This is a genomic window from Amycolatopsis sp. PS_44_ISF1 (assembly GCF_032335455.1).
Classification (GTDB): domain Bacteria; phylum Actinomycetota; class Actinomycetes; order Mycobacteriales; family Pseudonocardiaceae; genus Amycolatopsis.
Genome location: NZ_JANUXO010000004.1, coordinates 352672 through 465310, shown reverse-complemented (window position 1 = coordinate 465310; position 112639 = coordinate 352672). Strand labels below are relative to the sequence as shown.

Below are 112639 nucleotides of genomic sequence, written 5' to 3'. Positions count from 1 at the left end.
CGGCCCGGTCTTCGTGGACCTGTCCCTGATCGGCTGAATCGCCTCCGGTCCGTGGTTATCAGCTCGACGAGGAGACCGGTTCGGCCGCGACCTCCGCCACCTTCGGGTCCTCGCCCCGGTGCCGCAGCGAGAGCAGTCCGCCGACGACCAGCGAGATCAGCACGCCGACGAAGGTGTACCAGTAGGTGGCCAGCGGGACGAGGGTCTTCGTCGCCGGGCCGAACTGCAGGTGCACCGCCGTGGTGGCCTTGTCGAACTTGACGAACAGGATCAGGAAGGCCATGCCGAGCACCGAGCAGGCGAACGCGACCACCGCGTCGGACTGCCGGGCCTTCTTCGCCGCCAGGCCGAGGAAGAACGCGCCGAGCAGCGCGCCGTAGGTGTAGCCGACGATGCCGAGGCCCTGCTGGATCACCGGGTCCTTCGAATTGGTGAACAGCGAGGCGAAGATCGCGAACACCACGGCCCAGATCAGTGTCCACATGCGACCGTGGCGCAGCAGCTTCGAGTCCTCCACCGCGCGCCGGGTGAAGCGCTGGTACAGGTCGGCGATGGTCGAGGTGGACAGCGCGTTCAGCGCCGAGGCCAGCGCGCCCATGGTGGAGGCGAGGATGCCGGCGATCAGCAGCCCGGACAGCCCCACCGGCAGGTCGTTGACGATGAAGGTGGAGAACACGTCGTCGCCGGACATCTTCCCGGCGGCGACGGCGGTCGCGGTCGCGCCGGTCCTGCCCCCGGTGTAGACCCAGAGCATCGCGCCGACCACCAGGAACAGCGCGAACTGGACGAACACCACGATCGACGAGCCGATCAGCGCGCGCTGCCCGTCGCGCAGGCTCCGGGTCGAGAGCAGCCTGCCGACGATGAGCTGGTCCGCGCCGTGCGAGGCCATCGAGAGGAACGCGCCGCCGACCACGGCGCCGATGAAGGCGTACGGGCTGGTCAGGATGTTCGAGGCGAAGTCGGTGAGCTGGAAGCGGCCCTGGCTCGAGGCGATCGAGGTCCAGCCGTCCGGCAGCTTGGTGGACAGGAAGACGACCGCGCCGATCGCGCCGAGGACGTAGAGCGACCACTGGATCACGTCGACCCAGATCACCGACTTGATCCCGCCGACGAACGCGTAGACCAGGGTCAGCGCGGTCAGCAGCACCACGATGTGCCAGTAGGCGGTGTGGATGCCGTAGTGGTCGAGGATCGCCTTGATCGGGATGGCACCGGCGAACAGCCGCAGGCCCTCGGCCAGCAGCCGGGTCACCACGAAGGTGACCGACGCCGTGCTCTGCAGCCCGCGGCCGAAGCGGCGGCCGAGGAACTCGTAGGCGCTGACGTAGTTGCCCCGGAAGTAGCGGGGCAGCAGCACGAACGCCGCGACCAGCCGGCCCAGGACGTAGCCGAAGGCCACCTCCAGGAACAGGAACGCGCTGCCGAAGACCAGTCCGGGCGTGGAGATGACGGTGAGGGTGGAGGTCTCGGTGGCCACCACCGAGAGCGTCACCGCCCACCAGGGCATGCTGCGCTCACCGACGAAGTAGTCGTTCGCGGACTTCTGCCTGCGCCCGACCAGCACGCCGATGATCGGCATCGCCGCCAGGTACACGATGACGATCACCAGATCGACTGGGTTCATGGACTTCTCCTACCGTCGTGCGCCAACTTCCGCGACCCGTAACCGGGTCACGGCGCCCCCCAGTGGGGCCGGAAGGTTCAGCGGTCCTTCGCCGGGCGTCAGCGCGCCCAGCCGCCGCGGCCCGCGCGCGCCGGTGGCCGAAGGCAGCGTGGCCGGGGCCCCGCACCAGCTCAGCCAGCCGAGCAGCGCGGTGAGGTAAGCCTCTTTGCCCGCGCTCGGCAGTCCGAGCTCGTCGCTGGTCCGCAGGGCGACGCCGGGTAGCTGCCGGGCCAGCGCGGCCAGCACCGCGGGGTTCGCGATCCCGCCGCCGGAGGCGACGACGGTGGCGGCGCCGTGCCGGCGGCATTCCGCGGCGACGGTGACGGCGGTCAGTTCGGTGAGCGTGGCCAGCAGGTCTTCGCCGGACAGCGGCGGCAGCCCGGCGAGCGCCGCGTCGAGGTAACCGCCGTGGAAGTGCTCCTTGCCGGTGGATTTCGGCGGTGCGGCGGCGAAGTAGGGGTCGGCGAGCAGCCGGTCGAGCAGGTCGCGGCGAACGGTGCCGGCCCGGGCGAGGCGGCCGTCGAGGTCGGCGCGGCGCGCGCCGCCGGTGACCCGGGCGGCGGCCAGGTCCAGCAGGGCGTTGGGCGGGCCGGTGTCGTAGGCGAGCACGGCGGTGCCGCTCCGGCCGACGACGGTGATGTTCGCGATCCCGCCGAGGTTCAGCGCGACCACCGGGCGGCCGGTGTGCTCGGCCAGGTCGCGCAGCCACAGGGCGTCGAGGGTGCTGGCCAGCGGAGCGCCCTGCCCGCCCGCGGTGATGTCGCGGATGCGCAGGTCGGCGACGACCGGCACCCCGGTCCGCTCGGCGATCCACGCGGGCTGGCCGAGCTGCAGGGTGCCGAGGGCGGCGCCCCCGGAAACCCAGTGGTGGACGGTCTGCCCGAGCGAGGCGATGACGTCCACCGGCCCGTGGCGCTCGATGCCCAGGCTCGCGGCCTCGGCGAACACCTGCCCGACCAGCGTGTCGAGGATGGTGAGCTGTCCGGCGCTGCTCGGCCGGGACGCCACGGCGTCCAGCAGGTCCTCGCGCAGCGCTTCGGGGTAGGGCACGTCGAGCTCGCCGAGCGGGGTGAGGACCACGGTGTCCCCTTCGGCCCGCAGGTCCGCCACGGCGACGTCGATGCCGTCGACCGAGGTCCCGGACAGCAGTCCCAAGACCCGGAACGCGTGGCCGGTGTGCGTGGTCATCCGGAGTGGTCTAGTCAAGGCGAACCGGTGGCGCAAGCCGGTCGGTGGAGTCTTGGCCGAATCGGAACTCGGCCGGTGATCGGTTGGCCTGATCGGCCGGGCCCCGTGGGGCCCCCGGTGGGGCCGGGCGGCGGATGGAAGGATGGCGCCGTGGCTAGCACCTGGTTCTGGATCGTGATCGTCGCCGTTGTCGTCCTCGTCGTCGTGCTGGTGTCCGGGCTGCTCATCGCCCGGCGCCGGCGGATCAGCCTGGACCAGGCCCGTGAGGTCGAGGCGAAGCCGAAGCGCGGCGGTTACACCGCGACCGGGGGGATCACCCTGGCCCCGGGCGGGGCGACCGAGGCCGACGCCGAAGAGCGTCCCGTGCATCCCGTGGGCGACCGGCCGGAGGTCGACGGCCAGCCCGCGGTGGGCGACGACGCCGCGGTGCCGCGCGACTCCGGCCAGCGCACGGTGCGCGAGGTCGAGCTGCCCGAGCCGGAGGAGGCCCCCGAGGCACCCCCGGTCCCGGCCGAGGCGCCCCCGGTCCCGGTTCCGGCCGAGGAGATCGACCCCGCCACCGGGCGGCTGGAGCGGCTGCGCGGCCGGCTTTCGAAGTCGCGCTCGATGTTCGGGCAGAGCCTGCTGGGCCTGCTCGGCGCCGGTGACCTCGACGAGGACTCCTGGCAGGACGTCGAGGACACGCTGCTGGTGGCCGACCTCGGCTCGGCCACGACCGACCAGATCGTGCAGCGCCTGCGTGACGAGCTGAGCCGCCAGGCCGTGCGTTCGTCGGCCGAAGCGCGCGCGGTGCTGCACGAGGTGCTGACCGCCGCGCTGTCGACCGACGGCCACCGCGCCGTCCGCGCGCTACCGCACCAGGTGGACGGGCAGAAGCAGCCGGCCGTGGTGCTGGTCGCCGGGGTGAACGGCACCGGCAAGACCACCACCACCGGCAAGCTGGCGCGGGTGCTGGTGGCCCAGGGCAGCACGGTGGTGCTCGGCGCGGCCGACACCTTCCGCGCCGCCGCCGCCGACCAGCTCCAGACCTGGGGTGACCGCGTGGGCGCCACCGTCGTGCGCGGCAAGGAGGCCGCGGACCCGGCGGCGGTCGCCTTCGACGCGGTCAAGCGCGGCATCGCCGACGGCGTGGACACCGTGCTGGTGGACACCGCCGGCCGGCTGCACACCAAGACCGGCCTGATGGACGAGCTGGGCAAGGTCAAGCGAGTGGTGGAGAAGCTGGCGAAGGTCGACGAGGTGCTGCTGGTGCTCGACGCCACCACCGGCCAGAACGGCCTCGCCCAGGCCCGGGTGTTCGCCGAGGTCGTCGACGTCACCGGCATCGTGCTGACCAAGCTCGACGGCACCGCGAAGGGCGGCATCGTCTTCCAGGTCCAGCGCGAGCTGGGCGTGCCGGTCAAGCTGGTCGGCCTGGGCGAGGGCCCGGACGACCTGGCCCCGTTCGAGCCGGGCGCCTTCGTCGACGCCCTGCTGGGCTGAGCCCGGGAGGGCGGGCTCAGCCGGTCGGAAGCTGCTGCGAGAGCCGGTCCGCGATCTTCTGCACCACCGGTGCGATGTGCGCCACCGCGTCCGCGGTCAGCCGCCCCGAGGGGCCGGACACCGAAACCGCGGCGGGCACCGGGGCCCCGGGCACGGCCACCGCGATGCAGCGGACGCCCAGCTCCTGTTCGGCCTCGTCCAGGGCGTAACCCTGGCCCGTGATCCGGGTCAGCTCGGCGGTGAGCGCGTCCGGGTCGGTGAAGGTGTGCTCGGTGTAGGCGGGCATGCCGGTGCGGCCGAGCAGCGCGGCGACCTCTTCGCCGGGTAGTTGCGCGAGCATCGCCTTGCCGACCCCGGTGCCGTGCGGCAGCAGCCTGCGGCCGACCTCGGTGAACATCCGCATCGAGTGCTTCGACGGGACCTGCGCCACGTACACCACCTCGTCGCGCTCCAGCACGGCCAGGTTGGCCGTCTCACCGACCTCCTCGACCAGCTCGACCAGCAGCGGCCGGGCCCAGGCGCCGAACTGCATGCTCGCGTTCTCGCCGAGGCGGATCAGCCGGGCGCCCAGCGCGTAGCGGCGATTGGTGTTCTGCCGCACGTAACCCAGGTCGACCAGCGTCCGGATCAGCCGGTGGATGGTCGGCATCGGCAGCCCGGACAGCGTCGCGAGCTCGGAGAGGCTGGCCTCCCCGCCGGTGTCGGCGAGGTGTTCCAGCAGCTCGAACGCGCGTTGCAGGGACTGGACGCCACCGTCTCGCCCGGTTTTCTCAGCCGCCACCGTGGTCCTCCTCACAGGTCCGGGCTCCGCCGTTTGCAGCTTCCGCTATGCAGAAACTATAGTCCGTCAGGTAAAAACCGTAGGGACGTTATCCCAGTACGACTCGGGGTGTTTCGCATGTCTGAAGTCCAGGTCCTCGGGGACCTCGGTGGCGCCGTCGAGCACGGCGACGAGATCCTGACGCCGGAAGCCCTCGCCTTCCTGGCCGGGCTGCACGACGCGTTCGCGGATCGCCGGGACGAGCTGCTCCTGGCCCGCGGCCGGCGCCGCGAGCAGGCCCGCGCCACCGGACGGCTCGACTTCCTGCCGGAGACGCAGGAGATCCGCGACGGCGACTGGCGGGTCGCCGAGGCACCGCCGGCCCTGCGGGACCGCCGGGTCGAGATCACCGGCCCGACCGACCGCAAGATGACCATCAACGCGCTCAACTCCGGCGCCAAGGTCTGGCTCGCCGACTTCGAGGACGCCAACACCCCGCACTGGGCCAACGTGGTCTCCGGCCAGGTCAACCTGCGTGACGCCATCCGCGGCGAGATCACGCTGGAAAGCGGCGGCAAGAGCTACGCGCTCAAGGACGACGTCGAGCACGCCACCATCGTGGTCCGCCCGCGCGGCTGGCACCTCGACGAGCGGAACCTGGCCTTCGGCGCGCGCTCGGGCGTCGGCGCGCTGGTCGACTTCGGCCTCTACTTCTTCCACAACGCCGCCGAACTGCTCCAGCGCGGCAAGGGCCCGTACTTCTACCTGCCGAAGATGGAGAGCCACCTCGAAGCGCGGCTGTGGAACGACGTGTTCACCCACGCCGAGCAGGAGCTGGGCATCTCCCACGGCACGATCCGCGCGACCGTGCTGATCGAGACCATCCCGGCCGCGTTCGAGATGGAGGAGATCCTCTACGAGCTGCGCGAGCACGCCTCGGGCCTGAACGCGGGCCGCTGGGACTACCTGTTCAGCGTGATCAAGTACTTCCGCGACGCCGGTGAGAAGTTCGTGCTGCCGGACCGCAACTCGGTCACCATGACCGCGCCGTTCATGCGGGCCTACACCGAACTGCTGGTGCGCACCTGCCACCAGCGCGGCGCGTTCGCCATCGGCGGCATGGCCGCGTTCATCCCGAGCAAGGACCCGGCGGTCAACGAGGGCGCGTTCAAGAAGGTGCACGAGGACAAGGCCCGCGAGGCCGGCGACGGCTTCGACGGCTCCTGGGTCGCGCACCCGGGCATGGTCTCGCTCTGCCGCGAGGAGTTCGACCGGGTGCTCGGTGCGAAGCCGAACCAGCTCGACCGCACCCGCGACGAGGTCAGCGTGACCGCCGACGAGCTGCTGGACGTCGCTTCGACGCCCGGCGGGGCCACCGCGGGCGGGCTGCGCGCCGCGGTCGAGGTCGGCATCCGCTACATCGCCTCCTGGCTGGGCGGCAACGGCGCGGCGGCCATCCACAACCTGATGGAGGACGCCGCCACCGCCGAGATCTCGCGTTCGCAGGTCTGGCAGTGGGTGCAGAACGGCACCGTGCTCGACACCGGCGACCGGGTCACCGCGGAACTGGTGCGCGGGGTGCTGGCCGATGTCCGCGGCGAGCTGGCCGCGGAGGTCGATCCGGAGCTGCTGACCCCGGCCGTCGAGCTGTTCGAGCAGGTCGCGCTGGCCGAGGAGTTCCCGGACTTCCTGACCCTCCCGGCCTACGAGCGCATCAAGTGATGAGCTGGGTCCGTTGAACGACACCGGCCGGCTCCCCGAGGACGTCTACTCCGCCGCCGACGCGCGTCTCGCCGCCGCCGACGCGCGCGTCGCGGCCCTGTACCCCGGTGAGCTGCCGGGGCGCCGGCCCGTGCACACCGTGTACGTGCCGGCGTCCCAGTACCGCACGCGCCTGGTCGCCGACTGGGGCAAGAAGGCGATGCGGGTGTTCGTCGAGGAGGGCGACCGGCTCGGCCTCGCCCCGGACGTCGCCGAGCGGGTGCGCGCCAAGCTGCTCACCGAGCCGATCGAGGACCTGCGGATCGACTTCGAGGACGGGTACGGCCACCCGGGCGACGCCGAGGAGGACGCCGCCGCGCGGTCGGCCGGGCAGACGCTCGCGACCACCGGCGGCACGCCGTTCGTCGGGATCCGGTTCAAGAGCTTCGAGGCCGCGACGCGCCGCCGCGGCATCCGCACCCTCGACCTGTTCCTCTCCGGGCTGCTGGAGCACGGACCGCTGCCCGCCGGTTTCGTCGTCACCCTGCCCAAGGTGACGGCGGTCGAGCAGGTCGAAGCGGCGGCGGAGGTGCTGGCCCGGCTGGAAGCGGCGTACGGGCTGGCCGAGGGTGAGCTGCGGTTCGAAGTGCAGATCGAGACCGCGCAGTCGATCCTCGCCCACGACGGCACGGTGTCGGTGGCGCGGATCATCCAGGCCGCGGCCGGGCGCTGCGCCGGCCTGCACTACGGCACCTACGACTACAGCGCCGGGCTGGGCATCGCCGCGGCGTACCAGAGCCTGGAGCACCCGGCGGCGGACCTGGCCAAGCAGCTCATGCAGGTCGCGGCCGCGGGCACGGGCGTGCGGCTGTCCGACGGGTCCACCAACCGGCTGCCGGTCGGCGACGCCCTGCCCGCCGCCTGGGCCGAGCACCTGCGGCTGGTGCGGCGCTCGCTGGAGAACGGCTTCTACCAGGGCTGGGACCTGCACCCGCACCAGTTGCCGACCCGCTTCGCCGCGACGTACGCCTTCTACCGCGAAGGCTTCCCGGACGCGGCGAAACGGCTTCGCGACTACGCGGCGCAGACGACCGGCGGGGTCCTCGACGAGCCGGCGACCGCCGAAGCGCTCGCGCGGTACCTGCTTGGCGGTCTCCACTGCGGTGCCCTGGAGGAGGCCGAGCTGCCGTTCGGCCGGACGGAGCTGGACCGCTACTCCCGGCGCCTGGCCTGAACTCCTCCGGGTAGGATTCCGGCGGTCTTTGCGCAGGGTGGGAAGGAAGACATGTCGGTCGAAACACTGGAATTCCAGTCCGAGGCACGCCAGCTGCTGCAGCTGATGATCCATTCGATCTATTCGAACAAGGACATCTTCCTGCGGGAGCTCGTCTCCAACGCCTCGGACGCGTTGGACAAGCTGCGCCTGGAGTCGTACCGGGACAAGGATCTGCAGGCGGAGACGGACGATCTGCACGTCGAGATCGCGATCGACGCCGAGGCCCGCACGCTGACCGTGCGGGACAACGGGATCGGCATGAGCCGCGAAGACGTGGTCGGGCTGATCGGCACCATCGCCAAGTCCGGCACCGCGGAATTCCTGCGCCAGCTCAAGGAGACGCAGGACGCGGCCGGCTCACAGGACCTGATCGGCCAGTTCGGCGTCGGGTTCTACTCGAGCTTCATGGTCGCGGACAAGGTCACGCTGGTGACCCGGCGCGCGGGCACGGACGAGGGCGTGCGCTGGGAGTCCGAGGGCGAGGGCACCTACACGATCGAACCGGTCGAGGACGCGCCGCAGGGCACCGCGGTCACGCTGCACCTCAAGCCGGCCGACGACGAGGACCACCTCTTCGACTACACGTCGCCGTGGAAGGTCCGCGAGATCGTCAAGCGGTATTCGGACTTCATCACCTGGCCGGTCCGGATGGTGAAGCAGAACCCGCTGGAACCCGACAGCGCCGACGCCGACGCCGAGGCCGGCGCGGAGAAGGCGCCCGAGCTGGAGACGGTCAACTCGCGCCAGGCGCTGTGGGCGCGGCCGTCCTCGGAGGTCTCGCAGGAGGAGTACCACGAGTTCTACAAGCACCTCAGCCACGACTGGAACAACCCGCTCGAGACCGTCCGGATGCAGGCCGAGGGCACGTTCGAGTACCAGGCGCTGCTGTTCGTCCCGGCCCAGGCGCCGGCGGACCTGTTCATGCGCGACAGCAAGCGCGGCGTGCAGCTCTACGTCAAGCGCGTGTTCATCATGGACGACTGCGAAGCGCTGATGCCGAACTACCTGCGCTTCGTGAAGGGGGTCGTCGACGCGCAGGACCTTTCGCTGAACGTCTCCCGCGAGATCCTGCAGCAGGACCGGCAGATCCGGATGATCCGGCGGCGGCTGGAGAAGAAGGTGCTGTCCACGGTCAAGTCGATGATGACCGAGGACGCGGAGAAGTACTCGACTTTCTGGCGCGAGTTCGGCCGGGCGGTCAAGGAGGGCCTGCTCGACGACCCGGAGAACCGCGAGTCGATCCTGGAGATCTCCTCGTTCGCCTCCACCGAGGACGCCGAGAAGCCGACTTCGCTGCGCGACTACGTGTCGCGGATGAAGGAGGGCCAGGAGCACATCTACTACCTCACCGGCGAGTCGCGCACGACGATCGAGAACTCGCCGCACCTGGAAGCGTTCCGCGCCAAGGGTTACGAGGTGCTGATCCTGACCGACCCGGTGGACGAGATGTGGGTCGACTCGGTGCCGGGCTTCGACGGCAAGCCGTTGCAGTCGGTGGCCAAGGGCGAGGTCGAGCTGGACCCGGCCTCGGAGGAGCAGCAGACCGAGTACACCGACCTGCTGTCCTGGATGACGACCACGCTGGCCGACACGGTGAAGGAGGTCCGGCTCTCCTCGCGGCTGACCACCTCGCCCTCGTGCATCGTCGGCGACACCCACGACGTCACCCCGACGCTGGAGAAGATGTACCGCGCGATGGGCCAGGAGCTGCCGCAGATCAAGCGGATCCTGGAGCTGAACCCGGAGCACCCGCTGGTCACCGGTCTGCGCGCGGCCCGCACGGAGAACCCGGACGACGCCTCGCTGGCCGAGACCGCGGAGCTGCTGTACGGCATGGCGCTGCTGGCCGAGGGCGGCGAGCTGGCCGACCCGGGCCGGTTCCTGAAGCTGGTGGCCGACCGGGCCACCAAGGCGCTGTAAGCCCGTGAGTGGCTGGGCCGGCGCTCACGGCCCAGCCACTCACGACCCGGCGGCAGCACCGGGACGGGGTACCGCTAGGCCGTGGCGATGATTTCGGCCACCGCGGCCGAACGGGGCTGGAACACGTCCAGCACGCCGACCGCCCGCAGCGTCGGGACCAGCTCCTTGAGCTGCTCGACGATCTGCTGCCGGTCGGTGCTTCCCGGCTCGGCCTGGTCGAGCTGCCGCACGTTGGCCACGAACGCCGCGACCGCGCCCTTGCGTACCTCACGGCCACCGATGGTGGTGCGGTCGACGCCGTCGGGCAGCACGTCTTCCGGACGGATCGGCTGGGGCATGGTTTCCTCCTCGGCTATAAGCGTGCACGGTGCACGCACTTGACCCTAGCCCAACCGCGTGCGCGATGCACGTAAAATCAGGGGCATGTCACAGGACGGGCCAGGGCGCGCCGACGCGCAGGTGATCGCCGGGGCGATCGGCGCGCTGGTGCTGCGCGCGAATCGGATGCACCTCTACGACGAACTCCTCGGCGGGCACGGCGGGGACGGCGGGGTGGCCGGGGTCGACCGGGCGACGTACCCGGTGATCTCCGGCCTCGCCCGGATCGGCCCGTGCACGACCAGCGAACTGGCCGATCAGATCGGTCTCGACCGCACGGTCGCCTCCCGCCACGCGACCCGGCTGCAGCAGGCTGGGCTGCTGGCCCGCCAGCCCAGCCCCGACGACCTGCGGTCCACGGTGCTGCGGCTGACCCCGGAAGGCGAGCGGTGCGTCCAGGCCCTGCGAACCCGCCTGGAGGACCTGGTGCTGGCCGCCCTGCCGGACTGGCCGCCCGAACGGACCCACCGCTTCGCGCACGACCTCGGCCAGGTCGTGCACAACCTCACCGGCGTGGCCGCCGAGCCCGGCCACGACCACCCCTGAGGAGCTACGAGCCGGCGGTCAGCGCGAGGTAGACGTCCACCTGGGCCACGAAGTCGCCCAGGTCCACGCCGAGCAGTTCGGCCGCCCGGCCGATCCGGTAGCGCAGGGTGTTGACGTGGATGTGCAGCGCCTTCGCCGCCCGGGTCGGCGACCCCGAGCACTCCAGGAACACCCGCACGGTGCGCACGAGGTCGGAGCGCTGCTCGGCGTCGTAGTCCAGCAGCGGGCCGAGCAACCGGCGGCGCAGGACCGCCCGCAGGTCACCGGAGACGCCGGCCAGCAGCAGCCGGTGCACGCCGACTTCGGCGGCCGGGACCACGGCCACGGTCCCTTCCCGGCTCGCCGCCACCGAAAGCGCGTGCCGCGCGACCTCCAGCGCCCCCTCGGCTTCGGTCATCGGCCCGGGGTCGCTGAACCCGGCGAGCAGCCGCTCCGCCGCGAGCAGGGGCTCCACTGTGGACAGAGCCGTCGCCGCCTCGGCGGCCCAGTTCCCGGGCCACGAGCCGTCTTCGGCCACCAGGGCCTGGGCCGCACCGTCCCCGGAGTCGGTGAGGGCGAACGTCGTTCCCGCGAGCAGTTCCCCGAGCACGGCCGCGGCCTCCGTGCTGCCGTCGGTCCGCAGCGCGACCGCCCGCACGGCCCCGCTGCCGGGTAACCCGGCCGTGGCCCGGGAACGCGCCCGGGCCAGCCCGACCAGCCCGGCCAGCTCCTCGGCCAGCTCGGTCTGCGAGGCGCTGAGCGGCCCGTCGACGGCGAGCAGCCACGGCACGGGGTGCCGGCCCCCGACCGGCAGCACGGTCAGCCCGGCCGCGGCGGTCGGGCGCCCGTGCGCGGCGGCGAACCGGCGGACCGGCTCCGCGGGGGATCCGGGCAGGGGCGCGGTGCCCGCGACGACCCGGGGCACGGCCGAGAGCACCCAGCAGTCCGCGCCCAGTTCCGCGGCGGCTCGTTCCAGCAGCACCGGCAGTGGCGCGTCCTCGGCGGCGGCGGTCAGCAAACGTTTGCGGGCCCCGTCCGCGGCCCCCGCCAGGGCCAGCACCACCTGCTCGGTGACCACCGCGAACGACAGGTCGGCCGGCACTTCCAGCAGCGGGAGCCGGTGCCGGGCGCAGGCTTCGACCACGTCGCCCGGGATGCCGTCGGAATCGGCGCCGGAGGCGGCCAGCGCGGCGGCCCCGGCGGCGGCCAGCGCGGCCACGAACGGCTCGGCGTCCCCCGGCGCGCGCCACCAGAGCAGACCGGACAGCACCAGCTCGCCCGCGGACAGGTAACGGCCGGGGTCGGGCAGCTCGGTCACGTAGATCCGCGTCACGGCCCGGCCGAGCAGTCCGGCCGGGGTACTCGGGTGCGGGCGCAGCCCGGGCAGGCCGAGCAACGTGGCGACGGTGGTCATCAGGCTTGTAGGAAAGCACAACCGGGTGGTCCTCCGCTGGCCCGTGTTTCATCGCGGGGCACCGTTGCCGCGAGGTGGGTTTCGGCGTGTACTGGGCTGTCCAGCGAGAAGAGGAGCCTGCGTGGACTTCCTGCGCCCCCACAGCCTCGACGAGGCGCTCGCCGCCAAGGCCGAGCGCCCCGACGCGGTGCCCATCGCCGGCGGCACCGACGTGATGGTCGAGCTGAACTTCGACCACCGCCGCCCGGCCGCGCTGCTCGACCTGAACCAGGTGGGCGAGCTGGCGCGGTGGTCCGCTTCGGACGGTGTGGTCCGGCTGGGCGCGGGGGTGCCCTACGCGCGGGTGATCGCCGAGCTGGGGGAGCCGCTGCCCGCGCTGGCCATGGCCGCGCGCACGGTCGGCTCCCCGCAGATCCGCAACCGCGGCACGGTGGGCGGCAACCTCGGCGCGGCCTCACCCGCCGGGGACACCCACCCGGTGCTGCTCGCGCTCGGCGCCCGGGTGGAGGTGGCCTCGGTCCGGGGCACCCGCTTCGTCCCGGCGGACGAGTTCTACCTCGGCGTCAAGCGCAACGCGCTGGAGCCCGACGAGCTGATCACCGCCGTCCACCTGCCCGCTTCGGCCGGTCCCCAGCAGTTCTCGAAGGTCGGCACGCGCAACGCGATGGTGATCGCCGTCTGCTCGTTCGCCCTGGTGCTGCGGCCGGACCGCGCCGAAGCCGGCGCCGCCGTCGGCTCGGCCGCGCCCACGCCGCGCCGGGCCCGTGCGGCCGAGGAGTTCCTGGCCGCCGAGCTGCCGTGGGGCTCGCCCGAGCCGCTGGCCGATTCGCTCAAGCGCCGGTTCGGCGAGCTGGCGGCCGGGGCCGCGGCGCCGATCGACGACGTCCGCGGGAGCGCGGAGTACCGCAAGCACGCCCTGTCCGTCCTCGCCCGGCGGACGCTGACCTGGGCCTGGGACGAACACCGGAGGAGTGGCCGCGAATGCGCGTGAACGTGACCGTGAACGGCGAGGCCCGGCAGGCCGACGACGTCTGGGAAGGGGAGAGCCTGCTCTACGTGCTGCGTGAGCGGCTGGGCCTGCCCGGTTCGAAGAACGCCTGCGAGCAGGGCGAATGCGGTTCCTGCACGGTGTACCTGGACGAGGCGCCGGTGTGCTCCTGCCTGGTCGCGGCCGGGCAGGCCGAGGGCCGCGCGGTGCGCACGGTCGAGGGGCTGGCCGAGGGCGACCGGCTCCACCCGGTGCAGCAGTCCTTCCTCGACGCGGGCGCCGTGCAGTGCGGTTTCTGCACCCCGGGACTGGTGGTCGCGGCGCACGACCTGCTCGCCCGCGTGGCCGCGCCGAGCGACGAGGAGATCCGCGAGGCACTGGCCGGGAACCTCTGCCGGTGCACCGGGTACGAGAAGATCCTGGACGCCGTCCGCTCGGCCGCGGGGGGCGGGGCCGCGTGAAGACCCTGATCTCCAACGCCGCCATCGCCACCGTCAGCGGCCCGGAGCACACCAGCGGCCACGTGCTGATCGACGGCGACCGCATCGCCGCCGTGGGCGAGGGCGATTACCGCGGTGAGGCGGACCGGCGGGTGGACGCGTCTGGCGGCCTGGTCACCCCGGGCCTGGTCAACACCCACCACCACCTCTACCAGTGGGCGACCCGCGGGATGGCCGCCGACCACACGCTGTTCGAGTGGCTGGTCGCGCTGTACCCGGTGTGGGGCCGGCTCGACGCGGGGATCACCCACGCCGCGGGCACGGCCGGGCTGGCCCGGCTCGCGCTGACCGGGTGCACGACCGTGGCCGACCACCACTACGTCTTCCCGCACGGGGGCGGAGACCAGGTCGAGGCGCTGGTCGCGGCCCGGCAGCGCATCGGCGTGCGGCTGCACCTGGTGCGCGGTTCGATGGACCGCGGCGAGTCCGACGGCGGGCTGCCGCCGGACCACCTGGTCGAGACCACCGAGGCCGCGCTGCTCGGCACCGAGGCCGCGATCGACCGGTTCCACGACCCCGCGCCCGGGGCGCACCTGCGCATCGCCGCCGGGCCGTGCTCGCCGTTCTCGGTCACCGAGCGGCTGATGACCGGTGCGGCCGAACTGGGCCGGCGCAAGGGGGTCCGGCTGCACACGCACCTGGCCGAAACGCTCGACGAGCAGCAGCAGTGCCTCGCCGAGGTCGGCTGCACCCCGGCCGAGTACGCCGACCGGCTCGGCTGGCTGGCCGGTGACGTCTGGCTCGCGCACACCATCCACCTCTCCGCCGGCGCCGTCCGCCGGTTCGGCGCCACGGGCACGGGTTCGGCGCACTGCCCGACCTCCAACGGCCGGCTCGGCGCGGGCATCGCCCCGGTGCGCGACCTGCTCGACGCGGGCGCGCCGGTGGGCCTCGGGGTCGACGGGGCGGCGTCCAGCGAATCCGGCGGCCTCGGCGAGGAGCTGCACCAGGCGTTGCTGCAGGCGCGCCAGCGCGGCGGCCCGAAGGCGCTGACCACACGGGAGGCCCTGTGGCTGGGCACCATGGGCGGCGCCCGGTGCCTCGGCCGCGAGGACGAGCTGGGCTCCGTGGAGGTGGGCAAGCTCGCCGATCTGGCCGTGTGGGACCTGTCCGGGCTGAACTACGCAGGCATCATCGACCCGGTCGCGGCCCTGGTGCTGGGCGCGACGCCGCCGCTGGCCCGGCTGTTCGTCGGCGGCCGGACGGTGGTGGAGGACGGCACGCTGCGCGAGGCGGACGAGTCCGTGATCGCCGGGGAGCTGGCCGCCGCGAGCGCACGGCTGCGGGCGGACCGATGACCGCCACGACCTCTTCGCCGGCGGTCACCGGCACCTCGAGCGGGGTCGGCGCGAACGCCCCGCGCCCGGACGGCACGGTCAAGGTGCGCGGCGAGTTCGCGTACTCCTCCGACCTCTGGCACGAGGACATGCTGTGGGGCGCCACGCTGCGCAGCCCGCACCCGTACGCCCGGATCACCGGCGTCGAGATCGGCGAAGCCCTGGCCGTACCGGGGGTCTACGCGGTGCTGACGCACGAGGACGTGCCCGGCCTCAACCGTTACGGCCTGGAGCACGCCGATCAGCCGGTGCTGGCCGACGACGTGGTGCGCTACCAGGGCGAGCCGGTCGCGCTGGTCGCCGCCGACCACCCGGAGACCGCGCGCCGGGCGATGAAGCGGATCAAGGTGAGCTACGAAGTGCTGGAGCCGGTCACGGACTCCGAAGCGGCTGTCGACGGTGTCGGCGCTTCGCTGCACGAAGGTGGCAACGTCGTCCGGCACGTGCGGATCCGGCGCGGTTCCGCCGAGGCTGCGGCCGACGTCGTGGTGTCCGGCGTGTACGAGGTCGGTATGCAGGACCAGGCGTTCCTCGGCCCGGAGTCGGGTCTGGCGGTGCCGGACGCCGAGGGTGGCGTGGACCTGTACGTGGCGACGCAGTGGCTGCACGTGGACCAGCAGCAGATCGTCGCCGCGCTCGGCCTGACGACGGACAAGGTGCGGCTGACGCTCGGCGGCGTCGGCGGGGCGTTCGGCGGGCGCGAGGACCTGTCGATGCAGGTGCACGCGTGCCTGCTCGCGCTGCACACCGCCAAGCCGGTGAAGATGGTGTACAACCGCGAAGAGTCCTTCTACGGCCACGTGCACCGTCACCCCGCGAAGATGTACTACGAGCACGGCGCCACTTCCGACGGCCGGCTGGTGTACGTCCGCGCGCGGCTCTTCCTCGACGGAGGCGCGTACGCGTCTTCGACCGGCGCGGTGGTGGCGAACGCCGCGACGCTCGGCGTCGGTCCGTACACAGTGGACAACGTTGCCGTCGACTGCTGGGGCACGTACACGAACAATCCACCGTGCGGCGCGATGCGGGGCTTCGGCGCGGTGCAGGCGGCGTTCGCGTACGAGTCGCAGATGGACAAGCTGGCCGTCGCGTGTGGACTGGACCCGGTGGACCTGCGGATCCGCAACGCGATGGCCGAGGGCTCGGTGATGCCCACCGGCCAGGTGGTGGATTCGGCCGCGCCCGTCGCGGAGCTGCTGGAGCGGCTGCGCGCGCGGCCGCTGCCGGGGCAACGCGCCTTCGACCTGCGGCACCTGCCCGGCGGCGTCTCGAACACCACGCACGGCGAGGGCGTGGTGCGCGGGGTCGGCTACGCGGTGGGGATCAAGAACGTCTGCTTCTCCGAGGGCTTCGACGACTACTCGACCGCGCGCGTGCGGCTGCAACTGGTCGGCGGGGAGCCCGCGGCCACCGTGCACACCGCGGCGTGCGAGGTCGGGCAGGGGCTGGTCACCGTGATGCAGCAGATCGTGCGCACCGAACTGGGGGTGGAGCGGGTCACGGTGCTGCCGATGGACACCTCGATCGGCAACGGCGGCTCGACCTCGGCCTCCCGCCAGAGCTACGTGACCGGCGGCGCCGTGCAGGCGGCCTGCGCCGCGGTGCGCGCCCGGCTGCTGGAAGGCTCGGCCCTGCCCGCGCGGACCCGCGTGCTGGGCGGCAAGCTGCTGGACGCTTCCGGCGCGGTCGTCGGCGACCTGGCTTCGGTGCTGGAAACGGCGTCCTTCGACGAAACGGTCGAGTGGCGCCACCGGCCGACGACCGCGCTGGACCCGGAAACCGGCCAGGGCACTGCGCACGTGCAGTACGCCTTCGCGGCCCATCGTGCGGTGGTGGACGTGGATGTGGAGCTGGGTCTGGTGAAGGTGGTCGCGCTGGACTGCGCGCAGGACGTGGGCAAGGCGCTGAACCCCGATGCCGTGCTGGGCCAGATCCAGGGTGGTTCGGCGCAGGGGCTCGGGCTGGCGGTGATGGAGGAGATCCAGGTCGTCGACGGCCAGGTGCGCAATCCTTCGTTCACCGACTACCTGATCCCGACCGTGCTCGACATGCCGCCGATGTGGATCGACGTACTGGAGCGCCCGGACCCGAACGCCCCCTACGGCCTGCGCGGGGTGGGCGAGCCCCCGACCATCTCGTCCACCCCGGCCATCGCCGCCGCGATCCGCGCCGCGACCGGGCTGGCGCTGGAGCGCGTACCGGTGCGCCCGGAACACATCACCCGCACGTGAGCGGATTCTGTGGCAGGGTCGTAAGCCGGATCGGGTCCGAAGTGGAGCAGACGGGGAAAGCCATGGCGCACCAGGGACGGGCGAGGCTGTTCGACGCGTTGACGACGAAGGGGACGGCGTTCACCCGCGAGGAGCGGCGCGAGCTGGGCCTGCTCGGGCTGCTGCCGATGGCTGAGAAGACGATCGACGAGCAGGTCGCGCACACCTACGACGAGTTCTCCACCCGCCGCGACGACCTCGACCAGCACATCTACCTGCGCGCCCTGCAGGACCGCAACGAAACGCTGTTCTACCGGTTGCTGAGCGAGCACGTCGAAGAGATGATGCCGATCGTCTACACGCCCACGGTCGGGCAGGCGTGCCAGCGCTTCAGCGGGATCTACCGGCGCCCGCGCGGGCTGTTCGTGGCCTACCCGGACCGGGCGGAGCTGCGGCAGGTGCTGCGCAACCGGCCGCAGCGGGACGTCGACGTCATCGTGGTCACCGACGGCCAGCGGATCCTCGGCCTCGGCGACCAGGGCATCGGCGGCATGGGCATCCCGATCGGCAAGCTCTCGCTGTACACGCTGATCGGCGGCATCGACCCGGCGCGCACGCTGCCCATCGTGCTCGACGTCGGCACCGACAACGCCGAACGCCGCGAGGACCCGCAGTACCTGGGCTGGCGGCACCGGCGCATCGGGGACGAGGAGTACCACGAGTTCATCGAGGAGTTCGTCGCCGCCGTGCGCGACGAGCTGCCGGAGGTGCTGCTGCAGTGGGAGGACTTCGCTACCACGCACGCGTTGCCGATCCTGGAGCGCTACCGCGACCGGCTGCTCACCTTCAACGACGACATCCAGGGCACCGCCGCCGTCACGCTCGGCGCGCTGCACGGTGCGGCCCGGACCGCCGGGCGGCCGCTGTCCCGGCAGCAGGTGGTGATGCTCGGCGCGGGCTCGGCCGGGCTCGGGGTGCTGGAGATGATCCGGCAGGAGATGGTCTCGCAGGGCCTTTCCGACGCCGAGGCGGCCTCGCGGATCTGGGTGGTGGACCTGGGCGGGCTGCTCACCGACGACCGCACCGACCTGTCCGAGGGCCAGCGCCGGTTCGCCCAGCCCGCGTCCCGGGTGGAGGGCTGGGCCGGGGTGCAGCTGGCCGACGTCGTGCACCAGGTGGACGTCGGCGTGCTGCTCGGCCTTTCGACGGCGGCGGGCGCGTTCACCGAGGAGATCGTCCGCGAGCTGGCGGGCAAGACCGACCGGCCGATCATCTTCCCGCTGTCCAACCCGACCAGCCGGGCCGAGGCCCACCCGCGCGAGCTGGACGAGTGGACCGACGGCCGCGCGCTCGTCGCCACCGGCTCGCCCTTCGCCCCGGTGGAACGCGACGGCCGGGAGCGCCGCGTGGCGCAGTGCAACAACGTGTACATTTTCCCGGCCATCGGCCTGGCCGTCACGGCCGCGCGGGCGAACCGCGTGACCGACGAGATGATGCGCGTGGCGGCCAAGACGCTCGGCGAGGCGTCCCCGGCGCTGGCCGATCCGGACGAGCCGTTGCTGCCGGCTTGGGCGGACGTGCCGGAGATCGCCACCCGGATCGCCGTCGCGGTGGCCGTGCAGGCGGTGCGGGACGGAGTCGCGCCGCAGCGTTCGGAGCCGGAGCTGGCCCGCCTGGTGCGGGAGTCCCGGTGGAAGCCGGAGTACCGCTAATCCGGCTCCGCCAGCAACCGCCGGGCCACGTCCGCCACCGCGGTGCCCGCGACGGCCATCGGTTCCGTCGAGCGCATCGCACGCGCCAGCACGAACGCGCCCTCCAGGCTGGTGATCAGCGCGATGGCCAGCGTGCGGGCCGACGCGGGCGGCAGGCCGAACCGCGTCAGCCGCTCGGTGCCCGCGTCGATCCAGGAGGTGAAGACGTCGGCGGTGGCCCGGCGGAGGGTTTCGTTGGTGGTGGCCACTTCCAGCGCCACGGTGGCGATCGGGCAGCCTTCGGCGTAGTCCGTCTCCAGCAGGGTGGTGACGCCGGCGGCGAAGAACGCCTCGATCGCCTCCACCAGTCCGGTCCCCGGCGTGAGGAAGAGGTCGAACAGCCCGATGTACTGCCGGCCCGAGCCGCGCACGACCTCCTCGCCCAGCTGCTCCTTCCCGCCGGGGAAGAAGTGGTACAGCGAGCCGAACGGCGCGCCCGCGGCCTCCACGATCTGCTTCACCCCGGTACCCGCGTAGCCGCCCTGCCGGAACAACTCGGCCCCGGCGGCCAGGATGCGGTCCTTCGTCCCCGTCACGGAGCCGAGGATAGCTCTTCCGCGTCAGAGCGTTCTGCCAAGCGCACGCCGAAGACCAGGTTGAGCACCATGGCGGTCAGGCAGCCCGCGCTGATGCCCGAGTTCAGCACCACCTGCAGCGAGGCCGGGAACCCGGCGTAGAAGTCCGGCAGCACGATCGGGATCAGGCCGACGCCCAGTGAGGCGGCGACGATCGCGACGTTGATCGGGTGCTCGAAGGAGGCCACGGCCAGGGTGCGCACCCCGCTCACCGCGACGCTGCCGAACAGCACCAGCCCGGCCCCGCCCAGCACCGGCAGCGGTACCAGCGCGACCACCCCGCCGGCCGTCGGCAGCACGCCGAGGACCACCAGCACCGCGCCGCCGGCCGCGACCACGTACCGGCTGAACGTGCGGGTCAGCGAAACCAGCCCGATGTTCTGCGCGAACGCCGTGCAGGCGAAGCCGCCGAAGACCGTGCTGACCGCGGTGGCCAGTCCGTCCGCGCGCAGGCCGTCGGCCAGGGTCCGGCCGGTGGTCGGCCGCCCGACGATCTCGCCCAGGGCCAGCAGGTCCGCGGTGCTCTCGGCCATCACCACCAGCATCACCACCAGCATCGAGACGATCGCCGCCACGTCGAACACCGGGCTGCCGAAGTGGAACGGGGTGACCAGGCCGAACACCGGCGCCTGCTTCAGCGTCGACGGGTCGACCTGCCCCAGCGGCCAGGCCACGAGCGTGCCCGCGACCAGCCCGAGCAGCAGCGCGACCCGGCTCCAGAACCCGGACAGGTACCGGGTGAACACCAGCACCGCCAGCAGGGTGACGCCGGCCAGCAGCAGCCCGGACGGCTGCGCCGAGGGCCGCCCGGCCGAGATCCACTGCACGGCCACGGGCAGCAGGGAAACGCCGATCAGCGTGATCACCGTGCCGGTCACCACGGGCGGGAAGAACCGCGTCAGCTTCGAGAAGAACGGGGCGGCCAGCACCACGAAGGCCCCGCCGACGAGCGTGGCGCCGTAGACCACCCCCAGCGCGCCGCCGGACTTGTGCTGCGCGGCGATGGCCAGGATCGGGGCGACGGTGCCGAAGGTGACGCCGTTGACCAGCGGCAGCCGGGCGCCGAAGCGCCAGAGGCCCAGCGTCTGCAGGAGGGTGGCCAGACCGGCGGTGAACAGCGACGCGCTGATCAGCAGGCTCAGCTGCCCGGGCGTGAGCCCGACGGCCGCGCCGATCACCAGCGGTGGGGCGACCACGCCGGCGTACATGGCCGCGACGTGCTGGACGCCGCCGAGCAGGAGCTGCGGCCACGGAGGCCGCGCGTCGACGGGGTGGGGGTGATCCGGGTTTTCGGGCGTGCAGGTGCCTGACATGCGCTCTCCCGGTGGGATGAGGGGTTCGGCAGCTAGTGGTGCGGCCCGGTTTCGGTCCAGGCCGGTCCGGGCTCTTCGGCTTCGTCGCGGATCACGGTGCCCTCGATGAGGCCGTAAGGACGGTCGGCGGCGTGGAACACCTCGCCCGGGTTCTCCAGGCCGAACGGGCTCAGGTCGACGAGGAAGTGGTGTTTGTTCGGCAGCGAAAGCCGGACTTCGGCGACCTCGGGCCGTGCCCGCAGCACGGCCTCGCCCATCGTGTACAGGGTCTGCTGCAACGACAGGCTGTGCTTGGTGGCGAACGCTTCCAGCAGCATCCGCCGGATTTCGCGGTGGCTCCCGGCCCAATCGATCCCGGTGCTGCCCTGGTACCGCCACCGCGCGGTGACGGCGGTGGCGAGGATCCGGTCGTCGGTCTCGGCCAGGGTCGTGTAGGGATCGCGGGGGAAGCCGTGGAACTCCGAACCGGTGGACTTCAGCACGGTCAGACCGTCCACACCGGACACCACCCAGGCGCGGCCGCCGCGCACGGTGACGGTGGTGGTGCGGCTTTCGCCACCGGAGCGGCTGAACGCGTGGTCGTGCGGCGCGCCACCGACCGGGATGCGCTCCCAGCCGTGCTCGGCGATGGTCACGCCCGCGCAGCCGATCTTCTCCTGGGTGCCCACGAAGTGCCGGCCCAGCCGCAGCGCGAAGTCCTCGATCTCGCCCACGTCCTGCTGCTTGGCGAACGCGTACACGGTGTTCTTCTGCGTGTCGGTGGCCAGCACCGCGCTGTTGTCGCCGGTCCGGTGGGTCGCTTCGAGCTCTCCGCGCAGGGCGGTGGAGACGGTGAGTTCGCGCAGGTGGTGCACGGCGCCCTCCCGGCGCACGGTGACCAGCCGGACCTCGGCCTTGCCGTACTGGTTGGGGCCCAAGGAGATTCCCACGTCAGCTCCCGCGGTAGGTCGAGAAGGCGAACGGGCTCAGCAGCAGCGGCACGTGGTGGTGCGCGGTGCCGTCGGCGATCCGGAAGGCGAGGGTGACGTCGGGGAAGAACGCGTCCGGCCCGAGGTGGGCGCCGGTGTCGAAGACCAGCCGGTAGACCCCGGGCGCCAGGGTTTCCGGGCCGAGGTCGCGGATGCGGCCGTCCTCGTCGGTGACGCCTTCGGCGATCGGTTCGCCGTCCCCGCGTTCGAATCGCACCGGCAGGCCCGCGGCGGGCCGTCCGGTGGCGGTGTCCAGGACGTGGGTGGTCACGAGGCTCATCCCGTCACCGCTTTCGCCAGGCGCAGCCGCGCGATCTGGGCCAGTTCGGCGCCCGCCACGTCCAGCTCGGTCTCGGGGTCGTGGCCCAGCCGGGAACGCAGGTTCGCGAGCAGCTCGGTGCCGCTGCGGCCGGCGGCGCAGACCAGGAAGACGTGCCCGAACCGGCTTTCGTACTCGGCGTTCGCGGCGGCGAACTCACCGGCATTGTCCACACCGGACTGTTCCCCGCGCGACCAGCCCGCGTCCTCACCGGTGCCCCGGGGCTGCTCGCCGATCCTCGGATGGGCGGCGATCGCGGCGCGGACCTCGTCGCGGCTCAGCGGCGTCGCGCGCTCGGCCGCCTTCAGCAGGGCGTCGAACCGCGGGTACGGGCGGCCTTCGAGCACCGCGTCGACCCAGCGCGGCACGGCCAGGCAGGCCGTCAGCACCGGGCGGACCTCGGCGGCTTCGGCGGTGTTGAACTCGGCCAGTGCGAGTGGCAACGGGATCTCCTCACGGCGGGGGAGCGGTGGGTCAGCCGACCGTACGGGGCGACCGCCCGACCGTCAACGTTTTGTTGAACGTGCAGGTCAGTCCGGTTCCCGGTTCAGGTAGTTGTACACCGTGAACCGGGTGACGCCCAGCGCCTCGGCCACCGCGGACACCGATTTCCGCAGGCTGAACGCCCCCCGCTCGCGCAGCAGCCGGACCGCCCGCTGCTTGTCCGGGCGCCCCAGTTCGCCGAGTTTCGCGCCCAGCTCGCGTTCGACATCGGCGATCAGCCGCGACAGCGCGCTGTTCAGCTCGACGGGGGGCGGGGGCTCGTCCTGGTCCGTGCGGCGCAGTTGCACCGTGACGCGGGTGGCGCCGCCTTCCAGTGCGGCTTTCGCGATCAGCGGCAGCGCTTCGACGAGCTGCTCGGCGTCGCCGCGGGCGAGGGTGCCGAGCGGGCCGAAATCGGTGTCCAGCCCGGCTTCGACGGCCGCGTCCCGCGCGCGCAGGGCGTGCTCCGGTGGGGCGCCCTCGCCCTGGAACGGTTCGCTGGTGAACTCCGCTTCTAGCTCCACTCACTGACCGTAACGTGGAGGGCGTTCCGTTGACGAGAAGCGAATGACGTGGTTAATCTCGTTTGGCGAAACAGAATTTCCGTAGCGTGAAACTTTCGATCAGTGCTTTCGATCAGTGATGGCCGACCGGTGGTCAGCCGGTGGGGTGAGGAGTGAGCCCGCAGATGGACCTCGTGGTGCGCGCCGCCCGGGCGGTGACGGCGGCCGGTGGCGGGCCGCCGGGCGAACGGCCGGTGACGATCGGCGTGTCCGGCGGCCGGATCGTCGCGGTGGAGCCCGGCCGGGTGGACCTGGCCGGGGAGACCGTCCTCGAACTGGGGCCGGACGAGGTCCTGCTGCCCGGTCTGGTCGACACCCACGTGCACGTGAACGATCCCGGCCGGGCCGAGTGGGAGGGCTTCGAAACGGCCACCCGCGCGGCCGCCGCCGGTGGGGTCACGACGATCGTGGACATGCCGCTCAACTGCCTGCCGCCGACCGTGGACGTGGCCGCGCTGGCGGTCAAGCGCCAAGCGGCCGAAGGGCGGGTGCACGTGGACGTCGGCTTCTGGGGCGGCGCGGTCCCCGGCAACACCGGCGCCCGGCAGGAGCTCTACGACGCCGGGGTGTTCGGCTTCAAGTGCTTCCTGCTGCACTCCGGCGTCGACGAGTTCCCGCCGCTCGACGCGGACGGGCTGGAAACGGCGATGGCCGAGCTGGCCGCGTTCGACGCGCTGATGATCGTGCACGCCGAAGACGCGCACGAGATCGAGGCGGCACCCGATCCGCACGGCGGCAAGTACCACGACTTCCTCGGCTCCCGCCCGCGCGGTGCGGAGAACCTGGCCATCACGCAGGTGATCGAAGCGGCGCGGCGGACCGGCGCCCGCGCGCACGTACTGCACCTGTCCTCTTCGGACGCCCTGCCGCTGATCGCGTCCGCGCGGGCGGAAGGGCTGCCGCTGTCGGTGGAGACCTGCCCGCACTACCTGAGCTTCACCGCCGAGGAGATCCGCGACGGGGCCACGCAGTTCAAGTGCTGCCCGCCGATCCGGGAGGCGGCCAACCGCGAGCTGCTGTGGCAGGGGCTCGCCGACGGGGTGATCGACACCGTCGTCAGCGATCACTCGCCGTGCACCCCGGAGCTGAAGCGCTTCGACACCGGCGACTTCGGCCTGGCCTGGGGCGGGATCTCCAGCCTCCAGCTCGGCCTGCCGGCCATCTGGACCCAGGCGCGGCAGCGGGGCTTCTCGCTCGCCGACGTCGCCCGATGGATGGCCGAGCGGCCCGCGGCGCAGGTGGGGATGACCCGCAAGGGCCACCTGGCTGTGGGGTACGACGCCGACTTCTGCGTGTTCGCGCCGGACGAGGCGTTCGTCGTGGAGGTCGCGAAGCTCCAGCACCGCAACCCGGTGAGCGCCTACGACCAGCGTCCGCTGGCCGGGGTCGTGCGGAGCACCTGGCTGCGCGGCGCGCGGGTGACCGGTGACGCCCCGCGCGGCGCCCTGCTGAGGAGGGGGAACTGCTGAAGATGGAGGAGAACGTGGCGCAGGACCGTCCCGAGTGGACCGCCCAGCCGGACCTGGCTTCGCGCCGGTTCGGCGGCACGGTGATGTGGGCCAGCGACGAGCTGTTCGCCGAGAAGGAGAACCTGGTCAACCCGTGGGTTCCCGCGCACCGCGTCGAGAACTTCGGCCCGAAGGGCCAGGTCTATGACGGCTGGGAGACCCGGCGGCACCGCGGACCCGGCGACGACCAGGCGGTCCTGCGGCTCGGGCTCGGCGGCGTGGTGTCCGGCGTGGTGGTCGACACGGCCTTCTTCAAGGGCAACTACCCGCCGTTCGTCTCGGTGGAGGCGGCGGCGGTGCCGGGCTACCCGAGCGCGGCCGAGCTGGCCGGGGCGGACTGGTCGGTGCTGGTCGACCGCGCGCCGGCGGCGGGGGACACGGAGAACTTCTACCGGGTGTCCTCGCCGCGGCGGTTCACCCACGTCCGCCTGACCCAGCACCCGGACGGCGGCGTCGCGCGGCTGCGCGTGCACGGCGCGCCGGTGCCGGACCCGGCCCTGCTCGACCCGCGCTCACTGGACCTGGCGGCGCTGGAGAACGGCGCGGCCGTGACCGGGTGCAGCAACATGTTCTACTCCTCGCCGAACAACATGCTCATCCCCGGTCTGGCCGCGCACCAGGCCGAGGGCTGGGAGACCGCCCGCCGCCGCGACGACGGCAACGACTGGGCCACCGTGCGCCTGGCCGGCGCCGGGATCGTGCGCTTCGTGGAGCTGGACACCGGCAACCTCAAGGGCAACGCGCCGGGCTGGGCGTCGGTGAGCGGCCGGCTGGACGAGGGGGAGTGGGTGCCGCTGCTGCCGCGCACCCGGCTGCAGCCCGACACCCGGCACCGCTTCGCGCTGGAGGACGCCGGGCCGCCGGTCACCGAGGCGCGGCTGGACATCTACCCGGACGGCGGCCTGGCCCGCCTGCGGCTGCTCGGCGAGCTGACCGACCGCGGCCGCGAAGCCGTGACCAAGCGGTTCCAGGAGACCACGGGCTGAGCCCGGGCCCGCCCCGCCGAGGGGCGGGCCGACTCACGGCCGGGCGCCGGGCCGGTTGAGGTAGGCCGAGAACGAGGACAGCAGGCAGGCCACCCCGACGATCGCGGTGACCCACCACGGCCCGCCGATCACCAGGTTCCACACGAACGCCGCCGCCATCAGTACGGCGGCGACGATGTTCCTGATCTGCAGCCCGGAGGGTTTAGCCATCCCGCCAGCCTCTCACGGCCCCGGCCCGCGGCGCGCTCACGGGGCCGACTGGCGCCGTGAGCTGATCACGCCGGTGTCGAAGCCCGCCAGGTGCAGCCCGCCGGCGAACCGGGCGTGCTCGATCTTCACGCACCGGTCCATCACCACGTCCAGCCCGGCCTCGCGGGCGCGGGCGGCGGCTGGCTCGTGCCGGAGGCCGAGCTGCAGCCACAGGGTGCGGGCGCCGGCCTCGATCGCCTCCTCGGCCACCGAGGGCAGGTCGTCGTGCCTGCGGAACACGCTGACCAGGTCGATCCCGCCCGGCACGTCCTCGAGCGAGGGGTGCACCGGGCGGCCCAGCAGGGTGTCGAGGCGCGGGTTGACGAAATGGACCTCGTACCGCGTGGACGAGAGCAGGTAGGCCGCCACGAAGTAGCTCGGCCGCGCCGGGTTCGCCGAGGCGCCCACGACCGTCACCGAGCGCGTCCGGCCGAGGATCCGCCGGCGGTCCACCGCACTGCTTTCCCCCGGGACGGCCTCGCGCGTCATGCCGTCACCGCCTGCTCCAGCGCCTGGTCCAGGTCCCACAGGATGTCCTCGACGTCCTCCAGCCCGACCGAGAGCCGGACCAGCTCCGGGCCCGCCCCGGCCGCCGCGAGCTGCTCGTCCGAGAGCTGGGCGTGGGTGGTGGACGCCGGGTGGATGACCAGCGAGCGCGCGTCCCCGACGTTGGCCAGGTGCGAGAGCAGCTCCACCGACTCCACGAGCTTCTCCCCGGCCGCGCGGCCACCCTTCACCCCGAAGGAGAACACCGCGCCCGGACCCGCGGGCAGGTACTTCGCGGCCAGCTCGTGCTGCGGGTGATCCGGCAGCCCGGCGTACCCGACCCAGGTCACGCGCGGGTCGGCCTGAAGGTACGCCGCGACGGCGTGCGCGTTCGCCACGTGCGCTTCCATCCGCTGCGCGAGCGTCTCGACGCCCTGGAGCAGCAGGAACGCCGAATGCGGCGAAAGCACCGCGCCGATGTCTCGCAATTGCTCCGCGCGAAGCCGCGTACAGAACGCGTACTCGCCGAAGTTCTCCCAGTACTTGAGGCCGCCGTAGCTGTCGACGGTCTCGGTCATCCGCGGGAAGTTGCCGTTGCCCCAGTCGAAGGTGCCGGCCTCGACGACCACGCCGCCGAGCGTGGTGCCGTGCCCGCCGAGGAACTTGGTGGCCGAGTGCAGCACGATGTCCGCGCCGTGTTCGATCGGGCGGCAGAGGTACGGCGTGGCCAGTGTCGCGTCGACCACCAGCGGGATGCCGTGCGAATGGGCGAGTTCGGCCAGCGCGGCGAGGTCGGCGATCTCCCCGCTCGGGTTGCCGATCACCTCGGTGTAGATCAGGCGGGTCCGGTCCGTGACGGCGGCGGCGTAGGCCGCCACACCGCCGCGCACGAAGCTGGTCTCGACGCCGAACCGCGCGAGCGTGCCGGTGAGCTGCGTGACGGTGCCGCCGTACAGCCCGCCGGCCGAAACGATGTGGTCGCCCGCCTCGGTGAGCGCGCTGAAGGTCAGGAATTCCGCGGCCATCCCGCTGGCCGTCGCGACCCCGCCGATCGCGCCCTCCAGGCTGGCGATGCGCTCCTCGAACGCGGCCACGGTCGGGTTCCCGATCCGGCTGTAGACGTTGCCGTACTTCTGCAGCGCGAACAGGCCGGCGGCGTCGGCCGCGTCCTCGAACACGAAACTGGTGGTCTGGTAGATCGGCACGGCCCGGGCGCCGGTCGCGGAGTCGGGCGTGCCGCCGGCGTGCAGGGCACGGGTGCGGAAGCCCCAGGTGCGTTCGCTCATCGGTGGTCACGCTACCCACGCGGCCGGTGCGGAGCCATCCCTCCCGGCCGGTGGTCGCCGGACGGGAAGTCCGCCCACCGGCAACCGCTCGCCCGCATCGGCGACCCCCACGGCCAACCGGGCCCGCTTCACCCCAGAGCCGCGCGGAGACGGGCTTCGCGCTCCGCGGGCTTCTGGCGTGGACAGCTGACGCACTTCGTGTTGCCTGCTTCGTAGATCAGGCAACACGAAGTGCGCTTCACCGCGAGCGTCCGCCCGACAGTCACGTAACGAGGTTTCGGCAGGCGCAGCCCGATGGAGGCCACAAGCTCCTCCGCGCGTTCCGGCGCCGAAGCCCACAACAGCCGGTTCGCGATGGAGTCCGTGGCGATGGCGCCCAACGCGCGGGGGTTCGCGCCGGTGACCGAAGCGATCGTCGCGATGGCCGGGCCGAGCGAACCTGCGAGTGCTTCGCCGAGCGGGCCCTGAAGCGTCCGTAGCGAGCGGGCCGCGAGGAATCGGCCGTCCGGCGCCAGATCCAGCTCCACCGCCTCCAGCGACGGGTCCATCACGACACCTTCGAGGGATTCCACCGTCGGCGCCACCAGCACCGAGGACAGCGAGTACCACCAGATCGTGCCGAGCACTTCGGCCCGCGCGCGGCCGTACAGCTTCGCCGCGCCGTCGACGTGGGCGCGCACCCATGAAGCGTCAGCCAGCAGTGAAGCGGAGGTCACGTGTCCTTCCTACGCCACACGCTGACGCCGACAGCGAGCGTCACGTCGCGGCCCTCGGCGGCGAGCAGACGGGAGCGGCGGCCGTCGCGGTCGAGGTGGAACCCGGCCGGGCCCATGGCGACCACGTCGTGCACCTGCCGGGCGGTGAACGGCGCGGTGCGCACCACGTCGGCCCGGCCGACGCGGGTGAAGCGGTCCCCGAGCGCGGTTTCCAGCCGTTGCTCCTTGCGCTCGTCCACCGACAGCACCAGGCCGCCCAGTTCGGCCAGGTGCCCGGGCAGCGGCGCGGCGACCACCAGCCGTCCACCGGGTTCGAGCACCCGGTGGAACTCGGCGGGGTTGCGCGGGGAGAAGACGTCGAGGACCACCGAAGCGACGCCGTCGCCCACCGGCCACGGCTCCCACAGGTTCCACACGACCGCGCCGAGCCGTGGGTGCGCCCGCGCGGCCCGGCGCAGGGCGATGGCCGAGACGTCCAGGGCGAGGCCGTCCGCCCCGGGCGCCGCGTCGAGCACGCGGGAGAGGTAATGACCCGGTCCGGCGCCCGCGTCGACGATGAGCCCGGAAGCCCCCGAGACCACCCGGGAAAGCTCCTCCTCCAGCGGCGCGTAGGCACCGGAGGAGAGGAACGCGGCCCGCGCTTCGACCATCGGCGCGGTGTCCGCGGTACCGGCGGGGATGCGCGCGTGGAGCAGGTTCACGTAACCCTGCTTGGCCAGGTCGAACGAGTGACCCGCACCGCACCGCAGCGTGCGTCCGGCCGGCTCGACCGGGTGACCGCACACCGAGCACCGCAGGGCGCGCACGACCCGGGGCGGCAGTGGGTCATTTCCGGGGGGGGCTGGGGTCATGGGGCTATTCGACCACGACGTTTCGCAACCGGACACCGGGGCCCGGGGAGCCGGAAACCTGGCCGTAACAAGTCCGGGCCGACAGTTCACGCGGGGGAAACCTCCCCCGCCGCCCGGTGAAACACCGGAGACCAAAACTTCCCGGGCAGCAACCCAGGGCACGGGAGGACGATGTGCTGAACGCAGGAGACACCGCATGGGTACTGGCCAGCGCCGCGCTGGTCATGCTCATGACACCGGGACTGGCGTTCTTCTACGGCGGGATGGTCCGCGCGAAGAGCGTTTTGAACATGCTGATGATGAACTTCATCGCGCTGGCCGTCGTGGGGGTGCTTTGGGTCCTCTTCGGCTTCTCCATGGCCTTCGGCGACGACGCCTTCGGCGGACTGGTCGGCAACTTCGACCTGGCCGGTCTGTCCGGCACCGTCGGCAAGCTGGCCGGGCTGGCCGCGTCCGGCCCGCCCGCGGTCCCGTGGCCGGGTCCGGACGCGCTGCCGGTGCTGGCCTTCGCCATGTTCCAGCTGATGTTCGCGATCATCACCCCGGCGCTGATCTCCGGGGCGATCGCCGACCGCGCGAAGTTCTGGGGCTGGACCCTGTTCGTGGTGATCTGGGTCGCCGTCGTGTACTTCCCGGTGGCGCACTGGGTGTTCTCGTTCGACGGCTTCATGGGCCCGGACGCGGCCGGCGGCTGGATCGCCAACAAGCTCAAGGCGCTCGACTTCGCCGGTGGCACCGCGGTCCACATCAACGCCGGCGCGGCCGGCCTGGCGCTGGCCATCGTGCTCGGCAAGCGCAAGGGCTGGCCGAAGGACACCGGCCGCCCGCACAACGTGCCCTTCGTGCTGCTCGGCGCCAGCCTGCTGTGGTTCGGCTGGTACGGCTTCAACGCCGGCTCCGCGCTGGCCGCGAACGACCTGGCCGCGGTCGCGTTCACCAACACCACCGTCGCCACCGCCGCCGCCGTGCTCGGCTGGCTCGTGGTGGAGCAGCTCAAGTTCGGCAAGCCGACCACGCTGGGCGCCGCCTCGGGCGCCGTCGCCGGGCTGGTGGCCATCACCCCGGCGTGTGGTTTCGTGAGCCCGCTCGGTGCCATCGCGATCGGCCTGATCGCCGGGGTGCTGTGCGCGCTGGCCGTCTCGCTCAAGTTCCGCTTCGGCTTCGACGACTCGCTCGACGTGGTGGGCGTCCACCTGGTCGGCGGTCTGGTCGGTACCATCCTGATCGGCTTCTTCGCCACCACCGGCGTCAACTCCGCCGGGGCCGACGGCCTGTTCTACGGCGGCGGGTTCGCCCAGCTGGGCATCCAGGCCCTCGCCGCGCTCGCGGTGCTCGCCTACTCGTTCGTCCTCACCCTGATCATCGGCTTCGCGATCAAGAAGGCCGGCGGGTTCCGGGTCAGCACCGAGGACGAGGTCACCGGCATCGACGAAGCGCAGCACGCGGAGAGCGCCTACGACTTCAGCGGGATGGGCGGGGGCTTCGGCACCGGTTCGGGTATCCCGACGAAGACCGCGCTGGGCGGCGCGGGCACGAAACTCGAGGAGACGAAGGCATGAAGCTGATCACCGCGATCGTCAAGCCGTTCACGCTCGACGACGTCCGCTCCTCGCTGGAGCAGCTGGGCGTGCTCGGCATGACGGTCACCGAGGTGCAGGGCTACGGCCGGCAGAAGGGCCACACCGAGGTCTACCGCGGGGCCGAGTACTCGGTGGACTTCGTGGCCAAGCTCAAGATCGAGGTGGTGACCGACGACGGGGGCGTGGAGAAGGTGCTGGACGCGATCACCACCGCCGCGCACACCGGCAAGATCGGCGACGGCAAGGTGTGGGTGACCCCGGTCGAGACCGTGATCCGGGTCCGCACCGGCGAGCGCGGCACGGACGCGCTGTAGGCGCGAGCAGATGTCACACGGGGGCGAGCTCGCCCAGGCCACCGTCCGGCTGCTCGAAGGCAGGCACGGCCGGCTGGGGGCGTCCGCGCTGCGGGCGGCCCTGGTCGACCTCTACGAGTTCTGGCTCGGGAAAGGGGCTTCAGCGGCCGGTGTCGACACCGCGGAGCCGGGGGTCGCGCTGGTCGCCGTGGGCGGACTCGGTCGCCGGGAGCTGGTGCCGTTCTCCGATCTGGACCTCGTGCTCGTGCACAACGGGAACTCGCGGGTCGGCGAGATCGCCGACGCGCTCTGGTACCCGCTGTGGGACGCGAAGGTGGGGCTGGACCATTCGGTGCGCACGCCCGGCGAGGCCCTGAAGGTGGCCTCCGAGGACCTGCGCACCGCGCTCGGCCTGCTCGACGCCCGGCCCCTCGCCGGTGACGCCGAGCTGGCCGGGCGGCTGGCGTCCGCCGCGCGCGACCAGTGGCGGCGGACCGCGCGCAAGCGGCTGGACGAGCTGGCCGAATCCGTGCGCGGACGGTGGTGCCGCAGCGGTGAGATCGCGCAGTCGGCCGAGCCCGACCTGAAGCACGGGCGGGGCGGGCTGCGGGACTTCGCCGTGCTGCAAGCCCTCGCGGCCGCGCAGTTGACGGCCCGGCCGGGCGAGGAGCTGCTGGAGGCCCGGGCCCTGCTGCTCGACGTCCGCACCGAACTGCGGCGGGAGCTGCGGCGCGAGCGCGACATCCTCAGCGCGCCGGAAGCCGGGCTGGTCGCGTCCGAGCTGGGCTTCGGTGATCGTTTCACGTTGGCGCGCAGGATTTCCGGAGCGGGACGGACGATCGCGTACGCGGTCGACGTGGCCCTGCGGTCCACTGTGGAGCCACCGCGGACCCGGTTCGGCCGTCGTCCCGCGCGCACGCCGCTGGCCGAAGGCGTGGTGCTGCACGGTTCGGAGGTCTCACTGGCGCGCGACGTCGTGCCGGCCAAGGACCCGGCGCTGCTGCTGCGGGTCGCGGCCGCCTCGGCGCGGACCCGGAACCCGATCGCGCAAGGCACGCTGCGCGCGCTGGCGGAATCGGCGCCCGAACTGCGCGCGCCGTGGCCGCCGGACGCGCTGAACGCGCTGGTGGAGCTGCTGGGCTCGGGCGAGGGCCTGGTCGACGCCGTGGAGGCGCTGGATCGGACCGGGCTGTGGGCGCGGCTGTTCCCGGAGTGGGGCGCGGTGCGGGACCTGCCGCCGCGCTCGCCGGCGCACCAGTGGACGGTGGACCGGCACCTGGTGCAGGCGTGCGTCGAGGCCTCGAAGCTGACCACCACCGTGGCGCGGCCGGACCTGCTGCTGATCGGCGCGCTGCTGCACGACATCGGCAAGGGCCGTGACGCCGACCACTCCGAGCTGGGCGCGAAGATCTCCGCCCAGGTCGCGAAGCGCCTCGGCCTGCCGGACGAGGACGTGGCCACGGTCTCGGCCATGGTGCGCCACCACCTGCTGCTGCCGCACACCGCGACCCGGCGCGACATCGGCGACCCGGCCACGGTGTCCCGGGTGGTGAAGACCCTCGGCCCCAGCGTGGTGCTGCTCGAACTGCTGCACGCGCTGACCCGGGCGGATTCGCTGGCCACCGGCCCGGGCGTGTGGACGGACTGGAAGGCCCGGCTGCTCGCGGAGCTGGTCTCGGGCTGCGAAGAGGCGGTGCGCGGCAAGGGTTTCACCGCCCCCGAGCCGATGGACGCCGAGCAGCGCGAGCTGGTGGCCGCGGCGGTGCGCTCGGGCACGGGCGAGGTCCGCATCACCGCGCACGGCAAGGTCGTCACGGTGGTCCTGGCCGTGCCCGCCCGCGCGGAACTGCTGGCCCCCGCCGCGGGCGTGCTGGCCCTGAACTCCCTGGAGGTGCACGCGGCGCTCCTGCGCGGTCACGACGGTGGCTGGGCGGGCGTGTTCACGGCGTCCCCGAAGTTCGGCTCGCTGCCGGACCCGGCCCTGCTGCGCGAGCAGTTCGCCCGCGCGGTGGCCGGCACCCTGCCCCTGACCCAGCGCCTGGCCGCCAAGGAGCGCGACTACTCGTCCCCGTCCGCCCCGGCGGTCTCCCCGAAGGTCCTGTGGTTCGACGACGAGACGAGCGGCTCGGAGACCGTGGTCCTGGAACTGCGCGCTGCGGACCGCATCGGCCTGCTGTTCCGCGTGGCGGGCGCCTTCCGCCGCTGCGAGGCCGAAGTCCGCTGGGCCAAGGTCGCCACCCTGGGCGGCGCGGTGGTCGACTCCTTCGCGGTGACCCCCCGATCGGGCCGGATCGACGCGGCTTGGCGTAATCGGGTGGAGGAAGCGGTACTGGACGCCTCTTCTTGACCGGGGACGCTTCGCCCCGGAGTGGGGTGGGTCGTATTGGGCTAGTCTTCGCCCTGCTGGTCCCGCCGCATTGGGGTGGCGAGCCGAAGCATCGAGGGGACTGTGAACCGTCTACCGGCGACCACTTCATCGACCAGGGCGCGAACCCGCCCGGACAGACCTTGCTGGACCAGCACCAGCGAATGGTCGACTACATCGGCAACTTCATCACCGCGCTGAACGCCGCGAAGAACAAGATCACCGTCGCCGAGCAGGAAGCCCGCGACACCGCCGCCGAATCCGGAGGAGCCTGAGTGCCTACGTTTCTGTTCCAGTCTTGCCGTCGTGTGGCGCTGACGGGCGTCGCCGCGTGACCGACGGTGCACCGAAGTTGTGCGGCTGGAATTCCTCGGCCACCGCGCAGAACCGGGTGAACGCCGGGGCTGTGCCCGAGAACAAGGGTGGCATCAGCGACATCTACAGCCAGAAGTCGAGGCAGGCCTACTTCCAACCGGTCACGGTCGACGGCTACCCCGGGGTGTTCGCCGATACCCAGGACGGACGGGCTTCGGGTAGCTGCACCTTGTGGGTCGGCCTCACCGATCAGCTCGCCTATTCCGTCGTCACCAGTCTCACGGTCGGACCCCACAAGTCCGATCCCTGCCCGATCGCGCGGAAGGTCGGCGAGGCGGTGATCACTCACCTCAAGGGCACCGGCTGAGGCCCGCTTTCACACGTTCGGGGTGTCGTGCTCGCAGCGGCCGACGCCGGTGGCAATATGGCGCGGGTCCGGAGCAGCTGTGCGGAGGGCAGGGTGAGCGGTGTCGGGTCTCCCGGGGCTTTCGCTGCCGCCGACGGTGGTCGCGGCGCATTTGCGGTCCTGTGCCGAGGAGCTGGCCGGGTCGTTGCGCAGTGACGGGCAGGCCGCCACGCTCGCGGAGCTCTCCGAGGTCGTGACCCAGCTGGTGGCCGGGCAGCACGCCCTCGCGCACGCGCTGGCCGGGCTCGCCGGGCGGGTGGACGCCCGCAGCGGCGCGCTGGCCGCGGCGCCTTCGGTGGACGTCGAGGTGGTCACCGAGGTGCTCCAGGCGGCGGCGTGCGCCGTGGGCTGTTCGGCCGAGGCCCTGGCCGAAGCCGAGCCCTCGTTCGAATGTGTGAGCGAATCCGCGGGGCCGGACACCCGTTTGTAGCTGTCGCCGTCCCGCGGTCGTTGCCTAGCCTGGGAGCTGCGGAGGTGTCGCGATGCGCGCGGTGTGGAAGGGCACGATCGGCTTCGGGGACTACGCCATTCCGGTGAAGGCGTACAGCGCCACCGGGGAGCATTCGGTTCCGCTGCACCAAGTGCACGAGCCGGACGGCGGACGGGTCCGGGTGCGGCGGGTGTGCGAGGTCGACGGCGCCGAGGTGCCGGACGCCGAGATCGTCAAGGGTTACCCGCTGCCGGGCGGTGACGTCGCGGTGCTCACCGAAGAGGATTTCGCGCGGCTGCCCGCACCCCCGGCTGACACCATCGACGTCCGCGGCTTCGTGCCGGCCGCCGACGTCGACCCCGCGTGCTTCGCGAAGAGCTACTACCTGGAGCCCGAGCCCGCCGGCACGAAGCCGTACGTACTGCTGGCGTCGGCGCTGCTCGAGACGCAACGCATGGCCGTGGTGAAAGTCGCGCTCCGGCGCCTCGACACGCTGGCCGCGCTGCGCGTGCGGGATCAGACGATCGTGTTGCAGACGTTGCTGTGGCCCGACGAGGTCCGCCAACCCGACTTCGCTTTCCTTCACGACGACGTCGACCTTCGCCGCAGCGAGCTGCGACGCGCGGTGAACCTGATCGAAGAGCTGAGCGCGGACCTGGCGTCTTACACCGATGAGCACCGCGAAGCACTCGAAGCGCTGATCCGTGCGAAGGCCGAGGGCGGCGACGTCGAACGACCGACCGGGCGCGAGCAGGACGAGGGCGTGACCCGGTTGCTGATGGCCCTGCAGCAGAGGACAGTCGAGGCAGACCTGGCGCCGGTCGACACCGCCCGCGCGGCCGCGGCGATCGCCTCGCGGGCCAGGGCGGCAGCGCGCAAAGCCGCGTCGAAGCGCGGCATGAGCAGTGCTTGAGCAGTGCTTGAGTAGTTCTACGTAGCCCAGGTTGGGGGTCTTCACGCTGCCCCCACGAGCCGGCCTCCGGCAGGCTTCACCCCAACACGCGGCAGAAGCCCACTCGCCCGGCACCGGGGGTTCGGCGAAGCGGGCTCTCGCCGGTGTGCACGCGGCGGAGGACTCCCGGGGAGGTGAGTCCCTCCGCCCAGGTTCCGGGGCCGGCCGTGGGGAGCGGCCGCGTCCCGGAACCCCTGGGGGCCGGACGGGTCCCCGGGACCGGCCCGGGGAGGGGCCGCGCTCCCGGGGTCCCGGTTTTCCCTGTGCGCCAACGTTTACCCCGGTCGGCTTGAGTAGTTTCCCCCCTTCGTCCCGGGTGAGTTCACGCTGACGGCGGGCCCCGGGCACCGGGCAGACTGGGAAAACGCGGGTGAGGCGCGGCTGACCCGCGTTGTGGTCCGGGGCCGGTCGAGGGCGCCGGCCCCGGAACCACCTCGCCACCGATTTTCCGCGCGGCTGGTCTCCACCGCCGCGACTCGGCCGCGCGAACCGTCCGCTCCGCAGCGGCCTCTCGGCTCAGACCTCGGCCACCCGCGCCATCAGGTCCGCGGCCAGCCGCAGGAGTTGTTGTTCGGTGGGGCTCAGCGCCCGGTCCATCGCCGTGGCCAGCCACTGCTCCCGCCGCACCGAATACTCCCGCAGCAGGGCCTTCCCGGCGGCGGTGATGTCGATCAGCGAGCGCCGCCCGTCCGAGGGGTCCGGGGTCCGGGTGATGAGTTCCCGCGAGGTCAGCGAGGCCAGCACCCGCGTGAGGGACTGCGGGTGGATCCGCTCCGCCTCGGCCAGCTCGCCCGGCGTGTGCGTCCCCCCGCGGTAGAGGCGCGACAGCACGGCCAGCACCATCGGGCCGGGCGAAGGCGCGCCGGACTCGGCGCGCATCCGCCAGTTGAGCCGGCCGACCCCGTCGCGGACCACGCGCGCCAGCGCCGCCAGTTCGTCGGCGCGGGCGGGGGCGTCGGGTTCAGTCATACCGTCACCCTAGGCGGTTTTCCCCCGCACCAGCCGGGCGTACCGGCCGTCGGCGGCCAGCAGTTGCGGGTGGGTGCCGCGCTCGACGACCCGGCCCGCGTCCAGCACCACGATCTGGTCAGCCCGCTCCACTGTGGACAGCCGGTGGGCGATGGTCAGCGTGGTGCGCCCGGTGGCGAGCCGGTCCAGCTCCGCCTGCACGGAGCGTTCCGTACGGTTGTCCAGCGCGCTCGTGGCCTCGTCGAGGATGAGCACGGGCGGGTTGCGCAGCAGGATCCGCGCGATCGCCACCCGCTGCTTCTCCCCGCCGGAGAACCGGTAGCCACGCTGTCCGACGACGGTGTCGTAGCCCTCCGGCAGCGCCGCGAGCGTGTCGTGGATGTGCGCGGCCTTCGCCGCCTGCTCCAGCTCTTCGTCGGTGGCGTCCGGCTTCGCGAAGCGCAGGTTCTCCCGCACCGAAGCGTGGAACAGGTAGGTCTCCTGAGATACCAGCCCGACGCCCCTGGCCAGCGAAGCCAGCGTGACGTCGCGGACGTCGGTGCCGTTCACGGTCACCGCACCCTCGGTCACTTCGTAGAGCCGCGCCACCAGGTACGCCAGCGTGGTCTTGCCCGAGCCGGTGGACCCGACCAGCGCCGTGGTCGTCCCGGCCGGCACTTCGAGGTCGATGTCACGCAGGACCCACGGCCCGCCCTCCTCGTAGCGGAAGGAAACCCCGCGCGTGGCGATGCTGCCCCCGCCCACTTCCAGCTCCCGCGCGCCCGGCCGGTCGCCGATCTCCACCGGCAGGTCCAGCACCTCGAAGATCCGCCCGAATAGCGCCTTGGACGTCGCCACGTCCTGCCCCACCGACTGCATCGCGGTGGCCGGCCCGAGCAGCCGGTTCATCATGCTGGTGAACGCGACCACGGTGCCGAGCGAGAACGGCGCCGCGCCACCGGCCAGGGCCAGCCCGGCGATCCAGTAGACCAGCGCGGGGATGATGGTCAGGCTCATCGTCCGCGAAGCCCGCTGCCAGCGCCCGGCCAGCGCGGCGCTGCGCTCCAGCGCCGCGATCTCCTTCGACTCGGCGGCGAAGCGGTCCCGCCCGTCCCGCTCGTTGCCCATCGTCTTGGCCAGCAGCACGCCGGTGACCGAAAGCGACTCCTCGACCAGCGTGGTCAGCCGGGCCATCCGCCGGGTCCGGCCGCGGGCCAGCGCCCGCCGCCTGGTGCCCAGCCGCAGCGTGAACAGCAGGAACAGCGGCACCACGACCAGCGCGAGCAGGGCCAGTTGCCAGTCCATCACCAGCAGCGCGACGGCGATCGCGACGGCGGTGGTGCCGTTCTGGACCACGGTCCCGGCGGTCGTGGTGATCACGTTGTCGACGCCGCCGATGTCGTTGAACACCCGGGACAGCACCTCGCCGGTCTTCGTCCGGGTGAAGAAGCCCAGCGACATCCGCTGCAGCCGCTCGTAGACCGCGACGCGCAGTTCGTTCATCACCCGCTGCCCGATCGTGTTGGACAGGCCGGTGGTCGCCACGCCGAGCGCCCCGCTGCCCAGCGAGGCGGTGATCATGCCGGCCGCCAGCACGCTGATCAGCAGCGTGTCCCGGTGCGGCAGCCCGTCGTCGAGGATCGCGCGGACCAGGAAGGGCGAGACCACGCCGAGCCCGGCTTGGAGGACCAGCAGGGCGAACAGCGCGGCCATCGGCCCGCGATGCGGCCGGAACAGCGCGGCGATGCGGCTGAACGGCACGTGCTCGTCGGCGTCGGAGGCTGGTTCGGCGAGGTCCGGACGCCGTGTCGCGGAGATTTTCATACGCTTATGTTTAACGATTTCGAGCGTCAAGTCGAGCTATTTTTCGGCTACAGAACGAGTTGTGCTTTGCAGATGATAAGCATATGCGTAGTAACCTTCCGGAGAAGGTTCGCGGGCCCGCGAGGCCGACCAGCGGCAGCGGCTACCCTCGGAGGTTGCCGGGGCCCGCCACGGGCGGGTCCGGTACGCCACGACGACCCAGCTGGAGCGTGCACACCCGTGTTCGACACCCTCTCCGATCGGCTCACCTCTGCCCTGCAGACGCTTTCGCGCAAGGGCAGGCTGTCCGACGCCGACATCGACGCCACCGCGCGCGAGATCCGCATCGCGCTGCTGGAGGCGGACGTCGCGCTGCCGGTGGTCAAGGAGTTCATCGCCCGGATCAAGGAGCGGGCCAAGGGCGCCGAGGTCTCGCAGGCGCTGAACCCGGCCCAGCAGGTGATCAAGATCGTCAACGAGGAGCTCGTGGGCATCCTCGGCGGCGAGACGCGCCGGCTGAACCTGGCCAAGAACCCGCCGACGGTGATCATGCTCGCCGGCCTCCAGGGCGCCGGCAAGACCACGCTGGCCGGCAAGCTGGCGATGTGGCTGAAGAAGCAGGGCCACGCGCCGCTGCTGGTCGCCTGCGACCTCCAGCGCCCGAACGCCGTCACCCAGCTGCAGGTGGTCGGCGAGCGCGCCGGCGTCGTCACCTTCGCACCGGAGCCGGGCAACGGCGTAGGCGACCCGGTGGACGTGGCCCGCCGCGCCATCGAAGAGGCCAAGCACGCCCAGCACGACATCGTGGTGGTCGACACCGCGGGCCGGCTCGGCGTCGACGAAGAGCTGATGAAGCAGGCCGCCGACATCCGGGACGCGGTCTCGCCCGATGAGGTCCTGTTCGTGGTCGACGCCATGATCGGCCAGGACGCGGTGACCACGGCCGAGGCGTTCCGCGACGGCGTCGGGTTCACCGGCGTGGTGCTGACCAAGCTCGACGGCGACGCCCGCGGTGGGGCCGCGCTGAGCGTGCGCGAGGTCACCGGCCAGCCCATCCTGTTCGCCTCCAACGGCGAGAAGCTCGAAGACTTCGACACCTTCCACCCCGACCGGATGGCCTCGCGCATCCTCGGCATGGGTGACGTACTGACCCTGATCGAGCAGGCCGAGCAGCACTTCGACCAGGAGCAGGCCGAGAAGGCCGCGGAGAAGCTGTCCAGCGGGCAGCTGACCCTGGAGGACTTCCTGGAGCAGATGCTCGCGGTCCGCAAGATGGGCCCGATCGGCAACCTGCTGGGCATGCTGCCCGGCGCCGGTCAGATGAAGGACCAGCTCGCCCAGGTCGACGACAAGCACCTGGACAAGCTGCAGGCGATCATCCGCGGCATGACCCCGGCCGAGCGCGACGACCCGAAGATCATCAACGGCTCCCGCCGGCTGCGCATCGCGAACGGCTCGGGCGTCTCCGTCCGCGAGGTCAACGACCTGGTCAACCGGTTCTTCGAGGCGCGCAAGATGATGGCGCAGATGGCCGGCCGGTTCGGCTTCGGCGGCGCCGGCAAGACGCGCAAGGGCAAGAAGGGGAAGAAGGGCAAGGGCGGGCGCGGTCCCACCCAGCCCAAGGTCCGTGGCGGGCTGCCCGGCGGGATGCCGATGCTGCCCCCGGGCGGGATGCCGATGCCGCCGGGCGGGAGCCTGCCGGACCTCTCCCAGCTCGGCGGGATGAACGACGTGCCGGGCTTCGACCCGACGAAGTTCAAGCTGCCGAAGAACCCCAAGAACACCTGAGGTGGGCGCGCTGCACCTGCGCGGCACCGTACTGCCCGACGGCGAGCCGCGGGAGTTGTGGATCGAAGACGGCCGGATCTCGTTCACCCCGGTGCCCGGCGCCGAGACGCTGGCGGGGGAAGGCTTCATCCTTCCCGGCCTGGTCGACGCCCACTGCCACCCCGGGCTCGGACCCCACGGCCCGACCGGGGTGGACGAGGCGGCCGAGCAGGCCGAGACCGACCGTGACACGGGCACCCTGCTGATCCGCGACTGCGGGCTGCCGCTCGACGTCCGGCCGCTGCAGGCCCGCGCCGACCTGCCCACGATCATCCGCTGCGGACGGCACCTGGCGCGGCCGAGGCGGTACCTGCCGGGCTTCGCCATCGAGCTGGAGGACCCGGCGCTGCTGCCCGGGGCCGTGGCCGAACAGGCCCGCGACGGCGACGGCTGGGTGAAGCTGGTCGGCGACTGGATCGACCGCGGCACCGGCGACCTCGCCCCGTTGTGGCCGGACGACGTGCTGGCCGAGGCCATCGGGATCGCGCACGGGCTGGGCGCGCGCGTCACCGCGCACGTGTTCGGCGAGGCCGCGCTGCCCGGGCTGATCGGCGCCGGGATCGACTGCCTGGAGCACGGCACCGCGCTGAACCCGGATCAGCTCGAGGAGCTGGCGCGGCGCGAGGTCGCGCTGGTGCCCACGCTGATCAACATCGAGAACTTCCCCGGCATCGCCGACCAGGCCGCGAAGTACCCGGTGTACGCGGCGCACATGCGGGCCCTGCACGCGGGCGTCGGCGAGATGGTGTCCACGGCCGTCGAAGCCGGGGTGCGCGTGTTCGCCGGGACCGACGCCGGCGGCATGGTGGCCCACGGCCGGATCGCCGACGAGGTCGAGGCCCTGCACCGCGCCGGGATGAGCCGGGAGCAGGCGCTGGCCGCCGCCTCCTGGGCGGCCCGCGCCTGGCTCGGCCACCCCGGCGTCGCCGACGGCGCCCCGGCCGACCTGATCGTCTACCCGGCCGATCCGCGGGTGGACCTGGCCGTGCTGCGCCACCCGGCGCACATCGTCCTCGGCGGCACGGTCTTCGCCTGACCCCCGCTGTTTTCCTTGCCGCGCCAAGGCTTTAGCGTGGGGCCCCGTGGCTCACGACGACGGTGGCAGACGGGTGCTGGGCGCTCACTGGGGTTTCGCCGCGTTCTTCGCCGGGGTCGCCGGCTACCACCTCGTCACGCTGGTCACCACGGTCGCGCTGAACCGCCAGACCGGTGAGCTCGACCCGCTTGAGCTGCCGGCCGGGCCGCTGCTCCTGCTGGCCTTCCTGCCCAACCTGATGCTGGGCCTCGGCCCGCTGCTGGGCTCTTTGCGCCACGGCGAAGGGCTCAGCCGCGACTTCGGGCTGGTGCCCACCTGGCGCGACGTGCGGATCGGCCTGGCCTTCGGCGCGCTCGCACTGGTCGTCGGCTACGGGCTGAACCTGGCGGTGATCGCCGTCTACGGGGCGGACGAGGTCTCCGACAGCCCCCTGTCGGACCTCTCCGACCTCTCGGACCTCTCGAACCTCTCGGGCAACGCCGACGCCGGTCCGGCCTGGCTCGTGCCGGCCGCGCTGATCGTGGTCCTGGCTGCGCCGTTGACCGAGGAACTGCTGTTCCGGGGCGCGCTGTGGAACGCGCTGTCGGCCTACCGCATCCCGTCGTGGGTGGTGCTGGTGCTGACCGCGCTGGTGTTCGCGCAGGTGCACGGCGAGGCCACGCGCACGATCGCGCTGTTCGGCCAGGGCCTGGTGCTGGGCCTGGCCCGGCACCACTCCGGCCGGGTCGGGGCGAGCGTGATCGCCCACGCCGCCAACAACCTGCCGCCCGCCGTGCTGCTGTTCGCCGGGCCGTGATGATCGGCGGTGACCGTCCGCGTACTGTGCGAAGTCTTCCCGGCGGCTAGGCTCGGACGGTGAGCCGAGCGATCACCGGAGGGCCGGCGTGACGACTTCCCAGCCACGGGAACCACTTCCGGGCACCGCGCCGGAGGCCGCCCCCGAACCGGTGGGCCGGCCGTGCGAGTTCCCGCCGCACCGCTGGGGGTTCGGCGCCTTCCTGCTCGTCGAGGCCGTGCTGCTGGCCTCGGCCGCGTTCGTCAGCGTGCTCGTCGGCGATCCCGCCCCGGGCCGGCCGCTGCCCATCCGGACCGTCCTGCTCGGCACCATGCTGCCGGCCATGATCGCCGCCGGCGTCGCCGTGCTGGCCACCCGCGTGCGCGGCAACGGCCCGGTGATCGACCTGCGGCTGCGCTGGCGGTGGGCGGACGTGAAGACCGGCCTGAAGTTCGGCCTGCTCGGGCTGGTGCTGACCTCGCTGGGCGCGTACGTCTGGACCGAGCTGGTGGGCGACGCCGACGCGACCTCGGCGATCAGCGCGCTGATCGACGACCGCAAGATGTCGGTGCCCGCGGCCGTGGTGATGTTCGTCTACCTGTGGCTGGCCGGCCCGATCTGCGAGGAGATCATCTACCGCGGGCTGCTCTGGGGCGCGGTGGAGCGGCTGCGGTGGCGCAGCGAGCGCTTCGGCCGGATCGCCGCGTTCGTGCTGTCCACGGCGGTGTTCGCGGCCGGTCACCTCGAACCGCTGCGGACCACGCTCCTGCTGGTCATCGCCGTGCCGATCGGGCTGGCCCGGCTGGTCACCGGGCGGCTCGCGGGCAGTGTCGTGGCCCACGCGGTGAACAACTTCCTGCCCGCGGTCACGATCCTGCTCGGCGCGCTCGGGGTGTCCTCGTTCTGAGCCGGTAGCCCGGCCTGTGTGCGGGCCCGGTGCGGCCGTCTGGCAGAATGTTCGCTTGCCTGCTTCCGTCGGACCCTCTCACCGCACGGGAGCTCCAGATCAGGATGCCCGCGGCCGTGTCCCCACTCGGCTGTCGTGCGCCCACACTCGCACCAGAGAGAACTGAGGAGTACCCACACCCGTGGCCGTCAAGATCAAGCTGCAGCGCCTCGGCAAGATCCGTGCGCCGTACTACCGCATCATCGTCGCCGACGCGCGCACCCGCCGGGACGGCAAGGCCATCGAGACGATCGGCAAGTACCACCCGAAGGAAGAGCCGAGCTTCATCGAGGTCGACACCGAGCGGGCGCAGTACTGGCTGGGCGTCGGCGCACTGCCGACCGAGCCGGTCCAGCGCATCCTCGAGGTCACCGGCGACTGGCAGAAGTTCAAGGGCCTGCCGGGCGCCGAGGGCACCCTGAAGGTGGCCGAGCCGAAGCCGTCCAAGCAGGACCTGTTCAACGCGGCCCTGGCCGCGGCCGGTGAGGAGCCCTCCGCCGAGGCCACCACGCCGAAGAAGAAGTCCGCCCCGAAGAAGGCCGAGGCCGAGAAGGCGGAAGCCGCCGAGGGCGAGAAGTCCGAGTGAGTTTTCTCGCTGACTCCCTCGAGCACCTGGTGCGCGGGATCGTCGACAACCCGGACGAGGTCCGGGTCGAGCTGCTGACCACGCGCCGTGGCCGGACGCTCGAGGTGCACGTGCACCCCGACGACCTCGGCAAGGTGATCGGCCGGGGCGGTCGTACCGCGACCGCCCTGCGCACCGTCATGGGCGGCATCGGCGGTCGAGGCGTCCGGGTGGACGTCGTCGACACCGACCGCTGACCCGGTCGTCTCCGATGGACGTCGTAGTCGGCCGGATCGCCAAGGCGCACGGGATCCGCGGGGAGCTCGCGGTGGACGTGCGCACGGACTCGCCGCAGGAGCGGTTCAAGGTCGGTTCGGCGGTCACGACGAAGCTGCGTGACGGCAGCAAGAGGGAACTCACCATCGCAGCCGCCCGCGAACACAGCGGGCGGCTGCTGGTGCGTTTCGAGCAGGTGCCGACCCGCGACGTCGCCGAGACCCTGCGCGGGGCGCTGCTCCTGGTCGACACGGCCGACCTGCCGCCGACCGGCGACCCGGACGAGTTCCACGACCACGAGCTGACCGGCCTGCGGGCCGAGCTGCTCGACGGCACGGTGGTCGGCCGGGTCGTCGAGGTCGTGCACTCACCCGCGGGCGAGCTGCTGGAGCTGGACGTCGACGGCCGCGAGGTGCTGGTCCCGTTCGTGGTGGCCATCGTGCCGACGGTGGACGTCGCGGGCGGGCGGGTGGTCCTCGACCCGCCGGAAGGCCTCCTGGACGAGGACTGAGGTGACCTTTTCCCTTCGCACCGGCACCGCCGGGCTGTACCCGGTGGCGCCCACCTGCGCCGGTCCGCCCGGTGACCAGCCGTTCCCGTGGGCTCGGCCGTCGCGGTCGGCCACCGAGCCGCGGCTCTCCCGCACCGAGCCCGGGAACCGGTGACCGGCGTGCGCATCGACGTGGTCACGATCTTCCCCGAGTACCTCGACCCGCTGCGGGCCGCGCTGCTCGGCCGCGCGATCGACCGCGGCCTGATCGAGGTCGGCGTGCACGACCTGCGCGAGTGGACCCACGACGTGCACCGGGCGGTCGACGACGCACCGTACGGCGGCGGCCCCGGCATGGTGATGAAACCGCAGGTCTGGGGCCCCGCGCTGGACGAGGTGTGCGGCGAGGGCAGCCGGCTCGTGGTGCCGACGCCGGCCGGGCGGCCGTTCACGCAGGAGCTGGCGCACGCCTACGCCGAGGAGAAGCACCTGGTCTTCGCCTGCGGCCGTTACGAGGGCATCGACCAGCGCGTGGTCGATGACGCGGCCCGGCGGATGCCGGTGGACGAGGTCTCGATCGGCGACTACGTGCTGGTCGGCGGCGAGGCCGCGGTCCTGGTCATGGTCGAGGCCGTGGTCCGGCTGCTGCCGGGCGTGCTCGGCAACGCGCGTTCGGCGGCCGAAGACTCCTTCTCCGACGGGCTGCTCGAAGGCCCCAGCTACACCCGCCCCGAGGTGTGGCGCGAGCTGGCCGTGCCGGAGGTGCTGCGCTCGGGCAACCACGCGCTGATCGACCGGTGGCGGCGCGACCAGGCCCTCGACCGGACGGCCCGGCGCCGCCCGGATCTCCTGGCCCGGCTGCCGGAGGGTAGCCTCGATCGTCGTGATCACGAGGTTCTCGACGGGCTCGGCGAGAATCCCGGCTAGACCCCCCGTGCGTTGCGGGTGCCCGCGCCTCTGCCATACTTGACCGGTTGGCGTGAGTGGACCGCCTCGTTCACGAGCCCGCCATCAGCCCCTGGGTGAGACGCAGCAGCAGTGCTGCGCGCCCGGGGAGAAGTAGTACCCAAGCCATACGAAATGACGAGGACGGACCACCGATGAACACCCTGGACGCGCTGGATGCGCAGTCACTGCGTTCCGACATCCCGGCCTTCCGCCCGGGCGACACGCTCAAGGTTCACGTCCGCGTCATCGAGGGCAACCGCGAGCGCAACCAGGTCTTCCAGGGCGTCGTGATCCGCCGCCAGGGTGGCGGGATCCGCGAGACCTTCACGGTCCGCAAGGTGTCCTTCGGCGTGGGCGTCGAGCGCACCTTCCCGGTGCACTCGCCGAACCTGGCCGAGATCGAGGTCTTCAAGCGCGGCGACGTGCGGCGCGCGAAGCTGTACTACCTGCGCGACCTGCGCGGCAAGAAGGCCAAGATCAAGGAGCGCCGCGAGAACCGCGAGACCACCTCTGCCCGCTGAGTGGCGGAACGGTTACCGGTAGCCTGGCGACGTGGTCGAACCCGTGCCCCAGAACGCCGCCGAGGATGACCCCGACCGCTCGGACGAGGAGCAGCTCGACGCTGCCCGGTCCGAGGAGGGTCGGGGCTCCCACCGGCGAGGCAAGTCCTCGAAGAAGCGGTCGTTCTGGAAAGAGCTGCCGATCCTGATCGTGATCGCCGTGGCGCTCACGATCGTGATCCAGTTGTTCCTGGCCAAGGTGTACATGATCCCTTCGGGGTCCATGGAAGCCACGCTGCACGGCTGCCCCGGCTGTACCGGCGACCGCATCCTGGTCGACCGGGTCACCTATGACTTCACCGATCCGTCGCCGGGCGACGTGATCGTGTTCAAGGGTCCGCCCGCGTGGACCGAGAACGAGGTCATGCCGACGGAGTCGGGTAACATCGTGGTCCGCGCGCTGCGCGGCCTCGGCTCGCTGGTCGGTTTCGCACCGCCGGACGAGCGTGACTTCGTCAAGCGCGTGATCGCCACCGGCGGCCAGACCGTCCAATGCTGCGATCCGCAGAACCGCGTGATGGTGGACGGCAAGGCGCTCGACGAGCCCTACGTTCACTGGGAGAACGCCGACCACCGGGTGCAGGAGAGCTTCGCCCCGGTGAAGGTGCCCCAGGGCGCCCTGTGGGTGATGGGCGACAACCGCAACAACTCCGCCGATTCGCGCTACCAGGGCGGCGGCGGTCCCAACGGCGCCGTCCCGGTCGACGACGTAATCGGGAAGGCCCGGATCATCGTGCTCCCGCCGGGCCGCTGGGGCGGTATCACCGATCACGACCCGCAGGCGAACGCCCAGCCGGTCGCGCTCGGCGCCCCGGCCTGGCAGGAGGGCCTGCCGCTCGGGGCCGGCGTGGCCGGAGCCGTTCCCACGCTTTTCCTCGGACGGCGGCTGAAGGCGGGTGTCCGCCGCAGGGCGGCCGGCCGGAGAAGCTAGGGCATGTCTGCTGTGTTCACCCACGCCTGGTTCTCCTCGGAAGAGACCCGAGAGACCATCTCCGCGAGCTCCACCCGAGACGGGTAGTGCTGCTGTGACCGTTCCCGTTCCCTGTCCCCCGGCCGAGCCACTCCGGCCGCCGCGCGCCGTCGTGCGCGGTGAGCTGCTGTGGGGCCTTCAGGGTGCGCTGGAACGGCGGGGCCTCGGGCCCGTCGCGGGGGTGGACGAAGCCGGTGCGGGTGCCTGTGCCGGCCCGCTGGTGGTCGCCTCGTGCGTGCTGCGCCCCGGGGACGGCGCGCGGCTGCCCGAGCTGACCGATTCGAAGATGCTCACGGCGAAGGCCCGCGACCGCGTGTACGACCAGGTCCTCAAGCGCGCGCTCGACTACGCGGTGATCGTCATCCCGGCCGAACAGGTCGATCTGCTCGGCATTCGGGTGATGAACCTGGAGGGAATGCGGCGCGCGGTCGCCGCGCTGCGCGACCATCCCGGGTATGTGCTCACCGACGGCTTCCCGGTCCCCGGCATCCCGGCCCCGAACGTGGCCGTCATCAAGGGTGACCGGTGCGTGGCCGGCATCGCCGCGGCTTCGGTGCTCGCGAAGGTGACCCGGGACCGGATCATGAAGGGCCTGCACGGCGAGCTGCCGGCGTACGGCTTTGACGTGCACAAGGGCTACAGCACGGCCGACCACCTGGCCGCGCTGGACCGGCACGGGCCCAGCCCGGTGCACCGCTGGTCCTACACGAACGTGGCCACCGCGGCCGCCCGGCACGGCCTCACCCCGCCGCATCCGGTCGTGCTCACCTACGCTGCCTTGGAAAACCCGAGCGTGCCGGTCCGTGCCCTGGCCGGCTCGGTGGGTAAGAATGAACGCTCCGCCGCCGGAGCAGCAGGACGAACGCGAGGAGGGGCGCGGATTTCATGAGCGCAGAGGATCTCGAGAAGTACGAGACCGAGATGGAGCTCTCGCTGTACCGCGAGTACCGCGACATAGTGGGCCAGTTCTCGTACGTGGTGGAGACCGAGCGTCGGTTCTACCTGGCCAACGCCGTGGACGTGCAGGTGCGTGACGGTGGTGGCGAGGTGTACTTCGAGGTCCGCATGTCGGACGCGTGGGTCTGGGACATGTACCGCCCCGCCCGGTTCGTCAAGCACGTCCGGGTCATCACGTTCAAGGACGTCAACGTGGAGGAGCTGGACAAGCCGGACCTCCGGCTGCCCGAGGACGGCCCGTTCTCGGGCTGACCCTCCGCCACCCGCGCCTGAAGGCCATCCGGATCCGGTCCGGATGGCCTTCAGCGCGTTCTGGGGGGTCCGACAGTTCTGCGCCCGGGCTTCGGTGTCCGCAGGGGTTTCTCCACATGGCCCCGGTTGTCCACAGGCCGGGGCGGTGGCTCTGGTGGCGGGCCCGCTCACTCTGCGAGCGTGGCTTCACACGGTCCGTGATGGTCGCGGGGTGGGTGAAGGGGGCCACGATGAAGGACAGTCTTCAGCAGCGTGCGCGGTGGCGTCGCGAGTTCGGCCGTTGGGGCGAGGACCTGGCGGCCCGGTACCTGCAGGCGGCGGGGCTCGTCCTGCTGAGCCGGAACTGGAGCTGCCGCGAGGGCGAGCTCGACCTGGTGCTCAGCGAGGGCGAACGGGTGGTGTTCTGCGAGGTGAAGACCCGTTCCGGCGACGAGTACGGCACACCGTCGGAGTCGGTCACGCCGGAGAAGGCCGACCGCGTGCGCAAGGCGGCGGAGCAGTGGCTGCGGGTGTTCGGCGTCGGCTGGTGCCGCACGCGGTACGACGTGGTCGCGGTTTTCGCGCCGGTCGGCGGGCAGCCGAGCGTGCGCCACATCGCGGGGGCGTTCTGATGCCGCTGGCGAAGGCGTGGTCGGTGGCGCTGGTCGGGATCGAAGGCCGGGTCGTGGAGATCGAGGCGGACCTGGGCGGCGGGCTGAGCCGCGTGACGCTCGTCGGCCTGCCGGACGCCGGTCTGCGCGAGGCGAAGGACCGCGTGCGCTCGGCGGTGCGGAACTCCGGCCAGCCGTGGCCCGACGGCAAGGTGACGCTGGGCCTGTCGCCGGCCAACCTGCCCAAGGTGGGCTCGGGCTACGACCTCGGCATCGCGGCGGCGGTGCTGGCGGCCACCGGTGCCGTGCCGGCCACGAAGCTGGTCGGCACGATCCTGCTCGGTGAGCTGGCGCTGGACGGCCGGATCCGGGCCGTCCGCGGAGTCCTGCCCGGGCTGCTGGCCGCGCGGGCGGCGGGTCACCGGCGCGCGCTGGTCCCGTCGGAGTCGCTGGGGGAGGCGGCGCTGGTCGAGGGCCTGGAGGTGGCGGGCGTCGCGCGCCTGGCCGACCTGGTGGCGTGGCTGAAGGACGAGGGCGAGCTGGAGCCGAGGCCCGAGCCTTCGGCCCCGGACCCGCCCGAGGTACCGGACCTGGCCGACGTCGTCGGTCAGCCGGAGGCTCGCTGGGCCCTGGAGGTCGCCGCGGCGGGTGGCCACCACCTGCTCCTGACCGGACCGCCCGGGGTCGGCAAGACCATGCTGGCGCAGCGCTTGCCGGGCCTGCTCCCGCGGCTCTCGGCCGAAGAGTCACTGCAGGTCACGGCGGTCCACTCGGTCGACGGCACCCTCTCGAAGTCCTCCCCGCTGGTCACCGTCCCGCCGTTCGTCGCCCCGCACCACTCGATCACCGTCGCGGCCCTGATCGGCGGCGGCAGCGGCCTGGCCGCCCCCGGTGCGATCAGCCGGGCCCACCGAGGCGTGCTGTTCCTGGACGAAGTCTGCGAATTCGGCGCCGAACGCCTCGATTCGCTGCGCACCGTCGTGGAGGAGGGCGAGGTCCGCATCGCGCGGGTGAAGGGCGCGGTGCGCTACCCGGCGCGCTTCCAGTTGGTGATGGCGACCAACCCGTGCCCCTGCGCCCAGCCCCGCGAGATCGACTGCACCTGTTCGTCGACGGCCCGCCGCCGTTACTTCGCGCGCCTCTCGGGTCCCTTGCTGGACCGCGTCGACCTCCGCGTCCGCCTCCGCCCGCTGACCGCGATGTCGGCTCACCTGACCCCCACCCCGGAGCCCTCCACCACAGTCCGCGCCCGCGTCCAGTCAGCCCGGGACCGAGCCGCCCACCGCTGGCAGACCCACGGCTGGCGCTCGAACTCGGAGGTCCCGGGCCCCGCCCTGCGCCGCGAGTTCCGGCTCCCCCCACCCACCACCACCCTCCTGGACCGAGCCCTGCGAAAGGGCCTCCTGACCGCCCGCGGCGCCGACCGCTGCCTCCGCATCGCCTGGACCCTCGCCGACCTGGCCGGCACCCCCCACCCCACCCCCGACCACGTCTCCGCCGCCCTGGACTTCCGCGAACGGACAACCGCCTGACTCCCGCGCCCCCGCCCCACAGCCCCATCCCACAGCCCGACGACACCCGGCGCCGCAGTTCGCCCTGCCGGTTCCGCAGCTTCGCCACGCTTGGCTGCGCAGCTTGCCCCGCCGGTCCCGCAGCTTGACGGCCCGGGCCCATCCCCGCGCTGCCCGCGTCCCTCACCCGCCCTCTCCACCCACCAGCACCGCCGCCGCACCCACCACCGAGAAGCCCTCCAGCCCCACCGAAGCCCGGCCCACCGAAGTCCCGCTCTACCGGTTCCGCCCCCAAGCCCGCACCACTCAAACCACCCGATTTACCCGAACGGAGTTGCCATGACCCGCACCATCCACCCCCAGCACGCCGCCCGGCCCGCGCCCTCCACCACGCGCCCACCCTCCACCGCGACCCCGATTCCGCACGCAACTTCGTACCCCACGTCAACCCCGCCCCCGGCCTCCACCACGGCCTCATCTCCGCGCACCGCCGCACCTCCGACTTCGCCCATGCCCCCGCCCGCTATCGAGATCTCGGCCGCGCCCGCGCCCGCCACAGCAACCCCGCCTCTGCCCAGCACCGCCCCTCCCCCCCCCGCCGCGCCCCCGGCCGCCCCCACTCCACCCCGTCACCTTCGCCTCGTTCCACCCCCGCCTGCCGACCGTCAGACCCCCGCCCAAGTCCGTGCCCGCCTCGGCTCCGTCCGAGCACTAGCGCCCGCTCCGCCGCACCCCGCGGCCCAACCGGCCTCGAGACCCAGAGGGAGTGCCGCATGAGCGTCGTCCCCCAGGCCCCGGCCGCCTCCCGCGAAGCCGAACGACTCACCCGGGCCTACCTGCTGCGCGTCGCCGAGCCGCCTTCTCCCGCGCTGTTCGCGCTCGTCGAGGCGCGCGGTCCCGTGGAGGCCGCCGAGCGGGTGCGCACCGGCGAGTGTCCGGAAAAGGTGCGCAAAGAAACCACTGCCCGCAAGCACCTGGACCTCGCCGAGCAAGATCTTGCGAAAGCCGCCGAGCACGGTGCCCGCCTGGTGATCCCCGGCGACGACGAGTGGCCGGCCTGGCCGCTGCATTCCCTCGAACTCGCGAGTGCGAGCGGGGTCCCCGACGTCACCCCGCCCCTTGCGCTGTGGGTGTGGGGACTGGCTTCGCTCGGGTCGCTGGCCGATCGGGCCGTCGCCGTCGTGGGCGCGCGGCTGTGCTCGCCCTACGGCCAGAACAACGCGGGCGAACTTGGTCACGGACTGGCCGAGAAGCAGGTACCGCTCTTCTCCGGCGCCGCGCTCGGCATCGACGCAGCCGCTCACCGCGGAGCGCTCGCGGGCTGCGGTGCGACCGTCGCGGTGCTGGGTTGCGGCGCCGACGTCAGCTACCCATCCGGCCACGAGCGCTTGCTGCAGAAAATGGTCGACCAAGGTGGCGCCGTCGTCAGCGAGTACCCGCCCGCCACGCAGCCGGCGCGGCATCGCTTCCTCGTCCGGAACCGGCTGATCGCCGCCCTCACCGACGGCACCGTCGTCGTGGAAGCCGGTCGCCGCAGCGGGGCGCGCAACACCGCGACCACCGCGGGCGCGCTCGGCAAAGTCGTGATGGCCATGCCCGGCCCGGTCCACTCACGCTCGTCGACCGGCTGCCACGACCTGATTCGCGACGGTAAAGCCACACTCGTCGCGAGCGTCGACGACGTGCTCGAAACCGTCGGCCGCTTCGGGCCGCCGCGTGAAGACACCGAGCAGCCACGTCCGACGGACGGGCTCGGCCGGGAGTCGGAGCGCGTTTACGAGGCGTTGGTCCCGCGCGCTGGCCGGTCGGCCGAGGAGGTCGCTGCGGAGTCCGGGATCCCGGTTCCGCGGGTCAGGGCGGTGCTACCGGAGCTGGAGCTCGATGGGTTCGCCGTACGCGGGGAGACCGGATGGCGCCGGATCGTCCGCTCCACACCGCTCGGGAACTTCTCGTGAACGGCCCGCCCCGCGTGGCGATGCTTGACCAACGGCGGGAGTTCGCGCAGCGTGATCGGTATGCCGTCAGGGAGCGTCCGCCGCAACGCAGCCGCGCGACCGGCCGGGCACCGAAAGGGCCCGCCGCGCCCGGACCTGCACGCGCTCCGGGAGGCGCTGCCGGAGACCGTGCGAGCCGTCGTCGCCGACTACGAGCGGCACCTGAAGCTGGAGCGCGGGCTTTCGTCGCACACCGTGCGCGCGTATGTGGGCGATGTCGTCTCCTTGCTGGCGTTCCTGACCGCGGTGGAGGAGGGCAGTCCGTCGCGCGGTTTCACCGATCTCGACATCGGACTGCTTCGGGCGTGGCTGGCGGGGCAACGGACAGGAGGGGCGGGACGGACGACCCTGGCTCGCCGAGCCGCGTCGGCGCGCACGTTCACGGCTTGGGCCCACCGGGCCGGCGTGCTGGAAACGGACCCGGGCGGTCGGCTCGCCGCGCCGCGGGCGCACCGGACGCTGCCGGGTGTGCTGCGCGAGGACCAGGCAGACGAGCTGATGCGGGCGTCGGAGGCCGGTGCCGCCCAGCGTGATCCGGTCGCCCTGCGTGACCGCGCGATCGTCGAACTGCTGTACGCGTCTGGCATCCGGGTGTCGGAGCTGTGCGGATTGGACGTCGGGGCGATCGATTTCTCCCGGCGCGTCGTCTCGGTGATCGGGAAGGGGGACAAGGAGCGGATGGTCCCGTTCGGCGTCCCGGCGGCCGGCGCGCTCACCACGTGGCTCGAAGCGGGCCGCCCGGAACTGGTTTCGGAGCAGTCCGCGCACGCGCTCTTCCTGGGCGTTCGTGGCAAACGGCTCGATCCGCGGGCCGCGCGGCGGGTGGTGCACGAGGCCATCGCCGCGGTGCCCGGGGCGGTGGACATGGGGCCGCACGGACTGCGGCATTCGGCGGCAACCCACCTGCTGGAGGGAGGTGCCGATCTCAGGAGCGTTCAGGAACTGCTCGGTCACGCTACGCTTGCCACGACGCAGCTCTACACTCACGTGACCGTCGATCGGCTGAAGGCGATCCATGACCGAGCCCATCCACGGGCCTGACGAGGCCGGTGGTGACTCGGCCCTGAAAGCCGGGGCCGAACCGGCGGCGCACGCGCATCCGCACGAGCACGGAGACCACACTGATCCGCATGCCGAGAACGACCGTGCAATGAGTTCCACGCCTCCGGCCACGGAAGCGGGGGTGAGCGCCCCCGGCACCGAGGACGCCGTCACTGCCGACGGACGTCCTGGTCACGATGTCGACGCGGGGATTCAGGCGCTGTGGCAGCAGTTCGCCGACCAGCCGGACCAGTCTTCGCGCGACCGGCTCGTGCTGCACTACGCGCCGCTGGTCAAGTACGTCGCGGGCCGCGTCGGCACCGGCCTGCCGACGCACGTCGACGTGGGCGACCTCGTGCAGTCGGGCATCTTCGGCCTGGTCGACGCCATCGAAAAGTTCGAACCGGCCCGCGGCCTGCGCTTCGAGACGTACGCGATGCAGCGAATCCGCGGCGCCATCCTCGACGATCTGCGCGCCCAGGACTGGGTGCCGCGCGCTGTGCGAAGCAAGGCGAAAGAGACCGAGCGCGCTCTCGAACGCCTCGGCGCGCGCCTGCACCGCGCCCCAACGGATGCCGAACTGGCCACCGAACTCGGCGTCAGCCTCGACGACCTGCGCGACTTTTACGGCCAGCTGCAGCTCACCAGCGTCGTGGCGCTGGAAGACCTCGTCTCCGCCGGCAAGGACAGCGGCTCGTTGGTCGACACCCTCCCCGACGACGGCGCCGTGGACCCGGTCGCCATCCTCGTCGACCAGGACAACCGCCGGCAGCTCGCGGAGGCCATCGCCCAGCTGACCGAGCGGGACAAGATCGTGGTCAGCCTGTACTACTTCGAAAGCCTCACCCTCGCCGAGATCGGCAAGGTCCTCGGCGTGACGGAGTCGCGGGTCAGCCAGCTCCACACCCGCGCGGTGATGCGGCTGCGGGCCAAACTCGTCGAGCAGCCGGCTACCTGACCGCTCGCTTGGCTACCCCGCCGCTTGCTGAGCTATCTGACCGCTTCGCTACCAGACCGCTTGCTGGTCTACTTCGGCCGCGCTGGACCGGCTGGCCGCTTGCCGGGAGGCCGACTTAGCGCGCTGGCCGAGTCGCGGGGTGACTCGCTGGGTAGGACGCTCGTGCTCGTGATGAGTCACGATCCACGGTGTGTTCGGCCGCTGCCGGTTCGCCGGATGGCCGCCGGTCTGGTGGGCGTCCCACGACGCTGAGGGCGGTGGGTGGAATCGATTCATCCGGGCGGGATACGGCGGGAGCCGTTCGGCCAGGGTCCGGCACGGTGCGCCGACCGCGGTCAGGGGCCACCTCCCCAGGGTTTGAGCCGGACTCGGCTGGGGGTGCCGGTCAGGGCTAGCGGGTCTACGTACTCCACGCCGCGGCGGGCGCCCCAGTGCAGGCAGGCGGGGAGGGGACAGCCCGGGTGGCCGGGTGTGACCGTCCCCAGTGGTTGGCCCCGGTAGATCTGCTCACCGGTGGTGACGGTCGGGGTGAGCGGCTGGTAGGTGGTGCGAAGGCCGGCGTCGTGGTCCAGCGACACCACCCCGTGGCCGGCGACCTGACCGGCGAACACGACGACGCCCAGGTCTGCGGCCAGCACTTCCTGACCGGGCGCTGCCGCCAGGTCGACCCCGCGATGGCCTGGTCCGTAGGGCGATTCGGGGGCTTCGAAGTACCGCGTCACGTTCGGCCGTGGTGACAGCGGCCAGGCCAACCGCCCGGTCTGCGCGATGGAGGGCGGAATGGTCCTCTCGCTGGGAGCGGTCCGTGTGGCGGCTGCGCTGTCCTGCGGCGCTTCTATTGGCTTGGTCGTTTCGGTTGGCTCGGACGCGGCTGGTGACAAGGGTGCGGTGGTTACCGGTGTGCCGACGGCTCTGGCTGGCGCGGTTACGAGACTGGGCAGGGGAAGCACCAGCACCACGGCGACCAGCAAGGCCAACTGTGCTTGACGGAGGGATGGCCAGCTCGGGGCCGTCGCCAGGAACTGGTGGGGGAGTGCGCCCTTCTGCCGTTCGGGTGATCGGAGAGCGAGCCGTAGCAGCCGGATCGTCGACCTGATCGGGGAGCTTCGCGGTGACCGGTGGCGGGGAGGGGGAGGGATCCGCTCCGGGGTTCGACGTGGTCGGTCAGCCGAGCGGAGGGGAAGTCGGTGGTTTTGGCGGCGAGAGAGTGGCTGCCACCGTGCCGGGGAGGAAGCGCGGTGGCGGTTGAGGCGCGCGGCCGGTGAACCGCGGCGACGGCTGTGACGCACGGCGGGCGAAGCGCGGTGGCGGCCGCGGTGGTGGCGGCCGAGGTGACCGCCCGAACCGGGGTGGGTGATGCGGCGGCCGGACTCAACGTGGCTGTCCTGAAGGTGGGGATTGCCGGGACCGAAGCTGGTGTCTGGGCCAGGAGCTTCGATCGAGGTACGGGGATGGTGACTGCCGCCACCGCCACCGCCAGGATCAGCACGGCCAGAGCCACAGTTGGCACGGCAAGCATTGGCGGTATGGCCACCGGCGCGGTCACCACTGTCACTGCGGTCGGCAGCCTCAGTGGCTCCAGCAGCCCTAGCAGCATCGGGAGGGCCATCGCCGCGGCCTGCTTGGCCATGCTGGTCCGCAGTGCCAGCAAGGCCCGCCCGGTTACACCGGTCAGCGTCATGACCGGCGCAGCCGCACCGGTCAGCAACGTCAGCAAGGCCATCATCACGGCCTGCACAGTCGTTCCAGTCAGCATCAGCACCATGGCCCGCGCAGCCGCATCGGTCAGCAGCATCGGGAGGGCCATCGCCGCGGCCTGCGTGGCCGCGCCGGTCAGCAGCGCCGGTCGTGGCGTCGCTGACGTCGGCGGAGTGGCAGCCGCCGGTGAACCAGCAGGTCGAGCCATCGCAAAGGCGGCCGCCGGTGTTGTGGGCGGCCTGATCCGCGTAGCCGGTGGTGGGCTGGGACGGTGGGGAAGAGCGGGTCCTCGTCACGGGTTCCATGGTTCGGCAGACCGGCGGCGGGCGGGGGGCGTGCGGGGGAGTTGTGCACAGGTTGGGGCGGTTGTGGACAACTCGGCCGGGGCCGGGTGCTGCCGGTGGGGGCGTCGCTGGTGGCAGGGGGTAGAATCTGTTCCGCAGTCCATTCGAATGGACTGACTTCGCGTGTACGTGCTCGCATCCCCGGCCGGTTCCGTCTCTTCCGGAGGCTCGGACGGAGGGTCGCACGGTGCCCGGCGGTCCCTGTGGGGGTTCTGGCGAACTCCCGGGGTCCGGGCTCCGGCACGGCACCAGGGCGAGCGGCCACCCGGTCGCGAGCGACAAAACCGATCAGCGCGTCGGCGGGGAAACCGCGGGCGGGCGTGAGACAGAAAAGGTGTGATTCCGGCAATGGCCGTCGTCACCATGAAGCAGCTGCTCGACAGCGGCGTGCACTTCGGGCACCAGACGCGTCGGTGGAACCCGAAGATGAAGCGCTACATCTTCACCGAGCGCAATGGCATCTACATCATCGACCTGCAGCAGACGCTGACCTACATCGACCGCGCGTTCGAGTTCATCAAGGAAACCGTCGCGCACGGTGGCACGATCATGTTCGTCGGCACCAAGAAGCAGGCTCAGGAAGCCATCGCCGCCGAGGCCGCGCGCGTGGGCATGCCCTACGTCAACCAGCGCTGGCTCGGCGGCATGCTGACCAACTTCCAGACCGTGCACAAGCGCCTCCTGCGCCTCAAGGAGCTCGAGGCCCAGGAGCAGACCGGTGGCTTCACCGGCCTCACCAAGCGCGAGATCCTGACGCTGACCCGCGAGAAGGACAAGCTCGAGAAGACCCTCGGCGGTATCCGGGACATGTCGAAGGTCCCGAGCATCGTGTGGATCGTCGACACGAAGAAGGAGCACATCGCCGTCGGCGAGGCTCGCAAGCTCAACATCCCGGTCGTCGCGATCCTGGACACCAACTGCGACCCGGACGAGGTCGACTACCCGATCCCGGGCAACGACGACGCGATCCGCTCCGCCGCGCTGCTGACCAAGGTCGTGGCCGAGGCCGCCGCCGCCGGTCTGATGGCCCGCTCCAGCCGCAACGGTGCGTCCGCCGACACCAAGCCGGAGCCGGGCGTCGCCGCCGACGAGCCGCTGGCCGAGTGGGAGAAGGAGCTGCTGGCCGGCTCGGAGACCGCGTCCGCCGACGCCACCGAGGCCGCCGCGGCGACCGAAGCGGCCACCGCGACCGGGACCCCCGCCGCCGAGCCGGCCGAGGCCGCTGCCGCTCAGCCGGCCGCGGAGCAGCCCGCCGCCGAGCAGGCGACCGCCTCCTCCTGATGTTGCCAGGTGCCCGTGCGGCCGGTCCCGGCCGGCCGCACGGGCGCTGATCACCTCACACGTACCTGAAACGGACGGATTCAACCCGATGGCGAACTACACCGCCGCTGACGTGAAGCGCCTGCGCGAGATGACCGGCGCGGGCATGATGGACTGCAAGAAGGCCCTCGAAGAGAACGACGGCGACTTCGACAAGGCTGTCGAGTTCCTGCGCATCAAGGGAGCCAAGGACGTCGGCAAGCGCGCCGAGCGCGCCACGGCCGAGGGCCTCGTCGCCGGCGACGGCGGCGTGCTGATCGAGCTGGACTCCGAGACCGACTTCGTCGCGAAGAACGCCGACTTCCAGGATCTGGCCGCGAAGATCGTCGCGGTCGCGAAGGAGCTCAAGACCAGCGACGTCGAGGCGCTCAAGGCCGCCGAGCTGGACGGCAAGACCGTCATCGAGGTCGTGCAGGAGCTCTCGGCCCGCATCGGCGAGAAGCTCGAGCTGCGCCGGGTGGTCTCCTTCGAGGGCCAGACCACCTCGTACCTGCACCGTCGGGGCTCGGACCTGCCGCCCGCCGTCGGCGTGCTGGTCGAGTTCACCGGTGACGACGCCGAGGCCGCCCGCGGGGCCGCCATGCAGGTCGCCGCGCTGCGCGCGAAGTACCTCTCCCGCGAGGAGGTGCCGGCCGAGACGATCGAGAACGAGCGCCGCATCGCCGAGCAGACCGCCCGCGAAGAGGGCAAGCCCGAGCAGGCCCTCACCAAGATCGTCGAGGGCAAGGTCACCGCCTACTACAAGGACAACGTCCTGCTCGAGCAGCCTTCGGTCAAGGACAACAAGAAGACCGTCAAGGCCCTGCTCGACGCGGCCGGCGTGACCGTGACCCGGTTCGCCCGGTTCGAGGTCGGCCAGGCCTGAGCCAGGCACTGGGACTAGTCTTCACCAACTGTGCCCCGTCTCCGCGGTTCGGGGGCGGGGCACAGCCGGGTCCAGGCGGGCCCGCCGGCTCCCCGGGAGGCGGCCATCGAACACAGGAGGCGACATACATGGGTGACCGCGTCGAGGGCGGCTACCGGCGGGTGCTGCTGAAGCTGGGCGGCGAGATGTTCGGCGGCGGCTCGATCGGGGTCGATCCCGACGTCGTGCACTCGGTGGCGCAGCAGATCGCGGCGGTCGCGCGCACCGGGGTCCAGATCGCGGTGGTGATCGGCGGTGGCAACTACTTCCGCGGTGCGGAGCTGTCCCAGCGGGGCATGGACCGGGACCGCGCCGACTACATGGCCATGCTGGGCACCGTGATGAACTGCCTGGCCCTGCAGGACTTCCTGGAGAAGGAAGGCCTGCCCACCCGCGTGCAGACCGCCATCACCATGGGCCAGGTCGCCGAGCCGTACATCCCGCGCCGCGCCGAGCGGCACCTGGAGAAGGGCCGCGTGGTCATCTTCGGCGCCGGAGTCGGCATGCCGTACTTCTCCACCGACACCGCCGCCGCGCAGCGCGCGCTGGAGCTGGGTTGCGAGGCCGTGCTGATGGCCAAGGCCGTCGACGGCGTCTACACCGCCGACCCGAAGAGCGACCCGGACGCGAAGATGTTCCGCGAGATCACCCACCGCGAGGTGCTGGAGCGCGACCTCAAGGTCGCCGACGCCACCGCGTTCAGCCTCTGCATGGACAACAACATGCCCATCATCGTGTTCAATCTGCTCACCGAGGGGAACATCGCCCGCGCGGTGGGTGGTGAGAGGATCGGGACGCTGGTCAGCACCCCCGCCGGCGGGGCGTCGGCGTAGACCTGCTGGGATCATCCGCAGGGTCCAACCATCACAACACCGGGAGTTAGCCGTGATCGACGAGACCCTCCTCGACGCCGAGGAGAAGATGGAAAAAGCGGTGTCCGTCGCGAAGGACGACCTGGCGTCCGTGCGGACCGGCCGGGCGAACCCGTCGATGTTCTCCGGGATCGTCGTCGAGTACTACGGCGCGATGACCCCGCTGAACCAGCTGGCCGGCGTCAACGTGCCCGAGGCGCGCATGGTCCTCATCAAGCCGTACGACCAGACCCAGCTGGGCGCCATCGAGAAGGCCATCCGCGAGTCCGACCTCGGGGTGAACCCGAGCAACGACGGCAACGTGATCCGCATCGTCATCCCGCAGCTCACCGAGGAGCGGCGCAAGGAGATGGTGAAGGTCGCCAAGGGCAAGGGCGAGGACGCCCGCGTGTCGATCCGCGGCGTCCGCCGCAAGGCCAAGGAAGAGCTGGACCGGATCGTCAAGGACGGCGAAGCGGGTGAGGACGAGGTCGCGCGCGCCGAGAAGGAGTTGCAGAACCTCACCGACACCTACTCCCACCAGGTCGACGAGCTGGTGAAGCACAAGGAAGCCGAGTTGCTCGAGGTCTGATGAGCCAGGTGAGCGAGGAACGAGAAGAGCGGGTGGAGCCCACCCCGCCGGAGCCGGTCGGGAAGCCGGCTCCGGCCGAGCCGCCCCCGCCGGAGCCCACCGCATCCAGCGCCTCCAGGGCCGGCCGGAACCTGCCCGCGGCCATCGGCGTGGGCTTGCTGCTCGGCGTCGCGATCATCGTCTCCCTGCTCACCGTCCGGTTCGTCTTCATCGGGATCATCGCGGTCGCGATCGGCGTGGGCACGTTCGAATTCGCCGGGGTGCTGCGCCGGGTGGCGAACCTCCGGGTCGCGATGATCCCCGTGCTCGTCGGCGGCCAGGCGATGATCTGGCTGGCCTGGCCGTTCGGCCGGGAGGGCGCGCTCACCGCGTTCGTGCTGACGGTGCTGGCCTGCCTGGTCTGGCGGCTGCCCGGCGGCGCGGACGGCTACCTGCGCGACATCGCGGCCTCGGTGTTCGCCAGCGCGTACCTGCCGCTGTTCGGTGCGTTCGCCGCGATGCTGGTGCCGCCGGACGACGGTGTCGGCCGCGTGCTGACCTTCCTCATCGCCGTGGTCGCCTCCGACACCGGCGGCTACATCGCCGGTGTGCTGGGCGGCAAGCACCCGATGGCGCCGACCATCAGCCCGAAGAAGTCCTGGGAGGGCTTCGCCGGGTCGATGATCGCCGGAATCGCCGCCGGGGTGCTGACGATCGGCCTGATGCTGCACGGCCAGGCCTGGCAGGGTGCGGTCTTCGGCGTGGCCATCGTGCTCACCGCCACGCTCGGCGACCTGGTGGAATCGCTGATCAAGCGGGACCTCAAGATCAAGGACATGGGCACGATGCTGCCCGGTCACGGCGGCATCATGGACCGGCTGGACTCGCTGCTGCCCTCGGCCGTGGTCTCCTGGCTGCTGCTCTCGGCCTTCATCCCGTCCTGACCGGCCGGCCCTTCGACCGCGTTCCTCGCCGAACTGTGGCGAGGGCCGGACTTCAGTCGTCGTAGGGGTCGTCGACCTCGGCGCGGCCGATGTCTTCGAGCCTGCGCGAGTGGTCGATCACGGCGAACACCGCGCCGTCCGGGTCGGCCAGGATGGCGACGCGGCCGAACGGGGTGTCGTAGGGCTGCACGACCACGGAACCGCCGAGCATCAGCGCCTGGCCCGCGGTCGCGTCCGCGCCGCGCGCCGGGTCGACGTCGAAGTAGACCAGCCAGTGCGGGGGAGTGTCGCGGGTGTACTCCGCGCCCATCACGTAGCGGTAGAGCACCGGCGCGTGGTCGATCAGGTACTCGGCGTAGTCGACGCTGTCCCCGTCGCCGATCTGGTGGCAGGAGTAGGTGAAAAGCTTGCTGTAGAAGTGGTCCGCGGCCACGCCGTCGTGGGTGTTGAGGTCTGCGCCGCTGAAGGTGTTGGGCTGGTCGGTGGCGAACGCCCAGTCGGGCGGGGCCTCCCAGAACACCACGGGCGCACCGCAGGCGTCGAGGACGTGCAGGATGTTGCCGCGCCCCGGGATCGCCGTCGGACCGAGCGTGACCTGGCCGCCGAGGTGCTCCACCCATTCGGCCGCGCTGGCGGTGTGCGGCACGGAAATGTGCAGGGTCCATCCGGGCGGGCTGTGGCTCCCGCGCTGATAGAGGCCGCTGGTGGGCGTCCCGCCCAGCGAAGCGATCGAGTAGCGCCCGGTCGGTGTCGCGGGATCGCGGCGCACCTCGTACTGCCAGCCGAACAGACCCGTGTAGAACTGCTGCGACAGCGTTTCGTCGACGCAGGAGACTTCTATCCAGCAGGGCAGACCGGCCGGCACCGGTGACGGATGGGCCGAGTCGAACGCCATGCGGGGACCTCCTCTTGGACGGGGAACAAGCCTATGCGCTGCCGGTGGTTTTTTCGCCGTGAGCAGCGAATCGTGAACATCACGGAACCGTCGGTGCCCGAAAGTCGTTGGAGTGGTTCGTGCGATGGTTCCCGGGGCACCGTTCGGCGGACGTGCTGCCGAGCCCCAACATCTGGTACTACCAGCAGGCGTACGAAGTCGAAAACCGGGCGCAGGACGTCGAAGGCGAGATTTGGCGCGTTGCGCGCGAAGAGTGCGACTGGGCCGGTCGTGACGTGCTCGACCTCGGCTGCGGAGACGGGTTCCATTTGCCGTACTTCGCCCGCGACGCCCGCTCGGTGCTCGGCGTGGAGCCGCACGCCCCGCTCGCGCGTGACGCGGCGAAGCGGGTGGCGGCGCTGCCGAGCACCGAGGTCCGCCAGGGCCGTGCGCAGCGGCTACCGGTGGAGGACGTGAGTGTCGATGTGGTGCACGCGAGGACCGCGTACTTCTTCGGCCCGGGCTGCGAACCGGGGCTGCGTGAAGCGGAACGCGTGCTGCGGCCGGGCGGCTCGATCCTGATCGTCGACCTGGACGTGACCAGTGAGCCGTACGGCGGGTGGATGCGCGCGGACCTGCCGCACTACGAACCGCCCGCGGTGGAACGGTTCTTCGCGGCCGAGGGCTTCGGCTGCCGCCGGGTCACGACCCGTTGGCGGTTCGCCGACGCCGCCGCGATGGAGTCAGTGCTGAAGATCGAATTCAGCGCGAAGACCGCGAAACGGGCGATCGCCGAGGTTCGGCGGCTGAATCCCGGCGACGGTGAGGTGACGCTGCCGGTGGGCTATCGCGTGCACGCACGGGTCAAGCCCACCGGCCTCGTCGTGCCGGGTCACTCCGCGGATCCGGCGCCCTCGGCGCCCTCCGCGCTTTCCCGGCCGTCCGGGCCCTTTTCGGACTCGTCCTCGACCTCGCCGAGGATCGTGTAGATCGAGCGGCGCGCCTCGTTGAGCACGGCCACCACCCGGGCCTGCTGGCCCGAGCTGCCCGCCCGCATCACCTGCACGACCGCGGCCGCCAGCGTGGCGCCCGCCTTGCGCAGGTCGACCTCGACCGGGTCGACGTCCTCGGCGAAGTGCTCCCACGGCGGGGTCCCGGTCTGCTCCCCGGCGGCGGTACGGCCGGTTTCGGTGAGCTCGAACAGCTTCTTGCCGTTCTCGTCCTTGCTCACGACCAGGTCCTCGTCGGCCAGCATCTGCAAGGTCGGGTAGATCGAGCCGGGGCTGGGCTTCCAGAGCCCGCCACTGCGCTCGCCGATCTCGCGGATGATCTCGTAGCCGTGCCGCGGCTGCTCCGCGAGCAGAGTCAGGATCGCCGCGCGGACATCGCCGCGACGGCCGCGACGCGGGCCGCCGGGGCCTCGCCGTCCGCCCGGACCGCCGTGGCCACGGCGTCCGCCGCGACCACCCAGGCCGAAGCCACCGAAGTCGCCACGGTCCCAGGGGCCGAAGGCCGGACGGCCGTGGTCCCCGTGTTCGTTGTGCTGCCTTCCTGCGAAGGGGTGTTGTCGTCTCATGATGAGCGTTCCTTTCGTGAACTATTGCGACACGTTCACGATATATCGCTAACGGTCGTTCGACAACTATTTTCGAGTGACGCTGGTCACGACGGTCGAGGGCTGGCCGGAACCGGGCCGAGTGGGTGCCGGCAACCGTGGCTGGTTGGCATGGGACACTGGATCTGCTATGACTGCTCTCCCCCTCGTCTTCGATGCGCCCAAGCGCGGCCTGCCGCCGCGCCACCTCGCCGACCTCTCGTCCGCCGAGCGCGCCGAGGCCGTGGCCGCGCTCGGTGAGAAACCGTTCCGCGCCAAGCAGTTGTCGAACCACTACTTCTCGCGCCTGACCGTCGACCCGGCCGAGATGACCGACATCCCGGCCGCGTCGCGCGAGCGCCTGGTCGCCGATCTGATGCCGACGCTGCTGACCGAGGTCCGCGCCCTGGCCGCGGACGACGGCGCCACCCGCAAGACCCTCTGGCGCGCGCACGACGGCACCCTGCTGGAGAGCGTGCTCATGCGGTACCCGGACCGGGCCACGCTGTGCATCTCCAGCCAGGCCGGCTGCGGCATGGCCTGCCCGTTCTGCGCGACCGGGCAGGGCGGGCTCGACCGCAACCTGTCCACGGCGGAGATCGTCGACCAGGTCCGCTCGGCCGCCGCGGTGATGCGCGACGGCGCGATGCCCGGCGGCCCGGGCCGGTTGTCGAACATCGTGTTCATGGGCATGGGCGAGCCGCTGGCGAACTACAAGCGGGTGGTCGCGGCGGTGCGCCGGATAACGGACCCGGCGCCGGGCGGACTGGGCATCGGCCAGCGTTCGGTGACGGTGTCGACGGTGGGCCTGGCTCCGGCGATCCGCAAGCTGGCGGACGAGAAGATGCAGGTGCGGCTGGCCGTTTCGCTGCACACGCCGGACGACGAGCTGCGGGACACCCTGGTGCCGGTGAACGAGCGCTGGTCGGTGGACGAGGTGCTCTCGGCCGCTCGCTACTACGCGGACACCTCCGGCCGTCGCGTTTCCATCGAGTACGCGCTGATCCGGGACATCAACGACCAGCCGTGGCGGGCGGAGCTGCTGGCCAAGCGGCTGCGCAAGCACCTGGGCCAGCTGGTGCACGTGAACGTGATCCCGCTGAACCCGACGCCGGGCAGCAAGTGGGACGCGTCGCCGAAGCCGGTGGAGCGGGAGTTCGTGCGGCTGGTCAACGCCGGCGGCGTCGCGTGCACGGTCCGCGACACCCGGGGCCAGGAGATCGCCGCGGCCTGTGGCCAGCTCGCCGCCGAGGGCTGAGTTTTCGTTTCTGTGATGGAGAAATAACCATGATGCCTGCCCCCCGCCTGCTCGACCCGGCGGCCGAAGAGCTGAAGCTCGACGTCTCCGGCCGCACCGCGACCGAGGTCGCCCGCACGGCCCAGACCCTGCTCGGCGACCGGTTCGATTCGGTGAGCTTCATGTACGTGCTGATGCGGGCGTTCGACGTCGACTTCTACGCCGCGCGGGACGCTTCCCGGTGGCACGAGTTCCACGGCGGCCCGCGGGCGCTGTCGGATGCCGATCTGGAGAAGCTGCTGGCTCCGTGGCTCGACCGCTGAACCCGATCACCGGCGGTACCGTCCGCGCCGGGTGGCGGCCGGACCTGGCGGCCTGGACCGTCCGGCCCGGTGGCGCCGAGCTATAGGATCACCGCGTGGTGGGGAATGCCGACAAGCGACAGCACATCCTGGACGTGGCGACGCGCCTGGCCAGGACGGAGGGGTTGCGGGGGCTGAGCGTGCGGTCCGTCGCGGCTGAAGCGGGGATCGGCGCGACGACGCTGCGGACGTACTTCCCGTCGCAGGCGTTGCTCTACCGGGCGGTCGCGGAGCGGCTCGCCGCCCACGCGCTCAGCGACGACTGGATCGGGGACACCTCCCGCACACCGGCGGATCGGCTGCACGCGAGTCTTTCGCAGTTCTTCCCCCGCATGGCGCAGTTGCGGCACGCCCTCACGGTCTGGTTCGAGCTGCTGACCCTCTCGGTCGGGCCCGAGACCAACCCCGAGGTGCTGGAGCTCGTGCGGTCCGGGTACGAGCAGTCGGCCTCGATCGTCGGGCGCTGGTTCACCCGGCTGGCCGAGGACGGGTGCGGGCTGCCGGAACCACCCGAGGTGCTGGCCGGCCGATTTCTGACCATTGTGGACGGACTTCAGCTCGACCTCCTGCTCAACCCGGACGAAGCGGCGCTCGGCCGGGTGGAAGACACGCTTCGCTGGTTCGTGAAGCAGGCCCTGGTCACCGAGGCGGGCTGACCACCCGCTCGGCGAACCACCGCAGGGTGGCCCGCGCGGCATCGAGGTCCGGGCGGATCGCGGCCCGCAGGTACAGGCCGTTGACCACGGCGAACGCGGCCGACACCTGAGCGTCGACCTCATGGGGCCGCAGGTGGCCGTGGCCCGCGAGGATGGTCAGCCACCGGCGTACCGATCCGGCGCCTGATCGCTGCGCGCCGCCGGTGTCCGAGTTCGACATCCGGCACAGCTCGAACCATCCCTCGACCGCCGCGGCGTCCCGGGGCAGCAGCTGGGCCAGGCACTCGTACAGCCGCTCCGACGGCTCGCGCCGCTCGTCGGCGATCGAGAGGTCATCGAGGGGGCAGCGGGCGAGTTCCGCGGCGACCGCCGAGCGCAGATCGGCCTGCGCCGGGAAACGGTGGCGAAGCGTGGTCGCCGGTATCCCCGCCGCGGCCGCGACCCGGCGCACGCTCAGGGAACCGAGCCCTTCCGCCGCCGCCAGGCCGAGCGCGGCCCGCATGACTTCCTCCCGCGTGACCATACGGTCCAGCCTATGCGCACGGCGTGCGGTACGGTGTGCCGTACACTGTGCGGAAACGACCGGAAGTGAGCTGGGAACGATGATCGAAAACCTGCAGCACCTCGTCGGCTCGTGGCCGGGCGCCCTCCAGTGGCTCGGGGTGGCGCTGGTCGCGACCATCCCCTTCGTCGAGAGCTACCTCGGCGGCGTCATCGGCATCGTGGCCGGGGTCCACCCAGTGGCCGCCGCCGTCTGCGCCATCCTGGGCAACGCCGCCATCATGATCGCGATCGCCTTCGTCACCGACTCCGTGCGCCGGCGCGCGACCCGGGGGAAGGAGCGCGAGACCACCCCCGCACGGACCCGGGTCAAGAAGCTGTTCGACCGCTTCGGCGTCCCTGGGGTCGCGCTGCTCGGCCACCCGACGCAGATCTCCGCCGCGGCGCTCATCGCCCTCGGCGCGCCGCGCACCAAGGTGATCGTCTGGGAGCTGGTCTCGATCGTGCTCTGGGGCACGATCGTCGCCGTCCTCGCCGCGTTCGGCATCACCGCCATCGGCTGACCCCACCCCCACCCCCACCCCACCGAGAGAAGAGGAACCGCCATGGATTCCACGACCCGCGCGGCCAAGCCCGGCTGGCCGGAAATCATCGCCGGCGCCGCGGTCTACGCGCTGAGCTACTTGGTCGGACCGCCGATCGTGGTCGCGCTCACCCACGATTCGCCGGTCTCGAGCGGGATCGGGCTGGCCGCGCTCTCCGGGATCATGGGCCTGCTCGGCTTCTTCGCCGCGTTCGGGCTCCGGCTCCGCGCCTGGCCCGCGTTCAGCGTCCGCGCCATCCCGCTGCGCTGGGTCTTCATCGCGCTCGGGTGTGGGCTGCTCGCGCTGGTCCTGACCCGCGTCATCGGCGTGCTCTACGTCGCGATCAGCGGGAGCACGGCCGGTGACGTGCAGGGCGACTACCAGTCCGCGACCGTCGCGGGCGGGGCACCATTCGCGCTGTACCTGCTGGGCATCGCGGTGCTGACCCCGCTGGGGGAGGAGTTCCTGTTCCGGGGCGTGCTCGCCACGGCGCTCACGAAGTACGGCTCCTGGGTGGCCGTGCTCGGCAGCGCCGTCGTCTTCGCGCTGGTCCACGGCATCAACCTGGCGCTGATCCCGGCGGTGGTCGTCGGCGTGCTCAACGGCGTCCTGCTGGTGCGCAGCGAGTCGGTGTGGCCGGGGGTGATCGTGCACGCGGTGAACAACGGCCTGGGCGCGGTCCTGGCGCTACTGGCCGGCTCCTGAGCCACGGGTGGCCCGAGCCGCGGTGCCCGGCCCGGGCGGGTCACCGCGGATCGGGCTCAGTACGTGTCCTGGCCCGCCGGGGCCCGCCGGATCACCAGTTGCCCGCCCTCGGCGGTCCGGACCGCGACCGCGTGCAGGCCCGGTTCACCGGGGACGAACCGCAGCGGCAGCCGGTCGAAGGTCTCCGCGCCGATGTGCTCGCGAAACAGCGCGCGGTCGCCGGCCACCTCCAGCCAGGCCACGCCCGCGGCGGCCCGGTCGCCCGCCACCTCGCGCCGGGCCGGGTTCTTGGCCGGATCTTCGCGGTAGTACCAGTTCGGCAGGCCCTGCTGCCGGGCCCGCCGGGCCACTTCCCCGGACGGGGTGCTGGTGATCACGCGCTGGGTGCCGTCGGGCTCGCGCCGGCCCGGCCGGACCTGGACCTCGCTGCCCAGCCGCGCGGCGACCTGGTCCAGCTCCTCGCGGGTGTCCGCGCGCAGGCACCAGAACATCCACCGGTCGCCACCGTCGGCGGTGGCCCGCCGGAACCACTCCGCCGGGCCTTCGGCCACCCCGGTGATGCCCTCGACCTCCAGGTAGACGTCACCGCCCAACGGGAAGATCCAGTTGCTCAGCCCGCCGCTGAACACCCCGCCCGGATAACTGCCCAGTCCGGTCTCTTCGGTCAGTTTCCGCACGCCCCGGTCGAAATCCGGCACGCCCAGCGCCATGTGGTCCAGGTGGAACAACCCAACCTCCGGTTCGCGGGAAAGCCCTCCAGCCGAGCGTAACGCCCGGGCTCACCCGCGCAGCACGGCGCAGGCCCTCGCCACCCCGTCTTCCCGCCGCAGTCGCGCCGAAACGCGTTCGGCGGAGCGGCGCGCCGGAGGTTGCAGCAGTGTCTCCAGACGACCGGCCAGCGCGTCGGCGGTCAACGAGCGGAGCGGAAGTGGCCGGGGACCCGCGCCGAGGCCGTGCACGCGCGCCCCCCAGAACGGCTGATCGGAGAACATCGGGCAGACCAGCGAAGGAACGCCGGCCCGCAGGGCCGCCGCTGTGGTGCCCGCACCGCCGTGGTGCACGGCGGCCGCCGTGCGCGGGAACAGCCAGGAGTGCGGAACGTCCTTCACCGGCAGCAGGTCTTCGGACTCGGGCACGGCGTCCGCGCCCAGCAGTCCGCGCAGACCCAGCCGGCGCAAGGCGGTGCGGACCGCGGTGAAGGTCGGCTCGGCCCGGTCCGGCCGCATGCTGCCGAAGCCGACGTAAACCGGGGGTGGGCCCGAGGCCAGGAAGTCCCGCAGCCGCGGCGGCGGGGACCATCCCGGTGGCTCGTCCAGGAACCAGTACCCGGTGACGTGCACGCGCGCGGGCCAGTCCGGCGGGCGCGGGATCACCGCCTCGGAAAAACCGCACAGCACGGGGGAATCCCGCCGGGGACCGCGCCACCCGGCCGGGGGCAGGCCGAGCGGGCCGGCCCGCCATCCGTCCACTTCGGACCGGAGCAGCCGCCAGGCCAGGCCGTCCACCACGCCGTAGCTCAAGCGGCGCGGACCCGGCCCCAGCCGCCGAACCCAGGGCAGGAGCGGGTGCGGGAAGAACCGCGTCGGCACGCTGGGCTGGTAGTGCAGTTCGGCGTGCGGGACGCCCAGGTGCTCGGACAGGTGCGTGCCGAGGAAGCCGAGCGTGGGCGCGAGAACCAGGTCCGCGTCCGCCGCCCCGGCGTGCACCTCGGCCAGCAGCCGGTCCAGCAGCGGCCGCAGCACCTCGCGGAATCCGCGCAGGAAGGTCAGGGGGCCGCCGGCGGTCCAGGCGCGCCCGGCCGCCGAGCCGAGGATGGCCGCGGGATCGGCGGACAGCGGGGCGAAACCGAGGCCGTTCTCCTCGGCCAGCGCGCGGAAGGCGGGCGCGGCGAGCACCCGCACCCGGTCGCCGTCCGCGGTGAGGCCCCGGCCCAGCGCGACGCAGGGCTGCACGTCCCCGCGAGAACCGGGGGCGAGGATCACCACCTGACGGCCCCGCGCGCCTCCGGCCGCGCCGGTCACCGGGCGGCTCATCGCTTCGCCGCGGTCAGCCGGTACCGCACCCGGAACGGCAGGTTCGCCAGCACCGCGGCGATCCGCGCGTCGGTGCCGATCAGGTAGCGCGGGGCCGGACGCGGGGTGGTGAGGGCGTGCACGATCGCCTGCGCGGCCTTGCGCGGCGAAACCCCGGCGCGGGCCGAACGCTCGGCGCTGCGGTCCGCCGATTCCAGTTGCGCCCCATACCGTTCGAGCGCCCCGGCGGGCAGCGCGGCCCGCAGTTCCTCCGCCGCCGCCCGCGCCCGGGGCCAGATCGCCGTGGCGACCGCACCCGGCTCGACCAGGACCACGCGGATGCCCGAGGGCGCGAGCTCGGCCCGCAGGGTGTCGGTCAGCCCGACCAGGGCGAACTTCGAAGCGTGGTAGGGCCCGACGATCGGACCCGCGATCCGGCCGCCGATCGAGCCCACCGTCACCACCCGGGCCGCCTCGGCGCGGCGCAGCGCGGGCAGCATGGCCTGGGTCACCGCGAGCTGTCCGGTGACGTTCACCTCCAGCTGCTCCCGGAACGACTCCAGCGGGATGTGCTCCAGCGGCCCGGGCCGCGCGAGGCCGGCGTTGTTGACCAAGCCGTGCAACTGACCGCCGCCGGCGACCCGGGCTCCGGCGGCGGCCACCGAGGCGGTGTCGCGCAGGTCCATCCGCAGCACCGTGACCGCATCGCCGTAGGCCGCCTCCAGCTCACGGCCGGCCTCGCCGGTCCGCACGCTCGCCCACACGTGCGCGCCCCGACGGGCCAGCTCGCCGACGCAGGCGCGCCCGATCCCGCTCGACGCGCCGGTGACCACATAGGACGGCCGGCTCACGAGCCCGCCCCCGCGCCGAGCACCTGCAGCATGCGCGGCCAGGTCTTGTGCAACTGCTCCTGCCAGTACGCCCACTGGTGCGTGCCCGGCCCGTAGAGGTCGGTGGTCACCGGGACACCGAGCCGGCGCAACCGGTCGGCCATGGCCGTGCTCTGCCCGCCGCAGAGGAATTCGAGCAGCATGGCGCCGGGCAGGACGTCGATCGGGAGCTTGCCGTCGAGCGGTCCGGGCAGGCCGTTGCCGGCCGAGAGGTACAGCTCGGTGCCGCGCAGGCGCTCGGCGTTGACCAGCGGGTCGTGCGCCTCCCACAGCGAAGACTGGGCGCGCCGGTCGCCCCAGAGCGCGCCCGGGTCGAGCCGGGCCGAGGCGACGATGGCGTCGGTCAGCAGCTCGCCGGTGGGCCCGGTCGGGTACAGGTTGCCGCTGTAGGACGCGGCGTAGCGGAACACACCGGGCCGCCGCGCCGCCAGCTCGAAGGCGCCGTAACCGCCGAGGGAGAGCCCGGCCCCCGCGCGGCGGCCGTCGCCCCGGTAGCCGCGGTCGACCAGCTGGGGCAGCTCGACCGCGGTGAACGTCTCCCACTGGTTGAGGTCGAGGTCCTTGCCGTAGTTCCACCAGTCGGTGAAGAAGCCCGCCGGGCCCGTCCCCGGCATGACGACCAGGACCCCGGCCCGATCGGCCAGCCGGCGGATGTCGGTGTTGGCGCTCCAGCCGAGGTAGTCCTGCCGCCGGGTCTCCCCGGCCAGCAGGTACACCGCCGGCCACGTGCGGTCCGGTTCCGCGGCGAAGCCGGACGGCAGGATCAGCCGGACCATGGCGTAACCCCCGACGCCGGTCGAGCGGACGGTGAGGTCGAGCGTCCGCGGATCGCCCCCGACGGTGTTCTCCGCGACCACGTGCGAACCGTCGTCCGCTTGGACCCCGGGCCCGGCCTGGTCGGCGAGGGCGGGCGTCGCGACGACCGCCGAGAGCACGAGAGCCAGTACCGGCAGCAAGTATCGATGCGTGCGCATGAGCATTTTTTCTCTTCTCGAAAAAAGGGGCCGGTGGGCCGATAGGGTAGGTGGACCCGGCTGGGAAAAGCAATTGTCCGTCCCAGTGTGAAGCCGGACAATGTGAATCGCAGGCGAACAGACGGACGATCGTTATCCCCCGTGCGGGTGAGTAGCTGCTCACCTAGAGTGACCGAGGTGGGAGTGGGTGGCGCCGAACCCCTTGCATGCCAGCGATATCCGGTAAAACCGCAGCTCACGCGGCGTACTCGCGGGTAATTTTCGTTTTCTTTACCCTCTACCGGTAACCGTTTTCCTGTCGTAGCCTTCCCCCGTGTCACCCGCCCGGCCCAGGCCGGCGCCCGGGCACCGTGTCCCACCGCAGGGACCCCACCCCCCATCAGTGCCCCTTCCGGAAAGGGTGTCCAATGCCTGCCCAGATTATCCGGCGAACCCGTTTCCCGCGTTTCGCGACGCTCGCTCTGATAACCACCGCGGTGGCGGCCGTCACCATTTCCGGTTCGGCCGCCCCGCCTCCGGTGGCCGCGGTTTCCCCCGCGCCGGCCGTGGCACCCCTCCCCCCCCGGCGGACGGGGCGCGGTGGCACGGGCGGCTGGCGCCGGTCCCTCCGCCGGCTGCGGCCCGGTGGACGCACACGGTGCTGCCATCCTCCGCCGTCCCCCGACGGGGCCGCGGGACGGCTTCGACCTCGCCTCCCACTGTCCACATCGGATCGCTCGGACGGCTCGGCCGACCGGCCGGCGTGCACCGGCGTCGTCCACGGCCGGCTGCTCGGCCCGGGCGACACGACCGGGCAGGGCTTCCAGTCCGCCGTGCCCGGCGGGGAGGTCTCCGAGCTCGTCGCCCGGACGGCCCGCCCGGCCGGGCTCACCGCGTGGGCCGAGCGGGCCCGCGACTGCGCCGACGTCACCGTGGACGATCCGGGCGGCACGGCCTCCTCGACGCTCACCGTCGCGCCCGGTCCGGTCGTCCCCGGCGCGGAAACGTTGTCCTACCGGCAAGTCCTGACCCTGCCCGGGCAGCCGCCCGAGGTGGCGGGACTGCGCCTGCGCACCGTCGCCATCGCCGCCGACGACGTGCTGGTCGTGCTCCGCGACGCCGGTGACACCGGCCTCGACCTCACCGCACTGGCCGTCGCCGCGTGGAGCCACGCGGGTCCGCGGCTGGGCCACTGAACCACACCAGCGTTAGGAGAATCCCATGTACCTGGCCCCGGAGAGCTTCCCGGCGGTGGGCGGCACCACCCTGACCGAGTGCTTGCGGCACTGGGCCGCCGTCGCGGGCGACGAGCCCGCGCTGACCTTCGCCGACTACTCGGCCGACCGCGAAGGACGGCAGCGCACCCTGACCTGGCAGCAGTTGCGGCAGCGGGTCGACGCCGCGGCGGCCTCGCTGCCGGTCCAGCCCGGTGACCGGGTCGCGGTGCTCTGCCCACAGGGCATCGGCTACGTCGTCGGGTTCCTCGCCGCGATCACCGCGGGCGCGGCCGCCGTGCCGCTGTTCGAACCCGGGCTGCCCGGGCACGCCGGCCGGCTCACCTCGGTGCTCGCCGACTGCGCGCCCGCGGCCGTGGTCACCACTGCCGCGGCGAAGGGCGCGGTCGGCGAGTTCCTGGCCGGCCGGCCCGGCGGCGGCGACCTCCCGGTGGTGGCGGCCGACCGCCCGGACGCGGAGCCGTCGCGGTCCTGGCCCGGCCCGGCGCCCGCCCCCGACGACGTCGCGTACCTGCAGTACACCTCCGGTTCGACCCGCTCCCCGGCCGGTGTGGTGCTGACCCACGCGAACGTGCTCGCGAACGTCACCCAGGCCGTCACCGGCCTCGGCCTCGACCCGCGTGAGGCCACCACGGTCTCGTGGCTGCCGCTGTTCCACGACATGGGCCTGGTCCTCGGCCTGATCACCCCGCTGGCGCTGGGCCTGCGCTCGGTGCTGATGGACCCGCTCGCGTTCATCGAGCGCCCGGTCCGCTGGCTGGAACTGCTCGGCGACCGGCCCGGGGCCTGGAGCGCCGCGCCGAACTTCGCCTTCCACTACTGCGCGACCCGAGTGCGCGAGACCGACCGGGCCCGCCTGCGCCTGGGCCGGGTCGGCGCGATCATCAACGGGGCCGAGCCGATCAACCCGGACGTGCTCGACCGGTTCCACGCCGCGTTCGCCGGGGCCGGCTACCGGCCGGAGCAGACCCGGCCGTCCTACGGGCTGGCCGAGGCGACCGTGTTCGTGACCACCGGCCCGGCCGCGGCCCCTCGGGTCGGGGTGTTCGACCGGGCGGCGCTCGGCGACGGCGCCGCGGAGCCCGCCGGGGAAGGCGTCCGGCTGGTCGCCTGCGGTGCCCCGGCCGGCCAGCGGGTGGCCGTCGCCGACCCGGCCACCGGCATCGCGCTCCCGGACGGCTCGGTCGGCGAGATCTGGATCCACGGGCCGAACGTCGGCGCCGGGTACTGGCAGAAACCGCTGGAGAGCGAAGAAACCTTCGGTGCCCGGCTATCCGGCGAGCGGGGCGGCCGGCCCGAGGGACCGTGGCTGCGCACCGGCGACCTCGGCTTCCACCACGGGGGCGAGCTGTACATCGCCGGGCGGATCAAGGACCTGCTCATCGTCGACGGCCGCAACCACTACCCGCAGGACGTCGAGGCGACCGTCGCCTCGGCCGACCGCGGCATCCGGCCGGGCAGCGTGGCCGCGTTCGCCGTCGCCGGCGGGGAGACCGAATCCGCCGTGGTCGTGGCCGAGCACCGCGGGCACGGCGAGCTGGACGAAGCGGGGGAGCGGGACCTCGTCGCGGCGGTCCGCCGCCTCGTGTCCGACGCGCACGGGCTGGCCCTGCGCGAGGTCGTCCTGGTCCCGGCGGGTCTCGTCCCGCGCACTTCCAGCGGCAAGATCGCGCGCGGCGCCTGCCGTGACCGCTACCTCGAAGGCGACTACGGAAAGGTCCTGGCGCGATGAGCAACCCCGCCACCCTCGACTCGGCCGCGCTCAACGCGGAGGCACTGCTGCGCTGGCTGCTGGACACCGTCGCCGAGCACACCGGCACCGACCCGGCCCGGATCGACGCCGCCCGTCCGCTCGGTGACTTCGGCCTGTCCTCTCGCCAGGCCGTGGGCATCGTCGCGGACCTGGAAGAGCGGCTCGGCACCCGGCTGCCCGCGACCCTGCTGTGGGAGAGCCCGACGCTGGGCCACCTCGTCCGGAGCCTGACCGGCGACGCCGCCGCGGCGCCGGAACCCGCGCCGGTGCCGGGCTCCGACCGGCGCCGGGCCGAGCCGATCGCTGTGATCGGCCTCGGCTGCCGCTGGCCCGGCGCGGACGGGCTCGACGCGTACTGGGACCTGCTGCGCAGCGGACGGGATGCCGTCCGGACCGCGCCGGCGGACCGCTGGAACGCCGACGCCGCACCGGTGCTCGGCGGTTTCCTCGACGACGTCGCGGGGTTCGACGCCGAGCACTTCGGCATCACCCCGCGGGAAGCGGCGACGATGGACCCGCAGCAGCGGATGCTCCTGGAGGTCGCCTGGGCCGCGCTGGAGCACGCGGGGATCGCCCCGGCCTCGCTGCGCGGCAGCCGCACCGGCGTGTTCACCGGCATCTCGACCCACGACTACGGCCACCTCACCATGGCCGCGGGCGGGGTCGACCTGTGGACGGCCACCGGCGCGGCCGGCAGCATCTCGGCCAACCGGCTGTCCTACGTGTACGACCTGCGCGGGCCGAGCCTGGCCGTGGACACCGCTTGCTCCTCCTCGCTGGTCGCGGTGCACCACGCGGTGCGGGCGCTGCGCGAGGGGGAAGCCGACCTGGCGCTGGCCGGCGGGGTCAACCTGATGCTGGTGCCGGGGCCGACCGCCGCGTTCGCCGCGGCCGGGCTGCTGGCCGGGGACGGCCGGTGCAAGACCTTTTCCGCCGGGGCCGACGGCATTGCGCGCGCCGAGGGCTGCGGGGTCGTGGTGCTGAAACGGCTCTCCGACGCCGAGTACGACGGTGACCGGGTGCTCGCGGTGATCCGCTCGTCCGCGGTCAACTCCGATGGCCGGTCCCACGGGCTGGCCGCGCCCAACCCGATGGCGCAGCAGGAGATGCTGCGCGAGGCCTACCGCGGCCAAGACCCGTCCACAGTGGACTACGTCGAGGCGCACGGCACCGGCACCCAGCTCGGCGACCCGATCGAGGCCCGTTCGCTCGGCGCGGTGCTGGGCGCGGGCCGCGCACCCGGCCGTCCCCTGCTGATCGGCTCGGTGAAGACCAACATCGCGCACGCGGAAGCCGCGGCCGGGATCGCCGGGCTGATCAAGGTGGTGCTGGCGATGACCCACGACGTGCTGCCGCCGCAGCTGCACTTCACCGAGCCCAGCCCGCACATCGGGTTCGACGGTCTGGGACTGCGGGTGGTCACCGGGCCCACGCCGTGGCCCCGCTACGCCGGGCGGGCCACCGCCGGGGTGTCCGCGTTCGGGTTCGGCGGGACCAACGCCCACGTGGTGCTCGAACAGGCCCCGGCGGCGGCGCCGGACCCGGAACCCGGAGGCGTCCGGCTCACGGTGCTGTCCGCGCGCACCCCGGACCGGCTGGCCGAGCGGGCCGCGCAGCTGGCGGACTGGCTGGATTCCCCGGCCGGACGGGGGGAAGAACTGGCCGACGTCGCCCATACGCTGCTCCGCCGGGACAACGGCGCCCCGCACCGGGCCGCGTTCGTCGCCGGGGACACCGCCGAACTGGCCTCGCTGCTGCGAGGGATCGGCGCCGAACCGCGGCCGGCGGGGGTGGCGACCGGCACGGTCCTGGCCTCGGACGGTCCGGTGTTCGTGTTCTCCGGCCACGGTTCGCAGTGGGCCGGGATGGGCCGCGGGCTGCTGGCCGCCGAACCCGGGTTCGCCGCGCAGGTCGAGAAGCTCGGGGACCGGTTCACCGAGCACACCGGACGTTCGCTGCGCGCGCTGCTGACCGCACCGGAACCGTTGTCCCTGCCGGAAAACCAGCTCGCGATCTTCGGCCTGCAGGTCGCGCTGGCCGCGTTGTGGGAATCGCTGGGCGTCCGGCCGGCGGCGGTGATCGGGCACTCGCTCGGCTCCGCGGCCGCCGCCGTGGTGAGCGGGGCGCTCGACGCCGACGAGGGGGTCCACCTGGTCGCCACCCGGGCCCGCCTGCTCGGCACCATCCGCCCGGGCGGTGCGATGGCCGCGGTGGAGCTCTCCCCCGAGGAGCTGGCCGCCTTCCCCGGGCTCGAGCCGGCCGCCGACTCCGCACCGCGGCAGCTCACCGTCGCCGGGAGCACCGAGGCGACCGGCCGGCTGGTGCTGCGGCTCGAAGCCGCCGGACGGTCCGCGCGGCGGCTGCCGGTGGAGGTGGCCGGTCATTCGGCCGCGGTCGAGCCGGTGCTGCCCGCGCTGCGGGACGCGCTGGCCGAGCTGGGCGGGCGGCGGCCGGGCGTGCCCTGGTACGACACCGTGCTGACCGAGCCGCGGGAACGGCCGGACTTCGACGCCGGCTACTGGGCCGCGCACCTGCGCCGCCCGGTCCGGTTCCGGCAGGCGGTGGCGGCCGCGGCCGAGGACGGGCACCGCGCCTTCGTCGAGGTCTCGCCCCACCCGATCCTGCGTGGTTCGACCACCCGCACCCTGGCCGCCGAGGGGATCGAGGACGCCGTGGTCACCGGCACCCTGCGCCGTGGCCAGGACGAGGTCCGCGCCCTGGGGGCCGCCGCGGCCGAGCTGTACTGCGCGGGCACCCGCATCACCTCGGCCGAGGCCCGCCCCGGCGCCCGGCTGGTGGACGTGCCGCCGATGCCGTGGCGGCGGGAGCGGCACTGGTACACCTCGGCGGAGGTGACACGGGCGACCGCCGAAGCTCGTGAGGCCGCGCCGAACCGGGAGCCGGCCGCCGAAGCCGAACCGGAAGCGCTCGCGCCCGCGGACCGGCTCACCGGGATCGCCGCCGCGATCATGGGTCTCTCGCCGGCCCGTCTCGACCTCCACGTCCCACTGGTCGAACTCGGGCTGGACTCGCTGATGGCCCAACGGATCCGGGAGGCGGTCCGGCGTGAGCTGGGGGTTGAGCCCGACCTTGCCGCCGTGCTGCGCGGCGCCACCCTGGCCGACCTCGGCCGCGCGCTCGGCGACGGGCCGCCGGAGAGCGGCCCGGCCTGGGACGCGGCCGACCGGCTCGTGCTGCGCCTGTGGGCCGGGATCACCGGGACCGAGCCGGCCGGCCCCCAGCTCCGGCTGACCGGCACCGAGCGGCCCGGGCCGCTGGCCGAGCTGCTCGCCGCCCGGCTTTCGGCCGAGCTGGACACCCCGTTCGACCCGGTCGAGCTGCTGGAACACGATTCGCTGGCGGCGATCTCCGACGCCGTCCGGGCCGGGCTCGACGCCCGGGAGGACCGCGGACCGGTCCACGCGCTCGCGACCGGTGACGCCACCACTGCGCCGCTGCTGCTGTTCCACCCCGGCGGCAGCACCTGCACGGCCTACCGGCCGCTGCTGGACCGGCTGCCCGCCGGACTGCCGTGCTTGGGCTTCGAACGCGTCGCCGGGGCGAGCATCGAGGAACGCGTCGAACAGTTGCTCCCGCTGGTCCGCGCGGCCTGCCCGCCGGGGCCGTACCGGCTGGCCGGGTGGTCGTTCGGCGGGGCGCTGGCCTACGGCGTCGCCGCGCGGCTGGCCGAGGAGGGCGCGGAGGTCGAGTTCGTCGCGCTCATCGACACCATGCTGCCGCTGCCCGAGCCCGACCTCACGCCCCAGGAGTCCTCGGCCCGGCGGTTCCTGCGCTTCGGCGCCTACGTCGGGCAGGTGTACGAGCGGCCCGTCCGCCTGGACCACGACGAGCTGGCGGCCCTGCCCGAACCCGAGCAGATCGAGCTGACCATGGGCCGGGTCGCCGAAGCCGGGCTGCTCAGCCCGGGCGTGCTCCGGCACCAGCGGCAGTCCTTTTTGGACACAATGGCGGCCGAACGCGCGACCCCGCGGCCGTACGCCGGCCGGGTCGTGCTGTACCGGGCGACCGAGCCGTACGCGGCCGGGCTGGCGATGGAGCCGCGTTACTCCCGCCGGGACCCCGACGCGGGCTGGGCGCGGCTGTGCCCGCGGCTGGAGATCGTGCCGGTGGCGGCGCACCACCTCTCGGTCGTCGACCCGCCGCACGTCGACGTGGTCGCGAGGCACCTGACCGGGCTGCTGTGACCGGGCCGGCGACCCGGGCCCGGCCGATGCTCGTGGTGCTCGGCGCCGGGCTGTTCCTGGTCGCGGTGGACGCGACGGTGCTGCACGTCGCGCTGCCCGACCTGGTCCGGCAGTTGCGGCCGGGAGCGGCGGCGCAGGTGTGGATCGTCGCGGTCTACCCGCTCACCGCGGCGCCGCTGCTGCTGCCGTTCGGCACGCTCGGCGACCGGTACGGGCGGCGGCGGGTGCTGGTGGCCGGGTACGCGCTGTTCGGGCTCGCGTCGCTCGCCTGCGCGTTCGCGCCCGGCGTCCCGGCGCTGCTCGCCGCCCGCGCGGCGCTCGGCTGCGGGGGCGCGATGATCATGCCGGTGACGATGTCGCTGCTGCGGGAGCTGTTCCCGGAGCAGCGGCGCCGGCGCACGGCGATCGCGGTGTGCAGCGGGATCGCGGGTACCGGCTCGGTGTTCGGGCCGGTGCTGGGCGGCGTGCTGGTCGAGACGTGGGGCTGGCGCTCGACCTTCCTGGTCAACCCGCCGGTGATCCTGGCCGCGGTGGTGCTGGCGCTGCGGTGGCTGCCGCGGACCCCGCCGGTCCGGCGGCACTGGGACGGCGTCAGCGCGCTGCTCGCGGCCGGCGGGGTGCTCGGGATCGCCTTCGCTCTCGGGCCGACCCGCTCCGGCGGGGCGCTCGCGGTGCTGGGCCCGGCCGCGGGCCTGGCCGGTTGTGTCCTCATCGGACTGTTCCTGCGCCGCCAGCGCCGGGCCGGACCGGCGCTGCTGGACCTGGCGCTGTTCCGGCAGCCGGGGGTGCCGGGCGCGGTCGGCGGGGTGCTGCTGGTGATGAGCGCGCTGGTCGGGCTCGGGCTGCTGTTCGCGCAGTACCTGCAACTGGTGCTCGGGCTGTCGCCGATCGCGGCGGCGGCCCGGCTCCTGCTGGTGCTCGGCGCTTCGGCCGTCGGCAGCGTGCTGGCGCCGGCACTGCTGGAACGGTTCGGCAACCCCCGGGTCCGCGCGGCGGGCTTCGCGCTCGCGGCGATCGCCTTGCTGGCACCGGCGTGCGGACCGGTTGCGCTGGCCTCGCCGGGGTTGCTGGGCGTCGCGCTGGCCGGGCTGGGATTCGGCATGGCCCTGGCCCTGACCTCGAGCACGGACACCCTGCTGTCCGCGACCTCGGCCGATCAGGCGGGCGGGGCGGCCGCGGTGGAGAAAACCGGCTACGAGCTGGGTGCGGGCTTCGGCACGACGGTGTTCGGTTCGCTGTCGGCCGCGGTGTACACCGCGCAGCTGTCGATACCGGACGGGCTGCCGGAAGCCGCGCGCCGGCTCGCCGCGGCGGGCCCGGCCCAGGCGGAAGCGGCAGCGGCGGGCGTACCCGGCCCGGCCGCCGCCGCACTGCTCGCCGCGGCCCGCGCCGCGTGCACGGCGGGCTTGCAGGTCTCCGCCGCTGTCGCGTGTGGACTGTTCACGCTCGCCGCGCTGGCCTCGTTCGCCTTCCGGAAGCTCAGGAACGAAAGCCGGGCCGCGGCCGGTGGATGATCCCCGGACCCGTCCCCCGCAGCGATCCGGCCGTGCCCGGGGCCCGGCCGGGCTGGGCAACGGCTGGATGGCCTCCACCTGGCGCGCGGGGTCGCCCGTTGGGGTGTCCGCCCGCGTGTCCGGCCCGGTGTCCGGCCCCGGGACCGACACACTCTGGGCGGTGATGAACACGTCGATGGACGATGCCGGCCGCTGCCTGCTCTCGGTGGCCTGGAACATCCGGAGCAGCTTCTCCCGCGACGCGCCGCACAGCGTGGTCGACCGGCAGGAGCGGATCCGCGAGAACCTCCGCGACGTCTGCCGCTCGGCCGGGCACGGGGCCTGCGACTGGGCGGTCCGGCACGGTCCGGGCACCGAGACCGACTACGCGCCGTTCCTGCGGCTGGCCGACCTCTCCTACGAGATCGACACCCTGCTCACCCTGGTCGGCCGGGCCCTGGTGCCGGACCCCGAGCGGGAAGCGCGCCGCTGGGCGGAGATCGACCTGCTCGTCACCCGCGCGGACGTGCTCGCGGAAGGCACGGCAGTGTTCCTGCGCGCGCCGATGGCGGTGAGGTGCTGAGCCGCACGTTCTCGGGTGAACCCGCATGACCGCACCTCGCCGCCGATCGGCCGGGGGCCAGGTTGCCGAAGCGAGTGCCTGCGCCCTTCACCGCTCGCGGCGCAGAGCGATGACGTTGTCGGCCACCTCGGCGACCTGACCGTCCGGCCCGGCGGCGGTGCGGCGGGGTGAGTCGAGCCGCTCGATGTGCCACCCCGGCCCGAGCGCCAGCCCGTCGGCGGTCTCGCGCGGGGTGGGGAAGACCTGTTCACGGTTCCACGACCACGGCGCGGCCGAACCGTGGTCGACGACGAGCAGCAGCCCGCCGGGCAAGACCGCTTCGGCCGCCCGGCGCAGGACCTGTTCGCGCGGGAACTCCACCGGGCTGTGGAAGTAACTGGCCGAAACCAGGTCGAACGCGCCCTCCGGGAAGCTGCGGGAAAGATCGTGGCAGGCCAGGGTGATCCGCTCGACCAGCCCCTCGGCCTCGGCCGCTTCGGCGATCCGGCCCAGCGCCGTCGGCGACACGTCGACGGCCGTGACGAGCCAGCCGCGCGCGGCCAGCCACCGCGCGTCGCCACCGTGCCCGCACCCCAGGTCCAGCGCCCGGCCCGGCTCGGGACACAGCTCGGGCACCACCTCGGCGAACACCGCGTTGGGCCGGGTTCCCCATGCGGGATCGGCCTCCTGATAGCGCTTTTCCCAGAACTGCGTGCTTTCGGTGCTCATCGTGACCCTTCGTCCGAAGTGCTCGGTGCGCCTCCCACCGTCGGCCATCGGCGGCTGGGCCGGCAAGGAAACTTGCCATTTCCGCAATTTTCCTCAGGGCCCGGTCTCGGGAGTTTCCCGTTTCCCATTGATCAGACGACGGGAAACCCTCTGTATGCACTCGCTCTCGTCAGGGTTCGGCGGCCAGCATTCTTCGAGAAGATCCGCCCTCTGAAGATCAACAACGAGGTGGTGGCTGTGACAACCGGCCGCAGGGAAAAGCGAAGTGCTCGGGCGAGTCGCAGGAACAGCGGTGGGGCCGGCGGTGAAGTGCGCGCCCGACTTGACCGCCCGTCTGTCGATTCGCCGCGCTTGAGCGCCGGTTCGTGCCCTTCCGTGCTCCGGCCACGGCGTGATTGCCCGCTGATGGCTCCATTCGTTGTAAATCGATTGGTTTGGGTGTTCATGAGGCGCTCCACGTGCTGCACTGATCAACGGTCTGGATCACGGTCGTTTCAGTGGACCGCCGGGACGGGCAACGGGGGAGGAACAGGTGAGTGACGCCTACACACCGTTCGGGTCGGAGCTCCGGCGGCTGCGAACAGAAGCCGGGGTCTCGCTGGCCCAGCTGGCCTCGGTGGTGCACTACAGCAAGGGATACTTGAGCAAGATCGAGAACGGGCACAAGCAGCCTCAGCTCGATCTCGCTCGCCGCTGCGACACACAGCTGCGTGCCGACGGAGCGCTGGCCCGGTTGCTGGTGGCACCGCATCACCCGGAGCGTCTCGTCGAGCCTTCGGACGATGAAGAGGTGTGGACGATGAGCCTGGCGGTGGGCAGTGAGGGATGGTTCCGGCCGATGGCCAGGCGTGAAGCGCTGGCGCTGGGCGCTGGAGTGGCATTCGGCATCGGTATGGGAGTCCCGGCTCGCGGCCGGGGTGTTCAGCACACCGCCATCGGTGTCTTTCGTGGTCAGTTCGATCAACTGCGGGCATTGGGACAGGCGGCGAGTCCTGACATCGTCCTGCCATCGGTGATCGCGCAGACCCACACCCTGCGTGCCCTCGCGGCGCGAGCGAGTGGCACAGAGGTCGCAGAGCTGCTTCAGCTCGCTTCCCGGTGTGCCGAATACGCGGGGTGGATGACTCAGGAAGCCGGGGACGAGCGCGGGGCCTTGTGGTGGACTGATCAGGCTGTGGGAATGGCGAAGGCCGCTGGTGACGAGGATCTGGCCGAGTACGCACTCGTCCGGCGGGCCTTGGTGGCTTTCTACCGGGACGATGCCGTGGAGACCATCTCTCTTGCCCGGAGAGCTCAGGAACGAATCGTGCCACCCAGAATCGAGGGTCTGGCTGCGCAGCGTGAGGCGCAAGGGTGTGCGCTCGCGGGCGACTACGACTCCTGCATGCGCCTTCTCGACCGGGCCCAATCCCTACTGCAAAGAGCCGCGGTCGATGCACCCAGACCCGGCGCGCCGATCCTCGGCACCACCAATCTCACCGACCCGGCCGCGATGACCAACGGCTGGTGCCTCATCGATCTCGGACGCCCACGTGATGCAGTGGCCGTGCTCGATCAGCAGGTCGAACTGATTCCGGCACACGCCCTTCGGACCAGAGCCCGCTATGGTGTTCGCCGAGCCCTTGCCTACGCCTTGCTCGGCGAGATCGACCACGCCTGCGAGCTGGCCGGCGACCTCATCGAACCGATGTCCATCGTGGGATCGGTGACCATCGCCAAAGACTTGCGCCGGCTGAAGCAGGTCCTGTCGCGCTTCCATCAACACCAGTCGGTCAAAGACCTCTACCCGCGTCTCACCGCTGGACTGAGCGCGGTCGGCTGACGGTCCCGTTTCGTGAATCCCTGAGGAGGGAATAGTTGTCATGCCCGAAATCTTCGTCAATTACCGGACCGGCGACGGACAAGATCTAGCGACCATCGTCGACCGGGATCTTCGGGGACGCTTCGGTGCCGAGCACGTCTTCATGGATCACCGTTCGATTCCGGCGGGGGGCAGGTTCGAGAACGCACTGATCGGCGGCGTCTGGGGCAGCAAGGTGCTCCTGTGCGTGATCGGGCCGACCTGGTTCACGGCAGCCGATACTGAGGGCCGCCGCAAGATCGATGATCCTCAGGACTGGATCCATCATGAGTTGCATCTCGCCTTCGAGAACGGTGTGCACGTCATCCCCATTCTCGATGAGCGGGCCGAGTCCCCGATCCGCGTGGACGAACTGCCGAAGCGACTGGCCAGACTGGCGAGTTGCCAGTATCGAACCTACCGGCATCGTGAATCGGATTCCGCGCTGGACCGCATCGCGCGCGACATCTTGGATCTCGTCCCCGGACTGGTCGACAGCCGGCAGCAACCTCCGCGGACGACGGACTCACCCAGTTCCGGAACCCATGTACAGGGTAGCGGAATCGGCGGTATCTGGGGCGGCGGTCGGATCGGCCCGGTCATCACCGGACCGGGAGACCAGTACCACGGTGACGTGTTCGGCGGCTCGAAGTTCCTCGGCCCGGCCAATACCGGGTCCGGCACGTTCAACAACGCCGACCGCATCACCATGAACGACAAGCGGACGGTCTCGTCGGCGGACAACAGCTATCCCGAGGAGCCGCGATCCTCGCGCGAAGCCGGTGAAGAGGAGAACCGTTGACCGCTGACGAGCGGTCAGCCGTCGAGGCTCCGCTCTCCGCTCAGCCGTTCACCCAGAGCAACATCCAGAATCTGATCTTCGCCGCCATCGAGTCGTCCCGGCAGCGCGAACTCAGTCAAATCGACGATACAGATCTGACGTGGCTCCATCGCAGGTTCGAGGCACCTGAGCGGTTCGGCGAAGCGCAAGGCAAGCTGGAACGACACGGCGTCGTCTTGCTCGACGGGGAGCCGGGCAGCGGTCGTCGAGCGGCGGCGAAGATGCTCCTGCGACTTCACGTCGACGCCGAGCATCGGTTCTGTGTCCTTCCAGCCGAGCTCGCCGACAGCAGCAGTGAAATCGATGTGTCGAACATCAGCCCAGGCGATCTGCTCCTCCTCGATCTTTCGAGCGTCGAAAGAGCAGCGTATGACGTGCTTCGAGACGCACTGGCCGGGCTTCGCGCGATTGTTCGCCGGCAAGAGGCCAAGCTGGTCGTCATCTTGCATACACAGTGGGAAGCGCTGACGGAACACGATGAGACTCAGCAGTATCGAGTGTGGATCGGCAAACCGGACCCGGAGCGGGTGGTGCAAAGACACCTCGCCGGAGAGGGGGTGCCGGTCGGCTTCGCGCTGCCACAGGTCAACGGACTGAAGGAAAAATTGCGGAAGTCGAGTATGGCAAAGCTCGCCCGCTTCGCTGCAGTGACGCAACGGTTGTTCGACCGGGCCGGCGGGGATCGCGATCTGGCTGCGGACTTGAGACTGGCGCTCACTGCTTCAGCCGACCGGACCCCCGAGCTGAAGACGGATCTCGACCACCACAAGGACGGCTGGTCACGCGCTCTTCTCTTCGTCATTGCCATGCTCGAAGGCGCGCACCTCAACGTGATTTTCGAAGCGAACCAGTTGCTGCTGGCCAAGATCGGCCATCCGGAGGAGGCTGCCCCTTCGCTTGAGCGGCCGTCACTCCTGACCCGGCTGCCCAAGATCAAGGCCGAAATCACCGACACCCGATCGGTCCGCTTCAAAGAAATCGGGTACGGGGAAGCGGTTGTCTCATATTTTTGGGACAACTACCTGGATCTCCACAGTGCGTTCCGGGACTGGGTCGACGAGCTGGTCCGAATGTCCTCTCTCAACAGAGGAGAGAGGGCAGCTCTGGCTGAGCGGGTGGCTGAGCAATGCCTCCGAACGGATCATCCGAACCTTCTGGTCGAGCTCTCCGAGAATTGGGTCGCCGCAAAACCCGAGGAGTTGGCTCCGGTGATCAGGAGCTTGCTGAGGATCGGGCTGGCCGATATCGGGCATGGCCGGGTCTTCCGGCGCAAGATCTACGACTGGGCGAAAGAAGGCCGGCAACCGAGAGCGTTCACCGCTGTTCTAGTGGATCTCTGCGGAGTTGAGCTGGCGCGTTCTTACCCGGAGGAGGCTCTCACCCGCCTCCGGCATCTCGCCAGGGGACCGGTTGGCGAACGGGACGGTTTAGCCCTCGCGGCCCTGTCGAAACTCGCTTGCAGTGATCTGCGACTCTTCCGCAGGCTGCTCGATCGCCTGTGCTCGCAGCCTGCGACGGATCGGCGACCGGCCGATTTCGAGATCTTCTTTCGACTGGTGGATCCAGGCCGGTTGCTGCGAACCGACAACCGGGGACGTCCGTACCTTCTCGACTCGTCAGTTCGGAACAATGTCGTCGGTGGTTGGATTGATGCACTTTCCTCAGCGGTGGGATACGACTGGCCGCCAGAATTGGAAAACTGGCTGAACCGGTGCTCATCGCTGCCGACGGCGCAGGCACTGTACTTGTTGCGCGTGGTCGTCGAGGCCGCCGGTGGTGATGGAGCCAAACTCGCCGAGATCTACGTCGTCGCACGGGATTGGGCGAATTCCGGACCGGCTCGGGGAGCCAGAACCGCTCTTGCTTTCCAGTTCGGTCAGCTGATCGACGAGGCGCAAGGCGTGGGTGTGGGCCCGTCGGGGCTTCGGAGTCGAGAGGAACAGTGATGACTTCATCGGATCGGATCATCTTTTCCGCGTCGATCGCAGCGTGCGTTGGTGTGCCATTGGCGCTTGGCCTTGCGTTGGGCTGGCCGGTCTGGCTGCTGCTGGCGTTGCCGCTGCTGATCATCCCGGTCGTGGTCTACCGCAAGATCAAGGCGCGAATCACATGGGAGCATGAGCTCGAGGCGCGGATGGCGGCCCGGCGCGACGCAGTGCCGGTTGTCGAGCCACCTCGACCGGAACCCCGCCGGTTCGAGGAGTCGGTGGTCACGCCCACTGAGCTGGCCAGTGCTTGGAGCGACTACCGGTTCGTCTTCGCGGCCAAGGTCTGGTGGCGGCCACGTCTGGGGGCGACTATTCCGTTGCACGCCAACCTGGGAGCGGTCGCGGTCAATGTGGTGGTGGAGCGCGCCAAAGAGATCACCTTGCGCGTGTCGCCGCTCGACGTCACGGAGATCAGGCATCGGTTGAACAGCCTGCTGGGTCAAGTGGTCGCGGACAAGTCGGGGACCGTCGAGGTCTCAGCGAGTGATGTGCGGCTGGACCTGCACTCTGCCGATCGCGAGCGGCTGGAGATGGTTGCCAGGACTCGCAAGGACGCCGTGGTGTGGGAACACGAAAGGCGGCACGAGCAGGACAAGCGTCGCTATCTCGGCGAAGACGTCCTCAGCGACACCGGCAGTGCAGTGGTGTGGTGGCTCGTGCGACAGCAACACGACGTGAGAAACGTCGTGGCCGATATCGGTACCCTCGCTCAGCTCACGGCCGCAGCGAACAACGTTCCGGGCTCGGTTCTGCCTGAAGATTGCCGTCCAGGTGAAGGTGGCCACTGGCCCGGCAACGGCCGGTTCTCGGTCGTCGACGGCGAGGTCGTCGATTCCACCGGGGAGAGGGTCGAGACGGCAGGCCGCAACACTCCCGCTGACTTCGTACGAATGATGATGGACGACGTGGGCCTGTCGCCGGACGCGGCTGAAGGGGGACTGTTCGTGGAACGGCTTGCCCAAAGCTTCCAAGCAGCCGGCCGGGTTGATGCTGCGGCCGAGATCCGGGCCCGCTTCACCACGTTGGACCCCACCGCTACCGACGATGAAGCTACTCATACTACCGATAGTGACAATACGTCAACTGAAGGTGATATCCGACGGGGCATCCTCGACGGTGACGTCGCGGTGTCTGCGGATGGCAGGGAGTGACAAGAGTGGTGATGCGTCGATGGCTGCGTCCTCGATCAATCGGTGCCACCCGTGCGGCTATGACTTCTGGCTCTGTGGTAAAAGGCCCGGGCGATCGGGGTAAACGGCGACAACGCTCCATTGTGGACGAATTCCGCGGGGTCACGGTTATCTGCCGGTGATCGCCGGTCTCCCGTTTTTCCGGGGATTCCCGACTGGTTGCGGCCGTAGTGGTCACATCACGGTGAGTGCGCGGTTTCTTCGGGTGTCAGGATCACCCCTCAGAGTGGAGGGAGTATCGATCCTCCAGGTGAGGCGCCACTTCAATGGCTCTGAGTAGGAACGGCTGGGCCAACCCGGCGCGTTACATCACTCTTTAGTGGTGAAATTGCGGAAAGCGTGGTCACTGTCGTGGCTGGTTCGGCCCGGCGGGACCGTGCGGGTGTTTTGCTATTCCCGGGGGTCTTGATAGCGTCGCGGTCTCGCCGGTGATCGACAGTTGCGCCCCGTTGCGCACGGATTCGGGGATTAGGCCGGCGGATCCATTCTTGATGTTCGGAAGGACAATTCATGCGCTCTGCCCTGCTGCGCGGACGGACCTTCGCGGTCGCCGCTCCGGCGCTGGCCCTGCTCGCCACCGCCGCTCCTCCGGCGGTCGCCGCCGCATCGCCGGCCGGGTCGGCCTACGGGGCGTCCGCCTCGGTCTCCCTGCTCGCCGGGGTGCTGGGGGACACCGGTGTGCTGGGGGACAAGGGAATCTCCGTGGACACGGGCAAGCTCGCGCCGTCGAGCACCGACGGGCCGACCTCGGCCTCGATCGTCGACGTGCCGCTGAAGGGCCTGGTCACGGCCAAGGCGGTGACCAGCTCCGCGAAGCAGGACAGCGACCGGACGATCCGGTCGAAGGCGGCCATCGTCGACGCCGCGCTGCCGGTGCTGGCGCCGCTCGCGGGCCGGACGCCCAAGGCCTCGGTGATCAGCTCCGAGTGCAAGTCGACGGCCGACGGCATCACCGCGTCCTCCGACCTCGCGAACCTCGACCTCGGCCGGATCGGCGAGCTGCCGGCGGGCACCGGGGCGAACCGGAAGCTCGGCGTGCCCGGGGTGCTGCAGGTGATCGTGAACGAGCAGATCAAGCACTCCGACGGCAGCCTGACCGTGAACGCGCTGCACGTGAAGCTGCTGGGCGGCGAGACGCTCGGCGCGCTGGGCAGCGGCGACATCGTGCTCGCCTCCTCCACCTGCGGCAAGGTCGCACCGGCCGTGGTCACCCCGCCGACCACTCCGGTGAAGCCGCCGGCGCCGGGCCCGGGCCAGGTCACGATCGTGCCCGCGGGCGCGCCGGAGACCGGTGACGGCACTCTGGCCGCGGTGACCGAGCAGTGACCCGTTCCCGGTTCGGGCTCTTCGCCCTGCTGCTGGCGCTGGTCGCCAACTTCGCGCTGCTCGGCTGCGGCTCGTCCGCCCCCGCGCCGCCGGCCGCCGCGCCCGCCGCGGCGGCCACCCCGGCCGCGGGACTGTCGCGCTCGGTCCCGGTTTCGATCGACGTGCCGAGCATCGACGCGCATTCTTCGCTGGTGTCGCTCGGTCTCAACCCGGACAAGACGGTGCAGGTGCCGCCGGTCGACCAGCCGCTGCAGGCGGGCTGGTACTCCTACGGCCCGACACCGGGTCAGGTCGGCCCCGCGGTGGTGCTCGGGCACATCGACGGCAACCACCAGAAGGGCATCTTCTGGCGGCTGCACGAGGTGAAGAAGGGCGACCGGATCACGGTCGGCCGCCAGGACGGGACGAAGGCCGGCTTCACCGTCAGCAAGGTGGACCAGATCGCGAAGCAGTCTTTCCCCACCGAAGCCGTGTACGGCAACACCACCATGCCCGAGATCCGCCTGATCACCTGCGGCGGCGCGTTCGACGCCTCGGCGCACAGCTATCTGGACAACATCATCGTGTACGGCTCGCTCGACACCTGAGCCGTTTCCCCCGCGAAAGGGGCTCCGTCGCGTCCGTTCTCCCCAGCGGCCGGCGGAGCCCCTTTCCCCTTTCCGCCCCGGCCGGAGGTCGGCGGGAGTGCACCTACTGTGGCGGGAGACGTCACGATGAAGGGACTCCTCCGATGCTGATCGACGACCTCCAGGCCGCGCTCCCCGCGGACCGGATCGTGCGGGACCCCGACGTGATGCGCGGCTTCGCGCACGACGAAGCGGAGTGGGCGCCGTACGCGCTGCCCGCCGTGGTCGTCCGGCCGAGGACGGCCGATGAGGTGCAGGCGACCGTCCGCGCGTGCATCAAGCACGCGACGCCGCTGGTCACGCGCGGGGCGGGTACCGGGCTGTCCGGCGGGGCGAACGCGGTCGAGGACTGCGTGGTGCTGGTCACGGACCGGATGACCGCGATCCGCGAGATCGACCCGGTCGAGCGGCTCGCGGTCGTCGAACCCGGGGTGGTCAACGACGATCTGCGCGCGGCCTGCGCCGAGCAGGGCCTGTGGTACCCGCCGGACCCGGCCAGCTCGCCGTGGTCGACCATCGGCGGCAACGTGGCCACCAACGCGGGCGGCGTCTGCTGCGTGAAGTACGGCGTGACCCGCGACTACGTGCTCGGCCTCCAGGTCGTCACCGGCACCGGCGAGCTGGTGCGGCTGGGCCGGCGCACGGCCAAGGGCGTGGCCGGCTACGACCTCGCGGGCCTGGTGGTCGGCTCCGAGGGCACGCTGGGCGTGGTCACCGAGGTCACGGTGCGGCTCAAGGCCCGGCGCGCTCCCGAGCGGACCGTCGCGGGGTACTTCGACTCCACCGTCGCCGCGGGGGAGGCCGCGGCCGCGATCATCGCCTCCGGGGTGGTGCCCTCGGCGCTGGAGCTGGTGGACCGGCACTGCCTGGCCGCCGTCGACGCGTGGAAGAACATGGGCCTGTCCGCCGACGCCGAAGTCGTGCTGCTGGGCCGCAGCGACGCGCCGGGCGAGGCGGGCGACCACGAGGCCGCGGTGATGCTGAAGTGCTTCGAACAGGCGGGCGCGACCTGGGCCGCCCAGTCCTCGGACCAGGAAGAGGCCGACGCGCTGTTCGACGCCCGGCGACTGGCCTACCCGGCGCTGGAGCGGCTCGGCCCGCTGCTCACCGAAGACGTCTGCGTGCCCACGCACCTGGTCCCGGAGATGCTCGCGCGCATCGACCTGGCGGCGAAGCGGCACGACACCCTGATCGCCAACATCGCCCACATCGGCGACGGCAACCTCCACCCGCTGCTGAGCACCCCGGCCGGTGACGAGGACGCCCGCGAGCGCGCGCAGGCGGCGTTCGACGACATCGTGGCCGACGCCCTGGCCCTCGGCGGCACCGTGACCGGCGAGCACGGCGTCGGGCTGCTCAAGCGGCCGGGCCTGGTCCAGGAACTCGGACCGGCCGTGCTGGAGCTGCACCACGCGGTGAAGAACGCGCTCGACCCGCACGGGATCTTCAACCCGGGGAAGGTCTTCGGCCCGCCGCCGGACGCATCCAGGTAAACAATCCACAAAGGACATTCAAGCGATTGTGACCGGTCTCTCGCCGGCGTTTTCGAAAGTTGATTGCCTTACGCAAGCAAGTTGCTTAGCCTAGCTAAGGGAACTGAGCGAGAGAGGTCTTCGACTGTGGCGGAGCGCAGGACTTATTCGGTCGCGGAGCTGGGGCCGCGGTACAAGTGGATCGCGCTGTCCAACACGACGCTGGGCATGCTGATCGCGACGATCAACTCGTCGATCGTGCTGATCGCGTTGCCCGACATCTTCAAGGGCATCGGGATCAACCCGCTGGAGCCGTCCAACACCAGCTACCTGCTCTGGATGATCATGGGGTTCCTCGTGGTCACCGCGGTGCTGGTGGTGAGTTTCGGGCGGCTCGGCGACATGTACGGCCGGGCCAGGATGTACAACCTGGGCTTTGCGGTCTTCACCTTTTCGTCGATCATGCTGGCCGTCACCTGGTTCGACGGTGACGCGGCCGCGCTGTGGCTGATCGGCTGGCGGATCGTGCAGGGGGTCGGCGGGGCCTTCCTGATGGCGAACTCGTCGGCGATCCTGGCCGACGCCTTCCCGGCCAACCAGCGGGGGCTGGCGCTGGGCATGAACGGGGTCGCGGCCATCGCGGGCTCGTTCCTCGGACTGGTCATCGGCGGGGTGCTGGCCCCGATCAACTGGAACCTGATCTTCCTCGTTTCGGTGCCGATCGGGGTCATCGGCACGATCTGGGCCTACCTCAAGCTGCACGACACCGGCATCCGCCAGCACGCGCGGATGGACTGGTGGGGCAACATCACCTTCGCCGTCGGCCTGATCGCGGTCCTGGTGGGCATCACCTACGGCATCCAGCCCTACGGCTCCTCGCCGACCGGCTGGGGCAGCCCGATGGTGCTGGCCTGCCTGATCGGCGGCATCGCGGTGCTGATCGCCTTCGTCGTGATCGAGACCAAGGTGGACAACCCGCTGTTCCGGCTTTCGCTGTTCCGGATCCGGGCGTTCAGCTGGGGCAACCTGGCCAACCTGACCGCCTCGCTCGGCCGCGGCGGGCTGCAGTTCATCCTGATCATCTGGCTGCAGGGCATCTGGCTGCCGCAGCACGGCTACACCTTCGAGCAGACGCCCCTGTGGGCCGGGATCTACATGCTGCCCATGACGGTCGGCTTCCTGGTCGCCGCGCCGACCTCGGGCATCCTGTCCGACCGGATCGGCAGCCGGATGCTCGCTTCGACCGGCCTGGTGCTGACGGCGCTGACCTTCCTGCTGCTGATCCTGCTGCCGGTGAACTTCGACTACTGGGCCTTCGCGGCGATCCTGCTGGTCAACGGGATCGGCATGGGCATGTTCTCCTCGCCCAACCGCGCCGAGGTGATGAACAGCCTGCCCGCCGACGCCCGTGGCTCGGGCGCGGGCATGATGACCACGTTCCAGAACGCGGCCATGGTGCTCTCGATCGGCTTCTTCTTCAGCCTGATCATCGCGGGCCTGTCGGACAACCTCCCGGCGGCGATGAGCGCGGGCCTGACCGCCCACGGCGTCGCGCCCGGCTCGGCCGACCAGATCGCGCACCTGCCCGCGGTCGCCGTGCTGTTCGCGGCGTTCCTCGGCTACAACCCGATCCAGCAATTGCTGGGGGGCCAGCTCGCGACCCTGCCCCCGGACCAGGCCTCGTTCCTGACCGGTCGCAGCTTCTTCCCGAACCTGATCTCCGGCCCGTTCCAGGACGGTCTCGCGGTGGCGTTCGGTTTCGCGATCGTGGTCTGCCTGATCGGCGCGGTGGCTTCGCTGCTGACCAAGAGCAAGAAGACGGGGTCTTCGGAGTCGGGGTCTGCGGAGTCGGTGGGTGAGGAGCTGGCCGCGGTGGCCGGCGAGTCCGGCAGCGGTCCCAGCGAGCTGGTGGCCCCTTCGACCGAGCGGTAAGGGTTTTCACGGCAGAAGGGCCGGGCGGTCCACCCAGGGGTGGGCGCCCGGCCCTTCCGCCGTGGAACCGGGCTACCAGCCGAGCGAAGCCCGCTCGATCTCGACCGGGTGCTTGGGCGCCCCGTCCAGCGGACCGTTCGGATCGGTCGGCACGATCCCGTCCGCCACAATCCGGTCGATCACCGGCAGTCCGCGCACGACGGTGCCCAGCACCGAGTACTGCGCCGGGATGTTCGCGAACGAGTGCACGATGAAGAACTCCGACCCGTTGGTCCCCGGGCCCTGGTTGCCCATGGCCACGGTGCCGCGCGGGTAGGTCTCCCCGCCGGTCACCTCGTCCGGGAACTCATAGCCCGGGCCGCCCTTCTCCACCTCGTAGATGTCGCCGCACTGGAGCACACCCAGCCGCGTGGAGTCCGACAGCCGCCAGCACCGCGAGTGGTCGTAGAACCGCTGCAGGACCAGGCTCGCCATGTTCGCCACCGCGCACGGGGCCGCGCCACCGCTGTTCAGGCGGATGGTGACCGGGCCGTAGTTGAAGCGGAAGGTGACGTCGATCGTCCCGCGGGTCAGCGCGAACGGCAGCGGGCGCAGCACCGGCCGGGCGGCCGGGTTGCCCGGCGTCGGCGTGAAGGTGCACCGGGCCAGTGCCGGTGCGGCGGAAGCGGCGGGGGCCGGGGCGGCGAACAGCGCCACACCGGCCACGACCGAGGAAACGAGGGCTACCCAGCGGTGCTTCATAAGCCCGCAAGGTAGCGAACGGGGGACTACTTGCGCCAGGCCGTGCGGCGCTTGCGCAGGTCGAGCACCAGCAGGAACGCCAGGAAGAGCGCGAGGCCGACCAGCCACACGTTCTCCGTGTTGTTCTCGTGGTTGCCCTTGAGCATCAGCAGCAGCACGACGACGCTGATCCAGCCGGCGACGCGGGTGGCCTTAGGGAACGAGCCGTGCCAGCCCCACTCGGCCGACGGCTCGTCGCGGGGGTCCACTTCGGGCCGCTTCTCGATCGCCTTGCCTGCCACGATCACTCCTCCTGACCCGCCGGACCTCGTACCGGCCGATGATCCCACACCGCCGGGTGCTCCGCGGAGACGGGCCGCGCCACCGCGGGCGATAATGACCGCGATGACTACCTCGCGAAGCGTCCTCGTGCTCGGCTCGACCGGGTCCGTCGGGGCCCAGGCCCTCGACGTCGTCGCCCGTAACCCGCACCTGTTCACCGTGGCCGGGATCGCGGCCGGCGGTTCCGACCCGCAGGCGCTGGCCGGCCAGGCGCTCGCCTTCGGCGTGGCCGCCGTCGCCGTGAGCCGGCCCACGGCCGTGGAGGACCTGCAGCTCGCGCTGTACGCCGAGGCCCAGCGCCGCGGCTACGCCCAGGGACAGTTCCGGATGCCGCGCATCTTCGCCGGCGCCGACGCCGTGACCGAGCTCATCGGCGCGGTGGAAGTCGACGTCGTGCTCAACGCGCTGCCCGGCTCCCAGGGCCTCGCGCCGACGCTGAAGGCGCTGTCCACCGGCGCCACGCTGGCTCTGGCCAACAAGGAGTCGCTGATCGCGGGCGGGCCGCTCGTGCTCGCCGCGGCGAAGCCGGGCCAGCTCGTGCCCGTCGACTCCGAGCACTCCGCCATCGCGCAGGCCCTGCGCGCGGGCCGGGAGAACGAGGTGGCGCGGCTCGTGCTCACCGCCTCCGGCGGCCCGTTCCGCGGCCGGCGGCGCGCCGAGCTGGCCGACGTCACCGTCGAGCAGGCGATGGCGCACCCGACCTGGTCGATGGGGCCGCTGATCACCATCAACTCCGCCACCCTGGTCAACAAGGGACTGGAGCTGATCGAGGCCGCGCTGCTGTTCGGCGTCGAGCCCGCGCGCATCGACGTCACCGTGCACCCGCAGTCGATCGTGCACTCGATGGTGACCTTCACCGACGGTTCGACCGTCGCCCAGGCCAGCCCGCCGGACATGCGGCTGCCGATCGCGCTGGCGCTGCACTGGCCCGAGCGCGTGCCCGGCGCGGCGGCGGCCTGCACCTGGGACACCGCGGCGAGCTGGACCTTCGAACCGCTCGACGACGAGGCGTTCCCGGCGGTCGAGCTGGCCCGCCACGTGGGCACCGAGGGCGGCTGCCTGCCGGCTGTCTACAACGCCGCGAACGAGGAGGCGGTGGCCGCCTTCCTGGCGCAGAACGCCGGTTTCACCTCGATCGTGGACACTGTTTCGCAGGTGGTGGAAGCCGCCGACGAGTGGCGTCGCGAGCCTCGTGACGTGGAAGATGTACTCGCCGCGGAGCGCTGGGCTCGCGCGCGGGCCGGAACGATGCTCGGTAAGGGGAAGTAGCGCGTGCTCGCCTACATCATCGGGGTGGTGCTGTTCGCGCTGGGGATCTGCGTCTCCGTCGCGCTGCACGAGGCCGGCCACATGCTGACCGCCAAGGCGTTCGGCATGAAGGTCCGGCGGTACTTCGTGGGCTTCGGGCCCACGGTCTTCTCCTGGCGCCGCGGCGAGACCGAGTACGGCCTCAAGTGGATCCCGCTCGGCGGGTTCTGCGACATCGCCGGCATGACCGCGCTCGACGAGGTCACCCCGGACGAGGCCCCGCGCGCGATGTGGCGGTTCAAGACCTGGAAGCGCACCGTGGTGATGTCCGCGGGCTCGATCACCCACTTCATCCTCGGCTTCGTGGTGCTCTACCTGATGGCGGTCACCATGGGCCTGCCGAACATCGCCGCCGCCTCGGAGCCGCTGCAGCCGGTCGTGGCGAGCATCTCCTGCGCCCGCGCGGCGACCACCACGCAGCAGTTGGGCGACACCTCCTGCCCGGCGGGCGCGCCCACCCCGGGCAAGACCGCCGGGCTGCGGGCGGGCGACCGGATCGTCTCCGTCGCGGGCAAGCCGACCCCGCAGTGGACCGACGTGCTGGCCGTGGTGCAGGCCTCCGGCGGCCCGACCCCGATCACCGTGCAGCGCGACGGGCAGACGCTGAACCTGACCGTGGACATCCCGCGGGTGCAGCGCCTGGGCAGCGACGGCAAGGTGCACGAGATCGGCATGATGGGCGTGTCCACCGTGCTGCCGCCCCAGTACCTGCACTACAACGGCCTCACCGCGGTCGGGGCCACGCTCTCCTTCACCGGCAACATGTTCGCCCAGACCGCGCAGCGGCTGGTGCAGTTCCCCGAGCGGATCCCGGCCGTGGTCAGCGCCATCTTCGGCGGCGAGCGCGATCCGAACACCCCGGTCAGCGTGGTCGGGGCCAGCCGGATCGGCGGCGAGGCGGTCGAGCAGGGCCTGTGGGCGGTCTTCTTCCTGCTGCTGGCCAGCCTGAACTTCTTCATCGGCGTGTTCAACCTGCTGCCGCTGCTGCCGATGGACGGCGGGCACATCGCCATCGTCTGGTACGAGCGGGTCCGCGACTGGCTGCGCGGGCTGCGCGGCAAGGCGGCCGGCGGCCCGGTGGACTACACGAAGCTGTCGGCGATCACCATGGTCATCGTCGTGATCGGCGGCGGCATCACGCTGCTCACGGTGACCGCCGACATCGTCAACCCCATCCGGCTGCAGTAACCGCTGGTACCGGCCGGGGCCCGGTCCGGCCGGCACCCCCGGTCAGGGCGTAATGCTGCTCACCGTGGCGGTCGGCTTCGGTGGTTGCCCTCCGGCCGGTGTAGGTACGCTGGAGTCGTGACCGTCGCGTTAGGCATGCCCGCGCTGCCGCCCCCCGTCCTCGCCGAGCGCCGCACGACCCGACAGCTGCAGGTCGGGTCGGTCGGTGTCGGCAGTCAGTCCCCGATCTCCGTCCAGTCGATGACGACGACGCTGACCTCCGACGTCAACGCCACCCTCCAGCAGATCGCCGAGCTGACCGCGGCCGGCTGCGACATCGTGCGCGTCGCCTGCCCGTCGGCCGACGACGCCGAGGCGCTGCCCGCGATCGCGAAGAAGTCGCAGATCCCGGTGATCGCCGACATCCACTTCCAGCCCAAGTACGTGTTCGCCGCGATCGAGGCCGGCTGCGCCGCGGTGCGGGTGAACCCGGGCAACATCCGCAAGTTCGACGACCAGGTCAAGGAGATCGCGCAGGCGGCGAAGGACCACGGCACCCCGATCCGGATCGGGGTCAACGCCGGCTCGCTCGACCGGCGGCTGCTGGAGAAGTACGGCAAGGCCACGCCCGAAGCGCTGGCCGAGTCGGCGCTGTGGGAGGCCTCGCTGTTCGCCGAGCACGACTTCCACGACATCAAGATCTCGGTCAAGCACAACGACCCGGTGGTCATGGTGCGGGCCTACGAGCTGCTGGCCGAGCAGTGCGACTACCCGCTGCACCTCGGCGTCACCGAGGCCGGTCCGGCGTTCCAGGGCACGATCAAGTCGGCCGTCGCGTTCGGCGCGCTGCTGCGCCAGGGCATCGGCGACACCATCCGCGTGTCGCTGTCCGCTCCGCCGGTCGAAGAGGTCAAGGTCGGGATCCAGATCCTGCAGTCGCTCAACCTCAAGGAGCGCAAGCTCGAAATCGTCTCCTGCCCCTCCTGCGGACGGGCCCAGGTCGACGTCTACACCCTGGCCGAGCAGGTCACGGCCGGGCTCGAGGGCATGGAGATCCCGCTGCGCGTCGCGGTGATGGGCTGCGTCGTCAACGGCCCGGGCGAGGCCCGCGAGGCCGACCTCGGCGTCGCCTCCGGCAATGGCAAGGGCCAGATCTTCGTCAAGGGCGAAGTGATCAAGACCGTGCCCGAGCACGCGATCGTGGAGACGCTGATCGAAGAGGCCATGCGCATCGCCGAAACAGCAGGCGAGGGCATCGGCGAAGGCGCCCCCAGCGTGACAGTTGGCTGACCCGCCCCCGCTTCCGTCCTAGCTGTGAAGGCCCCCTCACCCGCCATCGGCGCGGGGGAGGGGGCCTTCACGGTGCTCAGCCCTGCAAGTGGTGCTGCGCGGCGTCCCTGATCTGGATCCGCACGTTCTCCAGCGCCGCGGCCACGTCGTCGATCTGCTGTGCCGCGAGCTGGATCGAGCCCTGGATGGCGGTGGCCGTCGTGGTCTCGCCGAGCAGGCCGAGCACCTGGGACTGCAGGTCCGCCAGCTCGCTCTTGGTGGCCAGTGCGATGCCGGTCGGTACCTGGTCGGCGAGCATTTCGAGCTGCTGCGCCCGCTCCTGGATGGTCATGCGAACTCCGCTCCTTCACCGGTGGGGCCTCCGTGGTAGCAGAAACTCCGCCCGCGCGGCTTAGGCTGGTCAGGTGAGTCACAGCTGGGCGTCCCGCGCGCCGCACCCGCTGGTGCGGCCCCTGGTGACGCGTTACCTCGGCTACGCGCAGGAGAACGTGACCCTGGCCGTGCACCGGGGCCTGCCTTCGCGGCACGTGACGCTGATCATCAGCCTGGAGCAGCCCGTCCGGTTCTCCGGCCGGCCGGGGGAGGGCTCGCTGCAGGCGCTGGTCGGCGGACTGCACACCGCGCCCGCGCTGATCACGCAGGACCGGGTGCAGCGCGGGGTGCAGCTGGAGCTGGACCCGTTCGGCGCGCGAACCCTGCTGGGCGTCACCGCCGCCGAGCTGAGCGGACGGGTCTGCGACCTGTCCGATTTCGGTGCCGACCTCGCTTCGCTGCCTGAACGGCTCTGGGAGGCCCCGGACTGGGCGTCCTGCTTTGCGATCCTCGATGATGTGCTCCTCGCCCGCGCCGTCGAGCCCGTTTCACCGCCGCCTGAGCTGGGAGAGGCCTGGCGGCTGATGCGGCGAAGCGACGGGCGCGTGCGCGTTGCCGATCTCGCGGGAGAAGTCGGCTGGAGCCGGCGGCATTTCGGCGAGCTGTTTCGCGCTGAGGTTGGTCTTGCGCCTAAGCAGGCATCACGCGTGCTTAGGTTCGAGAAGGCCGCGAAGATGCTTCGAGGCGGTCGCCGGGAGTTGGCGGACGTTGCCGCTGAAGCGGGCTTCTACGACCAAGCCCACCTGTCCAACGAATGGCGCTCGCTGGCCGGCTGCTCCCCGCGGACGTGGATCGCCGAAGAGCTGCCGTTCCTGGCCGAGGTGGAAGAGCCCGCGCTCACCTGATCACGGCAACGGCCGGCGCGGTGACGGCGGCTGCGAGCGGGAGAAGCAGCTCCGGCAGTCCTTCGAGCGGTCCCGGGCCTGGCCCAGCTCGTCGGAAAGCTCGTCGCGGAAGGCGCACCGGGCCGGGATCATGGCCCGGGCCCGGGAACACTGGGGTTCGAGCAGCCCGCGGTCCGGATCGGCGAGCTGCTCGCGGAGGTACCGGTGGTTGCGGCGGTCGCGCGCCCAGAAGTGGATGGCGTACACCACCTGCTCGACCTCGGCCGGGGGCAGTTCGCCCGTGAGCCATCCCGTCATGCTTCGCCGATCACCCGTTCATCCCCTCCACCGAACGCTCACGGTGACACGTTCCGGACCACTGGTCAAGACAAGCTGACCAGTGGATACTGGCCCGATGGTGGATCGCACGAGCGGGATGCCCGCGTTCCGGCAGGTCGCGGCCGACCTGCGCGCGAAGATCACCGCCGGTCACCACGCGCCGGGCGACCGGCTGCCGAGTGAGCGGGAACTCGTCGAGGTCTATCACGCTTCACGGCCGACCATTCGCGCGGCCGTGGAGATGCTGCGCACGGAAGGACTGGTCACGGCGGAGCACGGCCGCGGCGTGTTCGTGCGCGCGACGCCCAGCATCCGGCGCCTCGCCCGGTCCCGGTTGTCGCGCGAGGCCCGCGAGCGCAACCGCGGCGCGTTCCTCGCCGACGCCTCGGCCGCCGGCTTCACCCCGTCCACCTCGACCGAGATCCGCTTCGAACCGGCGGGCCCCCGCGTCGCGCGGCACCTCGCGGTCGAGGAGGGCACCGAGATCACCGTGCGGGACCGGGTGATGCGGGCCGACGGTCTGGCGGTCCAGCTCGCGGTGTCCCGCCTGCCTCGGGAGCTGACCCGCGGCACCGCGATCGAGGCCGCCGACACCGGCCCGGGCGGCACCTACGCCCGGCTGGAGGAGCGGGGGCACCGGCTCGGCTCGTTCGCCGAGCACGTCGGCGCCCGGATGCCCGCGCCGGACGAGGCTTCGCTGCTGCAACTCGCCGAAGGCGTTCCGGTCGTCACCGTGACCCGCGTGGCCTACGGCGCCGACGGGACACCGCTGGAAGTGAACGAAATGGTGCTCGCGGCCGACCGGTACGAGCTCTCCTACGAGTGGCCCGCGGACTGAGCTCCCGTTCTTCCAAGACGGGGCCGCGGCGCCGGGCGAGACTCCTCGGCATGACACCTCAACCGACCGTCTGGCCCGCCTTCCGCTACGAAGACGCCCCCGGCGCCATCCGCTTCCTCGTCGACGTCCTGGGCTTCCGGGAGACGCTGGTGGTCTCCGGTGAGCCGGCGCGCGCGATCGCCCACGCCGAGCTGACCTGGCCCGAAGGCGGCGGCGTGATGCTCGGCAGCACCGGCGGCCCCTGCGACGGCGTGCACGACGCCATGCGCCCCGGCGGCGGCGCCGCGTACATCGTGTCCGCGCGCGTCGACGAGATCTACGCGCGGGTGAAGGACTCGGGCGTCGAAATCACCGAGGAACTGACCGACACCGACTACGGCTCCCACGGCTTCAGCGTGCGCGACGCGGAGGGCAACTCCTGGAGCATCGGGACCTATCGCGGGGCCTGACCGCGGGTGCCGGCCACGGCGGTCGCGCCCGGCATCCCGCGTCCGGGCGCCACCGCCGGGCCCGCCTCCTACCGGACCGGCTGCTCGAACGTCACCAGCAGTCCGTCGACCCCGCCCGGCCCGACGCGGCCCTTCACCTCGGCCGAGGTGATCTGCTTGAGCTGCCAGCCCTGGGCGGCGTGCTCGTTCAGCAGTTTCTCGAGCTTGTCGCCGGACATCTTGCCGCCGATCATCTTCTCGCGGACTTCCACGACCTTGTACGCGTAGCGCTGCATGGACCCGATTGTGCCCGCCCGGGCCGTTCATCTCAGCGTGTCGGCGGGCTCGCGTTCCGTTCACCCGGTTCATCTGGCACTCTGGAGTCCGTGTTGCGGCTTGCAGGTGCACGGCTGCTCGATGATCGGGACTACCCCGCGGTGCGCGCTGCGCTCGCCGCCGACCCGGTGGGCAGCTGCATGGTCAGCGCCCGGGTCGAGGCTTCCGGTCTCGACCCCTGGCGCCTCGGTGGCGAACTCTGGGCCGCCGACAACCGCCCGGCGCGGACCGGGCGGCTCCAAGGGCTGTGCTTCGCCGGCCCGAACCTGATTCCGTTGCGCGGCAACGCGTCCGCTTTGCGGTCTTTCGCCGACCGGGCGCTGCGGCGCCAGCGCACCTGCTCTTCGCTGGTCGGTCCGGCCGAGCAGGTGCTCGGGCTGTGGGAGGAGCTGGCCGACGAGTGGGGCCCGGCCCGCGAGATCCGCGGCGACCAGCCGCTGATGGCCCTCGACGGACCGCCGCAGGTGGCCGCCGACCCGCGGGTGCGCGCGGTCCGCTCCGAGGAACTCGAGCGCTACCTGCCCGCGGCCGTCGCGATGTTCATCGAGGAGGTCGGCGTCGACCCGCGCAGCGGCGACGGCGGCGCCAGCTACCGCGCCCGGGTCAGTGAGCTGATCTCCACCGGCCGCGCCTTCGCCCGGTTCGAAGACGGCGAGGTCGTGTTCAAGGCCGAAATCGGCGCCATGTCCGCCAGCGTCGGGCAGATCCAGGGCGTGTGGGTGCACCCGGACCGCCGGGGCGGCGGCGTCGGCACCTCCGGCACCGCCGCGGTGGTCAACCGCCTGGTGAAGGGGCTGGGCCGCACCGCCAGCCTCTACGTGAACGGGTACAACGGCGCCGCGCTCGTGGCCTACCGCCGGGTCGGGTTCCAGCAGGTCGGGCAATACGCCACCGTGCTCTTCTGAGCCGCGGCCGGCCACTCTTCCGGGTCGGCGTTGCGAGCGGGGAGGCGCCGTCCCGGCTGGTTGCATCGGCGGCATGGCTCCTGGTCGACGTCGCCCGAACAGAGGTGCGGTGCTGGCCGCCGTGCTGCTGACCGTCCTCCCGCCGGCCGGCTGCGGACTGTCCGGCTCGGACGGGCCGGCGGCGGCGCTCGCCGCGTTCCTCGGCGCGGTCGCCTCCGGTGACGCCGCCGCGGCGGCCGCCCGCACCGATTCCCCGGCCGCGGCGAAGGCCCTGCTCACCCGGGTCCGCGCCGCGTTGCGCCCGGATTCGATCGAAGTGCCCGGCCAGAGCGTGAAGCAGTCCGGCGAAACAGCCACCGGCGGGTACCGGCTGACCTGGCACCTGCCGCGCGGGCGCACCTGGTCCTACACCGCCGACGCGCAGTTGCGCTCCGCCCAGGACGGCTGGCAGGTGCACTGGCAGCCGTCCGTGGTGCACCCGCAGCTGTCCGAGCAGCAGAGCATCGCGCTCGTCGCCGACCCGGCCCCGCCCGCGCCGGTGCTCGACCGGGACGGGCTCCCGCTGCTGCGCCCGCAGGCCGTGGTCGGCGTGGTCGTCGACCCGGCGCGGGCCGGTGACGCCACCACGCTCGCGCGCACGCTGGGCCGGACGCTGCACCGGTTCGAGCCGAGCGTGACCGGCAGTTCCGTGCTCGACGGCATCAGGGCCACCGCAGCCGGTGGCGCGTACTCCGTGCTGTCCCTGCGCGCGAGTGACTACCAGCAGGTCAAGACCGTGATCCACGATCTGCCCGGCGTGCGCTTCACCAGCCAGGAGCGGCTACTGCCCGACGACCGCGACACCGGCCGCCAGGTGCTGCCCGGGCTGCGTTCGCTGGTGGAGCGGCAGGCGGCGGGCGCGGCGGGCTGGCGGATCGTCACGCTCGACGTCACCGGCAGCGAGGTGAGCGAGCTGGCCGCCACCCCGCCTCGCGACGCGCCCGCGGTGACCAGCACGCTCAGCACCCACGTCCAAACCGCGGCGGAGCAGGCGCTGGCCACCGCGGGAAAGGCGGCCGCGCTGGTCGCCCTGCAGCCTTCGACCGGGGAACTGCTGGCCGTCGCGCAGAACGAGGCCGCCGACGAGCAGGGCCCGCTCGCGCTCACCGGCCGGTTCCCACCCGGTTCGACGTTCAAGATCGTCACCGCCGCGGCCGCGCTCTCGGCCGGGAAGGTCACCGCGGACACGCCCGTCGCCTGCCCGGGCACGGTGACCATCGCGGGCCGCGTGGTGCCGAACGAGGGCCGTTTCGACCTCGGCACGGTGCCGCTGTCCACCGCGTTCGCGCAGTCCTGCAACACCACGTTCTCGCAGCTCTCGGCCGGCCTCTCGCCGACCGCGCTGACCGACGCCGGGCGCTCGCTGGGCCTCGGCGCCGACTACACCGTGCCCGGTCTGACCACGGTCACCGGCTCGGTTCCGGAGGCCGGTTCGGTGGTGCAGCGCGCGGAGAACGGCTTCGGCCAGGGCACGGTGGTGACCAGTCCGTTCGGGATGGCGCTGGCCGCGGCGGCGGTGCAGGCCGGCCGGGTGCCCGGGCCGGAGCTGGTGCGCGGGCAGCCGGCCCGGGTCGCCGGCGTCGGCCCGCCGCTGCGGCCGGAGGTGCTGGCCGCGCTGCGCTCGATGATGCGGGACGTGGTGACCGACGGCACGGCCACCGGCCTGCGCGGGCGGCCCGACGTGCACGGCAAGACCGGCACCGCGCAGTTCGGCGACGGCACGCACTCGCACGGCTGGTTCGTCGGCTACCAGGGCGACCTGGCCTTCGCCGTGCTGCTCACCGACGCGGGCTCGTCGAAACCGGCGGTGGCGGCCGCGGACCGGTTCCTCGCGAACGTCGCCGGGCAGTGACGTCCGACCAGCCTAGTAGGCTGGTCGCATGTCCGTTCGCGCCCCGTTGAAGCCCGGCGTCCAGACGCCGCGCCGCGCCGTCCCCGCCGAAATCGCCCGCCCCGAATACGTCGACCGGCCGGCGCCGAAACGGGACACCGGTAACGGGGTTCGCACGCCCGAGGTCATCGAGGCCATGCGCTTCGCGTCGAAGATCGCCGCGCAGGCGCTGGAAGAAGGCGGTAAGGCGGTCCAGCCCGGCGCCACCACCGAGGAGATCGACCGGGTGGTGCACGAGTTCCTGCTCGACCACCACGCCTACCCCTCGACGCTGGGCTACCGCTCGTTCCCGAAGTCGTGCTGCACCTCGCTGAACGAGGTGATCTGCCACGGCATCCCGGACTCGACCGTGATCGAGGACGGTGACATCTGCAACATCGACGTCACGGCCTTCATCGGCGGCGTGCACGGCGACACCAACGCGACCTTCCTCGCGGGCGACGTTTCGGAGGAGGCGCGGCTGCTCGTCGAGCGCACGCGCGAGGCGACGGCGCGCGCGATCAAGGCGGTGCGCCCCGGCCGGCAGCTGAACGTGATCGGCCGCGTGATCGAGGCGTACGCGAAGCGCTTCGGCTACGGCGTGGTCCGCGACTTCACCGGTCACGGCGTCGGCCCGGCCTTCCACACCGCGCCGACGGTGCTGCACTACGAGGAGCCCTCGGTGCACACGATGATCGAGGAGGGCATGACCTTCACGATCGAACCGATGATCACCCTCGGCACCATCGACTACGACATCTGGCCGGACAACTGGACGGTCACCACGCAGGACAAGAAGTGGACCGCGCAGTTCGAGCACACCCTCGTGGTGACGGCGGACGGCGCGGAGATCCTGACCCTGCCGTAGCCGCCGGGACACGACCCGGGCCGGTCCGGCCCGGCCGGCGCTACCGGGCGGTGGGCGGTTGCGTCCGGGCCAGCAGTTCGTCCAGGAAACCGGCGGCCTCGGCCGCCGCGCGGGGCGCGTCGCGGGCTTCGATGGCGTCCACCAGCGCGTCGTGCTTGATGTCCTCCGCGTGCTCGGGGTCGTCGGAGGTCGAGGCGACGCTGGCGGTGATCGCCTCCATCAGTCCGCGGTAGAGCTCGAACAGCAGGCTGTTGTGTCCACATCGGACGACCTCGAGGTGGAACTCGGCGTCGACGTGGATGAAGTTTTCGAGGCTGCCCTCGCACTGGCCGGCTTCGCGGCGTCCCAGGAGTTCGCGGAGGCCGGCCAGGTCCTCGGGGGTGCGGGCGGTGGCGGCCAGGCGCGCACCCTCCACCTCCAGGGTCCGGCGGACCTGCAGCACCTCGCGCAACTCGGTCCCGCACAGCCGGCGGATGGCCCCCGAAACCTCACTCGTGGCGCGTACGTAGGTGCCATCGCCCTGGCGGACTTCGAGGATGCCGGTGTGGGCGAGCGCGCGCACGGCCTCGCGCACCGTGTTGCGCCCGACGCCGAGTTCCGCGGTCAGCGCTGCTTCCGTAGGGATGCGCTGGCCAAGCGGCCACTCGCCGCGGGTCACCGCGTCCCGGATCTGGTCGATGACCTGGTCGACCAGGCCGGTGCGGCGGGTGGTGGCCAAAGGCACAGTGTTATCCCTTCATCCAATCATCCTACGTATGTCATAGTAGCCGACGTGTCCGTCGATTCCCGCAATTCCCCCACACGCCCCGCGGCCTCGTACTCCGACCGCCTCGAACTCGAGCTCGAAGGCAGCATCGAAACCGACAGCGGCCGTCGCCCCGGGGTGATCGCCGGCGGGATCCTGCTCGCCGTCGCCGTGGTGCTCACGGCGATGAACCTGCGGCCCGCCATCACCAGCATCGGTCCGCTGCTCGCGGAGATGCGGGCCGACTTCGGCGCGTCCGCGCTGTGGGCGAGCGTGCTGACCACGCTGCCCGGTCTCTGCTTCGCCGGCGCCGGCCTGGCCGCGCCGCTGCTGTCCCGCCGGTTCGGCATCGGCGCCGCCATCGCGTCCGCGCTCGCCGTGCTCACCGCCGGCCTGGTGCTGCGCGTGGTCGACGGCCCGCTGGTGGTGCTCGGCGGCACGCTCGTCGCGACGGCCGGGATCGCGCTGGTCAACGTGCTCATCCCGGTGGTCATCAAGGACTCCTTCCCGGCCCGCGTCGGCCTGATGACCGGCATCTACACCGCGGCCCTGCAGGGCGGCGGCGCGCTCGGCTCGTCGGTCAGCCCGCCGATGGAGGGCGTGCTGGGCGGCTGGCGCCCGGCGCTGGGCTCCTGGGCCGTGCTGGCCGCCGTCGCGCTGGTGACGTGGCTGATCGCCGCGCGCGGCACCGGGCGGGTCACCCGCACCACGGACGCCGCCGCGGGCGGGCGCTCGCTGATGCGCAGCCGGCTGGCCTGGATCGTCACCCTCTTCTTCGGGTTGCAGTCGTTCATCGCCTACATCGTGATGGGCTGGCTCCCGCAGGTCTACCTCGACGCCGGGGTGTCCAAGGGCGAGGCCGGCCTGCTGCTCGGCCTGATGTCGCTGATCGCCGTGCCGATCAGCCTGATCATCCCGCCGATCGCCGCGCGTCAGGGCAGCCAGAGCCGCTGGATCGTCGGCCTGGGGCTGTTCGGGCTCGCCGGGATGTTCGGCCTGCTCCTCGCACCCGCCGCTTCGCCCCTGCTGTGGAGCGTCCTGATCGGCATCGGGATGAGCGTGTTCTCCTTGGCCCTCACGGTGATCGCGCTGCGCGCCCGCACCGGCGCCGACACCGCGCGGCTGTCCGGGATGGCGCAGGGCTTCGGCTACCTGCTGGCCGCCGTCGGCCCGTTCGCCTTCGGCCTGCTGCACGACGCGACCGGCGGCTGGACGGTGTCGCTGGTCCTGCTCATCGTCGTGATGGTCGTGCAGATGGCCTTCGGCGCGCTCGCCGGGCGCCGCCGCTTCGTCTGACGCCGCCCGGCCCGGATTCAGCCGAGCGGGTCGAGCGGCAGGTTCAGCAGCGCGTTCTCGATCAGCTCCGGCATGGCCGGGTGGATCCAGTACTGCCCGCGCGCCATGGACCGCGCGTCGAGGCCGAAGCTCATCGCCTGGATCAGGGGCTGGATCACCGAAGAAGCCTGCGGGCCGATGATGTGCGCGCCGAGCAGCTGCCCGGTGGCCGGGTCCGCGAGCAGTTTCGCGAAGCCAGTGGTGTCCTCCATGGCCCAGCCGTACGCGACGCCCGCGTAGTCCTGCTTGGCGACCACGTAGGACACTCCCTGCGCCCGGGCCTGCTGCTCGGTCAGCCCCACCGACGCCACCTGCGGCGCGGTGAACACCGCGTGCGGCACGAACCGGTGGTCGGCCTCGATCCGTTCGTCCGGGTGCAGGAGGTTGTGCCGCACCACGCGGGCTTCGTGGTTCGCGACGTGCTTGAGCTCGTGCGGTGAGGACAGATCGCCGAGGGCGTAGATGCCCTCCACCACGGTCTGCTGGTAGCCGTCGACCACCACGTGCCCGCCGGCGGTCGTGGTCACGCCGGTGGCGGCGACGTCGAGCCGGTCGGAGTTCGGCGTGCGGCCGGTGGCGACCAGGATCAGGTCGGCCTCGACCGTCTCGGCACCCCGCGGGCCCTCCAGGTCCAGCGCGACGCCCGAACCGGTCCGGCGCGCACGGATGGTTTTGCGGTCGAGGCGCACGTCGAAGCGCTCCGCGGCCAGCTCGGTGAACCGGGCGCTGATCTCTTCGTCCTCCGAGCGCAGCAGCGCGCCGGACCGGCCGACGACCGTCACCCCGACGCCGAAGGACGCGAAGACGTGCGCGAACTCGGCCGCGATGTACCCGCCGCCGATGATCACGATGCGCCGCGGCAGCTCGTCGAGCCGCATCACGGTGTCGGAGGTGTGGTAACCGGTCTCCTCCAGTCCGGGCACGTCCGGGATCACCGGGCGGCCACCGGCGGCGAGCACGAACCGGTCGGCGGTCAGCACCTCGTCGGGCCGACCGTCGGAATAGCCGACGCGCAGCTCCTTCATCCCGGTGAACCGGCCTTCGCCGGGGTAGACGTCGATGTTCCGGTTGTCCTCGTGGTGCTCCCGGTACTCGGCTCCGCCCGCGGCGATGGGGTCGATCCGGCCGAAGATGCGATCCCGCATATCGGGCCAGCGCACGGCCTTCAGCTCTTCGTCGACGCCGTAGCGCGAGCTGTGCGAAGGCGTGGCGGCGACGTCCGCGGCGTAGACGAACATCTTGGTCGGGATGCAGCCGACGTTCAGGCAGGTGCCGCCGAAGGTGCCCTTCTCCACGATGGCCGTCTTCCAGCCGGCGAACTCCGGCCCGGGGATGGAGTTCCCCGATCCGGTCCCGACGATCACCAGGTCGTAGTGCGGCACAGTCTTCCTCCGAAAGCCGGTCAGGCGGGTGGTGTCCACCCTAGCCAACCGGCGCCCCCGGCCGGGTGTTCCCGCGGGGGGCGCGGATCACTGCCCGTTGGCGCTGAAGTGCATCCGGTCCGTCGGCGAAGTCCAGTCACCGCCCCAGCTCCAGCCGACCGCGGCGAAAGCGCGCACCACGTCGCCGCCCGGCAGCACCATGCCCGGCCGGACGGTGCCCCGGTCGACGTAGGCCGAGGCCAGCTCCGGCAGCACCAGGTCGCCCTTGGTGTAGGGGTTGCAGAACGGGTTCAGGTCCACCGCCAGCCCGTAGGCGTGCGCGGACCAGTTCCCCTGACCGCGCACCGGGCGGCAGACGAACGCGCTGGTGTCGTTGCCGTCCCCGGTGGGCGCCGCGGCCAGCTCGGCCGGCGCGGTGATGCGCATCTCCTCGATCGGGAAGCGGAGCGCGAACAGCCGGCCGAACACCTGCACCACGGCCTGCGCGCCGGTGCGGGCGACGAGCAGCTCGCCGGTGTGCGCGTGCCGGTCGAACCCCCAGAACGACACCTGGACGTAGCTGAGCTCGGACGCCTCGACCGGGCAGGCGGGCTGCCAGGTGCTGCGGGCCAGCACGTCCGCGGGCACCGGGCCGACCCGCGAGGCGAAGGCGTCCCCGGGCGGCGGCGGCAGGAAATCGTGGGTCGGCAGTGACCGGTTCACCAGTTCGGGTGGGGTCGGCTGCACCTCGCCGAAGCCGTCCGGGCGCAGCGGGAGCGGGCGGGCACCCACCTTCCAGGTGACGGGAGCGACGGTGGACGGCGCCGGAGATGTCGGAGATACCGCCTTTGTCACGCTTCGTGACGGCGGAACCGGACTCGCCGACTGCGCGGGCGGGCCGATCGTCGTACACCCGACCAGCAGGAACGCCCCCAGGCCACCCACCGCCGCTCTCGCTGTCCGTCGCATGGGACCAGCTAAGCAAATGCGGTCGGTGAGCGCGTAGTCCACCCGTTTCAGCGACACCGTTCCGGGCCTGCTCCGTTTAGGGTAATCGGTGCCGTCCGTTCACGCGCCGGAGTCGAGCTGTCTCAGCCAGTGCGGCTGCACGGGCCCGGATCGGCCTCCGCAACCGCTCGATCGCCCGGCCGCCCGACTGCCCGACCGTGAAGGGGAACCCCATGTCCGCCAAGTATCGCCGTCCCCTGCTGCTGGTGGCGGGAGCGCTGCTCGTGACCGCGGTGGCGGTACCGCTCGCGGTCGGTTCGGCTTCGGCGCAGGGCGGGCCGGCCGGGCCGGCCGGGCCATCGGTCGGAGCCACCGGTGCTCCAGGAGTTCAGCCGCGGATCGTCGGCGGCGACGAGGCTTCGCTGTCCGATCACCCGTACGCGGTGTACCTCACCGACGCCGACGGCAACCAGTACTGCGGCGCGGTGATCGTCAGCGCCTCGGCGGTCGCCACGGCGGCGCACTGCGCGAAGGCCATGGCGCCGGCCGACACCCGCGTGGTCGCCGGGCGCCAGGACAAGCGCACCGGCGACGGCGTGGTGCTCACCGTCTCGAAGGCCTGGATCAACCCGGACTTCAGCGATCCGGCCAAGGGCGACGACATCGCGGTGCTGACCGTGCGCGGCCGGCTGCCGTACCGCCCGGCCAAGCTCGCGGACTCCGGCGATCGCGCCTCGTACGCGGCCGGCACCCGGGCCACCGTGCTCGGCTGGGGCCGGTTGTCCGACGGCGGCGCCCGCTCCGACGTCCTGCGCAGCGTGGACGTCCCGCTGGTCAGCGACTCCGCCTGCAAGGCCGACTACGACACCTACGACCCGGCCAGCATGGTCTGCGCGGGCTACCCGGACGGCGGCAAGGACGCCTGCCAGGGCGATTCCGGCGGCCCGCTGGTGGTCGGCAACACCCTGATCGGCATCGTCTCCTTCGGCGACGGCTGCGCCAAGGCGGGCAAGCCCGGGGTGTACACGCGGGTTTCGGCCTTCTCCGACACCATCGCCCAGCAGTCGCAGGGCCGCATCCTCGGCTGAGCCCCACTCGCCCCGAAACGGACCGGAAGCCCCCTGCCTCCGGTCCGTTTGGTATGCAGGGGCGGTGAGCACCCTGTCTTCGGCGGCCGGTCCCGACCTCACCGCCGCCCAGTTGCACGCCGTCCTCCGCCTCCGCTGCGACGTGTTCGTGGTCGAGCAGGAATGCGCGTACCCCGACATCGACGGCCGCGACCTGCTGCCCGGTACCCGGCACCTGTGGATCGACGGCCCCGGCGGGGTCGAGGCGTACCTGCGGGTGCTCACCGAGCCCGGCGGCGTGAGCCGGATCGGGCGCGTGGTCACGGCGAAGCGCGCCCGCGGACTTGGCCGGGCGGGCGAGCTGATGGCCGCGGCGCTCGACGGCGCCCCCGGTGAATTCGTGCTGGACGCCCAGACTTACGCCCAAAAGCTGTACAGCCGCTTCGGTTTCGTCGCCGAGGGCCAGGAGTTCCTGGACGACGGCATCCCGCACATCACCATGCGCCGGAAGGACTGACCGGCTGTCGCGGGCGGAACCGCGAGCGCCTAGCCGGAGAGGCGGTGCAGTTCCGGAAGTGGCGCCCAGCCCGGATCGCCGATGGTGGCGAACCGCACCCAGGCGTCGTGCACCGGCCCGGACCGGAAGACGAACGGCAGCTCGGCGCAGTGCGGCGCCCGGCCTTCGAGCCCGAACCGGTAGGTCCACACCCGGCCCCGGTGCGCCTGCGCGAGCCGGGCGGAGCCGGTCTCGAACTGCTCGGTCATCAGTGCGGACAGCTGTTCGGCCGGTCGGGTGAAGCGGGCCCGGTAGCTGGCGGCCAGCCACTCCGGCTCCGGGTGCCGCCGGGTCGCGGCGGCGAGCAGGTCGGCGTCGGTGACCGGCTCGAAGACGTACATGTCGGCCTCGTTTTCGTTGGTACCGATGAGAAAATCGACCGGCGCGAGGTCCAGGGCGCCGTCCACCACCGGTTTGAACGGGCTGACGCCGAGCGAGCGGTCGTATCGCGTGTCGACCCGCAGCCCCGACACGGCCTGGACCAGATCGGCGTCGCCGATCCTCGCGAACGCCTTCCCCGTCGGCGCCACCCCCAGCCGCTCGGCCAACGCCGCGGTCACCCGGGCGGCCTGGTCCGGGCGGAACGTGTGCGCCCCGCCGCTCTGGGAGATCGCGCGGCGCACCAGCCGCTCCGCCCCGGGGACGGCCAGCAGCGCGGCGATCAGCATCGCGCCCGCGGACTGGCCGAACAGCGTGACGTTGCCGGGATCGCCGCCGAAGCCCGCGATGTGGTCACGGACCCAGCCCAGCGCCGCCAGCACGTCGAGCAGACCGCGGTTGCGGGGCACGCCGGGCAGGTCGAGCCAGCCGATGGCACCGAGCCGGTAGTTGAGCGTCACCAGCACCACACCGTCGCGGGCGAAGGCCGTGCCCTCGTACATCGAGGCTTGGCCGGAGCCGCCGAGGAAGCCGCCGCCGTGTACGAAGACCATCACCGGGAGGTCGCGGGCGGTCGAGTCCGGCGTCCACACATCGACGGTCAGGTAGTCCGGTCCCGGTTCCCAGCCGGGGCCGAGGATGGCCAGTAATTCCGGGCCGAACGCAAGCTCGGCCTGCGGGGCGGTCGGCCCGGGCGCGGTGGCGTCCCGGAAGCCGGACGGCGGCGGCCGGGGCGGGCCGAACCGGTCTTCGAGCGTCGCATACGGGATGCCCTGGTAGATCCACACACCGTTCTCGCAGCGGCCGAGCAGCTCAGACGAACGCATGGCCGGCCTCCGCCCGGACGGGCCGGCCACCTTCGAAACTCGCGGGCAGTCCCCGCTCGGCCGCCCCGCTGGGCCCCTGCCGTCGCGCGGACCGGGCTCCGGCCGCGCCGACGCGGAGAGTGTCGTTGCCGTCCGGCACCGGATGATGGAGCAGATCGCCGACGAACACGTCCTCGCGCAGCTTCAGCCCGCCGGGGACCGGTTCGAGCCCGGGGCCGGCGCAAACGCGGTGGCCGTCCCGCCGGAGCCCAGCCCAGCCCGCGTCGATCACCGGCTGCACCCTGTCGGCCGGTGCGGCCAGTGTCTCTCCAGCACGGGGGTGAACTCGGGCATGCACCCCATAGTGCTCGTGCGCGGCTCCGGCCGAAACAGTCAGCTGACTGCTTCGGCCGGTGAGCCTGGTCACCGGAGGGCGGGTCCGTAGCCCGGGCATCGGAAAAACCGCGCGCCTGGACAGGCCGCGGCTGACGCGCCGGAACTACTGCTGCGGGCGTCCGGCCACCTGCTGGAAATCGAGACCCCGTTCGCCGGTGCGCCGAGGCCCGGGTCCCGCTGCGCACGTGGGCCGAATTTCGTGGCTGCTGCTGGAAATCAGCTCGCGGCACCGCGCGGGGCCGAGGTGGTGATCACCTTCACCGCGCGGTCCAGGTCGGCTTCGGTGAGGTCGGCGCGGGCGGTCAGGCGCAGCCGCGAGATGCCGTCCGGCACCGACGGCGGGCGGAAGCAGCCGACCCGGATTCCGTGCTCCGCGCAGGATTCCGCCCAGGCGACGGCGGCTTCGGCCGAAGGGGCCTGCACCGAGATGACCGCGGCGTCCGGCAGGCTGGCCCGCAGGCCCGCGGCCTTGAGCTGCATGGCCAGGTTCCCGGCGTTCTCCACGACCTTGGCCGGCAGGTCCGGCTCGGCCTTCAGCACGCCCAGCGCCGAAAGCGCGGCGGCGGCGCTGGCCGGGGCCAGCGCGGTGTCGAAGATGAAGCTGCGCGCGGTGTCCACGAGGTGCCGGATCACCCGGCGCGGGCCGATGACGGCGCCGCCCTGGGCACCGAGGGCCTTCGACAGCGTGACCGTTGTCACGACGTCCGGCGAGCTGACCAGCCCGGCCGCGTGCACCGCGCCGCGGCCGCCCTCCCCGAGGACGCCGAAGCCGTGCGCGTCGTCCACCAGCAGGGCCGCGCTGTTCTCGCGGCAGATCCCGGCCAGCTCGCCGAGCGGGGCGAGGTCACCGTCCACCGAGAAGACCGAATCCGTGACCACCAGCGCGCGCGGTTTGCGGCGCGTGGCCAGCGCGTGCTGGATCGCCGACGGCGTGCCGTGCGTGACGGCCGCGACGTCGGCCCGCGAGAGCCGGCAGCCCTCGATCAGGGACGCGTGGATGTACTTGTCCGTGACGATCGCGG

Annotated in this window: 111 protein-coding genes (1 of these 111 cut by a window edge); 73 read left to right on the top strand and 38 right to left on the bottom strand. The window is 71.9% G+C overall.

Annotated elements, in window-relative coordinates:
* Positions 1-58 precede the first annotated feature (58 nt).
* The gene (locus tag NYF13_RS32020) at positions 59-1627 is read right to left on the bottom strand and encodes a sodium:solute symporter (protein WP_315661667.1); all 1569 of its coding nucleotides are present in this window, start codon (positions 1625-1627) and stop codon (positions 59-61) included.
* A gap of 9 nt (positions 1628-1636) precedes the next feature.
* Positions 1637-2854, bottom strand: a complete 1218-nt coding sequence (locus tag NYF13_RS32015; RefSeq protein ID WP_315661666.1) for an anhydro-N-acetylmuramic acid kinase — start codon at positions 2852-2854, stop codon at positions 1637-1639.
* A gap of 150 nt (positions 2855-3004) precedes the next feature.
* Between NYF13_RS32015 and ftsY the strand changes: the two genes are divergently transcribed.
* Positions 3005-4336, top strand: coding sequence for a signal recognition particle-docking protein FtsY (gene ftsY, locus NYF13_RS32010; protein WP_315661665.1), 1332 nt, complete (start codon positions 3005-3007; stop codon positions 4334-4336).
* Positions 4337-4352: 16 nt separating this feature from the next.
* On the opposite strand, the gene NYF13_RS32005 is transcribed toward ftsY, so the two are convergent.
* The gene (locus NYF13_RS32005) at positions 4353-5117 is read right to left on the bottom strand and encodes an IclR family transcriptional regulator (protein ID WP_315661664.1); all 765 of its coding nucleotides are present in this window, start codon (positions 5115-5117) and stop codon (positions 4353-4355) included.
* 117 nt (positions 5118-5234) lie between these two features.
* On the opposite strand from NYF13_RS32005, the gene aceB reads away from it, so the two are divergent.
* From aceB to htpG, 3 genes are read left to right on the top strand one after another with little or no spacing between them, the layout of a single operon-like run.
* A complete protein-coding gene (aceB, locus tag NYF13_RS32000) occupies positions 5235-6818 on the top strand; it encodes a malate synthase A (RefSeq protein ID WP_315661663.1) in 1584 nt (527 codons plus the stop codon).
* A gap of 13 nt (positions 6819-6831) precedes the next feature.
* Positions 6832-8031, top strand: coding sequence for a DUF6986 family protein (locus NYF13_RS31995; protein ID WP_315661662.1), 1200 nt, complete (start codon positions 6832-6834; stop codon positions 8029-8031).
* A gap of 51 nt (positions 8032-8082) precedes the next feature.
* Positions 8083-9993, top strand: coding sequence for a molecular chaperone HtpG (htpG, locus tag NYF13_RS31990; RefSeq protein ID WP_315661661.1), 1911 nt, complete (start codon positions 8083-8085; stop codon positions 9991-9993).
* 74 nt (positions 9994-10067) lie between these two features.
* Here htpG and NYF13_RS31985 read toward each other — a convergent pair whose 3' ends face one another.
* On the bottom strand, positions 10068-10331 hold the full coding sequence (locus NYF13_RS31985; RefSeq protein WP_315661660.1) for a hypothetical protein: 264 nt from the start codon (positions 10329-10331) through the stop codon (positions 10068-10070).
* A gap of 85 nt (positions 10332-10416) precedes the next feature.
* Here NYF13_RS31985 and NYF13_RS31980 point away from each other — a divergent pair, with 85 nt between their 5' ends.
* Positions 10417-10917: a MarR family transcriptional regulator gene (locus tag NYF13_RS31980; protein WP_315661659.1), complete on the top strand. Its 501-nt coding sequence runs from the start codon at positions 10417-10419 to the stop codon at positions 10915-10917.
* Between the two features lie 4 nt (positions 10918-10921).
* Here NYF13_RS31980 and NYF13_RS31975 read toward each other — a convergent pair whose 3' ends face one another.
* Positions 10922-12310 (bottom strand): PucR family transcriptional regulator ligand-binding domain-containing protein, encoded by a 1389-nt coding sequence (locus tag NYF13_RS31975; protein ID WP_315661658.1) that lies wholly within the window; start codon positions 12308-12310, stop codon positions 10922-10924.
* A 121-nt stretch (positions 12311-12431) separates the two neighbouring features.
* On the opposite strand from NYF13_RS31975, the gene NYF13_RS31970 reads away from it, so the two are divergent.
* The 5 genes from NYF13_RS31970 to NYF13_RS31950 all read left to right on the top strand — a co-directional run bounded on the left by NYF13_RS31970 (position 12432) and on the right by NYF13_RS31950 (position 19057).
* Positions 12432-13301 carry a xanthine dehydrogenase family protein subunit M gene (locus NYF13_RS31970; protein ID WP_315661657.1) on the top strand — a complete coding sequence of 290 codons (870 nt, stop codon included), beginning with the start codon at positions 12432-12434 and terminating at the stop codon, positions 13299-13301.
* Positions 13292-13759: a 2Fe-2S iron-sulfur cluster-binding protein gene (locus NYF13_RS31965; protein ID WP_315661656.1), complete on the top strand. Its 468-nt coding sequence runs from the start codon at positions 13292-13294 to the stop codon at positions 13757-13759. The genes NYF13_RS31970 and NYF13_RS31965 overlap by 10 nt, the downstream gene beginning before the upstream one ends.
* Complete coding sequence (locus NYF13_RS31960) at positions 13756-15096, top strand: 8-oxoguanine deaminase (protein ID WP_315661655.1); 1341 nt, start codon at positions 13756-13758, stop codon at positions 15094-15096. The genes NYF13_RS31965 and NYF13_RS31960 overlap by 4 nt, the downstream gene beginning before the upstream one ends.
* Positions 15093-17366, top strand: a complete 2274-nt coding sequence (gene pucD, locus NYF13_RS31955) for a xanthine dehydrogenase subunit D (RefSeq protein WP_315661654.1) — start codon at positions 15093-15095, stop codon at positions 17364-17366. Before NYF13_RS31960 ends, pucD begins: the two co-directional genes overlap by 4 nt.
* Positions 17367-17428: 62 nt before the next feature.
* Complete coding sequence (locus NYF13_RS31950; RefSeq protein ID WP_315661653.1) at positions 17429-19057, top strand: NAD-dependent malic enzyme; 1629 nt, start codon at positions 17429-17431, stop codon at positions 19055-19057.
* On the opposite strand, the gene NYF13_RS31945 is transcribed toward NYF13_RS31950, so the two are convergent.
* The 6 genes from NYF13_RS31945 to NYF13_RS31920 form a co-directional block, all read right to left on the bottom strand.
* A complete protein-coding gene (locus NYF13_RS31945; protein ID WP_315661652.1) occupies positions 19054-19632 on the bottom strand; it encodes a TetR/AcrR family transcriptional regulator in 579 nt (192 codons plus the stop codon). The two genes, NYF13_RS31950 and NYF13_RS31945, sit on opposite strands and share 4 nt — an antisense overlap.
* Positions 19629-20984 carry a nucleobase:cation symporter-2 family protein gene (locus NYF13_RS31940; protein WP_315661651.1) on the bottom strand — a complete coding sequence of 452 codons (1356 nt, stop codon included), beginning with the start codon at positions 20982-20984 and terminating at the stop codon, positions 19629-19631. The genes NYF13_RS31945 and NYF13_RS31940 overlap by 4 nt, the downstream gene beginning before the upstream one ends.
* 32 nt (positions 20985-21016) lie before the next feature.
* A complete protein-coding gene (pucL, locus tag NYF13_RS31935) occupies positions 21017-21913 on the bottom strand; it encodes a factor-independent urate hydroxylase (RefSeq protein WP_315661650.1) in 897 nt (298 codons plus the stop codon).
* A 1-nt stretch (position 21914) separates the two neighbouring features.
* Positions 21915-22232, bottom strand: coding sequence for a hydroxyisourate hydrolase (uraH, locus tag NYF13_RS31930; protein ID WP_315661649.1), 318 nt, complete (start codon positions 22230-22232; stop codon positions 21915-21917).
* Complete coding sequence (gene uraD / locus NYF13_RS31925) at positions 22229-22714, bottom strand: 2-oxo-4-hydroxy-4-carboxy-5-ureidoimidazoline decarboxylase (protein ID WP_315661648.1); 486 nt, start codon at positions 22712-22714, stop codon at positions 22229-22231. The genes uraH and uraD overlap by 4 nt, the downstream gene beginning before the upstream one ends.
* 87 nt (positions 22715-22801) lie before the next feature.
* Positions 22802-23278: a helix-turn-helix domain-containing protein gene (locus NYF13_RS31920; RefSeq protein WP_315661647.1), complete on the bottom strand. Its 477-nt coding sequence runs from the start codon at positions 23276-23278 to the stop codon at positions 22802-22804.
* A gap of 164 nt (positions 23279-23442) precedes the next feature.
* Here NYF13_RS31920 and allB point away from each other — a divergent pair, with 164 nt between their 5' ends.
* Both allB and alc read left to right on the top strand, forming a co-directional pair.
* Complete coding sequence (allB, locus tag NYF13_RS31915) at positions 23443-24786, top strand: allantoinase AllB (protein WP_315661646.1); 1344 nt, start codon at positions 23443-23445, stop codon at positions 24784-24786.
* Positions 24787-24788: 2 nt separating this feature from the next.
* Positions 24789-25811, top strand: coding sequence for an allantoicase (gene alc / locus NYF13_RS31910; protein WP_315661645.1), 1023 nt, complete (start codon positions 24789-24791; stop codon positions 25809-25811).
* 33 nt (positions 25812-25844) lie between these two features.
* Here the strand turns inward: alc and NYF13_RS31905 are convergent, their stop codons facing one another.
* The 5 genes from NYF13_RS31905 to NYF13_RS31885 all read right to left on the bottom strand — a co-directional run bounded on the left by NYF13_RS31905 (position 25845) and on the right by NYF13_RS31885 (position 29399).
* Positions 25845-26021, bottom strand: coding sequence for a hypothetical protein (locus tag NYF13_RS31905; protein WP_315661644.1), 177 nt, complete (start codon positions 26019-26021; stop codon positions 25845-25847).
* A gap of 36 nt (positions 26022-26057) precedes the next feature.
* On the bottom strand, positions 26058-26549 hold the full coding sequence (locus NYF13_RS31900; RefSeq protein ID WP_315661643.1) for a CoA-binding protein: 492 nt from the start codon (positions 26547-26549) through the stop codon (positions 26058-26060).
* The gene (locus NYF13_RS31895) at positions 26546-27832 is read right to left on the bottom strand and encodes an O-acetylhomoserine aminocarboxypropyltransferase/cysteine synthase family protein (RefSeq protein WP_315661642.1); all 1287 of its coding nucleotides are present in this window, start codon (positions 27830-27832) and stop codon (positions 26546-26548) included. Before NYF13_RS31895 ends, NYF13_RS31900 begins: the two co-directional genes overlap by 4 nt.
* Positions 27833-27960: 128 nt before the next feature.
* Complete coding sequence (locus tag NYF13_RS31890; RefSeq protein ID WP_315661641.1) at positions 27961-28548, bottom strand: (2Fe-2S)-binding protein; 588 nt, start codon at positions 28546-28548, stop codon at positions 27961-27963.
* The gene (locus NYF13_RS31885; protein WP_315661640.1) at positions 28545-29399 is read right to left on the bottom strand and encodes a putative RNA methyltransferase; all 855 of its coding nucleotides are present in this window, start codon (positions 29397-29399) and stop codon (positions 28545-28547) included. The genes NYF13_RS31890 and NYF13_RS31885 overlap by 4 nt, the downstream gene beginning before the upstream one ends.
* 173 nt (positions 29400-29572) lie before the next feature.
* Here NYF13_RS31885 and NYF13_RS31880 point away from each other — a divergent pair, with 173 nt between their 5' ends.
* From NYF13_RS31880 to NYF13_RS31850, 7 genes are all read left to right on the top strand, one after another.
* Positions 29573-30958, top strand: a complete 1386-nt coding sequence (locus NYF13_RS31880; RefSeq protein ID WP_315661639.1) for an ammonium transporter — start codon at positions 29573-29575, stop codon at positions 30956-30958.
* Positions 30955-31293, top strand: a complete 339-nt coding sequence (locus tag NYF13_RS31875) for a P-II family nitrogen regulator (RefSeq protein ID WP_315661638.1) — start codon at positions 30955-30957, stop codon at positions 31291-31293. The genes NYF13_RS31880 and NYF13_RS31875 overlap by 4 nt, the downstream gene beginning before the upstream one ends.
* Positions 31294-31303: 10 nt before the next feature.
* Complete coding sequence (locus tag NYF13_RS31870) at positions 31304-33619, top strand: [protein-PII] uridylyltransferase (RefSeq protein ID WP_315661637.1); 2316 nt, start codon at positions 31304-31306, stop codon at positions 33617-33619.
* A gap of 26 nt (positions 33620-33645) precedes the next feature.
* The gene (locus NYF13_RS31865; RefSeq protein ID WP_315661636.1) at positions 33646-33912 is read left to right on the top strand and encodes a hypothetical protein; all 267 of its coding nucleotides are present in this window, start codon (positions 33646-33648) and stop codon (positions 33910-33912) included.
* 56 nt (positions 33913-33968) lie between these two features.
* Positions 33969-34319 carry a DUF3558 family protein gene (locus NYF13_RS31860; RefSeq protein WP_315661635.1) on the top strand — a complete coding sequence of 117 codons (351 nt, stop codon included), beginning with the start codon at positions 33969-33971 and terminating at the stop codon, positions 34317-34319.
* Between the two features lie 100 nt (positions 34320-34419).
* Positions 34420-34788: a hypothetical protein gene (locus tag NYF13_RS31855; RefSeq protein WP_315661634.1), complete on the top strand. Its 369-nt coding sequence runs from the start codon at positions 34420-34422 to the stop codon at positions 34786-34788.
* A gap of 52 nt (positions 34789-34840) precedes the next feature.
* Positions 34841-35701, top strand: a complete 861-nt coding sequence (locus NYF13_RS31850) for a Ku protein (protein ID WP_315661633.1) — start codon at positions 34841-34843, stop codon at positions 35699-35701.
* A 555-nt stretch (positions 35702-36256) separates the two neighbouring features.
* Here the strand turns inward: NYF13_RS31850 and NYF13_RS31845 are convergent.
* Positions 36257-36709 carry a MarR family transcriptional regulator gene (locus NYF13_RS31845; protein ID WP_315661632.1) on the bottom strand — a complete coding sequence of 151 codons (453 nt, stop codon included), beginning with the start codon at positions 36707-36709 and terminating at the stop codon, positions 36257-36259.
* 9 nt (positions 36710-36718) lie between these two features.
* The gene (locus tag NYF13_RS31840; RefSeq protein WP_315661631.1) at positions 36719-38512 is read right to left on the bottom strand and encodes an ABC transporter ATP-binding protein; all 1794 of its coding nucleotides are present in this window, start codon (positions 38510-38512) and stop codon (positions 36719-36721) included.
* A gap of 219 nt (positions 38513-38731) precedes the next feature.
* Here NYF13_RS31840 and ffh point away from each other — a divergent pair, with 219 nt between their 5' ends.
* The 18 genes from ffh to NYF13_RS31750 all read left to right on the top strand — a co-directional run bounded on the left by ffh (position 38732) and on the right by NYF13_RS31750 (position 54187).
* Complete coding sequence (gene ffh / locus NYF13_RS31835) at positions 38732-40279, top strand: signal recognition particle protein (RefSeq protein WP_315661630.1); 1548 nt, start codon at positions 38732-38734, stop codon at positions 40277-40279.
* 1 nt (position 40280) lies between these two features.
* Positions 40281-41354, top strand: a complete 1074-nt coding sequence (locus tag NYF13_RS31830; protein ID WP_315661629.1) for an amidohydrolase family protein — start codon at positions 40281-40283, stop codon at positions 41352-41354.
* 46 nt (positions 41355-41400) lie between these two features.
* The gene (locus NYF13_RS31825) at positions 41401-42150 is read left to right on the top strand and encodes a CPBP family intramembrane glutamic endopeptidase (RefSeq protein WP_315661628.1); all 750 of its coding nucleotides are present in this window, start codon (positions 41401-41403) and stop codon (positions 42148-42150) included.
* Positions 42151-42238: 88 nt separating this feature from the next.
* On the top strand, positions 42239-43036 hold the full coding sequence (locus tag NYF13_RS31820; RefSeq protein ID WP_396287784.1) for a lysostaphin resistance A-like protein: 798 nt from the start codon (positions 42239-42241) through the stop codon (positions 43034-43036).
* 181 nt (positions 43037-43217) lie between these two features.
* A complete protein-coding gene (gene rpsP, locus NYF13_RS31815) occupies positions 43218-43661 on the top strand; it encodes a 30S ribosomal protein S16 (RefSeq protein ID WP_315661627.1) in 444 nt (147 codons plus the stop codon).
* Positions 43658-43897, top strand: coding sequence for an RNA-binding protein (locus NYF13_RS31810; protein WP_003103110.1), 240 nt, complete (start codon positions 43658-43660; stop codon positions 43895-43897). The genes rpsP and NYF13_RS31810 overlap by 4 nt, the downstream gene beginning before the upstream one ends.
* A gap of 14 nt (positions 43898-43911) precedes the next feature.
* On the top strand, positions 43912-44427 hold the full coding sequence (gene rimM, locus NYF13_RS31805; protein ID WP_315661626.1) for a ribosome maturation factor RimM: 516 nt from the start codon (positions 43912-43914) through the stop codon (positions 44425-44427).
* A gap of 1 nt (position 44428) precedes the next feature.
* A complete protein-coding gene (locus NYF13_RS31800) occupies positions 44429-44581 on the top strand; it encodes a hypothetical protein (protein ID WP_315661625.1) in 153 nt (50 codons plus the stop codon).
* A 5-nt stretch (positions 44582-44586) separates the two neighbouring features.
* Positions 44587-45333 (top strand): tRNA (guanosine(37)-N1)-methyltransferase TrmD, encoded by a 747-nt coding sequence (gene trmD, locus NYF13_RS31795; protein ID WP_315661973.1) that lies wholly within the window; start codon positions 44587-44589, stop codon positions 45331-45333.
* Positions 45334-45506: 173 nt separating this feature from the next.
* Positions 45507-45875 (top strand): 50S ribosomal protein L19, encoded by a 369-nt coding sequence (gene rplS, locus NYF13_RS31790; RefSeq protein WP_315661624.1) that lies wholly within the window; start codon positions 45507-45509, stop codon positions 45873-45875.
* A gap of 31 nt (positions 45876-45906) precedes the next feature.
* Positions 45907-46845 (top strand): signal peptidase I, encoded by a 939-nt coding sequence (gene lepB / locus NYF13_RS31785; RefSeq protein WP_315661623.1) that lies wholly within the window; start codon positions 45907-45909, stop codon positions 46843-46845.
* Positions 46846-46939: 94 nt separating this feature from the next.
* Complete coding sequence (locus NYF13_RS31780) at positions 46940-47773, top strand: ribonuclease HII (RefSeq protein ID WP_315661622.1); 834 nt, start codon at positions 46940-46942, stop codon at positions 47771-47773.
* Positions 47770-48093, top strand: a complete 324-nt coding sequence (locus tag NYF13_RS31775; RefSeq protein WP_003096226.1) for a DUF2469 domain-containing protein — start codon at positions 47770-47772, stop codon at positions 48091-48093. Before NYF13_RS31780 ends, NYF13_RS31775 begins: the two co-directional genes overlap by 4 nt.
* Positions 48094-48323: 230 nt before the next feature.
* Entirely contained in the window at positions 48324-48704 is a 381-nt protein-coding gene (locus NYF13_RS31770) for a YraN family protein (RefSeq protein WP_315661621.1), read from the top strand.
* Entirely contained in the window at positions 48704-50215 is a 1512-nt protein-coding gene (locus NYF13_RS31765; protein WP_315661620.1) for a YifB family Mg chelatase-like AAA ATPase, read from the top strand. Before NYF13_RS31770 ends, NYF13_RS31765 begins: the two co-directional genes overlap by 1 nt.
* A gap of 752 nt (positions 50216-50967) precedes the next feature.
* Entirely contained in the window at positions 50968-52149 is a 1182-nt protein-coding gene (gene dprA / locus NYF13_RS31760; RefSeq protein WP_315661619.1) for a DNA-processing protein DprA, read from the top strand.
* 168 nt (positions 52150-52317) lie between these two features.
* The gene (locus NYF13_RS31755; protein ID WP_315661618.1) at positions 52318-53229 is read left to right on the top strand and encodes a tyrosine recombinase XerC; all 912 of its coding nucleotides are present in this window, start codon (positions 52318-52320) and stop codon (positions 53227-53229) included.
* Positions 53204-54187: a FliA/WhiG family RNA polymerase sigma factor gene (locus NYF13_RS31750; protein ID WP_396287783.1), complete on the top strand. Its 984-nt coding sequence runs from the start codon at positions 53204-53206 to the stop codon at positions 54185-54187. Before NYF13_RS31755 ends, NYF13_RS31750 begins: the two co-directional genes overlap by 26 nt.
* Positions 54188-54522: 335 nt before the next feature.
* On the opposite strand, the gene NYF13_RS31745 is transcribed toward NYF13_RS31750, so the two are convergent.
* A complete protein-coding gene (locus tag NYF13_RS31745; protein WP_315661971.1) occupies positions 54523-54969 on the bottom strand; it encodes a M23 family metallopeptidase in 447 nt (148 codons plus the stop codon).
* A gap of 1608 nt (positions 54970-56577) precedes the next feature.
* On the opposite strand from NYF13_RS31745, the gene rpsB reads away from it, so the two are divergent.
* The 5 genes from rpsB to NYF13_RS31720 all read left to right on the top strand — a co-directional run bounded on the left by rpsB (position 56578) and on the right by NYF13_RS31720 (position 60819).
* Entirely contained in the window at positions 56578-57510 is a 933-nt protein-coding gene (rpsB, locus tag NYF13_RS31740; protein ID WP_315661617.1) for a 30S ribosomal protein S2, read from the top strand.
* Positions 57511-57598: 88 nt separating this feature from the next.
* On the top strand, positions 57599-58414 hold the full coding sequence (gene tsf / locus NYF13_RS31735; protein ID WP_315661616.1) for a translation elongation factor Ts: 816 nt from the start codon (positions 57599-57601) through the stop codon (positions 58412-58414).
* Positions 58415-58542: 128 nt separating this feature from the next.
* Positions 58543-59286, top strand: a complete 744-nt coding sequence (gene pyrH, locus NYF13_RS31730; protein WP_315661615.1) for a UMP kinase — start codon at positions 58543-58545, stop codon at positions 59284-59286.
* A gap of 52 nt (positions 59287-59338) precedes the next feature.
* Positions 59339-59896, top strand: a complete 558-nt coding sequence (gene frr / locus NYF13_RS31725) for a ribosome recycling factor (RefSeq protein WP_315661614.1) — start codon at positions 59339-59341, stop codon at positions 59894-59896.
* Positions 59896-60819, top strand: a complete 924-nt coding sequence (locus NYF13_RS31720) for a phosphatidate cytidylyltransferase (RefSeq protein ID WP_315661613.1) — start codon at positions 59896-59898, stop codon at positions 60817-60819. Before frr ends, NYF13_RS31720 begins: the two co-directional genes overlap by 1 nt.
* Positions 60820-60871: 52 nt before the next feature.
* On the opposite strand, the gene NYF13_RS31715 is transcribed toward NYF13_RS31720, so the two are convergent.
* On the bottom strand, positions 60872-61714 hold the full coding sequence (locus NYF13_RS31715; protein WP_315661612.1) for a VOC family protein: 843 nt from the start codon (positions 61712-61714) through the stop codon (positions 60872-60874).
* Positions 61715-61833: 119 nt separating this feature from the next.
* On the opposite strand from NYF13_RS31715, the gene NYF13_RS31710 reads away from it, so the two are divergent.
* The gene (locus NYF13_RS31710) at positions 61834-62682 is read left to right on the top strand and encodes a class I SAM-dependent methyltransferase (protein WP_315661611.1); all 849 of its coding nucleotides are present in this window, start codon (positions 61834-61836) and stop codon (positions 62680-62682) included.
* Here the strand turns inward: NYF13_RS31710 and NYF13_RS31705 are convergent.
* Positions 62586-63269: a PadR family transcriptional regulator gene (locus NYF13_RS31705; protein ID WP_315661610.1), complete on the bottom strand. Its 684-nt coding sequence runs from the start codon at positions 63267-63269 to the stop codon at positions 62586-62588. The two genes, NYF13_RS31710 and NYF13_RS31705, sit on opposite strands and share 97 nt — an antisense overlap.
* 169 nt (positions 63270-63438) lie before the next feature.
* On the opposite strand from NYF13_RS31705, the gene rlmN reads away from it, so the two are divergent.
* The 3 genes from rlmN to NYF13_RS31690 all read left to right on the top strand — a co-directional run bounded on the left by rlmN (position 63439) and on the right by NYF13_RS31690 (position 65542).
* Complete coding sequence (gene rlmN / locus NYF13_RS31700; RefSeq protein ID WP_315661609.1) at positions 63439-64545, top strand: 23S rRNA (adenine(2503)-C(2))-methyltransferase RlmN; 1107 nt, start codon at positions 63439-63441, stop codon at positions 64543-64545.
* A 29-nt stretch (positions 64546-64574) separates the two neighbouring features.
* Positions 64575-64847 carry a hypothetical protein gene (locus tag NYF13_RS31695; RefSeq protein WP_315661608.1) on the top strand — a complete coding sequence of 91 codons (273 nt, stop codon included), beginning with the start codon at positions 64575-64577 and terminating at the stop codon, positions 64845-64847.
* 95 nt (positions 64848-64942) lie between these two features.
* A complete protein-coding gene (locus NYF13_RS31690; protein WP_315661607.1) occupies positions 64943-65542 on the top strand; it encodes a TetR/AcrR family transcriptional regulator in 600 nt (199 codons plus the stop codon).
* Here NYF13_RS31690 and NYF13_RS31685 read toward each other — a convergent pair.
* Positions 65526-66065 carry a TetR family transcriptional regulator gene (locus NYF13_RS31685; RefSeq protein ID WP_315661606.1) on the bottom strand — a complete coding sequence of 180 codons (540 nt, stop codon included), beginning with the start codon at positions 66063-66065 and terminating at the stop codon, positions 65526-65528. The genes NYF13_RS31690 and NYF13_RS31685 overlap by 17 nt on opposite strands.
* A gap of 79 nt (positions 66066-66144) precedes the next feature.
* Between NYF13_RS31685 and NYF13_RS31680 the strand changes: the two genes are divergently transcribed.
* Complete coding sequence (locus NYF13_RS31680; RefSeq protein ID WP_315661605.1) at positions 66145-66606, top strand: hypothetical protein; 462 nt, start codon at positions 66145-66147, stop codon at positions 66604-66606.
* Positions 66607-66648: 42 nt separating this feature from the next.
* Positions 66649-67332 carry a type II CAAX endopeptidase family protein gene (locus NYF13_RS31675; RefSeq protein ID WP_315661604.1) on the top strand — a complete coding sequence of 228 codons (684 nt, stop codon included), beginning with the start codon at positions 66649-66651 and terminating at the stop codon, positions 67330-67332.
* Positions 67333-67388: 56 nt separating this feature from the next.
* Here NYF13_RS31675 and NYF13_RS31670 read toward each other — a convergent pair whose 3' ends face one another.
* Genes NYF13_RS31670 through NYF13_RS31655 form a run of 4 tightly spaced genes read right to left on the bottom strand, consistent with a single transcriptional unit; the run spans position 67389 to position 71208 of the window.
* On the bottom strand, positions 67389-68060 hold the full coding sequence (locus NYF13_RS31670; RefSeq protein ID WP_315661603.1) for a VOC family protein: 672 nt from the start codon (positions 68058-68060) through the stop codon (positions 67389-67391).
* Between the two features lie 51 nt (positions 68061-68111).
* On the bottom strand, positions 68112-69365 hold the full coding sequence (locus NYF13_RS31665) for a glycosyltransferase (RefSeq protein WP_315661602.1): 1254 nt from the start codon (positions 69363-69365) through the stop codon (positions 68112-68114).
* Positions 69362-70195: an SDR family NAD(P)-dependent oxidoreductase gene (locus NYF13_RS31660; protein ID WP_315661601.1), complete on the bottom strand. Its 834-nt coding sequence runs from the start codon at positions 70193-70195 to the stop codon at positions 69362-69364. Before NYF13_RS31660 ends, NYF13_RS31665 begins: the two co-directional genes overlap by 4 nt.
* Complete coding sequence (locus NYF13_RS31655) at positions 70192-71208, bottom strand: alpha/beta hydrolase family protein (RefSeq protein WP_315661600.1); 1017 nt, start codon at positions 71206-71208, stop codon at positions 70192-70194. Before NYF13_RS31655 ends, NYF13_RS31660 begins: the two co-directional genes overlap by 4 nt.
* An 812-nt stretch (positions 71209-72020) precedes the next feature.
* On the opposite strand from NYF13_RS31655, the gene NYF13_RS31650 reads away from it, so the two are divergent.
* From NYF13_RS31650 to NYF13_RS31630, 5 genes are all read left to right on the top strand, one after another.
* Positions 72021-72383: a hypothetical protein gene (locus tag NYF13_RS31650; protein ID WP_315661599.1), complete on the top strand. Its 363-nt coding sequence runs from the start codon at positions 72021-72023 to the stop codon at positions 72381-72383.
* 25 nt (positions 72384-72408) lie between these two features.
* Positions 72409-74154 (top strand): fatty acyl-AMP ligase, encoded by a 1746-nt coding sequence (locus tag NYF13_RS31645; protein WP_315661598.1) that lies wholly within the window; start codon positions 72409-72411, stop codon positions 74152-74154.
* On the top strand, positions 74151-78380 hold the full coding sequence (locus NYF13_RS31640; protein WP_315661597.1) for a beta-ketoacyl synthase N-terminal-like domain-containing protein: 4230 nt from the start codon (positions 74151-74153) through the stop codon (positions 78378-78380). Before NYF13_RS31645 ends, NYF13_RS31640 begins: the two co-directional genes overlap by 4 nt.
* A gap of 26 nt (positions 78381-78406) precedes the next feature.
* Positions 78407-79894: an MFS transporter gene (locus NYF13_RS31635; protein ID WP_396287808.1), complete on the top strand. Its 1488-nt coding sequence runs from the start codon at positions 78407-78409 to the stop codon at positions 79892-79894.
* Between the two features lie 163 nt (positions 79895-80057).
* Positions 80058-80456 carry a hypothetical protein gene (locus tag NYF13_RS31630; RefSeq protein ID WP_315661970.1) on the top strand — a complete coding sequence of 133 codons (399 nt, stop codon included), beginning with the start codon at positions 80058-80060 and terminating at the stop codon, positions 80454-80456.
* An 87-nt stretch (positions 80457-80543) separates the two neighbouring features.
* Here NYF13_RS31630 and NYF13_RS31625 read toward each other — a convergent pair whose 3' ends face one another.
* Positions 80544-81164: a class I SAM-dependent methyltransferase gene (locus tag NYF13_RS31625; RefSeq protein WP_315661595.1), complete on the bottom strand. Its 621-nt coding sequence runs from the start codon at positions 81162-81164 to the stop codon at positions 80544-80546.
* 532 nt (positions 81165-81696) lie between these two features.
* On the opposite strand from NYF13_RS31625, the gene NYF13_RS31620 reads away from it, so the two are divergent.
* The 8 genes from NYF13_RS31620 (at position 81697) to NYF13_RS31585 (ending at position 92379) form a co-directional block, all read left to right on the top strand.
* On the top strand, positions 81697-82986 hold the full coding sequence (locus tag NYF13_RS31620; RefSeq protein WP_315661594.1) for a helix-turn-helix transcriptional regulator: 1290 nt from the start codon (positions 81697-81699) through the stop codon (positions 82984-82986).
* Positions 82987-83026: 40 nt separating this feature from the next.
* Entirely contained in the window at positions 83027-83806 is a 780-nt protein-coding gene (locus tag NYF13_RS31615; RefSeq protein WP_315661593.1) for a toll/interleukin-1 receptor domain-containing protein, read from the top strand.
* On the top strand, positions 83803-85791 hold the full coding sequence (locus tag NYF13_RS31610; protein ID WP_315661592.1) for a hypothetical protein: 1989 nt from the start codon (positions 83803-83805) through the stop codon (positions 85789-85791). Before NYF13_RS31615 ends, NYF13_RS31610 begins: the two co-directional genes overlap by 4 nt.
* Entirely contained in the window at positions 85791-86984 is a 1194-nt protein-coding gene (locus NYF13_RS31605; RefSeq protein ID WP_315661591.1) for a hypothetical protein, read from the top strand. Before NYF13_RS31610 ends, NYF13_RS31605 begins: the two co-directional genes overlap by 1 nt.
* A 549-nt stretch (positions 86985-87533) precedes the next feature.
* On the top strand, positions 87534-88349 hold the full coding sequence (locus tag NYF13_RS31600; RefSeq protein WP_315661590.1) for a choice-of-anchor P family protein: 816 nt from the start codon (positions 87534-87536) through the stop codon (positions 88347-88349).
* On the top strand, positions 88346-88936 hold the full coding sequence (locus tag NYF13_RS31595) for a class F sortase (protein WP_315661589.1): 591 nt from the start codon (positions 88346-88348) through the stop codon (positions 88934-88936). The genes NYF13_RS31600 and NYF13_RS31595 overlap by 4 nt, the downstream gene beginning before the upstream one ends.
* A 143-nt stretch (positions 88937-89079) precedes the next feature.
* Positions 89080-90468: an FAD-linked oxidase C-terminal domain-containing protein gene (locus tag NYF13_RS31590; protein WP_315661588.1), complete on the top strand. Its 1389-nt coding sequence runs from the start codon at positions 89080-89082 to the stop codon at positions 90466-90468.
* 126 nt (positions 90469-90594) lie between these two features.
* Complete coding sequence (locus tag NYF13_RS31585) at positions 90595-92379, top strand: MFS transporter (protein WP_315661587.1); 1785 nt, start codon at positions 90595-90597, stop codon at positions 92377-92379.
* Positions 92380-92451: 72 nt separating this feature from the next.
* Here the strand turns inward: NYF13_RS31585 and NYF13_RS31580 are convergent, their stop codons facing one another.
* Entirely contained in the window at positions 92452-93120 is a 669-nt protein-coding gene (locus NYF13_RS31580; RefSeq protein WP_315661586.1) for a peptidylprolyl isomerase, read from the bottom strand.
* Positions 93121-93146: 26 nt separating this feature from the next.
* On the bottom strand, positions 93147-93401 hold the full coding sequence (locus tag NYF13_RS31575) for a DUF2631 domain-containing protein (RefSeq protein WP_315661585.1): 255 nt from the start codon (positions 93399-93401) through the stop codon (positions 93147-93149).
* A gap of 103 nt (positions 93402-93504) precedes the next feature.
* Between NYF13_RS31575 and dxr the strand changes: the two genes are divergently transcribed.
* The 3 genes from dxr (at position 93505) to ispG (ending at position 97206) form a co-directional block, all read left to right on the top strand.
* Complete coding sequence (gene dxr, locus NYF13_RS31570) at positions 93505-94710, top strand: 1-deoxy-D-xylulose-5-phosphate reductoisomerase (RefSeq protein ID WP_315661584.1); 1206 nt, start codon at positions 93505-93507, stop codon at positions 94708-94710.
* A 3-nt stretch (positions 94711-94713) separates the two neighbouring features.
* Positions 94714-95937: a site-2 protease family protein gene (locus tag NYF13_RS31565; protein WP_315661583.1), complete on the top strand. Its 1224-nt coding sequence runs from the start codon at positions 94714-94716 to the stop codon at positions 95935-95937.
* Between the two features lie 117 nt (positions 95938-96054).
* On the top strand, positions 96055-97206 hold the full coding sequence (gene ispG, locus NYF13_RS31560; RefSeq protein WP_396287781.1) for a flavodoxin-dependent (E)-4-hydroxy-3-methylbut-2-enyl-diphosphate synthase: 1152 nt from the start codon (positions 96055-96057) through the stop codon (positions 97204-97206).
* A gap of 76 nt (positions 97207-97282) precedes the next feature.
* Here the strand turns inward: ispG and NYF13_RS31555 are convergent, their stop codons facing one another.
* Positions 97283-97537, bottom strand: coding sequence for a hypothetical protein (locus NYF13_RS31555; RefSeq protein WP_315661582.1), 255 nt, complete (start codon positions 97535-97537; stop codon positions 97283-97285).
* A 73-nt stretch (positions 97538-97610) separates the two neighbouring features.
* On the opposite strand from NYF13_RS31555, the gene NYF13_RS31550 reads away from it, so the two are divergent.
* Entirely contained in the window at positions 97611-98423 is an 813-nt protein-coding gene (locus NYF13_RS31550; RefSeq protein WP_315661581.1) for an AraC family transcriptional regulator, read from the top strand.
* On the opposite strand, the gene NYF13_RS31545 is transcribed toward NYF13_RS31550, so the two are convergent.
* The gene (locus NYF13_RS31545; RefSeq protein ID WP_315661580.1) at positions 98424-98720 is read right to left on the bottom strand and encodes a hypothetical protein; all 297 of its coding nucleotides are present in this window, start codon (positions 98718-98720) and stop codon (positions 98424-98426) included.
* A 97-nt stretch (positions 98721-98817) separates the two neighbouring features.
* On the opposite strand from NYF13_RS31545, the gene NYF13_RS31540 reads away from it, so the two are divergent.
* Together NYF13_RS31540 and NYF13_RS31535 are read left to right on the top strand one after the other, a co-directional pair.
* Entirely contained in the window at positions 98818-99579 is a 762-nt protein-coding gene (locus tag NYF13_RS31540) for a GntR family transcriptional regulator (protein WP_315661579.1), read from the top strand.
* A 50-nt stretch (positions 99580-99629) separates the two neighbouring features.
* Positions 99630-100028 carry a VOC family protein gene (locus NYF13_RS31535; RefSeq protein WP_315661578.1) on the top strand — a complete coding sequence of 133 codons (399 nt, stop codon included), beginning with the start codon at positions 99630-99632 and terminating at the stop codon, positions 100026-100028.
* 68 nt (positions 100029-100096) lie between these two features.
* Here NYF13_RS31535 and NYF13_RS31530 read toward each other — a convergent pair whose 3' ends face one another.
* A complete protein-coding gene (locus NYF13_RS31530; protein ID WP_315661577.1) occupies positions 100097-100303 on the bottom strand; it encodes a DUF4177 domain-containing protein in 207 nt (68 codons plus the stop codon).
* A 90-nt stretch (positions 100304-100393) separates the two neighbouring features.
* Here NYF13_RS31530 and NYF13_RS31525 point away from each other — a divergent pair, with 90 nt between their 5' ends.
* From NYF13_RS31525 to map, 3 genes are all read left to right on the top strand, one after another.
* Positions 100394-101248 carry a GNAT family N-acetyltransferase gene (locus tag NYF13_RS31525; RefSeq protein WP_315661576.1) on the top strand — a complete coding sequence of 285 codons (855 nt, stop codon included), beginning with the start codon at positions 100394-100396 and terminating at the stop codon, positions 101246-101248.
* Between the two features lie 73 nt (positions 101249-101321).
* Entirely contained in the window at positions 101322-103139 is a 1818-nt protein-coding gene (locus NYF13_RS31520; RefSeq protein WP_315661575.1) for a penicillin-binding transpeptidase domain-containing protein, read from the top strand.
* A gap of 28 nt (positions 103140-103167) precedes the next feature.
* Positions 103168-104025, top strand: coding sequence for a type I methionyl aminopeptidase (gene map / locus NYF13_RS31515; protein WP_315661574.1), 858 nt, complete (start codon positions 103168-103170; stop codon positions 104023-104025).
* 40 nt (positions 104026-104065) lie between these two features.
* Here the strand turns inward: map and NYF13_RS31510 are convergent, their stop codons facing one another.
* Positions 104066-104749 (bottom strand): FadR/GntR family transcriptional regulator, encoded by a 684-nt coding sequence (locus NYF13_RS31510; protein ID WP_315661573.1) that lies wholly within the window; start codon positions 104747-104749, stop codon positions 104066-104068.
* 48 nt (positions 104750-104797) lie between these two features.
* Here NYF13_RS31510 and NYF13_RS31505 point away from each other — a divergent pair, with 48 nt between their 5' ends.
* A complete protein-coding gene (locus tag NYF13_RS31505; protein WP_396287780.1) occupies positions 104798-106066 on the top strand; it encodes a CynX/NimT family MFS transporter in 1269 nt (422 codons plus the stop codon).
* Positions 106067-106083: 17 nt separating this feature from the next.
* Here the strand turns inward: NYF13_RS31505 and NYF13_RS31500 are convergent, their stop codons facing one another.
* The gene (locus NYF13_RS31500) at positions 106084-107487 is read right to left on the bottom strand and encodes a mycothione reductase (protein ID WP_315661572.1); all 1404 of its coding nucleotides are present in this window, start codon (positions 107485-107487) and stop codon (positions 106084-106086) included.
* Between the two features lie 87 nt (positions 107488-107574).
* The gene (locus tag NYF13_RS31495) at positions 107575-108258 is read right to left on the bottom strand and encodes a M15 family metallopeptidase (protein WP_315661571.1); all 684 of its coding nucleotides are present in this window, start codon (positions 108256-108258) and stop codon (positions 107575-107577) included.
* Between the two features lie 389 nt (positions 108259-108647).
* On the opposite strand from NYF13_RS31495, the gene NYF13_RS31490 reads away from it, so the two are divergent.
* Entirely contained in the window at positions 108648-109502 is an 855-nt protein-coding gene (locus NYF13_RS31490; RefSeq protein ID WP_315661570.1) for a serine protease, read from the top strand.
* Between the two features lie 64 nt (positions 109503-109566).
* The gene (locus tag NYF13_RS31485) at positions 109567-109998 is read left to right on the top strand and encodes a GNAT family N-acetyltransferase (protein ID WP_315661569.1); all 432 of its coding nucleotides are present in this window, start codon (positions 109567-109569) and stop codon (positions 109996-109998) included.
* Positions 109999-110027: 29 nt separating this feature from the next.
* On the opposite strand, the gene NYF13_RS31480 is transcribed toward NYF13_RS31485, so the two are convergent.
* From NYF13_RS31480 to NYF13_RS31470, 3 genes are all read right to left on the bottom strand, one after another.
* On the bottom strand, positions 110028-111242 hold the full coding sequence (locus tag NYF13_RS31480; RefSeq protein ID WP_315661568.1) for a carboxylesterase family protein: 1215 nt from the start codon (positions 111240-111242) through the stop codon (positions 110028-110030).
* The gene (locus NYF13_RS31475; protein ID WP_315661567.1) at positions 111229-111513 is read right to left on the bottom strand and encodes a hypothetical protein; all 285 of its coding nucleotides are present in this window, start codon (positions 111511-111513) and stop codon (positions 111229-111231) included. Before NYF13_RS31475 ends, NYF13_RS31480 begins: the two co-directional genes overlap by 14 nt.
* A gap of 320 nt (positions 111514-111833) precedes the next feature.
* A protein-coding gene (locus NYF13_RS31470; RefSeq protein ID WP_315661566.1) for an 8-amino-7-oxononanoate synthase crosses the window boundary here: on the bottom strand, positions 111834-112639 show its 3' portion. Its footprint extends 370 nt past the window's final position; the window shows 806 of its 1176 coding nt (coding positions 371-1176); the start codon falls outside the window, past its right edge; its stop codon occupies positions 111834-111836.

Excerpts from the sequence above, each read along its gene's own strand:
- NYF13_RS32020 (WP_315661667.1), bottom strand. The coding sequence starts at position 1,627 with ATGAACCCAGTCGATCTGGTGATCGTCATCGTGTACCTGGCGGCGATG.
- NYF13_RS32015 (WP_315661666.1), bottom strand. The coding sequence starts at position 2,854 with ATGACCACGCACACCGGCCACGCGTTCCGGGTCTTGGGACTGCTGTCC.
- aceB (WP_315661663.1), top strand. The coding sequence starts at position 5,235 with ATGTCTGAAGTCCAGGTCCTCGGGGACCTCGGTGGCGCCGTCGAGCAC.
- htpG (WP_315661661.1), top strand. The coding sequence starts at position 8,083 with ATGTCGGTCGAAACACTGGAATTCCAGTCCGAGGCACGCCAGCTGCTG.
- NYF13_RS31985 (WP_315661660.1), bottom strand. The coding sequence starts at position 10,331 with ATGCCCCAGCCGATCCGTCCGGAAGACGTGCTGCCCGACGGCGTCGAC.
- NYF13_RS31980 (WP_315661659.1), top strand. The coding sequence starts at position 10,417 with ATGTCACAGGACGGGCCAGGGCGCGCCGACGCGCAGGTGATCGCCGGG.
- NYF13_RS31975 (WP_315661658.1), bottom strand. The coding sequence starts at position 12,310 with ATGACCACCGTCGCCACGTTGCTCGGCCTGCCCGGGCTGCGCCCGCAC.
- NYF13_RS31965 (WP_315661656.1), top strand. The coding sequence starts at position 13,292 with ATGCGCGTGAACGTGACCGTGAACGGCGAGGCCCGGCAGGCCGACGAC.
- pucD (WP_315661654.1), top strand. The coding sequence starts at position 15,093 with ATGACCGCCACGACCTCTTCGCCGGCGGTCACCGGCACCTCGAGCGGG.
- NYF13_RS31950 (WP_315661653.1), top strand. The coding sequence starts at position 17,429 with ATGGCGCACCAGGGACGGGCGAGGCTGTTCGACGCGTTGACGACGAAG.
- NYF13_RS31940 (WP_315661651.1), bottom strand. The coding sequence starts at position 20,984 with ATGTCAGGCACCTGCACGCCCGAAAACCCGGATCACCCCCACCCCGTC.
- uraH (WP_315661649.1), bottom strand. The coding sequence starts at position 22,232 with ATGAGCCTCGTGACCACCCACGTCCTGGACACCGCCACCGGACGGCCC.
- allB (WP_315661646.1), top strand. The coding sequence starts at position 23,443 with ATGGACCTCGTGGTGCGCGCCGCCCGGGCGGTGACGGCGGCCGGTGGC.
- alc (WP_315661645.1), top strand. The coding sequence starts at position 24,789 with ATGGAGGAGAACGTGGCGCAGGACCGTCCCGAGTGGACCGCCCAGCCG.
- NYF13_RS31905 (WP_315661644.1), bottom strand. The coding sequence starts at position 26,021 with ATGGCTAAACCCTCCGGGCTGCAGATCAGGAACATCGTCGCCGCCGTA.
- NYF13_RS31900 (WP_315661643.1), bottom strand. The coding sequence starts at position 26,549 with ATGACGCGCGAGGCCGTCCCGGGGGAAAGCAGTGCGGTGGACCGCCGG.
- NYF13_RS31895 (WP_315661642.1), bottom strand. The coding sequence starts at position 27,832 with ATGAGCGAACGCACCTGGGGCTTCCGCACCCGTGCCCTGCACGCCGGC.
- NYF13_RS31885 (WP_315661640.1), bottom strand. The coding sequence starts at position 29,399 with ATGACCCCAGCCCCCCCCGGAAATGACCCACTGCCGCCCCGGGTCGTG.
- NYF13_RS31875 (WP_315661638.1), top strand. The coding sequence starts at position 30,955 with ATGAAGCTGATCACCGCGATCGTCAAGCCGTTCACGCTCGACGACGTC.
- NYF13_RS31870 (WP_315661637.1), top strand. The coding sequence starts at position 31,304 with ATGTCACACGGGGGCGAGCTCGCCCAGGCCACCGTCCGGCTGCTCGAA.
- NYF13_RS31850 (WP_315661633.1), top strand. The coding sequence starts at position 34,841 with ATGCGCGCGGTGTGGAAGGGCACGATCGGCTTCGGGGACTACGCCATT.
- NYF13_RS31845 (WP_315661632.1), bottom strand. The coding sequence starts at position 36,709 with ATGACTGAACCCGACGCCCCCGCCCGCGCCGACGAACTGGCGGCGCTG.
- NYF13_RS31840 (WP_315661631.1), bottom strand. The coding sequence starts at position 38,512 with ATGAAAATCTCCGCGACACGGCGTCCGGACCTCGCCGAACCAGCCTCC.
- rimM (WP_315661626.1), top strand. The coding sequence starts at position 43,912 with ATGGACGTCGTAGTCGGCCGGATCGCCAAGGCGCACGGGATCCGCGGG.
- rplS (WP_315661624.1), top strand. The coding sequence starts at position 45,507 with ATGAACACCCTGGACGCGCTGGATGCGCAGTCACTGCGTTCCGACATC.
- NYF13_RS31775 (WP_003096226.1), top strand. The coding sequence starts at position 47,770 with ATGAGCGCAGAGGATCTCGAGAAGTACGAGACCGAGATGGAGCTCTCG.
- NYF13_RS31770 (WP_315661621.1), top strand. The coding sequence starts at position 48,324 with ATGAAGGACAGTCTTCAGCAGCGTGCGCGGTGGCGTCGCGAGTTCGGC.
- NYF13_RS31765 (WP_315661620.1), top strand. The coding sequence starts at position 48,704 with ATGCCGCTGGCGAAGGCGTGGTCGGTGGCGCTGGTCGGGATCGAAGGC.
- dprA (WP_315661619.1), top strand. The coding sequence starts at position 50,968 with ATGAGCGTCGTCCCCCAGGCCCCGGCCGCCTCCCGCGAAGCCGAACGA.
- NYF13_RS31750 (WP_396287783.1), top strand. The coding sequence starts at position 53,204 with ATGACCGAGCCCATCCACGGGCCTGACGAGGCCGGTGGTGACTCGGCC.
- rpsB (WP_315661617.1), top strand. The coding sequence starts at position 56,578 with ATGGCCGTCGTCACCATGAAGCAGCTGCTCGACAGCGGCGTGCACTTC.
- tsf (WP_315661616.1), top strand. The coding sequence starts at position 57,599 with ATGGCGAACTACACCGCCGCTGACGTGAAGCGCCTGCGCGAGATGACC.
- pyrH (WP_315661615.1), top strand. The coding sequence starts at position 58,543 with ATGGGTGACCGCGTCGAGGGCGGCTACCGGCGGGTGCTGCTGAAGCTG.
- NYF13_RS31720 (WP_315661613.1), top strand. The coding sequence starts at position 59,896 with ATGAGCCAGGTGAGCGAGGAACGAGAAGAGCGGGTGGAGCCCACCCCG.
- NYF13_RS31715 (WP_315661612.1), bottom strand. The coding sequence starts at position 61,714 with ATGGCGTTCGACTCGGCCCATCCGTCACCGGTGCCGGCCGGTCTGCCC.
- NYF13_RS31705 (WP_315661610.1), bottom strand. The coding sequence starts at position 63,269 with ATGAGACGACAACACCCCTTCGCAGGAAGGCAGCACAACGAACACGGG.
- rlmN (WP_315661609.1), top strand. The coding sequence starts at position 63,439 with ATGACTGCTCTCCCCCTCGTCTTCGATGCGCCCAAGCGCGGCCTGCCG.
- NYF13_RS31695 (WP_315661608.1), top strand. The coding sequence starts at position 64,575 with ATGATGCCTGCCCCCCGCCTGCTCGACCCGGCGGCCGAAGAGCTGAAG.
- NYF13_RS31685 (WP_315661606.1), bottom strand. The coding sequence starts at position 66,065 with ATGGTCACGCGGGAGGAAGTCATGCGGGCCGCGCTCGGCCTGGCGGCG.
- NYF13_RS31680 (WP_315661605.1), top strand. The coding sequence starts at position 66,145 with ATGATCGAAAACCTGCAGCACCTCGTCGGCTCGTGGCCGGGCGCCCTC.
- NYF13_RS31675 (WP_315661604.1), top strand. The coding sequence starts at position 66,649 with ATGGATTCCACGACCCGCGCGGCCAAGCCCGGCTGGCCGGAAATCATC.
- NYF13_RS31665 (WP_315661602.1), bottom strand. The coding sequence starts at position 69,365 with ATGAGCCGCCCGGTGACCGGCGCGGCCGGAGGCGCGCGGGGCCGTCAG.
- NYF13_RS31655 (WP_315661600.1), bottom strand. The coding sequence starts at position 71,208 with ATGCGCACGCATCGATACTTGCTGCCGGTACTGGCTCTCGTGCTCTCG.
- NYF13_RS31645 (WP_315661598.1), top strand. The coding sequence starts at position 72,409 with ATGTACCTGGCCCCGGAGAGCTTCCCGGCGGTGGGCGGCACCACCCTG.
- NYF13_RS31640 (WP_315661597.1), top strand. The coding sequence starts at position 74,151 with ATGAGCAACCCCGCCACCCTCGACTCGGCCGCGCTCAACGCGGAGGCA.
- NYF13_RS31635 (WP_396287808.1), top strand. The coding sequence starts at position 78,407 with ATGCTCGTGGTGCTCGGCGCCGGGCTGTTCCTGGTCGCGGTGGACGCG.
- NYF13_RS31630 (WP_315661970.1), top strand. The coding sequence starts at position 80,058 with ATGAACACGTCGATGGACGATGCCGGCCGCTGCCTGCTCTCGGTGGCC.
- NYF13_RS31625 (WP_315661595.1), bottom strand. The coding sequence starts at position 81,164 with ATGAGCACCGAAAGCACGCAGTTCTGGGAAAAGCGCTATCAGGAGGCC.
- NYF13_RS31615 (WP_315661593.1), top strand. The coding sequence starts at position 83,027 with ATGCCCGAAATCTTCGTCAATTACCGGACCGGCGACGGACAAGATCTA.
- NYF13_RS31605 (WP_315661591.1), top strand. The coding sequence starts at position 85,791 with ATGACTTCATCGGATCGGATCATCTTTTCCGCGTCGATCGCAGCGTGC.
- NYF13_RS31600 (WP_315661590.1), top strand. The coding sequence starts at position 87,534 with ATGCGCTCTGCCCTGCTGCGCGGACGGACCTTCGCGGTCGCCGCTCCG.
- NYF13_RS31590 (WP_315661588.1), top strand. The coding sequence starts at position 89,080 with ATGCTGATCGACGACCTCCAGGCCGCGCTCCCCGCGGACCGGATCGTG.
- NYF13_RS31580 (WP_315661586.1), bottom strand. The coding sequence starts at position 93,120 with ATGAAGCACCGCTGGGTAGCCCTCGTTTCCTCGGTCGTGGCCGGTGTG.
- dxr (WP_315661584.1), top strand. The coding sequence starts at position 93,505 with ATGACTACCTCGCGAAGCGTCCTCGTGCTCGGCTCGACCGGGTCCGTC.
- NYF13_RS31555 (WP_315661582.1), bottom strand. The coding sequence starts at position 97,537 with ATGACCATCCAGGAGCGGGCGCAGCAGCTCGAAATGCTCGCCGACCAG.
- NYF13_RS31545 (WP_315661580.1), bottom strand. The coding sequence starts at position 98,720 with ATGACGGGATGGCTCACGGGCGAACTGCCCCCGGCCGAGGTCGAGCAG.
- NYF13_RS31540 (WP_315661579.1), top strand. The coding sequence starts at position 98,818 with ATGGTGGATCGCACGAGCGGGATGCCCGCGTTCCGGCAGGTCGCGGCC.
- NYF13_RS31535 (WP_315661578.1), top strand. The coding sequence starts at position 99,630 with ATGACACCTCAACCGACCGTCTGGCCCGCCTTCCGCTACGAAGACGCC.
- NYF13_RS31530 (WP_315661577.1), bottom strand. The coding sequence starts at position 100,303 with ATGCAGCGCTACGCGTACAAGGTCGTGGAAGTCCGCGAGAAGATGATC.
- NYF13_RS31520 (WP_315661575.1), top strand. The coding sequence starts at position 101,322 with ATGGCTCCTGGTCGACGTCGCCCGAACAGAGGTGCGGTGCTGGCCGCC.
- map (WP_315661574.1), top strand. The coding sequence starts at position 103,168 with ATGTCCGTTCGCGCCCCGTTGAAGCCCGGCGTCCAGACGCCGCGCCGC.
- NYF13_RS31490 (WP_315661570.1), top strand. The coding sequence starts at position 108,648 with ATGTCCGCCAAGTATCGCCGTCCCCTGCTGCTGGTGGCGGGAGCGCTG.
- NYF13_RS31480 (WP_315661568.1), bottom strand. The coding sequence starts at position 111,242 with ATGCGTTCGTCTGAGCTGCTCGGCCGCTGCGAGAACGGTGTGTGGATC.